Below are 106,937 nucleotides of genomic sequence, written 5' to 3' on the forward strand. Positions count from 1 at the left end.
TTAGAAATTGACCTACTATTTGTGCTCTTGTACTACCATTGATTTTTCTGATACTAACCTCTTTTGTTCGCTGAATTGCCCTTGCAATAGAAAGATTGGTGTAGTTGAATGATGCAATGGCTAATGTGATGACTCCGAGTAAAAGTATTACGTGGAAGAGTTTCCGGTCTATAACATAACCGAAATCAAACTGATGAAAATCGCCAAAGGTGATGTCTCTCACTAGCTGACTTTCGAAATGAAGACTGGTGTCATTTCTCTTAAATTGGTTATTTACTTCCGCAGAGAGTCTTTCAAGTTTTTGGTCTAATTGATTTATTGAAATATTCTCGTTGAGCCGAACATAGAAGTAATTGCCGTAAGCAATACTCCATTTTTGGTTCTGAGTTGACGCTTTGTTTTCAGACAGGGAGTTGATGGCTCGGTTGCCAATTACCTGAAAATCCAAGTGTGACTTATTCTTTGGTGTTTCAATAACCGCTTTGATTACATAGCCTTGAAGAGTTTCTTTTCCAAGAGCACTTTCATTAGGGAATATTTTTTGAGCTACTTCTTGGGTGATTACAATACTGTTGACGTCTTCAAAAATACTTTGAGGAGAGCCTTCAATTATTTTGAAGTTGAACATTTCAAAAAATGCCGTATCTACCAATATACTATAAGCACGATATGATTCACTGCCAAAAGGAAAGGCAAACCCTTGTCCATGTTCGACTACAGTGCTCAGCTCAATTTCTGGTAAACCAAGTAGTAATGTTTCTTCAAGTTCAATTGGGCCAGAAGCACTAGGAAAGGGTTGTCTGTTAGAGTAGTGTTGAGTGGTAGTGATTCTATACAGTCTATCTCCCTCTGGGTGCTGATTATCATGTGATAAGCCAGTATAAAGCATGTTGACTAGGAAAAGACAGACTGATAAAGCCGCGCCAAGTCCTAGAATATTAATTGCGCTAAAAACTTTATTCCTTCTTAAATTTCTCACCGATAAGATTAGGTGGACTCTGAAAAGTGATGCTCGAAATGGATTTTTAAGCTTGATAATAGACGGCCTAATCATTTTAAGCACTTCTTTACGATAAATGGCTTTGGCCTTTTTCTCTCCTAATTCTTTTAGATTAAAGTTGAATTCTTCTTCTAAATCACCTTGAAGCTCTTGATAAAGAGTAGGCTTGCAGAAGGCTTCAAAAAGCCGAGTGTATAGTTTTGGAGGAATGATGCGCATGTCTATAAATGGTTTATTGTAGACGAAAAGCTGGCACCTGACTCCATAATTGGTCGCGGACTTCTTTGGCTTCCTGCAAAGCAGTCAAGCCCTTATTGGTTACCTCATAATAGCGCTTTGGCCTGCCGCCTCTGTCTTCGCTGCCTTCGCCTTGTTTCGAAGTCAATAGCCCTTTTTCTTCCAAACGAGAGAGTGCAGTATGCAGAGCGCCTCTGCTAATATTCCTCTTTCCCTGTTCGTTGATTTCGCGCTTAATGCTTACTCCGTAGGCGTCATCTTTTAAAACCAAAATGGTGAGTAAAGCTATTTCTTCAAATTCACCCAGATTTGTTCCTTTCATAGCATGTTCTAAAATGTAGACCAATGTATGAAATAAATTAGAAGTTCTAAAATGAAGACTTGACTTTTTGATTTGAGAATTTGGTGATTTGAGAATCAATCTTCAAATCACCAAATCAACTCATATTCAAATTAGCTACTCACTTCTCAATGATTCTGAAGGGTTGGCTTTGGCGGTTTGCCAAGTTTGAAAAATCACAATGCCTAAAACAATAGACCAAAATGTAGCGAGCGTTAGAATAATATGCATTTCCGAAACATCAAGATGTATAGTGAAACTTGGGAAGATAAGCTCTTGATAGATCAAATAGATTAATGGAACAGAGATAATGGCCGAAATAGCCAAAGCCTTCACAGACCCCTTAGAAATTAGTTTTGCTATAGAGTGAAACTGCGCTCCTAGTACTCTTCTGATACCAATTTCTTTTACCCTGCTCTCTGCACTGTAAAGCGCCATTCCGAATTGCCCTAAAATGGCAATAATAATAACCGTGATACCTGCCAGTTTTAGCATGTCCATAAAGTTGAAAAAGGCGTCATAGCTTTTTTCAAGTTGGTCATCTACAAAAATGGGGTCAAAGCTATTGTCGCCTGCAATAGCGCTCCAGCCTGCTTCTATTTTTTTAAGAGTAAGTGCTACGTTACTCGAAGTAAGTTTCAACGTGATTTTGTTTGTAAGTAAACTATCTCTCTGGTTACGGATTATGAAAGGGAGTGCAAAAGACGAGGACATGGCTTGATAAACATAGTTGTCTAACACTCCAGTAATTTGTAGGTCTTCCTGAATGTCGAAATGCATAATGTGAACTATACTCCCTAATGCACTATCTAAGGGGATATTCATAGCCTTAAGAAAATTCTCATCAACTATAATTTCGTCCTCACGGTCTTTAGTAAAACCAGTTCCAGAAATAAGTTTTGGGTTATATACAGTGTTAAAGCCATCATCAGCTAATCCGTAGCGAGCGGAAATGGTATCTTGATAATTGCCACTTACTAAGATTCTTCTAGTCATTCCTCCAGTGCCAGGAATCATGGAGGTAGTTGTATAGCTGTTTATTTCTGGGATTTTATCGAGTTCAGCAGTGAGTAAATCGAGATCCACTTTTTTTGTTGGAATGGTAATAAGACCAGAAGTTTCAAAACCTAAATCTGCCGCTAATAGCTGTTGCTTTTGGTCCGAAATCAAAACAATAAACAAAATGCACAAGGTAGAAATACACAGCTGTACACCTACTAGTCCCTTTCTGATACTAGACAATGAAATTTGTTTACCAGCTTTTTTGTGGATAGCCACAAGAGGAGAGACGCGAGCGAAATGTAAGGCGGGCAATATTCCTGCAACTAGACCAACAATAATACTGAAGGCGATGAACCATAGTATAATTTCCAAATTAAGATGGGGCGAGTAGAGTTCTGCCAACTCTTGAATGTGACCTTCAAATTGGGTTGAAATATAGCTGTAGCTAACAAAGGCAATGGCCAAGGCTAATAGAGAAAATATTACAGTCTCTATCAGAAACTGGAAAACGACCTGTTTTTTCGAGCTTCCTGCTATCTTTCTAATGCCTATTTCTTTTGAACGTTGGAGCGATCTTGCTATCGATAAGTTGGTATAGTTAAAAGAAGCCAATGAAATTAGAATGATGATTGGAATTAGTAAAACATATAGCGTGGTTCGAGGGAAAACATTGGGGAAATCTGCCCAAAGAAAGTTTCCAAACATTATCGAGCTTACGGGCTGGACTTCCATTGTATATTTATTACCATCAGACATACTTGAGGTCATTTCTTCACTGAATCCAGCAATAAGGTTTTCAACATCTTCGATTTTTGAGTTTTCACCTAGCTTAAAGTATGTGTAATAACTTTGGTCGAAGTTATTCCATTTGTTGAACCTAGTATTGATTTCAGGTTCAGACATTGTATTCGTCATGAAACCAATATTGATCAAAAACTGAAAGGCGAAATGAGAATTACCTTCTGGAGATTTGATGACTGCTCTAATAATTCCTCTGCTTTTACTTTGTTTGCCTATTGCACTTTCGTCTCCATAAAGTTTTTCTGCGAGTTCATCTGTAATAATCACGGAGTTTAAGTCATTGAACAGATCATATGGATTACCCTCAACAACTTCAAACTGAAAAAGGTCTAAAAATTCTTTGTCAATTGGGTAACCGTTGGCTCTAATCGTTTCTCCTTTTACTTCATAGTAACCAAACATATTCTCCATAAATGTGGAAGACTTTTCTATTTGGGGAATCCCATCCAACTTCCATTTTAAAGCAAACGAGGAAGTCGCCCAATGCATGGAGTTTTTTGGGTCTTCTACTTTAGTGGTTATGCGATAAAGCCTCTCTCCATCTGGGTACTTGTCATACTGAAACCCAGTGTAAATCATATTTACGCAAAAGAGGCAAATGGTGAGCGCGGCTCCTAAGCCTAGAATGTTTACCAAACTAAAAACCTTGTTGCGTTGAATATTCCTAAGCGTAAGAACAAAGTGAAGCTTGAACAAAGAAGTATTGATTTTTGAGTTGAAGCCTTTTGGCTTTTTAATCACGGAAGGCCTCATCAGTTTTAGAACCTCCTTGCGGTAAATAGACTTTGCTTTTTTTAAACCCTTAGTTTCTATATTGGCATAGAATTTTTCTTCCAAGTCGCCTTGCAGTTCTTCATGAAAACTCTCCTTACAGAAGAGTTTTAGCAATCGTGTCGAAAATTGAGGTGTTTTCTGGTTCATAGCTTATCCTTGAATTTTCTGTAAAGCAATTTTGGGTACACTGTTCCAAAGGTCATCTCGAACAGCCTTGGCTTCATTCAATGAGCTTTTGCCCAAATTGGTAACTTGATAAAAGCGTTTTCTTCGACCTCCACGCTCGGCAGTCGCTCCGCCAAACTCTGAATTGATAAAGCCTTTTTCATCTAATCGTGTGAGGGCAGTGTGCAATGCCCCTCGACTTACTTCTCGCCTTGTTCGCTTTTCGATTTCCTCTTGAATGCTTACTCCGTAGGCATTTTCATCCAAAACTAGAATGGTTAAAAGGACGATTTCTTGAAATTCTCCGAGGTAAGTTCCTTTCATTATTTTGTATTTAATACTTAAATGAAGACCTAATCTAGCTATTAAGTTCTTAAATGAAGAGGAAATGAATAAAAAAATGATTTGGTGATTTGAAAATCAATCTTCAAATCACCAAATCAACCCATTTTCAAATTGAAATTACTCGCTGCGTAAGGTTTGGGCAGGGTTAGATTTTGCAGCTCTTCTTACTTGCGAACCAATGGTTAATATGCCTATACCGAATATTATGATTACCCCAGTGAAGAGTTCAAGGATTCCAATTGTAGCACGGTTCTCGATGTCATTTAGAATTTGTTGTTCAAATAATAAGTAGGTGAGGGGGATGGCTAATGCTGCCGAAATTACCAGCAACCACATAAAGCCTCTTGTCAGTAGGCCGATCAGGCTTCCTTCAGTTGCTCCCAAAACTTTACGAATACTGATTTCTTTCATACGGGTTTCGGCAGTGTAAACGGCCATTCCCAATAAACCTAATGCGGCAATGGAAACGGTGAGTACGGCCAGAAAACCCACAATTGTACCCATTATAACATATTGTGAATAAGCCGATTCAATATTCTCATCGTAGAATTGAGCTTGAAGTTCGTGAACAGGGTCTACCTCATTCCATGCATTTTCAATTTTAGCCATTGTAGCTGGTAAATCCGAAGAATTGAGTTTTAGGTTTAAATAGTAAAACGAATTGCTTCTATTTCTAAACCCAAAGCTTTTTATTCCTTGGTCAAGCTTATCATAATGGAAGTCACGCACCACACCTATAATTGTTAAGCTATTCTCGTCAATTTCAACCTGTTTACCGATAGCTTCATTTGGAGTGCCAAGATTAAAGCGTTTTAAGGTTTCTTCATTCAGAATGATCTCAGACTCTTCAGCTTCGGATAACTTTTTGGTAAAGTTGGCTCCTGCGATAATTTCGTGATCCATCAGGTCAATGTAGTTTTCGTCAATCGTATTGTAGAAAAGTTCGGTAGAGTCATTATTGTATTTCATGTCTACCAAATAAGTGCTTCCCACGCTTGGTATCATGGCAGACTTCGAAATCATTTGAACCTCTGGAATTGAAGCAAAGGCTGTTTCAATTTTTTGCGAATCGTTATTTTGAAGTTCAACATTGAGTACATTTTCTGTTTTAAAACCTAAATCAAAGCTTAAAGCATATTTAAATTGAGTGTAGGCAATACTGGCGGAAATGATAAAGGCCATTGACAAAGTGAACTGAATTACGATTAAAACTTTTCTCATGTTCACTTTTGAAAAAAGCTTAGTTGACCCCGCATTTTTTAATGCTTGAACGGCTTTTAGTTTTGACAAAAACATGGCTGGAACAAAACCAGCTAAGAGGCCGACCGCAAGCGCAAATATGAAAAAGTACAAAAAGAGAATTGGGGTAATTTCGAGTTGGAGGCTGCGCTCAATACTTGGATCCAACCCAAGAAAATGAGGTTTTATAAACATGAAAATTAAGTACGCAAAGACCAGTGCGATTACTGATATGATGGTGGCCTCAGTAACGAACTGATTAAATACTTGTCGCTTTGTGGCACCAACAACTTTGCGTACTCCAACTTCTTTAGCTCTTTTTAATGAACGTGCAATAGAGAGGTTAGTATAGTTAAAGCCAGCAGATAGGAGTACCACGAGTGTGAGGGCACCTAAAATCCAAATAACCGCCCCACCTATTGAAACCCCTATATTGTTGGATAAATCAGGGCCAGCCATCATTCCATATAAGGGCTGAAGCTCGGATGTAATTGTTAAATGCTCATACTTCTCACTTTCCTTTTCTCCTAAGGCAAGGAGTTTCTGATTTACATCATTAACATCCGTGTTTGGAGCTAACTTTACATACACATAGTTCATCCACATATTATTCCAAGCGTTATACCACCGTTCGCCACGTTCACCTTGTCGATTTTGGTTTGTGTAGGTAATGTATGAACCTAGTGCCTGGAAGGTAAAATGCGAATTGAAGGGAGGTTTTTTAATGATGCCCGTTACCGTATAAAGGTCTTCTTTACCAAGGATGAATGTTTGGTTCATAGGATCTTTCTCACCAAATATTTTTTTTGCTGTCTCGTCTGTCAGTACAATTGAGTTTGGTTCCGAAAGCATGGTTTCGGGGTTTCCTTGCAATATTTCGAAAGAGAAAACATCGTTGAAATCTTCGGTGGCCCATAAGCCGCTTACGGGTATGATTTTGTCATCGAGTTTAGCATCTCCCCCAAAACCTCTTGTCATTAAAACCTGTGACTCTACCCCAGGAATAGATTCCTTAATTCTGTCCGCCATGATAATTGAAGTAGTGGCGAATGGCGTGGGGTCTTCTTGTTGTTCTTGGTAAATATTATTTACCCTATAAATCCTATCTCCATCTTTATGAAACTTGTCGAAACTGAAAACTTCTGAAATAAAAGTAATCATGAGTAGACCAATGGACATGCTAACCGCCAGACCAATGACGTTTATGGCTGAAAAAAGCTTGTTTCTAGCAATGCTCCGTACTGAGGTTTTGAAATAATTTTTGAACATGATAAATGATGTTATGTTGTTGACTATTTTGAATTTCTTGATGGTGTAGGGGCGGAAAAACTTGAGAACGTCTAAACAATAAATCTGCCTTGCCCTTCTTTTTCCTTTATTGATTGAGTTACGTTCAAAGTGCTCATACAAATCTCCCTGTAGGTCTTCAAGGATTTCAGAACGGCAATACCATTCCAAAAACCTATCGGCCCAGCGTGGAGGTTGATGTGCACTTTTTTTGCTCATATCATTTTTAAATTGAATTCTGGGATTAGGCTCCAAAGCTCGTCACGCTGCGATTTGACCTTTTGCAGTGTGGCTTTGCCAGCATGGGTTACTTCGAAAAATCGTTTTCTTCTTCCGCCTCTGGTTTTAGTGGCTTCTCCCAAATGGGAAGTCACAAACCCTTTTTCTTCCAGACGATTGAGAACAGAATGTACAACACCTAACTTGACCTGTCTTTCGGTTATTCTTTCAATCTCATCGCAAATGGCAACACTATAGGCTTCTGACATTAGAGTTGCTATGGTTAGTAAAACCACTTCTTCAAACTCCCCTAGGTTAGTTCCTTTCATAGATTTTTTATTTATTCACTAAATGTATGAAAAATGAATACAACTTAAATTATTTTTTTATACAAATAGAGAATATATAGATTGTGACATTAGATAGTCTGCATAGATAGGGGCTTAGATTTAAGTGGAAAAATGAATTGTAGTCACTTGTAGGTTTACTGTAGCGAACCGCTGAATATGAATGACTAAGGTTTGATTTTAAACTTCCTTCAACTTCTATAGTATTTACTCTTTACATATAGAAAAATTATTTATGTCGTATAAACATAATATGATAGATGCCAAAGTAACCTTAGTTTTGATCAGGTAGCTGTTGATAGAGCATTGCGAAACCCGAAGGTAAACAATTTAGAAGGTGGCTTTCAATATTATGCTGCTGTAGAATAGGGTTGTGCTTGTATCGTTACAGGGAATCAGGCTGATTATTACTTTGGAGAATTGGAAACTTTGCCCTCTAAGGAATTTTTGAAAAACTACGTTTTCATTAAGCATAAATAAGAAAGGCATCGTTAACGATGCCTTTCTTATTGTTCTTTGTTGTTGCGAGTAACTTATACGGTCATTATCTCTTGCTCTTTTTGAATCAAAAGGTCATCAAGCTTCTTGTTGTAAGCATTAGTTAAATCTTGCACTCTGTCTTCTCCAGACTTTACTAAGTCCTCCGAGAGGCCATCTTTTTGAAGCTTCTTTAACTCATCATTGGTGTCTTTTCTTGCGCTTCTTATACTGATTTTCCCGTCTTCCGTAACTGCTTTTGATTGCTTTACTAAGTCACGTCTTCTTTCTTCAGTAAGCTGGGGGATATTGATAATGATTTGTTCACCGTCATTCTGAGGATTGAGGCCTAAGTCACTATTCATGATTGCTTTTTCAATAGCGGAAGTCATGGATTTTTCCCAAGGCTTTACAAAAAGTGTTCTTGCATCGGGGCTGTTTACTGCAGCTATTTGGTTTAGTGGTGTTAATGATCCGTAATAATCAACCTTAACCACGTCAAGCATATTGGGCATTGCCTTGCCGGCTCTAATTTTTGCTAGCTCTTGTTTTGTATGGATGATGGCTTTCTCCATCATCTCCTTGGCCGTATCCAAGTATAATTCCAGTTCTTCCATTATTATAAAATTAGCTTATCAATGTTCCGATATTTTCTTTTCCTTCAACAATGTCTAATAGGTTGCCAATGGTATTCATATCAAAGACTATGATCGGCACATTGTTCTCTTGGCAGAGAGTAAAGGCTGTCATATCCATAACGCTGTATCCACCTCGAATGGCCTCATCAAAAGACAAGTTGGGTATTCTAGTCGCAGTATGGTCTTTTTCTGGGTCAGCAGTATAAACACCATCAACACGCGTTCCTTTTAATACAACATCTGCCTCAATTTCAATAGCTCTTAAACTTGCTGTGGAATCAGTTGTAAAATAAGGATTACCTATTCCAGCTCCAAAAATAACAATTCTTCCTTTTTCTAAATGTCTAACAGCCCTACGTCTAATAAAGGGTTCGCAAACGGCTTCCATTTTAATACCCGACATTAATCGAGTGTACATTCCATGATTTTCTAAAGTGCTTTGAATAGCCATGGCATTAATTACTGTAGCCAACATTCCCATATAATCGCCCTGAACTCGGTCGATACCTGATGCTTCTGCTTGAACTCCTCTATATATATTGCCACCTCCAATTACGATAGCTACCTCAATTCCGCTTTCATGAACTTTCTTTATTTCTTCAGCATATTGGTTTATTCGTACAGGGTCAATGCCATATTGTTGATTACCCATTAAGGCTTCTCCGCTAAGTTTTAGAAGAATTCTTTTATACTTCATCCGTGTGGTTATATTAAAATTTTATCAGAATTTGATTTTTTTCTACGCTGTTACCTTTTTCAACTTCTATACTTTGGATTACGCCAGTTCCAGGGGATTTAAGTACATTTTCCATTTTCATGGCTTCTAAAATCATCAGTTGATCTCCCTTTTTAACTTCTTTACCAACTTTCACAAGAATATCATGAATAAGACCGGGCATTGGAGCTTTAATTTCTTTTAGCACAGAACTGCTTAAGCTATTAATCCCCATCTTTTTTAGAAGCTGGTCCATTTTATCTTTAACAGACACGCTGTAAATCTGATTATTGATTTTTATTTCAACAGCTTTAGTCTCTTTATCAAAGTCTATTACCTCGGCATTAAAAGCTTGTCCGTCCTTAATAATTTGAAACTTGCCTTTAGAAGTTTTTGAAATGTTCCAATGAAAATTAGAACCGTTAAGAAGTATATTATTGTCTTTGAATTCTACTTCTGACTCGCGGTTTTCCTTAAGACTTACTTTGTACATCAGGCTAATTTAAGAGTAGGGCTTACTTTTAGGTTGTTGTCAAACATAAAAGCCCTTAAATATATTGTTTTAAACCTTGCAAATATAGAGAAGTATTTTGATTAGGAATGCGCAATATAGCCGTACTTTAATAAATGAATAGTTAATTATATGAGTGCTATTTCATGGCTTTGGAGGCCTGTTTTCAAACTTCAATAAAAACTCTTCATCTTTTTTTGGGATATGTTTGAATAATATAAAAAAGGGTCTAATTTTGCATTCCCTTTCGCTAAAAGGATTATTTAAGACGTTCTTTTAGGGATAGGAAAACTAGTTGGGGGGATACCAAAGCGGCCAACTGGGACGGACTGTAAATCCGTTGACTTATGTCTTCGAAGGTTCGAATCCTTCTCCCCCCACAATAATTGAAATGTTAATTTCGAAACTCTAAAAATTTACCTTTGGAGTGGAGATTTTGATTTTCTGGAAAAGCGGGTGTAGCTCAGTTGGTAGAGCGACAGCCTTCCAAGCTGTAGGTCGCAGGTTCGAACCCAGTCACCCGCTCAAAACTTTGAGTTATAAAGTGCGAAGTTTAATGTTTGTCGAACTAAGAACTTCGAACCTTAAACTTAGGAAAGCCGATGTAGCTCAGGGGTAGAGTACTTCCTTGGTAAGGAAGGGGTCACGAGTTCAAATCTCGTCATTGGCTCAATGGTAGTTGAAAATTTCAGCTGCTTAGGTAAGGAATTAAATTTATTGAATTTAAATATTAACTAATTTTCAAGTTATGGCTAAAGCAAACTTTGACCGTTCTAAGCCGCACGTTAATATTGGTACTATCGGTCACGTTGACCACGGTAAGACCACATTAACTGCCGCTATCACTAAAGTTTTGGCAGACTCGGGTCTTGCTGAAAACAGAGACTTCTCTTCAATTGACAATGCTCCAGAAGAGAAAGAAAGAGGTATTACTATTAACACTTCTCATGTTGAGTATCAAACTGAGAACAGACACTATGCACACGTTGACTGTCCAGGTCACGCGGATTATGTGAAGAACATGGTAACTGGTGCTGCTCAAATGGACGGTGCAATTCTTGTTGTAGCTGCGACTGATGGTCCAATGCCACAGACAAGAGAGCATATTCTTTTGGCTCGTCAGGTAGGTGTACCTTCTCTAGTAGTTTTCATGAACAAGGTTGACCTTGTTGATGATGAAGAACTTCTTGAGCTAGTGGAAATGGAAATTAGAGAACTTCTTTCTTTCTATGATTATCCAGGTGATGACATTCCTGTAATCCAAGGTTCTGCTTTGGGTGGATTGAATGGCGAAGCTGCTTGGGTTGAGAAAATCAATGAGCTTATGGCTGCTGTGGATGATTATATCCCACTTCCTGAGCGTGCAGTTGATAAAGATTTCTTAATGCCAGTTGAAGACGTATTCTCGATCACAGGTCGTGGTACTGTTGCTACTGGTAGAATTGAAAGAGGTGTTACAAATACTGGTGATGCTGTTGATATTATCGGTATGGGTGCTGAAGGCCTTAAGTCTACAATCACTGGAGTAGAAATGTTCCGTAAGATTTTGGATAGAGGTGAAGCTGGTGATAACGTTGGTCTTCTTTTGAGAGGTATTGAAAAATCTCAAATCAAAAGAGGTATGATTATCTGTAAGCCAGGTTCTGTTAAGCCTCACTCTCACTTTAAAGCTGAGGTGTACGTGCTTTCAAAAGAAGAAGGTGGACGTCACACTCCATTCTTCAATAAATACCGTCCTCAGTTCTATTTAAGAACTACTGACGTAACTGGAGAAATTATGCTTCCTGCTGATATCGAAATGGTAATGCCAGGTGATAACGTAACTATCGAAGTGAACTTGATCAACGCAGTAGCGCTTGAGAAAGGTTTAAGATTTGCGATCAGAGAAGGTGGTAGAACTGTAGGTGCCGGTCAGGTAACTGAAATTCTAGACTAAACTTTCTAAGCTTATTAAATATTTCAAACGCGTTTTCGATTTGTCGGAAGCGCGTTTGTTTCATATAGTATTTTTATCTACATTTGCAGCCCGTTTTGGGGCTGGATTGTGAAGGTGGGGTGCTGATTCTCTTTAGGAAATTGGTTTAAGCAATTGAATAAAGGGATTGATTTAGACTTAATGAGTATACACGGGTGTAGCTCAGCTGGTAGAGCAGTGGTCTCCAAAACCAAAGGTCGTGAGTTCGATTCTTACCACCCGTGCAAATAAGTAAAGTAAAGCCGATGAGTAAACTGAAAACATTTATCGCTGAATCTTATCTCGAAATGAGACATAAGGTGAGCTGGCCGAAATATTCTGAACTACAAAGTAGTTCTGTGTTGGTGTTAGTGGCTTCTTTAATCTTTGCTCTCTTCATTGGGATCATTGATTTGGGCTTTAATAACATCATGGATTGGTTTTACACAATAGGAAGATAATTGATAGAATGGCAGAGCTGAAGTGGTATATGGTTCGGGCCGTGTCTGGTCAAGAAAGGAAGTCAAAAGAATATCTAGAGAATGAAGTGGACAGAGAGCAATTCCAAGACCACATTCCTCAAGTGTTGATTCCTTCGGAAAAGGTGTATGAAATGCGAAACGGTAAGAAACGTTCGCGTGACAAAAACATGTTTCCGGGCTATATCATGGTTCAAGCAGATCTTACTAATGGTGAGGTCATTCACATGATTAAAAATATCCCTGGTATCATAGGGTTCTTAGGTCAAAAGGGGGGGGATGCTTCCAACACCCCACCTGTTCCGTTACGACAGATTGAAGTCGACCGTATTTTAGGTAAGGTTGAAGAAATCGATGAATTTGACGAACACATTGATACACCATATATAGTTGGAGAGTCCATTAAGGTAATGGATGGACCTTTCAGTGGGTTTACAGGTACAATTGAGGAGGTTTTTGAGGAGAGAAGAAAACTTAATGTTATGGTTAAGATTTTCGGCCGAAATACCCCTGTTGAATTAAGTTACATGCAAGTCGAAAAACAAGATTAAAGATGGCTAAGGAAATATCTGGTTATCTGAAGTTGCAAGTTAAGGGAGGTCAAGCAAACCCTTCCCCTCCGGTTGGTCCTGCTTTAGGTTCGAAAGGACTTAACATCATGGAGTTTTGCAAGCAATTCAACGGACGTTCTCAGGATAAAATGGGACAGGTTTTACCTGTATTAATTACCATTTATTCTGATAAGTCTTTTGACTTTGTAATCAAAACACCACCAGCACCGGTAATGTTAATGGAAGCATCGAAAATCAAAAAGGGTTCTAATGAATCAAACCGTATTAAAGTCGGTTCGGTAACATGGGCTCAAGTGAAAGAGATTGCTGAAGTTAAGATGACGGATTTGAATGCTTTTACAGTAGACTCTGCCATGAAGATGGTAGCAGGTACTGCAAGAAGCATGGGCATTAGAGTGACCGGTAAAGCACCTTGGGAAAACTAAAGATTTGTTGAAATGGCAAAGTTGACAAAAAAGCAAAAAGAAGCTTTAAGTAAATACGATCCACAAAAAGATTATTCTTTGACGGACGCATCATCGATTGTAAAGGAGATTTCCAATGCAAATTTCGATGCTTCTGTTGATATAGATATTCGTTTAGGAGTGGATCCGCGCAAGGCAGACCAGATGGTTAGAGGTGTGGTAGCACTTCCTCATGGTACAGGAAAAGAAGTGAAAGTATTAGTGTTGTGTTCTCCTGACAAAGAGCAGGAAGCAAGAGATGCTGGTGCAGATCACGTGGGTCTAGATGACTATATAGCAAAAATTGAAGGTGGGTGGACTGACATTGATGTCATCATCACTATGCCTACGGTTATGGCTAAAGTAGGTCGTTTAGGTCGAGTTCTTGGACCAAGAGGCTTGATGCCAAACCCAAAATCTGGTACAGTTACTTTGGAAGTTGGAAAAGCAGTTGAAGAAGTTAAGGGAGGTAAAATCGATTTTAAAGTCGATAAGTTTGGAATCATTCATACAAGTATTGGAAAAGCGTCTTTCTCACCAGAGAAGATCATGGAAAATGCTACTGAAGTAATTCAAACCATCTCAAGATTGAAACCTGCATCGGCAAAAGGTACTTATTTTAAGAGTATCAACTTGTCTTCGACTCAAAGTCCAGGTATTAAAATTGATAAAAACTCCATTTCCGGATTATAATCATGACTAGAGAAGAAAAAGGCGTATTAATTGAAGAATTGTTTCAGAAATTTTCTGATAACAACAATTTCTACATAACTGATGCTTCCGGAATGTCGGTTGCACAAACCACGGCACTTAGAAGACTATGCTTTGAAAAAGGTATAGAATATAGAGTGTTCAAAAATACTTTGATCCAAAAGGCTTTGGAAAGAATGGATACTAATTATACTCCATTTGATGAGAAAGTTTTGAAGGGCTTTTCAGGAATTATGTTCTCAGGAGAGGACGCTAATTCACCTGCAAAGTTGATCAAAGAATTTAGAAAAAAATCAGGTTTAAAATCTCCAATGTTGAAAGGTGCTTCCATCGATACCGATCTTTTCATTGGGGAGGAGAATTTAGATATGTTGAGCAGTCTTAAGTCTAAGGCTGAACTTATCGGAGAGGTGATAGGATTGTTACAATCACCAGCTAAAAATGTTATTTCAGGCCTTAAAGGTGCTGGTGGCAAATTGGCAGGAATTCTTCAGACATTATCTGAGCGTGAAAATTAGTAATTAATCAAGATTTAGAATTAAATAAACAAAAATCGAAAATGGCAGATTTAAAAGATTTCGCAGAGCAGTTGGTAAACTTAACTGTAAAGGAAGTTAACGAATTAGCTGATATCCTTAAAAACGAATACGGTATTGAGCCTGCAGCTGCTGCAGTTGCTGTTGCTGCTGGTCCTGCTAGCGGAGACGGTGAAGGTGCTGCTGAAGAAAAATCAGCTTTTGACGTAGTGTTGACTGCTGCTGGTGCTTCAAAACTAGCCGTTGTTAAACTAGTGAAAGAATTGACTGGTTTAGGATTGAAAGAAGCTAAAGAAATCGTAGACAGCGCTCCTAAAGCAATTAAAGAAGGTGTAGCTAAAGACGAAGCTGAAGCACTTAAAAAGCAGCTTGAAGAAGCTGGTGCTGAAGTAGAGCTTAAGTAATTTGACTGGCCATAGCTAACTATGGCAAAGGAACAGGCCCTGATCCCTTCCCGAATTTCGGGATCGGTATCATGGGTCTTTTCCTGTTTGTATACAGTAAAGAGGTTTATTCTCTACAAGCCTTTGTACGCTTTAAGTGCAAAAATTATTCTTGGTTTAAACTAAAATATTACGGCCTTGGCTAACGCAATTCAAACAGAAAGAATAAGTTTTTCTTCAATTAAATCAGTTCTTGATTATCCTGATTTTCTTGACATTCAAGTGAAGTCTTTCGAAGATTTTTTTCAGTTGGAAACCCCTGCTGAAAAGAGGACTCAAGATGGCCTTTTCAAAGTATTTTCAGAAAATTTCCCAATTTCTGATTCACGAGATAACTTTGTATTAGAGTTCATTGATTACTTGGTTGACCCTCCAAAATACTCTGTAGAAGAGTGTATTGATAGAGGACTTACCTATTCAGTTCCATTAAAAGCAAAGCTTCGTCTGACATGTAATGATGCAGATCATGAGGACTTTGAAACCATCGAACAAGAAGTATTCTTAGGGAATATTCCTTATATGACCGTTAAAGGTTCTTTCGTGGTAAATGGAGCAGAAAGAGTAATTGTTTCTCAGTTACACAGATCGCCAGGTGTGTTCTTTGCTCAAAGCAAACATACCAATGGTACCGCTTTATATTCTGCCCGAATTATTCCTTTTAAAGGATCTTGGATTGAATTTGCGACAGACGTCAACAGCGTTATGTACGCTTACATTGACCGTAAAAAGAAATTCCCTGTAACCACGCTTCTAAGAGCTATTGGTTACGGTACAGATAAAGATATCCTTGACTTGTTTGGCTTGTCTGAAGAGGTTAAGGCCAATAAAGCCCAACTTAAGAAAGGTGTAGGCAGAAAGCTTGCCGCTAGGGTTCTTAAGACTTGGATTGAAGATTTCGTGGATGAAGATACTGGTGAAGTTGTATCTATCGATAGAAACGAAGTGTTGTTGGAGCGTGACTCTGTTTTGAGCGAGGATGATGTAGAAATGATCCTTGAATCAGGTGTTGATTCAATTATCCTTCACCGTGAGGATATCAACATTGCAGATTACACTATTATATATAATACGCTATCAAAAGATAACTCTAACTCTGAAAAAGAGGCTGTAGAGCAAATCTATCGTCAGTTGAGAAATACTGAAGCGCCAGATGAGCAGACTGCAAGAGATATTATCCAAAGCCTTTTCTTCTCAGATAAGAGATATGATCTTGGAGAAGTAGGTAGATATAGAATTAACAAGAAACTTGGTTTAGATATCTCTTTTGATAAAAGAGTGTTAACAACTCAGGATATTATTTCGATTGTGAAATATTTGATCGGGTTGATTAACTCTAAGGCGGTAGTGGATGATATTGACCACTTATCGAACAGAAGAGTTAGAACTGTAGGAGAGCAATTGTATGCTCAGTTTGGTGTTGGTTTGGCCAGAATGGCCAGAACAATCAAAGAAAGAATGAACGTTCGTGATAATGAGGACTTCAAACCAGTTGACCTTATTAATGCAAGAACGCTTTCTTCTGTGATTAACTCGTTCTTCGGAACAAACCAGCTTTCTCAGTTTATGGATCAAACCAATCCATTAGCAGAGATTACCCACAAAAGAAGATTGTCAGCCTTAGGGCCAGGTGGTCTTTCAAGAGAAAGAGCAGGTTTTGAGGTACGAGATGTTCACTACACTCACTACGGACGTCTTTGTACAATTGAAACTCCAGAAGGACCAAACATTGGTTTGATTTCATCTCTATGTGTTCATGCTAAGATTAACAGCATGGGATTCATCGAGACCCCATATAGAAAAGTAAAAGAGAGTAAAGTAAACATGTCTGAAGATGTGGTTTACCTTACTGCCGAAGAAGAAGATACCCACAACATTGCACAGGCCAACGCGCCTTTAGATGATAAGGGTACTTTCGTAAACGACAGAGTAAAAGCAAGATTTGAAGGAGACTTCCCTGTAGTAGAGCCTAAAGAGCTTACTTATATGGATGTAGCTCCTAACCAAATTGTATCTGTTGCAGCTTCATTGATTCCTTTCCTTGAGCACGATGATGCGAACAGGGCTTTGATGGGATCAAACATGCAGCGTCAAGCAGTGCCTTTGTTGAAGCCAGAAGCTCCTATTGTAGGAACTGGTTTAGAAGGTAGAGCAGCAAGAGATTCTAGAATGTTGGTAATCGCAGAAGGAACAGGTGTTGTACACTATGTTGATGCAGATAAGATTACCATTAAATACGAACAAAGTACTGAAGACGAGTTGGTGAACTTCTACAATGAGTACAAAACGTACAAGTTGATCAAATTCAGAAGAACTAACCAAGACACTTCCATTAACCTTACACCAATCGTATTGAAAGGTGATAAAGTAGTGAAAGGTCAGGTACTATGCGAAGGATATTCTACCCAAGATGGTGAGTTGGCTTTAGGTAAAAACCTAAGAGTAGCTTACATGCCTTGGCAAGGATATAACTTTGAGGATGCCATCGTAATTTCAGAGAGAGTAGTTAGAGATGACGTGTTCACCTCAATTCACATCGATGAATACGAGCTTGAAGTAAGAGATACAAAAAGAGGTGAGGAAGAATTGACTTCTGAGATTCCAAACGTAAGTGAGGAAGCAGTGAAAAACCTTGATGAGAATGGTATCATCAGAGTAGGAGCTGAAATTAAAGAAGGTGATATTCTAATTGGTAAAATTACCCCTAAGGGTGAAACGGATCCAACTCCAGAAGAGAAGCTCTTAAGAGCAATTTTTGGAGATAAAGCAGGTGACGTGAAAGATGCATCATTGAAAGCATCTCCATCACTTCAAGGTGTTGTAATCGATACTAAATTATTCTCTAGACCTAAGAAAGATAAAGACCTAAGAGCTAAATCGAAGAAAGAAGTTGAAACATTGAAAGCTCAATACAGCAAAGATTTGACTGTAGTGAGAAATGAAATGATCGACAAAATCTTCTCTTTGCTACAAGGCAAAACTTCACAAGGAGTAAAACATAAGTTTGGTGATGAAGTAATCTCTAAAGGAGTGAAGTTCAACAAAACCAACATTACTGAAAATATATTCCCTGAGAAGAACATATACAGAGACGAGAGTAACTACAATGTTCAGGAAGAAGTTAACCTAATTTCTGACTTGAACCTTGATAACTGGACTACTGACGATAAGACTAATCAGATTATCGTTCGTATGGTGAAGAATTACCAATTGAAGAGAAATGAAATTGCGGGCGAATTCAAACGTAAGCGTTTCACAATCGAAGTAGGTGATGAATTACCAACAGGTATCGTACAACTGGCCAAAGTTTACATTGCTAAAAAGCGTAAGCTTAAGGTAGGTGATAAAATGGCGGGTCGTCACGGTAACAAGGGTGTTGTAGCCAGAATTGTTAGAGAAGAAGATATGCCATTCTTAGAAGATGGAACTCCAATGGATATCGTATTGAATCCACTTGGTGTACCTTCAAGGATGAACATCGGTCAGATTTACGAAACTGTACTTGCATGGGCTGGATTAGAATTGGGTAGAAAATACGCTACTCCAATTTTTGACGGAGCTACTATGGAAGAAGTTCAGGCAGAATTGGCTGAAGCAGGATTGCCAGATGCTGGTCGTGCTTATCTATACGATGGTTTGTCAGGTGTTAAATTTGACCAGCCTGTTACAGTAGGTATTGCATACATGCTGAAACTAGGTCACTTGGTTGATGATAAAATGCACGCGCGTTCTATCGGGCCATACTCTCTCATTACTCAGCAGCCATTGGGTGGTAAAGCCCAGTTTGGTGGTCAGCGTTTTGGTGAGATGGAGGTTTGGGCTCTTGAGGCCTTTGGCGCATCTCATGTGTTGCAGGAAATTCTAACCGTAAAATCCGATGACGTGATTGGTAGAGCGAAAGCCTACGAAGCCATCGTAAAAGGCGAGAATATTCCTAAACCAAATATTCCTGAATCATTCAACGTATTGGTTCACGAACTAAGAGGTTTGGCACTTGAAATTACACTTGACTAATTCTTAAACAGGCTTCGGCCAATAAATTAGAATACAAAAGCTATGGCATTTAAAAAGAATAGAAAACTTAACAATGACTTTGATAAAGTCACTATCAGCTTAGCTTCTCCGGAATCAATCCTTGAGAGTTCTCATGGTGAGGTAACACAACCGGAAACGATAAACTATAGAACATACAAGCCAGAAATGGGCGGTTTATTCTGTGAAAGAATATTCGGACCTGTAAAGGATTGGGAATGTCATTGTGGGAAATATAAAAGAATCAGATATAAAGGTATTATCTGCGATAGATGTGGTGTTGAAGTTACCGAGAAAAAGGTAAGAAGAGAGCGCATGGGCCATATCGAATTGGTAGTGCCTGTAGCTCATATCTGGTACTTCAAATCATTGCCTAACAAGATTGGTTACCTTCTTGGTCTTCCAACCAAAAAGCTTGATCAGATTATTTACTACGAGCGTTATGTAGTAATTCAAGCTGGTATGAAAGAAGAGGACGGAATCGCCTACATGGATTTCTTGACTGAAGATGAATATCTAGACATTCTAGATAAGCTTCCAAGAGAAAATCAAATGTTAGATGATGAAGATCCTCAGAAATTCATTGCTAAAATGGGAGCTGATGCATTAGAGATGCTTTTGGCAAGAATTGATCTTGACGAACTTTCTTATGCACTTCGTCACCAAGCAGCAACAGATACTTCTCAGCAAAGAAAAGCAGAAGCTTTAAAAAGGTTGAAAGTTGTTGAAGCATTCCGTGATGCAAGAACAAGAATCGAGAACCGTCCAGAGTGGATGATCATTAAAATGGTACCTGTAATTCCACCAGAATTACGTCCATTGGTGCCATTAGATGGTGGTCGTTTCGCAACTTCAGATTTGAATGATCTTTACAGAAGGGTAATCATTAGAAATAACCGTCTTAAGAGATTAATTGATATTAAAGCACCAGAAGTAATCCTTCGTAACGAAAAAAGGATGCTTCAGGAAGCAGTAGATTCTCTTTTCGATAACTCGAGAAAAGTAAATGCTGTGCGTTCAGATGGTAACCGTGCCTTAAAATCTTTGAGTGATATGCTTAAAGGTAAGCAAGGTCGTTTCCGTCAGAACTTGCTAGGAAAAAGGGTAGATTACTCAGGTCGTTCTGTAATTGTAGTAGGGCCAGAGTTGAAACTTCACGAATGTGGTTTGCCAAAGAATATGGCTGCTGAGCTTTTCAAACCATTCATTATCAGAAAACTGATTGAAAGAGGTATTGTTAAGACAGTGAAGTCTGCCAAGAAAATAGTAGACCGTAAAGATCCTGTGGTTTGGGATATCCTTGAAAATGTATTGAAAGGACACCCTGTATTGCTTAACCGTGCTCCAACATTGCACAGGTTAGGTATTCAGGCTTTCCAACCAAAATTAATTGAAGGAAAAGCGATTCAATTGCACCCATTAGTATGTACAGCATTTAACGCTGACTTTGATGGTGACCAAATGGCTGTTCACGTACCACTAGGACACGAAGCAGTTTTGGAAGCCTCAACACTAATGCTTTCTTCGCACAACATTCTTAACCCAGCTAACGGAGCTCCGGTAACTGTACCTTCTCAAGACATGGTTTTGGGTCTGTATTATGTAACCAAAGGCAGAAGATCTACTGAAGATTTTAAAGTAGATGGTGAAGGAATGCGTTTCTATAGTGCCGAAGAGGTAATTATAGCAATGAACGAAGGTAAAGTGTCTAAGCACGCTTACATTCATGTGAAGACCAAAGTGAGAGAAGGAGATGCCTTAGTTGATAAGGTGATCGAAACTGTTGCTGGTCGTATTCTATTTAACCAAGCCGTACCTACTGAAGTAGGTTATGTGAATGAGTTATTGACGAAGAAGAAACTTCAAAAAATTATTGCTAACGTATTTGCTATTTCTGGCGTAGCCAGAACAGCCCAATTCCTTGATGATATCAAAGAACTTGGTTTCCAGATGGCATACAAAGGCGGTCTATCAATGGGATTGAATGATATTCACATTCCAGAACATAAAGAAGACTTAGTAATTGGAGCAAAAGAAGAAGTGGATGCTGTATGGCAAAACTACTTAATGGGTCTTATTACTGATAACGAACGTTATAATCAAGTTATCGACATCTGGACAAGGGTTAACACTAAGTTGACCAATGACTTGATGAACGAGATGGAAGAGGATAACCAAGGCTTTAACTCTATTTATATGATGATGCACTCTGGAGCTAGAGGTTCAAGAGAGCAAATTCGTCAGCTAGGTGGAATGAGAGGTTTGATGGCAAAACCACAAAAGAACCTTGCTGGTTCTGTAGGAGCCATTATTGAAAACCCAATTCTATCTAACTTTAAAGAAGGACTAGATGTACTTGAGTACTTTATCTCTACTCACGGTGCTCGTAAAGGTTTGGCCGATACAGCACTTAAAACTGCCGATGCAGGTTACTTGACTAGACGTTTGGTGGATGTAGCGCAAGATGCAGTTGTTAACGAAGAAGATTGTGGAACACTAAGAGGTTTAACAGTATCTGCTTTGAAAGACAATGAAGACGTAGTAGAATCTTTATCTGAAAGAATTTTAGGTAGAGTTTCGGTACACGATATCTACGATCCAATTTCTGAAGAATTAATCATTTCAGCTGGAGAAGAGTTTACAGAAGAAATTGCAAATCGTATTGACGAAACTGCTATTGATGATGTAGAAATCAGATCTGTATTGACATGTGAAACCAAAAGAGGAATTTGTGCGAAATGTTACGGTAGAAACTTATCTACTTCAGACATGGTACAAAAAGGTGAAGCAGTTGGTGTAATTGCAGCACAGTCGATTGGTGAGCCTGGAACACAGCTTACATTAAGAACTTTCCACGTTGGGGGTACAGCTTCTAACATTGCAGTAGATGCAACTGTTAAGGCTAAATTTGAAGGTGTAATTAAGTTCGAAGAACTTAGATCACTTCCTACCACAGACAACGATGGTAAGAAAATAGAAATGGTAATGGGACGTACTGGTGAAATCCAGATCGTTGACCCAAAAACTAATAAAGTGTTGATCTCTAACCACGTTCCTTACGGAGCAACTCTTGATGTTAAAGAAGGAGATAAGGTTGAAAAAGGTCAGCAACTATGTAAGTGGGATCCATACAATGCGGTAATCCTTTCAGAATTTGATGGTAAAGTAGAATTCGATGCTATTGAAGAAGGTATTACTTATAAAGAAGAGTTTGATGAGCAAACAGGACACAGGGAAAAAGTTATCACTGATACCAGAGATAAAACTAAGAACCCTGCGGTTGTTGTAAACTCTAAAAACGATACAAAAGCCTATAACATTCCAGTGGGAGCTCACTTGGCAGTAGATGCTGGTGATAAAGTTAAAGTGGGTCAGCCACTTGCTAAAATCCCTAGAACAATGGGTAAATCTCGAGATATTACTGGAGGTCTACCAAGAGTAACGGAATTGTTTGAAGCAAGAAATCCATCAAACCCAGCAGTAGTGTCAGAAATTGACGGTGTTGTTACTTACGGTGGAATTAAGAGAGGTAACCGTGAAATCTTCATCGAGTCTAAAGATGGTGTGAAGAAGAAATACATGGTGCCATTGTCTAAGCACATTCTTGTACAAGACAATGACTTTGTAAGAGCAGGTTACTCTTTATCTGATGGTGCAATTACTCCTAATGACATTTTGAATATTCAAGGCCCAACTGCGGTTCAAGAGTATTTAGTAAATGAAATCCAGGAAGTATATCGACTACAAGGTGTGAAGATCAATGATAAGCACATCGAAGTAATCGTGAAGCAAATGATGCAGAAGGTAGAGATCATGGATGCAGGCGACACTAGTTTCCTTCCAGGTCAAGTAGTTGATAAATTCCTTTTCAGAGAAGAGAATGACGCAATGCTAGACATGAAGGTAGTGGCTGATTCAGGTGATTCTTCAAACCTAAAACCAGGTCAGATTGTTACTCCTCGTCAATTAAGAGATGAAAACTCTTCGTTGAGAAGAAAAGACATGAAACTTGTAGAAGTAAGAGATGCACAACCAGCAGTTTCGCAACCGAAACTTCAAGGTATCACTCAAGCTTCATTAGGAACCGAAAGCTTTATTTCTGCAGCATCATTCCAAGAAACTACTAAAGTGTTAAGTGAAGCCTCAATTAGAGGTAAAGCAGACCACTTGAAAGGTTTGAAGGAAAATGTAATCGTGGGTCACTTGATTCCGGCAGGTACAGGTTTGAGAGAATACGAAGACCTTATCGTTGGAAACAAAGAAGCTTACGAAAGATTGCAAGCAGCAAAAGCCGCTTACAGATCAGAATCAGAAGAACAAGAAGTAGAGTACTAAGCCATGGCTGAGGATAAAGATCAAAAGAATCAGAACCAAATCAATATTGAGCTTTCCGAAGAAGTTGCGGAAGGCCAGTATGTGAATTTGGCAATGATCGCACATTCAAACAGTGAATTTGTGATTGATTTTATCAAAATGATGCCAGGAGTACCAAAGGCGAAAGTGAAATCGAGAATTATCATTACACCAGAACATGCCAAAAGGCTTTTGATGGCGCTAAAAGATAATATCGATAAGTTTGAAAACCACTTTGGTACAATTACCCAATCCGATGAAGCCCCAAAATTCCCGATGAATTTTGGTGGAACAATAGGAGAGGCTTAATGCGCAAATACTTTTAAATATTTTATAGAAGCCCCTTTCGAAAGATTGGGGCTTTTTAGGTGAAAATAGACTGCAGAAACGGTCAATTAGAATGGGAACTTTGGCCATTCTATGACGCAAAAAGTTAAAGGTGCTTTAAGTTGGAAGTTAAGGACTTACATGTTCGATTATATTTAATCTGATGTGTTTGTTCTGAAAACTTCTTTTGTTACCTTTGCAGTCCTAAATTTGTACATAGGGAAATAAAATCTAAAAAATAACTGTAAATGCCTACTATACAACAATTAGTAAGAAAGGGCAGAAAGAAATTGACTTCTAAGTCAAAATCTCCTGCACTGGATAGCTGCCCGCAAAGAAGAGGGGTTTGTACAAGGGTTTACACTACCACGCCTAAGAAGCCAAACTCAGCTATGAGAAAAGTAGCAAGAGTAAGGTTAACTAACGGTAAGGAGGTAAACGCATACATCCCAGGTGAAGGTCACAATCTTCAAGAACACTCAATCGTCTTGATTAGAGGAGGAAGAGTAAAAGATCTTCCAGGTGTAAGATACCACATCATTAGAGGTGCATTAGATACCGCTGGTGTGAATGGTCGTACACAACGTAGATCAAAATATGGTGCAAAACGCCCTAAAGCAGCTAAAAAATAGAATTTTTATAAAATGAGAAAAGCTAAACCAAAGAAGAGATATATTCTTCCTGACCCTAAGTTCCATGATACTTTGGTAACAAAGTTTGTGAACTACTTAATGGTTGACGGGAAGAAGAGTATTGCCTACAACATTTTCTATGATGCGATCGAGATCGTTGAGAAGAAAGGTGGTGAGAATGGTCTTGAGACTTGGAAGAAAGCATTGAGTAACATCATGCCTTCAGTCGAAGTAAAAAGCCGTAGAGTAGGTGGAGCAACATTTCAGGTACCAACTGAAGTGAGGCCGGCTAGAAAAACTTCACTGGGGATCAAGTGGATGATTTCTTTTGCTAGAAAAAGAGGTGAGAAAACAATGAGGGACCGTTTGGCTGCCGAAATTCTTGCTGCATCAAAAGGAGAAGGAGCTGCCGTTAAGAAGAAAGACGACACTCACAGAATGGCAGATGCAAACAAGGCGTTCTCACACTTTAGATTTTAATCCCTAGAATAAAATGGCAAGAGATTTAAGATTAACAAGGAATATAGGTATCGCAGCCCACATTGATGCGGGTAAAACTACGACTACCGAAAGAGTTTTGTACTACACTGGTGTTTCTCACAAACTTGGTGAGGTTCATGATGGTGCAGCTACAATGGACTGGATGGAGCAAGAGCAAGAAAGAGGGATTACAATTACCTCTGCTGCTACTACTGTATTCTGGCCTTACAAAGACGAACAATATCACATCAACATTATTGATACTCCTGGTCACGTAGATTTTACCGTAGAGGTAAACCGCTCCCTTCGAGTGCTTGATGGTTTGGTGTTCTTGTTTTCTGCTGTTGATGGTGTTGAGCCTCAATCAGAAACCAACTGGAGACTTGCGGATAACTATAAAGTTGCTCGTTTAGGATTTGTAAATAAAATGGACAGATCGGGTGCCGATTTCTTGAACGTGTGTAAGCAAGTAAAAGAAATGTTGGGTACTAAAGCTGTTCCGCTTCAATTGCCTATCGGAGCTGAGGATACCTTTAAAGGTGTTGTTGACTTGGTAGAGAATAAAGCTATTGTTTGGAACGAAGAAGATATGGGGATGACCTATAACGAAATCGAAATTCCAGCAGATATGGCGGATGAAGTAGCTGAATACAGAGAGCATTTATTAGAAGCAGTTGCTGAGTATGACGAAACACTTCTAGAAAAGTATTTCGAAGATCCAGAGTCTATTTCTAGAGATGAGATTATTAAAGCTTTAAGAGCTGCAACAATCGATTTAGCTTTTGTTCCAATGTTGTGTGGTTCTGCCTTTAAAAATAAAGGTGTTCAGTCAATGTTGAACTATGTTATGGAATTGCTTCCATCTCCTCTTGATAGAGAGAGCGTAGAAGGAACAGATCCAGATACAGAAGAGCCTACTTTTAGAAAGCCATCAGTATCTGAGCCATTTACTGCATTAGCATTTAAAATCGCCACTGATCCGTTTGTAGGTCGTTTGTGTTTTGTTAGATCGTACGCAGGTATGCTTGATTCAGGTTCTTATGTATTCAATACAAGAACAGGAAAAAAAGAGCGTATCTCTAGAATCTTCCAAATGCATGCTAACAAGCAAAACGCTATTGAAAAGCTTCATGCTGGTGATATTGCTGCAGTTGTAGGTTTTAAGGATATCAAAACAGGAGATACACTTTGTGACGAGAAACATAAAATTGTTCTTGAATCAATGGATTTCCCTGAGCCAGTAATTGGTTATGCAATTGAGCCAAAAACTCAAGCAGATGTAGATAAACTAGGTATGGCAATTGCCAAACTAGTTGAAGAAGATCCAACATTGACAGTAAACACTGACGAAGAAACTGGTCAAACGATTCTTAGAGGTATGGGTGAGCTTCACCTAGATATCATCATGGATCGTATGAGAAGAGAGTTCAAGGTGGAAGTGAATCAAGGAGCTCCTCAAGTAGCTTACAAAGAGGCACTTACTAAGTCAATCGAACATAAAGAAGTTTATAAGAAGCAGTCTGGTGGTAGAGGTAAATTTGCTGATATCTCTTTCGAAATTGGTCCAAAAGACGAGGATTTCGTAGGAAAAGGACTTCAGTTTGTAAACCAAATTGTGGGTGGTGTAATTCCAAAAGAATTTATCCCAGCAATTGAGAAAGGTTTCGCTTCAGCAATGAATAATGGACCTTTAGCAGGTTATCCTGTTGAAGACATGAAAGTTAGATTGTTCCACGGATCATTCCACGATGTGGATTCAGATGCTCTTTCTTTTGAACTTGCTGCAAGAATGGGCTTTAAAGCTGCTGGTAAGCAAGCAGGTCCAAAATTATTGGAGCCAATCATGTCAGTTGATGTAGTTACCCCAGACGAATATACTGGTTCAATTACAGGTGACTTGAACAGAAGAAGAGGTATGATGAAAGGTATGGATACTAAAGGCACTTCTACAGTTGTTAAGGCCAGTGTTCCATTGTCAGAACTTTTCGGTTACGTTACAGATTTGAGAACAATGTCTTCTGGTCGTGCTACGGCTGCTTTGACATTCTCACACTATGACGTGGTACCAAATGGCATTGCAGACGAAGTGATCAAAAAATCCAAAGGAGAATAATCTGTAAATTTTAGAATAATGACACAGAAGATAAGAATCAAATTAAAGTCATACGATCACAACTTGGTGGATAAGTCATCAGAGAAAATCGTAAGAGCTGTGAAAACTACCGGAGCTATTGTTAGCGGACCAATTCCGTTACCAACAGTAAAGGAGAAATTTACAGTATTGAAATCTCCACACGTTAATAAAAAAGCGCGTGAGCAATTTCAACTTTGTACTTACAAGCGATTGGTAGATATTTACTCTAGCAGTGCTAAAACTGTAGACGCCCTAATGAAGCTTGAGCTTCCAAGTGGTGTTGATGTTGAAATCAAAGTATAAGTACTTTTTAGATAAAGAATATAAGAGGCTGACCTTTTTGGTTGGCCTCTTTTTTATGCAAGGAGACAGGTCGGAATTAACGTCCTGAATTTGAGAGAATTTATTCTGTAAATTTCAAATCTAGAGTTTGTAGCAGAAAATTAATTCTCTATCTTTGCAATCCGTTTCACGGGAGCCCTGGATTTGTAGGGTTCAAAATGAATTAAAAAGATGTCTGGAATAATCGGAAAAAAAATCGGAATGACTAGCATTTACAGTGCCGATGGACGTAGTGTCGCATGCACGGTGATAGAGGCTGGTCCTTGCGTAGTAACGCAAGTAAAAAATGAAGGAACAGACGGGTATACAGCTGTACAGCTTGCTTTTGGAGAGCGTAAGGAGAAAAATACTCCTAAAGCTTTGAAGGGTCACTTCGCTAAGGCGAATACTACTCCAAAGAGAGATGTTGTTGAGTTCCGAAATTTTCGCGAAGAGTTTGAAGGTCAGGTAGCATTAGGTAATGAAATCGTTGTAGGCGATGTCTTCAAAGAAGGCGATTTTGTTGATGCTGTGGGTACTTCAAAAGGTAAAGGTTTTCAAGGTGTTGTAAAAAGACACGGATTTGGTGGAGTTGGACAAGCAACGCACGGTCAGCACAACAGATTGAGAGCGCCTGGTTCCGTTGGTGGAGCTTCTTATCCTGCAAGAGTATTTAAAGGTACTCGCATGGCTGGAAGAACTGGTGGAGATAGAGTGACAGTAATCAACCTGCGCGTAATGAAAGTGGTTCCAGAAAAGAACCTGATTGTAATCAGTGGTTCTATTCCTGGTGCGAAAAATTCAACCGTAATCCTAGAGAAATAAGAAGATGGAGATTGCAGTACTAAAAAATAGTGGCGAAGACACTGGAAGAAAAGTAACGCTTTCAGGCGACATCTTCGGTATTGAACCGAATGATCACGCAATTTACTTAGATGTAAAGCAGTACTTGGCTAACCAAAGACAAGGAACGCATAAATCTAAGCAGAGAGCAGAGATTGCTGGTTCTACCAGAAAGATTAAAAAGCAAAAAGGTACAGGTACAGCGAGAGCTGGTAGTATTAAATCACCAGTCTTTAGAGGCGGTGGTAGAGTATTCGGTCCTGAGCCAAGAGATTACCACTTCAAGTTGAATAAAAAACTTAAAGTATTAGCTCGTAAATCAGCTTTAGCATACAAAGCAAAAGATAATAGTCTTTTGATTTTGGAGGACTTTACTTTCGATGCACCTAAAACTAAAGAGTACAAAAAGATGATTGACGGTTTGTCATTGTCTGGTAAGAAAACTCTTATCGTTGTAGGAGAGCACGATAAAAATGTTCTTTTATCTGGAAGAAATATCCAGAACACTAAAGTAATCACGGCAGATGCATTGAATACATATGATGTGCTGAACGCTGAAAGCTTGCTTTTGAGTGAGAGCTCAGTTGAAATAATTGAAAACTTATTGAAGTAACAGAAAATGAGTGTTCTTAAAAAACCTTTAGTTACCGAAAAAGTATCAGCCTTGAACGAAAAGGGCAAGTACGGATTTGTTGTAGACTACAAAGCCAACAAAATAGAAATCAAAGTGGCTGTAGAGCAGATGTACGGTGTAACCGTAGAAGATGTTAACACCATGAGATATAGTGGTAAGACCAAATCTAGAATGACAAAATCTAGAGTAGTACAAGGTCAAACCAATGCATTCAAGAAGGCAATTGTAACAGTTGCTGAGGGTGATGTTATTGATTTTTATAGCGGCATTTAAATAGAGAATAATGGGCGTTAGAAAACTAAGACCAATGACTCCGGGAACCAGACATAGAATGGCTCCTGACTTTGCAGAAGTAACTGTTAAGAAAAGTGCTCCTGAAAAATCCTTAACCGTTCCTTCTAAGAGGTCTGGTGGGCGAAACAATACTGGTAAAATGACAATGCGCTACATGGGCGGTGGTCACAAACAAAAAATCAGAATTGTTGATTTCAAGAGAGAAAAATTTAATGTACCTGCTACGGTAAAATCAATTGAATATGATCCAACTCGTTCAGCAAGAATAGCCTTGTTGTTTTACGCAGATGGAGAGAAAAGATATATCATTGCTCCTAAAGGATTAGAAGTAGGGCAAACTGTAGTGTCTGGTGAAGGTGTTGCACCTGAGGTAGGTAATGCGATGCCTCTTTCTAAAATCCCAATGGGTACAATCATTCACAACATTGAGTTGAAGCCTGGTAAAGGAGCTTCAATGTCAAGAAGTGCAGGAGCTTATGCTCAGATTGTAGCTCGTGAAGGAAAGTACGCAACTCTTAAATTGCCATCAGGCGAAATGAGAAACGTTCTTTCTGCTTGTATGGCAACAATTGGTGCTGTAGGAAATGCAGAGCATATGAATGTTGTACTTGGTAAAGCAGGTAGAACAAGATGGTTAGGTCGAAGACCAAGAGTAAGAGGTGTGGTTATGAACCCAGTAGATCACCCAATGGGTGGTGGTGAAGGTAAATCTTCAGGTGGACATCCTAGATCTAGAAAAGGATTGTTCTCTAAAGGTTTGAAAACCAGAACACCTAAGAAATATTCGAATCGTTTGATCATTGGTAAAAAGAAGAAGTAAGACATGGCACGTTCGTTAAAAAAAGGACCATATATCGATTTTCGCTTAGCCGGCAAAGTAGAGGCTATGGAAGAGTCTGGTAAGAAGTCTGTAATTAAGACTTGGTCCAGAAGATCAATGATAGCCCCAGATTTTATTGGGCACACTTTCGCTGTTCATAATGGAAATAAGTTTATTCCTGTTTTCGTAACTGAGAACATGGTAGGGCATAAGCTAGGTGAATTTTCACCAACCAGAAATTTCCGTGGTCACATTGCTAAAAAAGATAAAGGTAGAAGATAATGGAAGCTGTAGCTAAGTTAAATAATGTGCCTACATCTGCTCGTAAAATGAGAATGGTTGCTGACTTGATCAGAGGCCAACGTGTAGACAGAGCTTTGAACCTTTTAAAGTTTGAGCCAAAAGAAGGAGCAGCGCGTCTTGAGAAATTATTGAGATCAGCCGTGTCTAACTGGATCGCTAAGAACGAAGACGAAAGATTAGAAGATGCAGATCTTGTGATCAAAGAAATTCGTGTTGATGGTGGTAGAATCTTAAAAAGATTGAGACCAGCTCCACAAGGAAGAGCACATAGAATAAGAAAAAGATCTAATCACGTAACGCTTATTGTAGATTCAAAAAATGGATCTGCTAAAGTTACCGCTGATCAGGAGGAAGAAGTCACTAACGAAACTGCTAATTAAGAACAGATGGGACAAAAAGTAAATCCTATAGGTCTAAGATTGGGTATCATCAAAGGTTGGGATTCCAACTGGTACGGAGGTAAAGACTTTTCGAACAAATTGGTTGAAGACCAAGAAATCAGAAAGTATGTAAATGCTCGTATCCCAAAAGGTGGTATTTCTAAGATTATTATTGAAAGAACACTTAAGCGTATCACTATTACAGTACACACTGCTAGACCAGGAGTTGTAATTGGTAAAGGTGGACAAGAAGTGGATCGTATCAAGGAAGAGCTGAAGAAACTTACAAGTAAGGATGTTCAGATCAATATCTTTGAGATCAAAAGACCAGAATTGGATGCCAAATTAGTAGGAGAATCAATTGCTCAGCAATTAGCAGCTAGAATTTCTTACAGAAGAGCAATGAAGCAAGCTATTGCTTCTGCAATCAGAGTTGGTGCACAAGGAATTAAAGTGAAATGTTCAGGACGTTTAGGCGGAGCTGAAATGGCAAGAACTGAGATGTATAAAGAGGGAAGAATTCCTTTGCATACACTTAGAGCCGACATAGATTACGCAATTTCTGAAGCTGATACAGTTTACGGAAAAATCGGAATCAAAGTATGGGTATTCAAAGGTGAGGTTTTCGGTAAGAGAGATCTATCTCCTAACATAGGAGGAGGAAATCAATCAGAAAGAGGAGCTGGAGGTGCACCTGGGAACAGAAGAAGACCTTCTGGAAACAATAGAGGAGGAGCCCCAGCCGGTAGAAGACGTTAATCACATCACCTGTTAAAAGTTTACAACGATGTTACAACCAAAGAGAACCAAATTTAGAAAAATGCAAAAAGGCCGTGTGAAGGGACTTGCGGGTCGCGGTCACACTTTGGCTTTCGGAACATTTGGTATAAAATCATTAGAAGCTGGATGGATCACAGCACGTCAGATTGAAGCTGCACGTATTGCCATGACCAGAGCTATGAAAAGGGAAGGTCAAGTTTGGATTAGAATTTTTCCAGACAAACCAATCACGAGTAAGCCTGCTGAGGTAAGGATGGGTAAAGGTAAAGGAGCGCCTTCATATTGGGTAGCTTGTATTAAGCCTGGTACTATTCTTTTCGAATCTGGTGGAGTAAGCCAAGAATTGGCAAAAGAATCGTTGAGATTGGCAGCCCAAAAGCTACCTATATCAACAAAGTTTGTTGTACGTAGAGATTACGTTGGATAGTTATGAAAAATCAAGAGATCAAAGCACTTACCGTTGAGGAATTGGCGGAAAGAATTAAGGCCGAGACAGATAACATTGGCAAATTGAAATTTGCCCAAGCCATCTCTCCAATAGAAAACCCGATGAAAATCAAGGATTCTAGAAAGTTGATAGCTAGACTAAAAACTGAGTTGAGAGCTAAAGAACTCGCAAATTAAGATACGCATGGAGACCAGAAATCTTAGAAAAGAAAGAATCGGGATTGTAACCAGCAACAAAATGGAAAAAACCATTACTGTAGCAGTGTTACGTAAAGAAAAGCACCCGATCTACGGTAAGTTTGTTAAGAAAACTACCAAATTTTCTGCTCATGACGAAACTAATGATTGTGGTATCGGTGATACCGTGAAGATCATGGAAACTCGTCCGCTGAGTAAGAATAAGCGTTGGAGATTAGTTGAAATTATTGAAAGAGCTAAGTAATCATGATCAGGCAAGAATCAAGATTGAACGTTGCAGATAACAGTGGAGCAAAAGAAGTTCTATGTATTCGCGTATTAGGCGGTACTAAAAAGAAGTTCGCAACTGTTGGCGATAAAATTGTGGTCTCTGTGAAAGCTGCCCACTCTTCAAGCAATTTGAAAAAAGGTACTGTTACAAAAGCAGTAATCGTTAGAACCAAGAAAGCCGTAAGAAGGAAAGATGGTTCTTATATCAGATTTGAAGATAACGCTGCTGTATTACTGAACCAAAACGATGAACCAAGGGGTACTCGTATGTTTGGCCCGGTGGCTAGAGAATTGCGTGAAAAGCAATTCATGAAAATTGTTTCATTGGCACCAGAAGTATTGTAAGCAATGGAAAGAAAGAAAAACAAGCAGCAAAAACTGCATTTGAGAAAAGGAGATACCGTAAAGGTACTTTCTGGTAACTCAAAAGGTAAAGAAGGACAAGTCCTCGAAGTTTTCATCGCAAAGCAAAGAGCAATTGTTGAAGGCGTTAACATTGTGTCAAAGCACACTAAGCCTTCCGCTACTAACCCTAATGGTGGTATTGAAAAAACAGAAGCTCCAATTCATGTATCTAACCTAATGGTGAAGGATCCTGCTACAGGTCAATTTGCTAGAACTGGTAAGAAAGTGAATAGCGAAGGGAAATTAGAAAGGTATTTTAAGACTAAGTCAAATTAATTATAATGGCTAATCCTAGATTAAAAGATACTTATATCAATGAAATCACCCCAGCATTGGTGAAGAAGTTTGAATATACTTCCGTAATGCAGGTGCCTAAAATCACTAAAATTGTAGTGAACAAAGGTATTGGTGCTGCGGTAGCAGATAAAAAATTAGTTGACGTAGGAGTAGAAGAACTTACAACCATCACTGGTCAGAAAGCTGTTGCTACAATTGCTAAGAATTCAATTTCAAACTTTAAGTTAAGAGAGGGAATGCCTATTGGTGCCCGAGTAACTTTAAGAGGAGATAAAATGTTCGAATTCCTTGATAGACTTTTGAATATCGCTTTACCACGTGTAAGAGATTTTAGAGGTGTAAAGGATAAAGGATTTGATGGAAGAGGTAATTATACTTTGGGAATCAAAGAACAAATCATTTTCCCTGAAATTTCCATCGACAAAGTGAATAAAATCACTGGTATGGATATCACTATTGTTACCACCGCAAATTCTGATGAGGAAGCATTCGAGTTGTTGAAAGCATTTGGAATGCCTTTCGCAACTGGTAAAAAATAAGAATATGGCAAGAGAATCGATAAAAGCTAGAGAAAGAAAAAGAGAACGTCTTGTTGCAAAGTTTGCTCAAAAGAGAGCTGACCTTAAGGCTGCTGGTGACTGGGAAGGTTTAGATAAACTACCTAGAAACTCTTCACCTGTAAGATTGCATAATAGATGTAAGCTAACTGGTCGTCCTAAAGGATACATGAGGAAATTCGGTATTTCACGTGTTACTTTTAGAGAAATGGCTTCTGCAGGAAAAATCCCTGGAGTAACAAAATCAAGCTGGTAAGCTTTTTTTATTTCGCTAATAAAATATTTTCAATACCTTTGCAGGCCGATTCAGGTCGGAAGGTATTTATTTTCAATAGAAATGCCAATTCTGGGTGATATCGCCAGATTGGAGACGGAGTTTTAATTAACAAGCCGTCATAAACAAAAAACAATGACTGATCCAATAGCAGATTATTTAACGCGATTGCGAAATGCCATCAAGGCTAAGCATAGAGTCGTAGACATTCCTGCTTCTAACTTAAAGAAGCAGCTCACAAGTGTATTGCACGAAAAGGGATATATCCTGAACTATAGGTTCGAGGAAGAAGGTCCACAAGGCAATATCAAAATAGCTCTAAAGTATAATAGAGTTTCTAAAAAACCGGCAATCGAAAAACTTCTTAGAGTAAGTAAGCCAGGTTTGAGAAAATATGTTGGTGCAGAGGAGTTACCTAGAGTTCTTAATGGCTTGGGTATAGCTATTATCTCTACATCAAAGGGAATTATGACTGATAAGGAAGCGAGAAATCTTCATATCGGTGGTGAAGTTTTATGTCACGTATACTAAGATAAGAAGAGATGTCACGAATTGGTAAGAAACCGATTGATCTACCTCAAGGAGTATCTGTAGACGTAGCTGCGAATAACGTGGTTACTGTTAAAGGACCTAAAGGAGAGCTGAAACAGGCAGTTAATCCTGATATAAAGATAACCGTTGACGGTGCTGTGCTTACTGTTGAAAGACCAACAGAGCAAAAAAGACACAAGTCATTACACGGTTTGTACCGCTCATTAATCAGCAACATGGTTGTTGGTGTAAGTGAAGGTTACAAGAGAGATTTAGAATTAGTAGGTGTAGGTTACAAGGCAGCCGTTAGCAATAACGTGTTAGAATTGAGCCTTGGTTACTCACATAATATCTTTGTTGCTGTTCCAGAAGAGATTAAGGCAAGTGCCGAAATGTTGAAAGGAAAGAACCCTACAGTTTCTCTAGAAGGAATTGATAAAGAATTGATTGGTCAAGTGGCTGCTAAGATTAAGTCGTTGAGAAAATCAGAGCCTTACAAAGGTAAAGGTATCAAGTTCGTTGGTGAGGTAATCAGAAGAAAAGCTGGTAAAACTGCTTCTAAATAAGAGTAATCATGGCTGTTAGTAAAAGTAGACTAAGAATAAAAAGAGGAATTAGAAATAAGATTTCTGGAACTTCCGAAAGACCGAGAATTTCAGTTTTCAAAAGTAATTCACGTATATCTGCCCAAATTATTGACGATTCAAAAGGGCATACGCTAGTATCAGCTTCTTCTGTTGAGTTTGATAGCAAGAAGAAAAATACCAACGTAGAGTTATCTAAAGAAGTTGGTAAAAAATTGGCTGAAAAGGCAATTGCAGAAGGTATTACCAGTGTGGTTTTCGACCGTAATGGTTATGTATACCATGGTAAAGTACAAGCATTGGCTGAAGGAGCTAGAGAAGGCGGTCTTAAATTTTAATCAGGATGTCACAGAAAAATATAAAATCAGTAAAAGCAAGTGAGATCGACCTTAAAGAAAAGGTAGTTGCGATCAAGCGTGTGGCTAAGGTAGTTAAGGGTGGTAGAAGATTTAGTTTCTCTGCAATCGTAGTAGTTGGAGATGGAAATGGTGTTGTTGGATACGGTTTAGGTAAAGCTAATGAGGTTACTGACGCGATAACTAAGGGTATTGATGATGCAAAGAAGAACTTGGTAAAAGTTCCTTTGTTGAAAGGTACTGTGCCTCACGAGTCAATCGGTAAATTTGGTGGAGGTTTCGTTTTAGTGAAACCAGCTGCTGAAGGTACAGGTGTGATTGCAGGTGGTGCGATGCGTGCTGTATTCGAAAGTGCTGGATACCACAATGTTTTGGCCAAGTCAAAAGGTTCTTCAAACCCTCATAACGTAGTAAAGGCTACATTCGATGCTCTTTTGAGTATGAGAGATGCTTATACTGTTGCTGAGCAAAGAGGAATTACAATGTCTAAAGTTTTTAACGGATAATAGGGATGGCAAAGGTTCAAATTACACAGGTTAAGAGCACAATCGACAGACCTGAAAGACAAAAAAGGACAATCCAGGCTTTAGGCCTTGGTAAAATCAACAGAACAGTAGAAGTAGAATTAACTGCCTCTATTGCTGGTATGATTAATAAGGTAAATCATTTAGTATCTGTAAAGGAACTGTAAGATGGATTTGAATAGTTTAAAACCTGCAGAAGGTTCTACGAAAAATAGAAAAAGAATAGCTAGAGGTACAGGTTCTGGTCGAGGTGGAACGTCAACACGTGGTCACAAAGGAGCTAAATCTAGATCTGGTTATAAAAGCAAAGGCGGTTTTGAAGGTGGTCAAATGCCATTACAAAGACGTGTGCCTAAGTTTGGTTTCACTAACCCTAACAGAGTTGAATATAAGGCGTTAAACCTTGATTCACTTCAAGAGTTGGCAACCAAATTGAATGCTGATACCATTGACTTCAATACTTTGATGGAAAATGGTTTTGCTCAGAAGAATGATCTAGTTAAGATTTTAGGTAGAGGCGAATTAACCTCTAAAGTGAATGTATCGGCCCATAAATTTTCTAGTTCTGCTCAAGCAGCAATCGAAAAAGTAGGCGGAACCGTTACAAAGCTTTAATATAAGATGAAGAAGTTTTTTACTACCATACGAAATATATACTCCATTGAGGAATTGAGAAATAGGATCCTAGCTACGCTGGGATTCTTGATCGTTTTCAGACTTGGATCTTTTGTTGTTTTACCTGGTGTAGACGTAGCTAAATTAACCGATGATGCGGGTGGGATATTTGGTATCCTTAACTCATTGTTAGGAGGTTCATTTAGTAGGGCATCTATATTCGGTTTAGGTATTATGCCTTATATATCAGCTTCGATTGTAATCCAATTGATGACTGTGGCAGTACCGAGCTTCCAGAAAATGCAGAAAGAGGGAGAGTCTGGTAGAAAAAAACTTACTCAAATCACTAGAGTTCTAACAATTCTAGTAACCCTTGCTCAAAGCTTTGGTTACATTAAAGCAACTATTATTTCTCAAGACGCTGTCCTACCTAGCATTGACCCATCGCTTTTCATGATCAGTTCAATGATCTTGTTAACTGCAGGTACAATGTTCTGTATGTGGTTAGGAGAGAAGATTACTGATAAGGGAATTGGCAATGGTATTTCCATGCTAATTATGATCGGTATTATTTCAAGCTTACCTGGAGCTGCATGGATGGAATTTGTAACAACAAATGGAATCGGAAAAGCATTGTTCTCAGTAATTGAGCTGATAGTATTGTTCTTTGTTGTAATTGTAACTGTTGCTTTAGTTCAGGCTACAAGAAGAATACCAGTACAGTATGCAAAGCAAGTAGTGGGCGGTAAAGTATATGGTGGTCAACGTCAGTTCATTCCTTTAAAGGTTAATGCTTCTGGAGTTATGCCAATTATCTTTGCTCAAGCTTTAATGATTTTGCCAAGTTTATTGGCAGGTATTTGGCAAGACAGTAGCGATATAGCTAACTCAATAGGAGCAGCATTTAGTAATCCATATTCATGGCAGTACAATGTTACGTTTGCCGTGTTAATTATAGCATTTACATTCTTCTACACTGCTATTACGGTGAATCCATCGAACATGGCGGATGATCTTAAAAGAAGTGGAGGTTTTATACCGGGTATTAAACCAGGAAGACCTACATCTGAATTTATTGGAGATGTATTAGATAGAATTACGCTTCCAGGTTCAATATTCCTAGCGATTATCGCAATCCTTCCAACATTCGCATACAATGCAGGTGTGGGGCAGCAATTCGCTTACTTCTATGGAGGAACCTCACTTTTAATTATGGTGGGTGTAATTTTAGATACTTTACAACAAATAGAAAGCTATTTGTTAATGCGACACTACGAAGGAATGATGAAGTCAGGCAAGATGCGTGGCCGATCTCAGAACGTAGCTGTAGCATAATATGATTAATTACAAGACTGAAGAGGAAATTCAGATAATTCGAGAGAGTGCCGATATTCTTGGCAGGGCTCACGGAGAAGTAGCTAAACAAGTAAGGGCAGGTGTTAAAACCGCTGACTTGGACAAGATTGCAGAAGAATATATTCGCGATCATAATGCGAAAGCATCGTTTAAAGGCTACAATGGGTTCCCTTCTACCCTGTGTATTTCAGTGAACGAGAATGTAGTTCATGGATTTCCAGGGAAGTACGAATTGAAAGACGGTGATATAATCTCTATAGATTGTGGAGTCTTCTACAAAGGTTTTCATAGCGATTCCGCTTATACTTACCCCGTAGGAGAAATTTCCCCAGAGACATTAGCACTGCTTAAAGCAACGAAAGAGTCGTTGTATATAGGTATTGAACAAGCCAAGTATGGCAATCGGTTAGGCGATGTAAGTGCATCTATCCAAAAATACGTTGAAGACAAAGGCTACACTGTAGTGAGAGAGCTTGTTGGACACGGTTTAGGAAGGAACTTACACGAATCACCTGAAGTTCCTAACTACGGAAAACGTGGTAGAGGAGTAAAACTTCAAGAAGGATTAGTAATCGCCATTGAACCGATGGTCAATTTAGGAGCGAGGAATATAGTACAGGAAAATGATGGGTGGACCATTAGAACCAGAGACAGAAAGCCTTCAGCTCACTTTGAACATACAGTGGCGATATTCAAGGATAGAACAGAAGTGTTAACAACACATAAGTATATAGAAGAAGTTTTTAAATTTTAGTATGGCAAAACAAGGATCTATTGAACAGGACGGTACCATTTTAGAAGCATTGCCGAATGCAATGTTCAGAGTGGAACTTGATAATGGACACACCGTTACTGCTCATATTTCTGGTAAAATGCGGATGCACTATATCAGAATATTACCAGGCGATAAAGTGAAAATGGAGATGTCGCCATACGATTTAACCAAAGCAAGAATTACTTACAGATATAAATAAGAAATCATGAAAGTGAAAGCATCTATCAAGAAGCGTAGTGCTGATTGTAAGCTGATCCGTAGGAATGGAAAGTTATACGTGATAAACAAAAAGAATCCTAGATTCAAACAAAGACAAGGGTAATTATGGCTAGAATTTCAGGAGTAGATATTCCGGATCACAAGAGGTCAGAGATAGGTTTGACCTATATTTTCGGAATTGGACGTAGCTCGGCTGTTTACATTTTAGGTAAAGCCGGAATTGATGTGAGCAAAAAAATTGGTGATTTAGATGATGAAGAGCAAAAAGCAATTCGTACGATCATCAGTGAAGAGTTCAAAGTAGAAGGAGTTTTAAAATCAGAGGTGCAATTGAGCATTAAGCGTCTGATGGACATCGGTTGTTACCGTGGTTTGAGACACAGAAAAGGTCTTCCTGTTCGTGGTCAGCACACTAAAAACAACTCACGTACCCGAAAAGGTAAGAGAAAGACTGTTGCGAACAAGAAAAAGGCAACCAAGTAATTTGAATTAATGGCCTTTAGGTCTGAAAATATTTGAAGAATGGCTCAGAAGAGAAAAGATAAAGCTAAAAAGCGAGTAGTTCAGGTTGAAGCTATTGGACAAGCCCACATTAAGGCTTCTTTCAATAACATCATCATATCAATCACTAACCTACAAGGTCAAGTGATTTCTTGGGCATCTGCTGGTAAAATGGGTTTTAAGGGTTCTAAAAAGAATACTCCTTATGCAGCCCAAATGGCAGCCCAGAATTGCGCTCAAACTGCCTACGATTTGGGTTTGAGAAAAGTTGAGGTATTTGTTAAAGGACCAGGCTCTGGAAGAGAGTCTGCAATCAGATCACTCCAAAATACTGGTATCGAAGTAACAATGATTAAAGACGTTACTCCATTACCACACAACGGATGTCGTCCTCCAAAACGTAGAAGAGTTTAATCCAGAAATTAGAAAGTAATGGCAAGATATACAGGTCCTAAGGCCAAAATTGCGAGAAGATTTAACGATCCTATCTTTGGTCATAGCAAAGCATTGCAAAAGAAAGCTTACCCTCCTGGTCAACACGGAAGAGGTAGAAGAAAAAAACAATCTGAATATGCAATCCAGTTAATGGAGAAGCAAAAAGCAAAATACACTTATGGTGTATTAGAGCGTCAGTTTGCTAACACGTTCGATCGTGCTTCAAGAAAATCAGGTATTACAGGTGAAATCCTTCTACAAATGTTGGAGGCAAGGCTTGATAATACTGTATATAGAATGGGTATTGCTCCAACAAGAAGAGGTGCAAGACAATTGGTTTCTCACAAACACATCACTGTGAACGGAGAACTAGTGAACATCCCATCTTATGTGGTACAACCAGGTGATGTGGTAGGAGTAAGAGAGAAATCTAAATCTCTAGAAGCCATCACCGATAGTTTAGCTAATAATTCAGCTCAAAAGTATCCATGGATTGAGTGGAACAAGGCTGATATGAACGGTAAAATGATTGCTCTACCAATGAGGGATGAAATTCCTGAAAAAATCAACGAGCAGCTTATTGTCGAGCTTTACTCTAAATAATCTATTTAAGAACTTAAACGATCTAATCATATGTCAATACTCGCATTTCAAATCCCTGAAAAGGTGGTGATGGAGAAGGCGGACGACTTTCACGGTCTGTTCACATTTAAACCACTCGAAAAAGGATACGGGGTTACAATCGGTAATGCATTAAGAAGAATTCTTCTTTCTTCATTAGAAGGTTACGCTATCACAGGTATAAAAATCCCTGGCGTTTTGCATGAATTCTCAACGATTGAGGGTGTTGTAGAGGACGTAGCGGAAATTATTCTAAACCTAAAGAAGGTACGTTTCAAGAAAATCTCTGATACTGTCGATAACAAAATCACTGTAATCGTAGAAGGTCAAGATAAGTTTGCTGCTGGTGATATTGGAAAATTCACAAGTGCATTCGAAATCCTTAACCCTGACGAAGTAGTATGTAATCTGGATAGTTCGGTAAAGTTCGAAATTGAGCTTTCTATCGATAAAGGTAGAGGTTACGTTCCTGCTGAAGAGAACAGACCTTCTGAGCAGTTATTCGGATACATTCCAATTGACGCTATTTATACACCGATCAAAAACGTAAAATTCAGTGTAGAAAACACTAGGGTTGAACAAAAAACTGACTACGAAATGTTGGTTTTGGATATTCAAACCGATGGTTCTATCCACCCTGAAAACGCTTTGAAAGGTGCAGCCCATATCTTAATTCAACACTTCATGCTATTCTCTGATCAGAACATGATCTTGGAAACAGGTTCTCTTGATGAGCCAGAGCAAGTAGATGAAGAAATGCTTCACATGCGTAAGTTGTTAAAAACTCAATTGAACGATCTTGATCTTTCAGTAAGAGCTTACAACTGCCTAAAAGCAGCTGATGTGAGAACATTAGGCGACTTAGCAAGACTTGAAATTTCTGACATGATGAAGTTCAGAAACTTCGGTAAAAAGTCTTTGGCTGAATTGGAGCAACTAATAGCAGATAAGAACCTTACTTTCGGTATGGACTTATCAAAGTATAAACTTGACGAGGAATAAAGTAAGATGAGACACGGGAAGAAATTTAATCACCTAAGTAGAAAAGCACCGCATAGAAAAGCAATGCTTTCTAATATGGCTTCTTCTTTGATCGCGCACAAGAGAATTTCAACTACTGTAGCGAAGGCAAAGGAGCTTAGGAAATATGTTGAGCCTCTTATTACAAAAGCTAAGACCGATACAACTCACTCAAGACGAGTAGTATTCTCTTACCTTCAAAATAAGGAAACGGTAACAACACTTTTCAGCGAAATAGCTGAGAAGGTAGCAAACAGACCTGGAGGATACACTAGAATTATCAAAACTGGAAACAGATTAGGAGATAATGCTGATATGTGTATCATTGAATTAGTAGACTACAACGAATTACTACTTAAAGAAGCAGCTCCTGCTAAGAAAAGCAGCAGAAGAAGCAGAAGAGGTGGTAAGAAAGATGATGCTACTACTGAAACTACACCTGTAGCTAAAGCACCTAAGGCAGCGAAGGAAGAAACTGTTGAAGCACCAGTGGCTGAAACTGAAGAAACTCCTGAAGCTAAAGCCGAAGAAGCGAAAGAAGATGATAAGAAAGACGCAGAGTAATTCTACTTTCTTAAAAATATAGAATAAGGGATTGAGCAAATTTGTTCAATCCCTTTTTTATTTACTTTTGTACCGCATTGAAGAATTGAATTGCGCACCAATCTATAAATATGTCTACAACGAATAATATCAACAGTAAAAGAAAAGCCATTCTTCTTTTAGCAGATGGAAGCCGATACGAAGGTACCGCCATTGGTAAAATAGGTATTGCCGGAGGCGAAATCTGCTTTAACACAGGAATGACAGGTTATCAAGAAATTTACACGGACCCTTCTTACTATGGTCAGATTGTGGTGAATACTGCTTCTCACATAGGAAATTATGGGGTAGAAGATGACGAACAGGAATCTGATTCACCAAAAATCAGAGGTTTGGTTGTTAACACCTTTTCAGAAGACTTCAGCCGTAAAACGGCCAATGGCTCACTTCAAGATTATTTAGATAAGAATAATATTGTAGGAATTTCAGATGTGGATACACGCCTTTTGGTTAGATACATTAGAGATAAAGGAGCCATGAACGCAATTGTGTGTTCAGAAGATTTATCTGATGATGAACTAAAAGCGAAGCTAGCTGAAATCCCATCGATGGATGGTTTAGAGCTGTCTTCGTTTGTAAGTACAAAGGAGCCCTACTTTGTAGGAGATGAAAACGCAGAGGTGAAAATAGCCGTGCTTGATATAGGCGTTAAAACTAGTATTCTAAAGCATCTGGCCAGTAGAGGTGCCTACCTGAAAGTTTTCAATGCTAAAACTACTTTTGAAGAAATGAGCAAGTGGAATCCTGATGGCTATTTCTTATCGAATGGCCCTGGCGATCCAGCAGCAATGCCTTATGCGGTAGAAACAGCAACAAAGATTATGAATGAAGACAAACCTCTTTTTGGAATTTGTCTTGGTCACCAAGTGATTGCTTTGGCTTGCGGAGCAACTACATTTAAAATGCACAACGGCCACCGAGGCTTGAATCACCCTGTTAAAAACTTGATTTCTGGCAAAAGTGAAATTACTTCTCAGAACCATGGCTTTGCGGTAGATCTAACTGCATTAGAAAAAGCAGGCAGCCTCGAGTTAACACATATCAACTTGAATGACAACACAGTTGCAGGCTTACAGGTAAAAGGAAAGAAAACCTTCTCTGTACAATATCACCCAGAGTCATCACCAGGGCCGCACGATTCACGCTATTTATTCGATCAATTTATTAACCTTATCAAATCATAATACCAATGAGTTTAATTGAAAGTATCCACGCAAGGCAAATTCTTGACTCAAGAGGAAATCCTACCATCGAAGTAGATGTAATTACAGAAAATGGTGTTCTAGGCCGTGCTGCAGTGCCCTCTGGTGCTTCAACTGGTGCGCATGAAGCCGTTGAATTAAGAGATGGAGACAAAGACGTATACCTTGGCAAAGGAGTCTTGAAGGCCGTGGAGAATGTAAATGATACCATTGCTGCCGAGCTAATTGGCTTTTCTGTGTTCGAGCAAAATTTGCTTGATAAGATTATGATCGAAGTAGACGGTACTGACAATAAGAGCAACCTAGGAGCAAATGCTATTTTGGGTGTTTCTTTGGCGATTGCAAGAGCAGCTGCAGCTGAGCTTGGCCTTCCGCTTTACCGTTATGTAGGTGGTGTTAATGCAAACACACTTCCTGTTCCTATGATGAACATCATCAATGGAGGCTCTCATGCTGATAACTCAATAGATTTTCAGGAATTTATGATTATGCCAGTTGGTGCCGAGAGCTTTACTGAAGCAATTCAAATGGGAGCTGAGGTATTTCATCATTTAAAGAAAGTACTTTCTTCTCGTGGCCTTTCAACGAACGTAGGTGATGAAGGCGGTTTTGCACCAAACTTAGCATCGGATGATGAAGCGCTTGAGGTAATCTCTGAAGCCGTAAAAAATGCTGGCTATAAGGTAGGTGAAGATTTCGTTTATGCACTGGATGTAGCTTCTTCAGAATTCTATTTGAAGGATGAGAAAATCTACCACTTCAAAGACTCGACAGGAAAGAAAATGACGCCAGTTGAAATGGCTGATTACCTTGCTTCGCTTTGCGAAAAATATCCAATCATGTCGATTGAAGATGGAATGTTTGAAGACGATTGGGAAGGCTGGAAAGCCCTAACAGATAAGATTGGTGACAAAGTACAGTTAGTAGGCGATGATTTATTCGTGACTAACGTGAAGCGTTTACAGAAAGGGATCGATGGAGGTATTGCCAATTCAATCTTGATCAAAGTAAATCAAATTGGTACTTTGACAGAAACAATTGAAGCAGTAAGCTTAGCCAACAGAAATGGATACACAGCTGTAATGTCGCACAGATCTGGAGAAACAGAGGACAATACGATAGCTGATTTAGCGGTTGCTTTGAACACTGGCCAAATTAAAACTGGTTCGGCTTCGCGTTCAGATAGAATGTCGAAATACAACCAATTGCTTAGAATTGAAGAAGAATTAGGAGAAGTAGCTAAGTATCCTGGAAAGAACTTCAGAAAGGCTTACTAAGCTCAAACCAAAATACGATCAAAGACTTCATTCCGTAAGGGGTGAAGTCTTTTTGTTTTGGGTCACGCAGCCTTAGGTATAAAATCAAAGTATAGGGTTCAAAACAACCTTGCTATGAAAACCAAATCTGTATTGCTCGCTCTAGTTCTAGTGTATATTGTTTCAGCCTGTGGTGGCGGAGGTGGAGATGAAGACCCAAATCCTTGCGCAACACCAATTGTGCTGACCATCTCAAGCCAACAAAATGCCTCATCTGGTCAGGCTGACGGAAGTGTGACTATTTCTGCTACAGGATCGAATGGTGGATTGGAGTATAAACTCAATAATGGATCATTTCAAAGCTCATCATCCTTCACAGGGCTAGCTGTCGGAAACTACACTGTTGCTGTAAAAGATAGTCAAGGCTGCACTGCAAGTATATCGATAACATTTACTGAATCTACAGGCGGTTCAAGCACCCCGTCTTTTGCTAACGATGTATTTCCAATTATGCAAAGTAACTGCGCAACCTCTGGCTGCCATGTAAGCGGAGGTTCCGCGCCTTTTGTAATTGCTGGGTATAGCGATGTAAAAGCCAATGATATATCCATTAAGTCGAGAGTTTCTGCCAGAACAATGCCACCATCAGGCTCAAATGCTTTGAGTAACGACCAGATCAATACAATTGTAGCTTGGGTAGACGCTGGAGCTCCTGACAATTGAGATATTTTTAGAGTAATCATTTCAGTACTAACCTCGATCAATTAAACACTCTAGAAGAGGTCATTGAGTCAAAAACTCCAGAACCTAGCAGGTTTCAAAAAGCGAAGTATAATAAAGGAAGGGGTGATCTCTATTTCTTTCTATTCATTCACTAGGTAATACTTCAGAAGCGATCATATTAACCTCCTATTAAAACATTCAATTTGTTCTACTTAAGGTATTCAAACTAAAACTCAGTTTATTCAACTGATATTGAAAGTCACTTCCATCAGCATTTTCTACCTCACTCAAAAAGAATAAGTCATCACCGTTTTCGGCATAAAGACAGTTTTTACACTGAAAAGAAAATGGCCGTTTATAGGTTGCTATTACATTTAAATCTTCATCTAAAACGAAATACTTCTCAAATCTATCAGAAGTATTCCAGGTTTTTGAATCCCAAACATCCTCATATACAAACTCGCCTACTTCAGCCTTGATGATTAATCTATCATTAATAACGAATATGCCTCCGACATAGCTATTTTTATTAACATAATTTACTCTTGCCTCTGTATCACCTCTGACTCTACCATAATTTGCATCTTCAAGTTTTTTAACTTCAAACTCTTTATCAGATATTGTTTTTTGCATAGAAATCGCACCATTTTGAATTTTTTCAATTCCTAGTTTACCAACTGAGCTAAAATATATATTACCATTTCTTGTAGCCAGCCCCCCAGAACATGTCAGCATACTCAGTATCTCACTTTCTCTATCTTCTTCACCATAGTAAGCAATTACCTCCTGACTATCTAGGTTGTAAACCTCAATTAAAGAATATAATGAACCACCACTCATGAAGAAATACAGTTCATCATTGACAACCACAAAATCCTTTATGGCCGTTGAGAACCTATTATACTCTTCCAATGGTTTTCCATTTAGGTCAAAGACTATAAGCTTCAACTGCTGTGAACACCACACATATATTTTTTTATCATAAACCTTGATCTTGCTTGGTGATAAATATTCAAATGGCCCTGTTCCAATATTACTAAAACTGTTAATTCTATTACCATTCAAGTCATATGTGACCACTGCCCCCCCTTTAGTTGATACCACAAAACTAGACTTGGTAACAAAGGCAAATGATGATATTACTCCCAACAATTCTTCCTCCTCATCAAGAGTAGCTATTAAAGCTGTGGATACCTCCCCGTTAATTGATGACTTATCATTTCTAGCACCGTCATTAGAATTACCTCCAGAATTGCATGAATAAACAAGTAGAGCTAACATAGTGAATAAGATTTGCTTCAGTTTCATAGAGTTTTTTTAGAGATGAGGGTTTAAAGACCCTCATCTTAAAGTGAAAAATTTATTGCTGTATAGGGCCACCATTTTTGTCACAGACAAACTTTCCGCCTGTATGACACCCAGTAACACCTTCACCTGGTGTGTAATCAACATCCCAATAGGCACATGTCGTGTCAGGTGTGGCTTCTCCGCACGGGTCTTCTTGTGCCTGCAAAGGATTGTTAAGACCCACGGCCATAAAACCAACCATGGCTAATGTACTAAATCCAATTTTCATTTTACTTTTAGAATTCATAATTGTAAGAGTTTATGTTAATTTAAAACAACACCTTGTTGTCCATTGTTCTCATTCCTCCAATACTCCATAGTGATATAGAGAAAGAATCATAGAGTCCTCTATTTCAATTTCGCTAATATCTTCAAGTGCCTTTTTTGCTTCGGAAATGTTTTTTTTGCCATCAAAGGAATGCAATACTTCCGATGGCAACTCAAATTGAATATCAATAGTGCTAAACCTTATCTTCTTAATTTGCTCTCCGTTCTTTGGCTTCCAATGTTCATTGACACTTAAATGCTCCGGTATTGTTAGCACTTTCTTATGCTCAGCTTTGAGACCCTCTAAAAGAACTTTTTGACGGATTCCAGTTATATCCTCAAATTCTTTGGAAGTCAGCCGACTAATTTGCTCATAGGCCCAAATATAAAAATCACTCTCCCTTCCATACCATTCCCCCCATATATCTACATAATCCGTTGGAGGTAGACCGTCCAATTCTTCAGTGGTAAGTGGTGATTTCTGAATTTTATATACTGAGCTATTGGCAATATAATAATTAAGCCCAGCCTTGATTGCTATATATTGTGACAGACTTTGTTCAACATGATTTAGATATCCTTTTAGAGACCCCCAGAATTTTTTACCCTTCTCTCCAGCAAGCGTTTTACAAAAATATGTTGAGCAAACTGACTCTCTAAATTTCCAAATACTACAATTCCCAGACTCTTTTAGAAAGTATGGACAAAGTAATGTTTCACTACTCCCGAATCCCCCAGATTGATTTGAGTACAACGTGTTATAAAAATTCGGAGTTAATATGCCATATGGTGTGACCCCCGTTTTTTTACTTATCGCCTTTCTAAGGCTTCTTTTGCCCTCGAGCGAGGCTTCTAAAAGAGCACCTCCTACTAAATAGCTAGGTAAAGAGGGATGATAAGTACAACACTTTTTATCTGGATGAAATGGTTTTAGGGTGAGTTTGCTTACATCTCTTTCCTTATCCTTACAAACCATCGCACAATTATTGCATGTCGCCAAAGATTCCTCTGGAATTCCAGAGTTAAAAAAATCAGGAAAGAAATCCTTGTAAATATTAGGAAGATCAGTAAGAATGCTAGGAAACCCAGTGCTAGCAAAATATTGCATGTGCGTTTATTTATAACCGAATCAACTTAAAACATCGATGGTTGTATGTGTACTTAAATATAGAAATTATTCTAATAATATGAAATAGTTTAGTTTATAATTACCATAAATGTACTCCTTTAGCTCTCAATATATGGGTATACGGCATTTAATTGGTTGTCTAATAGGAAAATATAGAGTGAGTCACTAAAATTTGATGAGGAATTCTTCGAAAAGCCTTTTGGTTCCAAACAAGGTTGCTATAACTACCTGGTAGATTTAAAATGGGTCAGTGATTATGAATGTAGACGTTGTAGCCCCATCAACGATAATCATTCTTTTGATCCACAACAGGTATAAAATGTGGCTTTCATGAGTCTAGGGTCGTCTTTACTTTTTTTCATATGTTCAAGCTCAAGTTTGACATGACTTTTGGTGTGCTTTATGAAATAGGCAGAGGTCATTCACCAACTTTTTGGCAAACCTCATTGCTGGCCCCATAGCCTATTCATTCTTTCCCGAGAAACCTGCTATCAAGTATGATACTTTACAGACCAATTCAATGTGTTTTAAAATCGAACTCAGGCTACTAAATTTTAATACTTTTGATTTTATGCTAAAAAGTTAGTTACTTTTGTACTATGAAGGCTTTCACCAAAGTTCCTCGTTTCGCAAAGAGTTTCTATTTCCTCTTCGGAACATTTTTCGTTATCTGGATGCTATTTGTAGACTCCAATGATATTGTGACTCAGATTAGGCTTAAGTCAAAACTGAGTAACCTTGAAAAACAGAAGGAATACTACTTAGAAAAGAAGGTGGAAGTACTTAAAAACAAGGAAGAGTTAACTACCAATCAGGAGTTACTTGAAAAGTTTGCAAGAGAAAAATACTTAATGAAGAAACCATCTGAAGATCTTTTCGTCATAGTAACGGAAGACTAAGTCAAAAAAAATATTCAATACCAAGTCCTCTTTTGAGGACTTTTTCGTTATCAGGACTATGAGAAAATTATTAACCGTTGCTGCCTTCTTTTTTATCAGCTTTTCATCGTTACAAGCTCAAATTTATTTCGAAGAAGAACCTCAAGAAGAAGATTCTGTCAGCTTTATGGACAGAGTTTATTTCGGTGGAAATTTTTCTTTTAACCTAGGTACTGATTTTACTTATATCGATGTTTCTCCACTGGCTGGCTATATGATTACCTCTGATTTTTCAGCGGGCTTGGGTGCTACCTATCTCTATCTTTCACGCAAGTACATCGTTTTACCCTCACGTGACGAATTTAAAGTGAGTAGTAGCGTATATGGTGGACGTACTTTCTTAAGGCATAATATTTTCGAGACCTATTTTGCCCATATGGAGTTTGAGGCTTTGAATGTTGAATTTGCTCCAGACCCATATAGTGAAACCACAAATCGAGAATGGGTACCAGGTCTCTTCATTGGTGGTGGCGCTTTTCAGCCTATTTTTGGAAAAGGAGGAATAAACATCACAGTGTTATATAATCTTCTTCATGATGACCTTAGGTCTCCTTATGGGAGTGCGCTAGTAATAAGGGGAGGGATTACCTTTTGATCTGAGCTTGATGAAACCTTCCGAAAGTTGATGTAATTATATCATCAGTCGTAATTCACTTTGTTTAAAGTCGAAATAGAAACTTTTGGAAGGATCTCTTAATCTATTCTGGTTTTTAGAACTCAATCCCAAACTTCTTACCTACTTCTTTCAGGTCATTCACTACAGGCTGTAGCAAAGGAATTCCTTGCTCCATTCTTATTTTTTCCATTTCACGTTCTGGGTCGCCAGGGATAAGCACAGGTTGTTCTGAGTCTACGGGTGTTGAGTTTCTAAATCGCTGAATCCAGTTGTCCATGTGCTCTTTAAACTCCGTTGCAGGGCGGAAAGCGTCTACACGCATAGCGCCAAAGAAGTGACCTAGCCCTTCACCCACAGGATCACTTACTGGATCCATAAAGCTTACAAATGGAGGTGCCCAAGGCCCATAATTGGCGCCAGAAAGCACAGCAGAGAAAATATCCACCACAGAACCCATAATGTAGCCTTTATGACTTCCGTGTAGCCTGCTTCCTCCTAAAGGACGTAACGCACCACCTTCTTTTACACCAAAAGCATTAGTGGTGTCTAAGCCATTTATGTCTTGTACCCAGCCTTGAGGCACAGGCTCTCCTTTTCTTTGAAGAATTTCGAGTTTTCCATTGGCAGCCGTGGTGGTAGCAAAGTCGCCCACAAAAGGAGGCTCTTTGCCTGCTGGAATTGCAATGGCAATGGGGTTAGTGCCTAAAAGTCTTTCCTTAGAAAAAGTCGGAGAAACCAAAGGACTCGCATTGGTCATTGAAATACCAATCATGTCGTTTTGAGCAGCCAATAATGAGTGGAAGCCAGCAATGCCATAGTGGTTTGAGTTTTTTACTGAAACCCAACCCGTTCCAACGTTTTTGGCTTTCTCAATGGCTACCCTCATTGCGAAAGGAGCAACTACTAAACCCAAACCAGAATCTCCATCTACAACAGCCGTACTTGGAGTTTCATAAGTAACCTTGATGTTCGGGCTCGCATTAATTCTTCCTTTTTCCCAAAGCCTAACGTAGCCAGTAAGTCGCGCTACTCCATGAGAGTCGATTCCCCTTAAGTCGGCAGAAAGAAGCGTTTCACAAGCCTGGGTAGCATCTGCTTCCGGGCAGCCCATTTTGATAAAAACAGAATGAGAAAACTGATATAAATCTTGGTAAGAGTAATTCGACATGTATGTAATTTTTAGTTCGAAGCGCTTTTCTCCGATATCTTAATGTGCGAAAACGATGTATACAAAAGCCCTTCTTTTAACGCATATGCGCAGGCCTTAATGTTTTCGCTAGTCATATGTTTTAAAACAAACTGAATCAAACAACTGGCTACAACAATCATATCTACACGCATGGTAACCATACCGGGGATATGCATTCGCTGTTTTCTATTTTTTGTAATCAGTTCTTCGTAAATTTTATTGTTTGCTTCTATTGGGAATTGAAATATTAAGCTATCAAGTGCTCTTTCAACCCCATTTTCCTTCATGTAAATTTCGGAAAGCGTATCAAAAGTGCCAGAGCAACCGATTAGTCCTTGAGGTTTGAACTCTTCAATAGCACTTACTAAATTGGAAAGTTCAGTTTCGAGCCAAGCATTCATTTCTTCGATACTGGTCTTAAGGATTGGATCTTCCTTGTGGAATTTATCCAAAAGTCTTTGCGCACCAATCTCGAAACTTTGTTTCCAGAATATTTCTTCGTTGTTGCCAATAATAAACTCTACACTTCCACCGCCAATGTCCATTACCAACTGTGGCGTTTCTGTGAGGTGAAAAGTAGATTTTACTCCATAGAAAATGAGTTCAGCTTCACGATCGCCTGAAATGATTTGAATGTCAATAGAAGTTTTTTCTTTGATCTCGTCCAGCAGTTGTTGGCCATTTTTTGCAGATCGAATGGCGCTTGTAGCAACCCCCGTTACGGTTTTGACCTCGAATTGATCAATAATAGTTTTGAAAACTTGAAGGGTATGTAAGGCTCTCTTCTTGGCATCAACTGAGATTCTTCCCTTGCTAATGCCGTTCTTGCCAATTTTTACCGCTATTTTTTCTCTGTATAGCGTTTTGATCTCGCGTTTACTCACCTCCACTATAAATAAGTGGAAGGTGTTAGTACCCAAATCAATAACAGCTATTCTCTCTTTCATGCCCCTCTGCAAAGATGGGCGAATATAAGGCATTCTATTAAAATATGGATGTTCATAGAAAGGTAATAGATGCCGATTATGTTCTTTTTTTGTACTGACCTGTATATCTTTGACGAGTATATAAAACCACACCTATGGCTAAGAATACCCCGCTTAAAAAGCACAAGACCAAAGCAGAAAAAATTGAATGGCTAGAGCAAAAAAATGCAGAAGCTTTATTAGGTGGAGGCCAGAAACGAATTGATAGTCAGCATAAAAGAGGTAAACTCACTGCTAGAGAGCGTCTTGAGCTATTATTAGACGAAGGAAGTTTTGAAGAGATTGGCAAGTTTGTAGAACACCGTGCTACAGATTTTGGTCTGGAAAAGGAAATCTACTTAGGCGATGGCGTAGTGACAGGTTACGGAACGGTTCATGGCCGTTTGGTATATGTTTACTCACAAGATTTTACAGTATTCGGAGGTTCGCTTTCTGAAACCCATGCCGAAAAGATTGTGAAGATTATGGATTTGGCCATGAAGAACGGTGCGCCAGTGATTGGCCTAAACGATTCTGGTGGAGCTCGAATTCAAGAAGGCGTAGTATCGCTTGGGGGTTATGCCGACATCTTTTATAGAAATACCTTGGCTTCAGGTGTAGTGCCTCAAATTTCTGCCATTATGGGGCCATGTGCGGGTGGAGCAGTATATTCACCAGCCATTACCGATTTTATCTTTATGGTAGAAAATACTTCTTATATGTTTGTTACTGGGCCAAATGTGGTAAAAACCGTAACACAAGAGGAAGTAACTTCTGAAGAATTAGGAGGTGCCAGTACGCACAGTACAAAAAGTGGAGTAACGCATTTCGCTTCTGCCAATGAGGTGCAGTGCATTAATGAGATCAAACAATTGTTGTCATACATTCCGCAGAATTGCGAAGACACGGCTCCAGTATACGAATATGATTTAAATGAAGATGCGGTAAGAACCGTATTGAATGATATTATTCCGGAAAACCCGAATCAGCCTTACGATATGCGCGAGGTGATTGAAGGCTTGGTTGATGAAGATTCTTTCTTCGAAGTACATAAAAACTACGCAGAGAACATTGTTGTAGGCTTTGCCAGAATTGGCGGAAGAAGTATTGGGATTGTAGGAAACCAACCAGCGTCAATGGCTGGCGTTTTAGACATTGATGCGAGTGTGAAAGGTGCGCGTTTTGTGCGTTTCTGCGATTGTTTCAATGTGCCTTTATTGGTGTTGGAAGATGTGCCAGGTTTCTTGCCAGGTACAGACCAAGAGTGGAATGCCATTATCACCAATGGAGCAAAATTGCTTTATGCTTTCTCTGAAGCTACAGTACCAAGAATTACGGTAATTACCAGAAAGGCGTACGGTGGGGCATATGATGTAATGAATTCCAAACACATTGGCGCGGATATGAACTATGCTTGGCCATCAGCTGAGATTGCGGTAATGGGAGCGAAGGGTGCTGCAGAAATTATCTTTAAAAGAGAAATTGCCGCTGCTGATGACCCTGAAGCCAAACTAGAAGAGAAAGTGGATGAGTACACTGAGAAGTTTGCCAACCCTTATCGTGCTGCGCGAAGAGGTTATGTTGATGAAGTAATCTTGCCTCAAGATACCCGCAAGAAACTTATTAGGGCTTTTACCATGTTGGAAAACAAGGTGGCCACGCTGCCGAAAAAGAAACACGGGAATATTCCTTTGTAACAAGGTCTTTATCCGTACCGAATTAAATTATAGAACTGGCCTTGGCCAGTTTTTTAGCATTTAGAATAATGAAAATTATGAATAAGAAGAGTCAGGAATTCCTTACCAAATATTTAAACAATGCTTCACCAACAGGTTTCGAAGCTTCTGGTCAACAAATCTGGTTAGATTATATCAAGCCATTTACAGATACTTATTTCACGGATAAGTACGGAACGGCAGTAGGGGTGATTAATCCTGATGCAAAATTTAAAGTAGTAATCGAAGCGCATGCAGACGAGATCAGCTGGTTTGTAAATTACATTGATGACAACGGCTACATTTATGTAGTTCGAAATGGTGGTTCTGATCACCAAATAGCACCTTCAAAAAGGGTGAACATTCACACCGAAAAAGGAATCGTGAAAGGTGTATTCGGCTGGCCAGCCATTCACGTGCGCGATAAAGCTTCTGAAAAATCACCTTCACTGAGGAATATCTTTATCGATGTGGGAGCGGAGTCGAAACAGGAAGTGCTCGATATGGGCGTTCATGTAGGAACCGTAATTACTTTTGACGATGAGGTTTTTAAACTGAATAAGAAGTTCTGGTGTGGTCGTGCGCTCGATAACCGTATTGGTGGTTTTATGATTGCCGAAGTAGCCAGAAGGCTTCACGAAGAAGGTAAGAAACTTCCATTTGGCCTTTATGTGGTCAATTCGGTACAAGAAGAAATTGGTTTGCGTGGGGCAGAAATGATTGCCGCTAGAATCAAACCTGATGTGGCTATTATTACAGATGTATGTCACGATACCGCTTCGCCAATGTATGAAAAGCAATTGCAAGGCGATCAGAAATGCGGTTTAGGCCCTGTTTTGGCTTATGGCCCTGCGGTGCATAACAATGTATTGAAAATGCTGATTGATGTAGCGGAAAAGAATAAGATCGACTTCCAACGTCATGCAAGCTCAAGGTCAACGGGTACAGATACCGATGCTTTTGCCTATTCAAACGAAGGTGTGCCTTCAGCTTTAATTTCTTTGGCTTTGAAGTACATGCACACTACCGTAGAAACTGCGCATGAAAGTGATATTGAGAAGGTAATTGAACTGATGTATCAGTTTATTATTCAATTGCCTGCTGATCATGATTTTAGCTATTTAAAATAATTGGTTTGGAAGGAAGTGTAAGAATGGTGTTAGATCAAATGGGGCGGAAGGTAGAAGTGCCTAGTTTGCCCCAGTGTATTGTTTCTTTAGTACCTTCCCAAACAGAGTTATTATATGATTTAGGACTTGGTGATCGCGTGGTTGGGGTCACCAAGTTTTGTATTCACCCAAGCCAATGGCATCAATCCAAAACCTTTGTGGGCGGCACCAAGCAGTTTAAGTTCGATGTAATTGATGAACTTAAACCTGATCTAATCATTGGGAACAAAGAAGAAAACTACATAGAAGGTATTGAAGAACTGGCCAAGAAATACCCAGTTTGGATGAGTGATATCACTGGACTGGATCAGGCTTTCGATATGATTTTGGCCATTGGTAATTTGGTAGATGAAAGGGCTAAATCCATCTCTATTGTTGAAAAGGTGAAGGAGGGTTTTGCTTCACTTCCCTATAAGTCGAGAAAAAAAGCACTGTATCTTATTTGGAAGAAGCCCTATATGGCAGCAGGCAGAGAAACTTTTATTGATGAAATGATGGATTTCGCTGGCTTTGGAAATGTACTTTCAGAAACACGTTATCCAGAACTTACGCTGGAAGCTATTCAAGAAATGGCGCCAGAAACGATTCTTCTTTCTTCGGAACCATACCCTTTTAAAGAGAAGCATATTGCAGAACTCCAGGCAGTTCTGCCCAATTGTGATGTTCAACTTGTAGATGGTGAAATGTTCAGTTGGTACGGAAGTAGGTTAATGCAGGCTCCTTCTTATTTTGCAAGTCTGAAATAAAAAGAGGAAGCTCCAGCAGCTTCCTCAAACAGGGTTACCTTAACACAGCAATTTCGTTGCACGAGTCTGTATTGTAACACTCCCAAATTTCTTGTCGCTTAAAGCCGACCTTGTTTTTAGCGCCTTCTTTTAAAGCGAACTTATAATCTCCTTCCCAAACTTTCTTTTTCGATTTGTACTGAGAAGTAGCGTAATAGAAATAGGTTTGCTCATCAGAGAGTCCCATTAGTTTCTTTTCTTTGGGTTTTATGGACTGAAAGTCAGATGTAATCCATTCCCCATTGTATTGTTTGTAATGAATTGCTACTTCTATTTTTTCTTTGGAGCGATTCTCAAAAAAGATATGGTACTGTTTTCTTTTGTTTTCTGCAGTATCTAGGATTAACAATGTGGTGTCTGAGATATAAAAATCAACTGTACCCTCGATATACTCGAGTATTGGTCTGTAGTTAGATCCAGTAGCTTTTTCGGCACGCGCGGTACTGAGAAAAGCCACCAGGCTCGTGCAAAGCACGAGCACTGAAAAGGTGACAGTTTTCATATAACGTTTAGGTGAAACGGACTTAAAGATGAAGTATTAATATGAAATATTCAACATATTTACATAAAACTTTCTTAAGCTCGAAAATCACTCAAACACAATGCTGTCTAGAGGGGAGTAGGTTTTAGGAGAAAGTAATACAGCTGCCTTTAAATTCTTGCCTGATAAGTGTACAATTGGAAATACCTACCTTCTTTCGCAATCAAATCATCGTGTGTTCCTCTTTCGGCAATTTCACCATTTTCTATTACTAGAATTTGGTCGGCTTTGCGAATGGTGCTTAAGCGGTGAGCAATTACAAAAGTGGTTCTGCCCTTCATTAAGCTCGATAAACTTTCCTGAATGAATGATTCACTTTCTGTATCGAGGTTAGACGTGGCTTCGTCAAGAATCAGGATTTTTGGGTCGGCCAAAACCGCCCTAGCAATGGCAATTCTCTGTCGTTGGCCACCAGAAAGTTTCACACCCCTTTCACCAATTACGGTTTCCAATCCTTTTTCAAAGCGATCGGTAAACTCATTTACATAGGCTGCTTTCACTGCGTTCTGTAAATCTTCTTCAGAAGAATCTGGTCTTGGGAAAAGAATGTTTTCGCGGATGGTTCCTTCAAAAAGGAAATCATCTTGAAGCACCACACCTAACCTTCTTCTGTAGCTTTTTAACAATACGGTAGAAAGGTCGATACCATCAATGGTTATTTTACCTTCGCGTGGGTTAAGGAATGAAGCGGCTAAACCTGCAATCGTAGATTTGCCAGAACCAGAAGTTCCCACCAAGGCGGTAACACTTCCAGAAGATGCATCGAAACTGATGTTTTTCAAAACGTCCACATCTTCCTCATATGCGAATGATACATTTTCGAATTTGATATTGGCGTCTGTTTCTTTAAGCTTAACCGTGCGGTTTTCGTCATCGTCTTCCGCCTTCATTAACATAATTTCTTCAGTACGATCTAGTCCAGCAAATGCTTCTGTAATCTGACTGCCAATATTTGACATTTGAACAATTGGGGCAATGAGTAAAGCGAGTAAACCAATAAATGCGAAGAGTTCACCCGTGGTCATGGTGCCTTGAATGATATAGTAGCCTCCAATTCCTAGAATACCAGTACTGGCAACACCCGCCAAAAGGAAAGTGGCAGAACTTGTAACAACGGCTGTTGCTGTTAGCGTTTGTTTCACATTTTCATATAATGATTTCACACCACCTTCAAAGCTTTCCGTTTCTTGTAGTTCGGCACCAAAGCCTTTAATTACTCGCACACCACTCAAAGTTTCTGTTAATCGACCTGTTACTTCGGCATTAAGCTGGCCTCTCTTTCTGAAAATAGGTCTTAAATAGGCAAATGCTTTCATGGCGATTAAACCAAAAATAATGACAGGAACGACAACAAATGCGGTGAGTTTGGCATTCATGCCAATGAGTATAACGAGTACGGCTATTGCGGTAATACTACCACCGATAAGCTGTACAAAACCAGTTCCTACTAAGTTTCTAACACCTTCCACGTCCGTCATAATTCTTGAAACCAGTGCGCCCGACTTGGTGCTATCGAAGAAGTTAAGAGGGAGCGATAAGATTTTCTTTTGAACTTGAACTCGTAATTCGGCAATTAGCTTTTGAGCTTGAACACTGAGAATACGCGTAAGGGCAAAGGACGTAATGGCTTGGGTAATGATGGCAGCAATGGTGACAAGAATCACTGTCTTGAGCATTTCCATGTCTTTGTTCACCACAACATCGTCAATGAGGTATTGAGTGGCTTTAGGAAGTACCAAACTGGCAGCACTTCTAAGTAGAATTAAGACCAGTCCGAAAAGTAAAAGCCCTCTTTTGGGCCAAATGATTCTTTTGAAAACTTCACCTACGGTGATATTGTTGAGTTTTTTCTTTTTTGCCATGATAACCGCTGAAATATAGTATGAGCAACCGTCTTGAAAGACAGTTAGTTCATTTGATGAATAGTAATTTGAGCGACAATTTAAAGACCTGTTGCTAGCTCAATATCTTTCCAAAAACCTGGGTAAGATTTATTGACCACACTGGGGTTTTTAATGACGATATTCTGCAAAGTACAAAGCGGAGCGAAAGCCATGGCCATTCTGTGGTCGTCATAAGTCTCAATCTCTATGGGTGTATCACTCAATTCGAATTTCGATCTAAGCTCAAATACTTCGGGTTCAATCTCTTTTAGCTTTACATTGAATTTTTTTAATTCTTTTTTGAGCGCTTTTACCCGATTTGTTTCCTTAATCACCAAGCTTTCTAAGCCCGTCATGGTGCATTTTATCTGTTTTGCTGCACAAACCACGGCTATAGTTTGGGCCAAGTCTGGGCAATCGGTAAAATCAAAATTAACCTCGTTGGAGTGAGGGATTTTCTGAAGAACCACACCATCGGCTTCAAAAGTGCTCATCACACCAAGCTGATTCATCATGTGCACAATGGCAATATCGCCTTGAAGCGATTTTTGTCTGAGTCCTTTTAATTTGATTTTGGCATCATCTGCTAAAGCCACAAAACTATACCAGTAGCTCGCACCCGACCAATCAGATTCTACTACATATGGGTAATCTTTGTATTGCTGAGGCTTAATTTCAATGGTTTGGTTGGTCCAGTTGGAGTGAATTCCAAAAAGCTTCATCATGTCCAAAGTCATTTGGATATAAGGACGAGAGCCGATTTTTCCTTTTAATTCTAAGTTAAGGCCTTGGGGCAAACAAGGGGCAATCATTAACACAGCCGATATAAACTGACTGCTTACATCGCCTTGCATTTTAATGCTGTTGGTCTTTTGATCAACAATGGGTTTTATCTTGAGTGGAGGAAAGCCCTCTTCTCCTAAATATTTTACTTTGGCACCAAGGCTTTTTAGGGCATCCCCCAAAATCTTAATGGGGCGCTGTTGCATTCTTGCGGTGCCCGTAAGAATTCTCGGTGTTTCTCCCACGGCTGAAAGTGCTGTAAGAAATCGCATCGTGGTTCCAGCGTCCAAAACATCTAAAGTTTCTTCTGTACTGGCCAATAAACGAATCATCGTTTGAGTATCTCTGGCTTCTGATAGGTTCTGTAGTGCTGATAGGTTACCAGAAAGCGCGTTGATAATTAAAGCCCTATTGCTCTCACTTTTAGAAGCAGGAAGCGGGATTTCTACTGCTTTGAGTTGGGGTGAGTGTTTAAGGTGAATGGTTTCCAAGGTCAGTGTTTCAGTTTAGTGAAGTAAAAAAGAGAATCAATTACATCTTTTTCGTCTACAGCGATATCGTAGGTGGCCTTTCCGATGTCCATCAGAAGGGAGTGGTTGAGGAGGTTGTTAAGATTCTTTTTGTCTTGGTACATCAGTTTTATGATTCCAGAAAAGTCCTCTTTTGCGATGTTAATTTCAGGATAAATCTCGAGAATGGTGTCAGAAATCTGCAATAGATTTTCATCAGAAAAGCCCAGTAGTTTTTTTGACAAGTAGGCTTCACATATCATTCCAGCCGCAATTGCTTCTCCGTGTAAAAGCTTCTTGTCAGTATTTAAATAGAAGCTTTCAATGGCATGCCCAACGGTGTGCCCAAAGTTTAAAATTTTTCTGAGCCCAGCTTCTTTTGGGTCCGTTTTTACTACTTCGTTTTTGATTTCTACGGAATGAGCAATCACGGCCTCCCAGTTTTCAATGTCTAAGCCATGAGCAGTAGTTTGTTCAAAATAATCGGCATCGGCTATAAGCCCGTGTTTAATTACTTCTGCAAAACCCGACCTCAATTCTCGCGGAACAAGGGTTTTTAGAAATATTGGGTCGATTAAGACAGTTTCGGGATCTTGGAAGAACCCTAAATGGTTTTTAAAGCCCATAAAATCGATGCCCAATTTTCCGCCTACGTTGGCATCTACCGCGGCCAATAGGGTAGTGGGAATGTTGATGAATCGAATTCCACGTTTGTAAGTAACCGCACAGAAACCACCCATATCGCCAATTACACCACCACCCAAATTGATCAGCAATGCTTTTCTGTCAAAGTTGTTTGAGGTGAATTGCTCCCATATGTGTTCACAAGTGCGAAGGTTTTTGTTCTCCTCACCCGAAGTGATTTGTATGAGCAAATGCTCTGGCAAAAAGGCCTGTACCAAAGGATAACAATGCGCACGCGTATTCTCATCGACTAAAACCGCTAATTGCGTAAAGTCAGTTTCCTTTAATGCCGCCTTAAGGCTGGTTTCTATGTGGTCAATTACAATGTGGCTCATGCTTTTGTTAATGGACGGGTTTCTTTCAGTTGTGCTTCTTGCTTTTTCACCGACTCCTCGTGAATGGCAAATAAAAGGCTTTTCATAAACTTCTCCGTCATGTTTTTACGCAAGCCATCCTGAATTCTACTTTCCATTACTTCTTCCCAACGACTGGGCTGGTAAACCGCCAAATTATGTTCACGCTTATAGTCGCCCACTTGCTCAATTACTTTGAATCTTTCAGCAAAAAGCTCTAATAACTGAGCATCTAATAAATCAATTTTTTGTCTGAACTGATCTAGTTCATTCAGCATTTCTGGATGCTCGTCTACGTTTTCTCTGAAAATCAGGCTTTCGTAAATGATCTTGAGCGTGTCTGGTGTAATCTGCTGTTTGGCATCACTCCAAGCCTTATCTGGATCATGGTGAGTTTCAATCATTAAACCATCCAAACCAAAGTTAATGGCCCTTTGACTAACGGCTCCAATAATTTCGCGTGCGCCAGCAATGTGGCTTGGGTCGCAAATTACAGAAAGGCCGGGAATCATACGCTTTAAGTGAATTGGCAAAGACCATTCTGGCTTGTTGCGGTATCTTTTTTCGTAAGGATCTGAAAAGCCACGGTGAATGCCCGCCAATTTTGTGATCCCTACTTTGTTTAACCTTTCAAAAGCTCCCAACCAAAGTTGAAGGTCTGGATTGATCGGGTTTTTTACCATTACTGGAATGTCGGTTCCTTTTAAGGCTTCGCAAATTTCTTGTACCGAAAATGGATTTACTGTTGTTCTTGCACCAATCCAAAGTACGTCAACACCTGCTTTTAAAGCGGCATCTACATGTTCCGTTTTTGCCACCTCTACGGTAACTGGCACATCCAGAATGTCTTTTGCAATTTGTAGCCATTCTAGCGCTTCAGCCCCAACCCCTTCAAATGAGCCTGGTCTGGTTCTTGGCTTCCATACGCCTGCTCTGAAAAGTTCGACAGGACTTCCTTTTAAACCTTTTGCAATAGTTTCGATTTGTTGCGGACTTTCCGCACTGCAAGGGCCTGCAATGAGCACATGCTCTGATAATCCAAGCCCCCAATCTTTAATGTCGATGATGTTCATAATTACGTTTGTTCAAAAAAAAAGCCCGACTCTTTCGAACCGGGCTATTAAATATTTTTAGTGATTTCATTCAATGATAGCGCAGGCTCGATCTCGAGTGAGTTCTAAAGTAAAAAAAGTAATAAAATGATGTCCTTGCTGCTAACATGCGATAAACTTAGGTATCTCTTTTTTAAAGAAAAACATAAAGTGAATAATTTTTTAAATATTCTCTACCAAAGCGAAAGTTGTGTTGTTGGTTGAGTGGTCTTCAATATTCTCCATCAACAGTAATAAGTCGTTGGCTTCTATGGCCTCTTTACTCGCAATTACCCCCGCATTTTTCTCTCGATTATTCTTAAGCTCATGAACGGCACTTACCGTACTTGTGCTAGAAATAAAGGTAATATGACTGTATTTAGTAAAGAACTTTTTAGTTTCCTTGATTGCCATGGGGTGAGAATAAATCTTCTTTATTCCTTCAATGTTTGAAGCTTTAAAGCTACCTAAACAAAGGTGAATCGGCAGTTCGAACTGTTCTAAAATACGATGTCCAGAGCTTTTAATACGCTCCAGATTATCGCCAACTAAACCAGAGGTATTGTTTTTAATGGCGATCAGCGCTTTCTTAATGCGCTTTTCTTTCAGTGCTTTAAAAATTTCATCGAAGGTAGGGAAAAGCATATGGCTAGCGTTGGGCAAAAACTTTTGCCTTGCCATATCATGATAAGTGTTTTCAGGGCCGAGTAGTCCTAGTTCAGTCATTAGGTTGTTTGTCTTGTTCAGTATTAAATACGGATGTCTGTATCCTTACGGATTGTTGATGAATATGGCGGTAAAGTTCACGAATAAATTCTGGGTCTAGGTTCATGGCTTTGGCCCATTCTGGTCTCGATTGAAGGATTTCTTTCCATCGACTTATCTGAAAGATAGCCACATTATTTTCTTTTTTATACTCTCCAATTTTTTCTACTAAACTTAATCTAGTAGCAATCGCCTCAAGTATCTCTCTGTCAGCTTGATCTATTTGTTCACGAATAATTTCTAGTTGATTTATAAAGTCTTGGTCTTTGGAAGTATGACTTCTGAAAATCAAGTTATTCAGTAAGAGATTGAAATCACTTGGTGTTAATTGTTGTGCATTATCGCTTAAAGCATTGTCTGGATCAATGTGCGTTTCTATCATTAAGCCATCATAGTCCAAATCCATAGCCCTTTGCGATAGTTCACTTATCAAGCTTCTTTTTCCTCCTATATGGCTAGGGTCGCAGAGAAGCGGAAGGTCAGGAAATTCACCTTTCAACTCCATGGGGATTTGCCAAAGTGGAGTGTTGCGGTATTTGTTTTGCTGAAAAGTTTGAAAACCGCGATGAATGGCGCCTAGGTTTTTCACATTGCATTTTAAGAGCCTTTCCAAAGCACCTTTCCAAAGCGATAAGTCTGGATTGATGGGGTTCTTTACAAAAACAGGGAGATCAACACCTTTAAGGGCTTCTGAAATTTCTTGTACTGTAAAAGGGTTTACTGTAGTTCTAGCACCCAACCAGAGCATTGATGCATCATTTTTTAATGCGATTTCTACGTGTTCGGCTGTAGCCACTTCTGTGGCAAACTTAATCCCAAATTCAGCCTTAGCTTCTTTAACCCACTCAAAAGCAAGAGCGCCTATGCCTTCAAACGATCCGGGCCTTGTTCTAGGCTTCCATATTCCACCTCTTATATAGTCTATTTTAGAAAGGTCTAAGTTCTTTAATGTTGCGAAAAACTGAACTTGGTTTTCTACGCTACAAGGCCCTGCAATAATGAGGGGTTTCTTGGCTTGGTCTAACCGTCTATATAATGGTGGATTAGTCATGTATATTTCGTTTGCAACTCATGTACAACAAAGGTAGGAGACTATTGGTTTGTTACTATATTTGCGCACTTTGAATATCGCTATGGAACTAAAAAAGTTTGTTGATTTTGACAACCTTACGAATGCCTTTGCGGCTCGAACAGACGAAGCACTAAAGCAAGCGCATTTTATTTTTTCTACTATGCAATCCCCAGGGTTGGTAAAGGTAGGAACAACCCTCACAAAGTGGTCTTTAAACTTGGGCTTGCCAGTGAAAGGACTTATCAGAAAAACCATTTTCAACCTTTTTTGTGGAGGAGAAACCCTTGACGGATGTCAGAGAGCTACCAATGAGTTAGCAGCTTTTGATATTGGTGCCATTTTCGATTATTCAGTTGAAGGTGAGAAAACAGAAGAGGGCTTTGACGGAAGTGCTCAAGAAATAATGCGAACCATAGACCGAGCGAGCCAATATGAGTTCATTCGGTTTTCTGCTTTTAAAATTACGGGTTTGGCTCATTTTGATTTGCTGACGAAAATTCATGCAGGTGAAAAACTGACTGAAAAGGAAGCCGCAGCATATGAAAGAGTGAAGAAAAGGGTGGATATGATTTGTGCCGAAGCCAAGCGAAAAGATGTTTCTGTTTTGATTGATGCGGAAGAAACTTGGATTCAAAAACCAGTAACTGATATTACAAGGGCTATGATGGCCAAGTATAATACAGAAAAGGCTTTGGTATTTTACACCTTTCAGATGTATGCCCATAGCATGTTAGGTCATTTGAAAGAGCTACATGCTGACGCAAAAGAGAACAACTACAGGTTGGGAGCAAAGCTTGTGCGTGGTGCTTATATGGAAAAGGAAGCGGCTAGGGCAGAAGATATGGGATACGAAAACCCGATTCAACCAAACAAAGAGGCAACGGATAGAGATTTTGATGCGGCTACAGAATACTGCATCAAATACATTGATGATATTGGGCTTTTTGCGGGTTCGCACAATGAGAAGAGTAATTACTTGGTCACACTTTATTTAGAAAAGTATGGTTTACCAAGAGATGATAGAAGGGTTTACTTTGGTCAGTTGTACGGAATGAGCGACCATATCTCATTTAACCTTGCTGCAGCGGGATATAACGTAATCAAGTATGTTCCTTATGGTCCAATTAAGGCCACAATTCCTTATTTAATAAGAAGAGCCAATGAAAATACTTCAGTAAAAGGGCAAAGCAGCCGTGAACTGACGTTGATTAAAAAGGAACTGCAACGAAGAAAAGAAGCCAGAAAAGAATTTGCCCATCAGGACAAGTTCTAAAAGCGGAAGCTAAAAGGAAAGCAAAAAGCCTGACTTAGTTGAATTAGGTCAGGCTTTTTTATGCGTGTTGTTTCGATCTTAATTATTACTTCTTTTAACGCCTTTCACTGTAACTACGGGCTTTTCAGTGATTAGATCATTTGGGATTTCTAATATTTCTATACCTTCTTTGGTAAAGGTGCTTTTAACAGACGGGTGGTCTTTAAGGGTTTGCCATTCGCTTTCGATTGATTCTATGAGCTCACCTTTAACGGTTTTTACCTCTATTACTTCTACAGGGACTTCAATTTCTTGCTCTTCGAAAATAATTTCATTACCTGAAGCGAGTGTTGAATCAAGATATTCTATTAAGTAAGGTTCCGTTTGAACATCCAAGTCGATTACAACTTCTTCGAGTTCATCTTCTAATACGGGTTCAATCGCATCTGTACAAGCGTAAGCAATAAATAAGAGGCCTAAAATAGGCAGGGCGAGTAATGGTTTTAATTTGTTCATGACATTTGAGTTTAATTTTTGAATCATTTTTAATCTTTTCTGAATAGGGTGTTCGCTAAAGCTGGAAATCAAGCTGCTGTTCACTTTGGCCAAGGCGAATTGCAATAATGATCTTTCGTAATGCTTTGGGTGCGTACGTTTCAATACCGAATGATCGGCTATGTATTCATGTTGAAGACGGATGGATTTAGCATAGAAATAGCTAAAAGGATTGAACCAATAAACACATTTGAGTACTTCAAAAAGCAGTAAATCCAGTGAATGCCTTCCTTCAATATGGGCAAGCTCATGCGTGATGATCTGCTGTTTTAAACTTTCGTTTTTGCTCAGTTCTTTACCCACAAAAATGGTATTGAAGAAACTATAAGCGTCATTCCCTTCGATTTCAATCACTTCAATACTATGGTTCTGTAACGAAGGCCATTTGCCCACTTTTCGTTTTACAATGAATAATTTGAAAACGAGTATGCAGACAGAGATTGCTAAGCCAATGGCATAGATGATCTCGATTGAAATAAATGGATTGTTTTGAATTGTACTCTCTGAAACACCAACCTGAGAAGTAACAGCTTTAGATGTTAGTGCTTCTACTGAACTAAAAACAAATTGACTTTCGAAATTCAATAGAGGGATTAACATTGAAGCTACAACCGTGAATAACAGGTAAAATCTATTCACAGAAAGCAATTTTTCCCCACGAAGGAAGAGCCAATAGAAGCCATAAAAGCTTGCTAGGCAAATCGAAGATTCTATTAAATAGCTATTCATGGTCTTTTAGTTTTTTCATCAAATCTTCCACTTGTTCGGGGCTTAGCTTTTTCTCCTGCATCATAAATGAAAACAGCTTTTCGGCCGAGCCCTCGAAATAATTACTCAAAAACCCATTCATGAAGTTTTTGGTGTAAGCTTTCTTTTTCACAGTAGCCGAATAAGAAAACGTATTGCCCACTTTTTCTCTGTTTACAAAACCCTTGTTTTCCAAAATTTTCAAGAAAGTACCCACCGTATTATAGGCTGGTTTTGGGTCAGGCATTTCGTCTACAATGTCTTTGATAAACATTTTATCATGCTCCCAAACGATCTGCATTATTTGCTCTTCAGCTTTTGTTAAGTCCTTCATAACTCCTAATTCTTTCGGAAATGTCTTAAACTTTTCGGATAACTCCTAATTATTTAGGAGTAAAATTTTTCAATAGAGCATAGAGACCGCTTTTAAATTCTGCATAAACCCTCCAAAAGTTGACTCTCAAATATCAGATAGGATAAATGGTTCATCTGAAGCACAACAAAGAACTTTTGGAGGGTTTCTAACTTTAGAAATTTCCACACTACCCAAACTATGGCTGTTTTATTCATCGAGTTCAGGTGAATACTACATAGAGACCGCTTTTAATTGTTTAATAAATGTGAGTGAATGACTAAATTGCGCCTCGAAAAAAATAAAGCAATGCAGATTTTAAGCGAACAGGAAATTGTCAGAAGACAAGAGCGGGAGGAACTTCAAAAGCTCGGTATCAATCCGTATCCTTCAGAAACCTATGAAGTAACTACTTACTCAAAGGAAATTAAGGAAGGATTTGATAAGGATCCTGAACGCTTTAAACAGATTACCATTGCAGGTAGAATGATGAGCCGTAGAATTATGGGCTCTGCATCTTTTGCTGAAATTCAAGATTCGCAAGGCCGAATTCAGGTCTATGTAAGAAGAGATGATATTTGCGAAGGCGAAGATAAAACGCTTTACAATACGGTTTTCAAGAAGGTCCTTAGTATTGGTGATTTTGTTGGAATTAAAGGCTATGTGTTTAAAACACAGGTAGGCGAAATTTCTGTACACGTTACGGAAATGACCGTGCTTACTAAATCTTTAAAGCCACTTCCCTTGCCAAAAACTGATGCCGAAGGCAAAGTACATGATGCCTTTACCGATCCGGAGCAGCGTTATAGACAGCGTTATGTGGATTTGGTGGTGAACCCGCATGTTAAAGAAGCTTTCATTAAAAGAACGCACATGGTAAACTCAATGCGTCAGTTCTTGGCCGATAGAGGTTACCTAGAAGTGGAAACGCCAATTCTTCAACCATTATACGGTGGGGCAGCAGCAAGGCCTTTCAAAACACATCACAATACTTTGGACATGACGCTCTATATGCGAATTGCCAATGAATTGTACTTAAAAAGATTAATTGTAGGTGGTTTCGATGGTGTTTTCGAATTCTCTAAAGATTTCAGAAACGAAGGAATGTCACGTTTCCATAATCCAGAATTTACTCAAGTAGAGCTTTATGTGGCTTACAAGGATTACAATTGGATGATGGATTTGGTGGAGGAAATGGTAGAGAAAGTAGCCATTGACTTACACGGAACTACCAAAGTTCAAGTGGGCGAAAACATAATTGATTTCCAACGTCCTTGGAAACGCTTTACCATGTTCGAAGCCATTGAGCATTTTACAGGAATTGATATTTCTGAAATGAACGAGACCGAGCTGAGAGAAACCGCCAAAAAACTTAAAGTGCCGAATGATGAGTCGATGGGGAAAGGAAAACTCATTGATGAAATTTTTGGTGAGCACTGTGAAGGCAAACTGATTCAGCCAACTTACATCACGGATTACCCAGTGGAAATGTCGCCATTGGCGAAAAAGCACCGTAGCAAAGAAGGTTTGGTAGAGCGTTTCGAAGCGATTTGTAATGGTAAGGAAATCTGTAACGCTTTCTCTGAATTGAACGACCCTATCGATCAAAGGGCGCGTTTTGAAGAACAACTGGAGTTGGGTAAAAGAGGTGATGACGAAGCCATGACCTTGGATGAAGATTTCCTTCGTGCTTTGGAATACGGCATGCCACCAACCGCTGGTTTGGGCATTGGTATCGATCGTTTGTCGATGATTATGACCAACTCAAAGTCGATTCAGGATGTATTGTTCTTCCCTCAAATGAAACCAGAGAAGAAAGCCAAAATGGCTACGGATGATGAGTTTGTAAAAGAAGGAGTTCGATTAGAATTGGTTCAAATTCTTAGAAAACTGAACATTAATACCATTGCGCAGCTCAAAGAACAAACGGCTTCTAAACTGCTTAACGATATGGGCGGCATGAGAAAGAAGCTCAAACTTCAAGAGGTGCAAGCGGCTAGCCTAGAAGAAATTGAAGGCTGGTTGAACTAACAGTTAACCCAATCTAAAAATACAGAAAGCCATTTTGCGAGAGTAGAATGGCTTTTTACTTTATTAATTCGTCAATTTCCTTTTCATAAATAGACTTTGCCATATCATTTGGGCTTCGATCATGTATGTTTTTTAATGAAGGATCGGCTCCGTGAGATCTTAATGCTTTGATATTTTCGAAATTTCCTTTAGCATTAAACAATGCTGTCCAGAGTGGAGAGTTACCATGTTGATCCATGACATTAGGGTCAGCTCCTTTTTCAAGAAGGAGTTTTGCTACTTCTGTATTTTGTTCTTGAGCACAGAAATGAAGTCCAGTATATCCGATCCTATCCTGAAAGTTTGGATTAGCCCCACCTTCAATTAGCCACTTAACTATATTCACTTGCCCGAAGAAAGAGGCCCATATCAATGCAGTTCTTTTGTCTTCGTCATAAGCGTCTATTCCATGGTTTTGTAAAATAGTTTCAATAGAATTCTTATCCGCTTGTTCAACAAACTGTCTTAGTTGAGTCAGTTCTTCATGAACTTTGTGTGGACGTCCACCTTTCCCCATTATTCATTGTTTTTTGCTTCATTCTATTTACTCACCTCATTTATGGCGTATATATCTTATGTAATTTATCAAAAACTTTCTTTCAGTGACTAACCAATAGTGGCTTGTTGGTGAAGAACACCAACAAGGGCAGAAGGCCAGTTATTAATCTCTTTGAAGAACGTACTCAACTTTCCTATCCATTTCGTCATAAAAGACATATAACCAACAATCGTCATTGAATACCTTATATACCTCCATTTGACAAATGAACTTCATGTTTTCTCCTTTTGAATTTTTTGGAGTATCGTTAGATTGTAACCACATAGGACGTTCATAAAATCGAATTAGAGAAGATGTTGACTCAGATTTTGAATCATTGAATTTGCTTTTTCCTTCAACAAAATATTTTAAATACCTGTTACCAATATCTAAGGCAGTTTTGTTAAATGTAGGATTATAGAGTCCATCATTGGTAATCTCAAATGAGTAGTTATCAATGTAATCCCCCTCTGGAAAGGGCTCATAGTGATCTATAGCAGGATCAAAACATACAAAAATCACATGAATCTTATCTTTGATGCCTTTGGATGTTAGGTCCAGGGTTGCAATTGGAAAGAAATTCTCAGATTTATTGAATTCAGTTGTCAAAACTTTACTCTTATTTGGGAAGTATTCATCTGACTGGTTTAGGAATGAACCTAAAATAAAGTGGAAAACAGTAAAAAGAGTTATGCTCATAGGTTTCTATAGTTAACTACAAACAAGTTTTTAGCATTGATCTCATGTAATTTATTAAAAACTTCCTTTCAGTGAATAACTAAGGAGGCTTGTTGGTGAAGAACACCGAGGGCGGGAATATTTGTCATAGCTAATGTTGTTCATAGTGTTCTTTGTTTTTTTTAAGCCACTTTTTCGCTTCGTCCATTACAATCGTTTTAATGTTTTCTTTTCTGGCCCCGTCCCAATAGTGATTGTATGTATGGTCTTCATAGTCAAGGGAGACCCAAGCCCAATAAAGTAGATAGAAGTCATAAACTAGGTCTTCATAGTTTCTCATTTGACAAAATTTGTATAGTTCAGTCAAGTTTTCTCTTACTCTTTGCCCTTTGGCTATTTGATGAACATAATAGCTTGTGTAGCTCAAAGTTGCACTATCACCACTTTTCATTTCAAGTCCGAGTTCTTCTACCGTGTCTGTAACGTAGTTAATAACTTCGAAATAATTTGTCGGCTTGTTGAAACTTGCAAGCATGTATAAAGTCGGACTTTCGTATCCAAGTTCCATCATTTCAATTGCCCAATCAATACTCTCATTGGTGTCGACTTGTTGGATTTCAAGAAACGCGACAATCTTATATGTTAGTTGACTTATTGGTTTGGCCATTTTACATTATGCTCAACGTTATATACCGACCACATTCATGGCACATATATCTCACGTAATTTATTGAAAATTCCAGAAAAAATGCACTTTAAAGCAATGGGGGTTTTAGTTGTTGATGAATTCCGCAGACAGCGTCTGCGGGCTTGGGTTTTCTTAGATGGTGTACTCAGTTTTTATTAAATAGTTGAACTAACCCTGCTTCATATTGGCCACCCGCTTCAACTTTGGTAATGTCACGAATGGAAATCATTATGTTTGTCCTGTCAAGAGAGCTTTTGGATCCATATTCATTAATGACGATAGTCTCATCATCCATTTCAGTTATTTCACCAATAAAACAAATGCCTGAGTCAATATCCTGAATGGAAACGTTGATATATCCATAACTCGCATTCATGATTTTCAAGATATTTTGGATTGAAGATAAGTCAATATCAATGCTAGTAGATGCTTTTTCTGAAGTGTCTATGAGACTATAAACACTTGAGATCTCATTGCCACCCCAACGAATTCTTGTAATATTCTCTCTGAAGAAAATAACAATTCCATTGGCCTTACTGTCATCATCAAATGAGTAAAGCACTAAAAAAGTATCATTGAAATCTATTACAAATCCATAAGTTGATTCATTATAGCTATCGGTATAAACATCTACAAACGTTTTGTCTTCAATTATTCTCTTAAGATTCTTCGTCTCTATGTTCATCGGTATTGGTTTCTTTTATAATTAAGTGAAACGTTATATGGCCCCCAGATTCATGGTGTTTATATCTCATGTAATTTATCAAAAACTTCCAGAAAAATGCGCTGTGCAACAATAGGGAGTTTTGGGTGTTGATGAATCTGTCTAACTATCGCCTAAGGTTTATTCATAATCGGGAGTATTCAGTCCTAAAATTATGTTCCTATTGGCAGTCCAAATGCCGTTTTTCATTTCGAGTCGGACAATTCCTGAACCACCGCGATTTTTCTCGGCTTTCTTGATTTTTGCTGTGAGTATAGGATCGCTCTCAAAAAGAATACTGTCTATGTAATAAGGGGTAGTATTTGGTTCCTTAACATAGATATGAATATGTTCAGGTTCTTGAGCTTCGGGGTAATGGGCAGGTCTAAAGGTGAAAAATGTGTACTCCCCGTTGTTGTTAGTTTTTAGCCAGCCTCTATATTGCCCATGACGTTTTTCCCATCCTATTGGATTGTCACTAGGTTGATAGATTCCATTTCTGTCAACATGGTATATGTATAGAATTACGTTGCTAGCAGGTGTCTTTCCGTCTGCCTCAAATACTTTTCCTGATATTTTAACCTTAGGCGTGTTTTCCATAAACCCAGGCAATGTATCAGATGCTTTGGGCTGAGTAGAAAAAAGACGATAGTCCATAAGTGCTTCACAGTCTTGACAAGGCCCTCCAACTTGTTTGTCTTGTGCTAGGGTGGTATTGTTTAGGAGAGCCAGTAATGAAATGGTGATTAAAAATTGTCTCATAGTAGTCGTTGTTTAATTACAGTTTTTTTGAGTTTATTTTTTGGGCGAGCAGGTGATCGATTGAGTATTTCCCTGCCCCTGCAACTAAAAAGAAGAGATATACAATCAAGTATAATATGGCTTTCTCTTTGACGATGAGTGCTTGATCTGCATTAAATATAAAAGTGGCAACAACCATGGTGAATGAAAGCGGGATCACCGCGATTCGGGTCAGAAAACCTAAGGCTAGAAGAAATGAACAAATTACTTCTGCAAAAATAGCGAGTAGTAAACCACTCTCAGGGCTTAATCCGATGAGCTCAGGAAGGCCATTTTGCCCTTCCCAATAATTCTTGATTTTTGGCCAACCATGTAGGTAAACCATTAATGAGCAAGCGCCTATCCTGAGCATAAGAAAACTCAATCCAGAAACCTTATCTGTTGAAGATTGAAGAAGAGGTGTTAAATACTTTTTAACCATGATGTCTAATGAATTTTATCGTCCGAACACTTCTTGTGAAAAAGAATGTGCACTTAGTACTTGATTTGTGTGAACCTAAATGTAGGGACTAGGAAGGGACTAAAATGGCGGTAATTTATAACCTGAGGAGTTTACCTCATGACCTGATGGTTAATGTAGAATGCCCTTTAAAGGTTTAGCATAGTTACGACTGAGCCGAACTGTCTTTCCGCATTTTAAGACTAAATCATGATCACCATTTCCTCGTGATTTTGAGCTTTCTATCTGGTCTGTATTCACAATGGTTGACTTATGAATACGCTTGAAGTTTTCAGGTAATGATTCGATGATGTTCTTTAGGCTGTCGAGTATGACATGTTTATTTTCTAGGGTACTGACTTCTAAATATGGGCCATCAGAAACAATGAAATTTATTTTTTGAGTTTCTATGAACGTTGTTTTACTGCCATGTTTAATTCGAAAAGTATTTATATTACTCTTTTGGTCTATGCTTTTTATCGTCTTTTGGCCAAAGTGATGGTAAATGAAAGAGAAGATAATGTAGAACGAAAGCCCTAGATAAAGTCGGGTTGATAGCTTTTGAGTTAGCAGTATGGCTAATGGCCAAGGCTGGTCATTTATGGTAAATGAAATAATGTGGAGGAGTAATGAAAAAACTAATAAGTGCGATAATGTAATAAGGATAATTAGGAAGAGCTTTTTCAGTAGAATCTTGTTCTTGCCTTCATTCAAATTAAATTTACTCTGCAAACGTAGAAGCAAGAAGGTAAAAGGTATAAATACAAACCAAAATAGCTTGTATGATAATGATTGTACTAAAGAGTAATCGCTGTTATTCAACACAGACTTGATGTAATCTTGACCAAACTCCAGTGATGCCAACAACGAAACTGTAATGGTAAGCCAATAAAGTATTTTTTCGTCCTTAACCTGATTGGGTAGCGGAGGGAATATGCTTGAAAAAGATGTTGAATTAAGAATACTTTTCATCGCAATAGTGTATAGTCTTAACTAACTTTTTTAAGGTAATCAAGCAATCATGGTTTCGTGAAACGTTATATGCACACCATATTTATGCACCGTGTAATTTATAAAAACTTCCTTTCAGTGACTAATTGATGAAGAACACTAACAAGTGTGAAAAGGCGATTTGTCTTTTGGCCTAACCTCTATCATCTAAGATCTAACCTCTTAAAAAATCAATTATCGAAGAAGCTTCTTCTGCGGCTTAGTTTCAAATCTTTAAGAGCAGAAGCTTTAATTTGAATATCGATAGAGTAGGAGGTAAATCGGCCGAATGGAATCCAGTTGCCCGTTAACTCCCAACAGCCTAAGTCGCGATAGACGCCCAAAGAACTTTGGGTGAATTCCTTTAACTCTATGTCGTAACCAGTATTGATTGTGAGTTGCCATTTGGGTGAAAGCCCTAGGTTTCCATTCATTCTTATGGATTGCCTTGTCGAAGTAGAAAACTCATTATTGCTTAGGCTTCGATTGAAGGAATAATTATAGCTAAACCTTATGTTCCAAGGAACGGAAATGTCGATATAGGCATTAGGGTCGTCAAAATATTGAGGTACTTGTCTTTGAATATTTGTCTCTCCGTTGTTCATGGTTCCATAACCATCGTTTGCTGCGTTGCCATAACCACCATCGTCAATTGAAGCGAGGCCTCCAGGGCCACCTTGCCCTCTAGAAGACTGTTGATTGGTAGATGCCTTTGAGTTGAGGTTAGTGCTAAGCGAAAAGCGCCCACTTCTTATCTTTCCAATTCCCTTGCCCTGTGTAAGCGCTATAGCGTCTACTCTTTTAATTACATCTCCTTCACCATTATTAGTAGTTAGGTATACATATGGGTCAAGAGTTAAGCCCCCGCTAATGTCTATTTTGTTTTTAAACAGGGTTGTCCTTGCGCTAAGATTATAATCTGCAAGATTAAAAGAGTCTGCCAAGAAATTGTAGCTGGTAGCGAAGGTCAGGTTTTCCAGAATTGATACCTTTTCTGATTTAGCAGTATCACTTCTTACCTTCATTTCTATCTTGTTATTTACATTGAAACTAATGGCAGCAGACTCTCCCAGGGTTGGGTTTCCAAAAACAAAGCCATTGTATTTAGATAAAAACTGATACACTGGTTCCCCAGCGGAAGTAGTGTCTACTTGCACATATTTGTAATAGCCATACTTTTCCTGACCAAAATCAGGACGATAACTGAAACTTAAATTAGGTAGCATTGTATGACGAATTGATTCGATTTTGCTGCTAGGCTTGAAATTCTTAGAGCCGTACAATTGGGTGGAAATACCAACACTTACACCATAAGTAGAGGCTCTTGAAAAACCATTTAACGTATCTATTCTAACCGCATTTTCATCCTCTATATAAGTGTAATCTAACTCCTCTAAATACCATAACTCTTGAAAATTGATAGAAGGAGAAACATTGAAATTTTCGAATAAAGGAAACGAGGTAGATATTGGAATTGAATGCCTTGCCCCATTTTGAGCATTGGCAAATAGTTCTGGAAGTTTGGCAAAAGTAACAGCAATAGTGTCTGCTTTATTAGTGCTATTTGAAATATCGAACCCTGCAGAATTGGGTCTAACCACATTGGTTATTTTGTTTGATGTACTGAAAGCCCATGAAAAAGAAAGTCTTTTTAGGGCTTCTTGCTTGGCTTGTGAAAAGGGAGTGACCCGCGTCATGTTAAGTGAAAACTCAGGTAGCGATACATCCAGAATATTGGTTTGAATATTCTGAGAATGGCGGGCGTTTAATCCATAACTAAACCTGTTATTGGCGAAACTTCCCGTCAATGATATGTTAGACCGAAACTCTGAGCGTATGGTGTTTTGAAAATTTTCAGTGGAAATATTGTTGTTATTGTATGAGCTAGTTCCTGCATTGATACTTGCAGAAAAACGCGTTTTATTTCTTGATTCAGGTCTGTGAGAAATAGATACCCAGAAGTCTTTCGAGTTTAGAGGGTTTTCGTCTATGTCAGGGGTTTTACTTTTGCTATATCTTAAATCTACGCTTCCGCTATACTTATATCTTTTCTTATAGTTTGATACCACGTTTAAACCAAAACTTCCTTTTGAGTAGTAGTCTCCCGTAACAGCTGTTCTTATGTATTCATTGTTGCCAAAAAAGTAACCCCCTTCACGCAAGAAAATTCCTCTCACCCTCTCTTCTCCATATTTAGGGAAGAGAATTCCTGACTGAGCGTCACTTTTAACATCTGGAAAAAAGGCAAAAGGTAAGGCGAAAATCGTGGGAATATCTCCAATGTATAATTGCGCTGGGCCAGTAATAATCTTATCGCCTGGAATCACTTTGATTTTCTCTGCTTTAATATAAGTAGAGGCCAGAAGGTCGTCACAAGGAATGAATTTACCACCCTTTATGTAAGCACTCCCGTCTTGGTTTTTCTTAATCTCTTCACCCGAAATGTAGCCTTCGTCCTGTTGAGTAACTACCCCGGTAATTTTTGCACGATTGGTGGCGAAATTATAGCGAATGCCCCTAGTTTCGTATACTCCACCCTTGTCCTGAAAAACTGGCAGGCCTATCCAGCTACCGGTAGAATCTTGTACCCCTTTAGCTATCAGTTCGTTCTGGTTTCTGTCAATAATAATTTCAGCAGCATCTAATTTAATATCACCATACTCGATGTAAGCATTTCCATATAAGTACGTTACATTCGTAGCAGTTTTGGTAATGATCGAATCTTCAGCATAGTACAAAATAGTAGTTTCTATGCCGTTACTTTTGATTTTGAGGGTGTCTGTTCCAACTGGTCTGGTTGTTGTTGGACTGGTGCTCAGCGGAGCAGGTTCGATTTTTAAAGGATCATTCTTTAAACTTCCTTCTTGAGCCTTCAGGCTTAATGCCGTCAATAGTAAAACTAATATGAAAGATATGTTTTTTACAGAGACCAAAGGATTTTTCGCTTTATGGAAAAAATTCAGATTTTTGTGTAAAGGTATTCTAATAACCATTTCTATGCGAACCAAAGTAAAAAATAATAGAGTTGTTCTCCTTGTTTTGTTTTTCGCTTTAATAGTTTTTGCTCCATATCAAGGGGTGTCTCAAGCTGCTAAGCCTAAATTTAAAGTAGTGATTGACCCAGGGCACGGAGGAAAAGATTCTGGTACGCGAGGGAAAAACTTACTCGAAAAGGATGTTGCACTTGCAGTATCCTTGAAAGTTGGTAAGTATTTAAATGAACTTTTAGACAACGTTGAGGTTATTTATACTAGAAAAACTGATGATTACAGCCATCCCAAAGTTCGTGCCATCATCGCCAATGATGCAAATGCAGATTTATTCGTTTCTATCCATGCCAATGCAATGCCTCCGGGCAATGAAGACGTGTACGGAACCGAAACTTTTGTGATGGGAGTAAAGAACGAGGGTAGAAATTTTGAGGTAGCCAAAAGGGAAAACTCAGTAATCTTGTTAGAGGAAGACTATAAAGAGAAGTATCAGGGCTTTGATCCTACTTCGCCTGAAGTAAATATTGCATTTTCTATAATGCAAGAAGCCTATCAGGAAAACAGTATTCTTTTAGCTCAAAACGTTGAAGATCAGTTTTCTAAAAGAGCAGGAAGAAAGAGTAGAGGGGTGAAGCAGTCAAGTTTATGGGTATTATGGAATACTTCTATGCCTAGTGTTTTGATAGAACTTGGTTATCTTACCAACCTAAAGGAAGAAAGAGAACTCGGTTCTGCGGAAGTCCAAGACTATTTGGCCTCAGCAATTTATAGAGCTATTAGAGATTATATTAACTATTTGGAATCAACAAGATAGATAGTGGCAAAGGGAAGAGAATTTAAGGTAGGTTTATTTGCGGTACTCATGTTGGCCTCATTATATATAGGGTTCAACTATTTGAGAGGACTCGATGTCTTTTCTCCATTAAATACCTACTATGTTAAGTATAATAACATTAGTGGTCTAAGTAAAGGAGATAGAGTGATCCTAAACGGGCTTAATGTAGGTACAGTATTAGAGCGTAAATTCAGTACCGATACTTATAATGAGATATTGGTAACACTGGCCATTGACAAGACCATTAGAATGAAAGAGGGGACTGTGGCTAGGTTGGCCAAACCCGATATTCTAGGTGGCTTAGAAGTTCAATTGATCTTAAATCAAAGTGGAGCAAGAGTATTAGAAAGCGGAGATTTTTTAGGCGGAGAAATAGACAGAGGCATTGCCGAAATGATTACCGAAGAGGGGCTTTCTGCAGCCAATAGTCTTAACTCAGTAGTTAATAAAATCAGCGAAGTATTGGAGCCTTTTGCTTCTAGAGCCGACACAATTGCTCTGGCCATAGATAACTTCAAATATTTTAGTGATAAACTAGTGTACATGACCGACTCTGTAAATATGGCTATGGAGCAAGTTAAACTAAGAATCGACTATGTAACCGACTCTATGGTTGCTGCCATGGGGGGCGTAACTCCATTGTTAGCAGAGTACACCAAATTGGGTGAAAAAATGAATGCAATTGATATCGAATCACGCTTAATGCGAATGGATTCGGTTCTCCTTGGTACCCAAGAATTTATTGGTAGGCTAAATTCCAATGAAGGAACCCTCGGTAAATTAATGACCAATGATTCATTGTACAATGCCCTCAACAGTTCTATGACTGACTTGGATAGCCTCTTTATAGATTTGAGAGAAAACCCTAAACGCTATGTGCATTTCTCTATTTTCGGAAGAAAGAATAGGCCGCCAGCAGACAAAAAGAAAAAGTAAAACCCAGACCGATTAGCTTCTTTTTGAAATCATTAATCTTAGGTTTACTTTAGATCAAAGGTAATAATACATACTCCCCGGGCTTATCGGGACAACACTTGCTTATGGATATTGAATTCAATAAAAACGATGACACCATGCGCCAATTGGTGTACAGACTCGATGAAAAACTCAAAAAAGTAAAATTGGGCGGAGGCGAAAAAAAGATTGAATCCCAACATAAGAAAGGCAAACTCACCGCACGCGAAAGAATTGAATACCTGATTGACGATGGGAGCGACTTTTTAGAAGTAGCTGCCTTTGCAGGCGATGGCATGTATGCCGATGAAGGCGGTTGCCCATCAGGAGGTGTAGTTACAGGTATTGGTCAAGTGAGCGGTCGCGATTGCATGATTGTGGCAAATGATGCTACAGTGAAAGCCGGAGCTTGGTTTCCCATAACAGCCAAAAAGAATTTAAGAGCACAAGAAATTGCGATGGAAAACCGTCTGCCAGTAATTTACTTGGTAGACAGTGCAGGGGTTTATTTACCCATGCAAGATGAAATTTTTCCAGACAAAGAACACTTCGGAAGACAGTTCAGAAACAATGCGAAGATGTCTTCTATGGGCATTATTCAAGTAGCCGCAATAATGGGGAGCTGCGTAGCGGGCGGTGCTTACCTACCAATCATGAGCGATGAAGCTGCCATTGTAGACAAAACAGGATCGATTTTTTTAGCAGGCTCTTATTTAGTTAAGGCGGCCATTGGTGAAAGTATAGACAATGAAACTTTAGGAGGAGCAACAACACACTCCGAAATATCAGGCGTAACCGATAATAAATTTCCAAACGATCAGGCCTGTCTGGATTACATTCGAAGTGTTTTCGATAAAATTGGTGACTTCGAAAAAGCAGGCTTTGATAGAAAAGAACCAAAAGCTCCGAAAGAGAACCCAGAAGAAATTTATGGCATTATGCCAGACAGTAGGGTAAAACCTTATGAAATCAAAGAAATCATCAAACGTATAGTAGATGACTCTGAATTTGACGAGTACAAAGAAGCCTATGGTAAATCCATTGTTTGCGGTTATGCCAGAATAGAAGGTTGGGCAGTAGGTATCGTAGCAAATCAGCGATTAATCGTAAAATCGAAAAAAGGCGAAATGCAGATGGGAGGAGTGATTTACTCCGATTCAGCAGATAAGTCAGCCCGATTTATAATGAACTGCAACCAGCGTAAAATTCCATTGGTGTTTTTGCAAGACGTAAGCGGCTTTATGGTAGGCAGCCGAGCCGAGCACGGAGGAATTATTAAAGACGGAGCCAAAATGGTAAATGCCATGGCCAATTCTGTAGTACCAAAATTTACTATTGTCATCGGTAACTCTTATGGGGCAGGCAACTATGCTATGTGTGGAAAAGCCTATGATCCGCGATTGATTTACGCTTGGCCAACGGCCCAAATGGCGGTAATGAGCGGAGCTGCAGCAGCCAAAACATTGCTTCAAATCAAAGTAGCTTCTCTGAAAAAACAGGGTAAAGTAATTGAACCAGAAGAGGAGAAAAAGCTGTTAGATGAAATCACAGATAGCTACAATGAGCAATTAAGCCCGTATTATGCCGCATCTCGAATTTGGGTAGATGGTATTATCGACCCCTTGGACACTCGAAAGGTAATTGCCAAAGGAATTCAAGCAGCCAACCATTCACCTATTCGCGAACAATTCAATGTAGGGATCATTCAAACCTGATAATGAACGAAACAGATAACCTGAGTAATAAGGAGTTAAAAGCATTGATTTCTCTGCTAGAAGATGATGACGCAGAAGTTTTAAGTCATGTTGAGGGGAAAATCAAGTCGCTTGGTACGCACATTATTCCTTATTTAGAATTTGAATGGGAGGGAAGCTTTAACCCAACAGTACAAAAGCGAATAGAGGAGCTTGTGCATTCACTCCAGTTTCAGTTGCTAAAAGAAAAGCTAGAAGCTTGGAAAGAAACGGGAGGCGAGGATTTATTGGAGGGAATGTGGTTGGTAAATACTTACCAATACCCCGATTTAGAATATGCCGATCTCAAAAAGCAATTAGAGCAAATTTATTATGAGGCTTGGTTAGAGTTTAAAACCGATGTACACCCAGTAGATCAGGTCAAGATTTTGAATTCGGTCATTTTTAATAAACTCAAGTTTGGGGCGAACACTAAAAATTTTCATTCTCCTGGAAATTCAATGATGAGTGTTGTGCTTCAAACTAAAAAAGGAAACCCAGTTTCACTCTGTATTATCTATGCCTTAGTCGCTCAAAAATTAAAGCTGCCCATACATGGAGTGAATTTACCAAACCTATTTGTACTTACTTATAAACAAGGTGAAACCCAATTCTATATCAATGCTTTTAATAGAGGGCTTATTTTTTCTCGAAAAGAAATTGACGATTATGTAGCCAATCTAAAGCTGACACCAAAGGATCAGTACTATGAACCTTGCACTAATGTAGACATGGTGGTTCGGGTATTGAGAAACCTTTCAATTGCCCACGAAAAACTAGGTAACAGCGAAAAAGTAGACGAAATAAAATCTCTTATCGAAATCTTAGCCGATAAGACTGCTGATTTGGAGTAAGACCTTGTCACTCTCTTTACTCTTTAGAAATAACTAGCTGCAGCCTAAGCCCGTACTAGGTCAGCCCTTAGGGATATTTTTCAGAAGAGAAGTGGAGACTTTCAATAAAGCAGAATGATCACTTTACTCATGTGACTTCACAGGTTCGGAGAACTAGCGGCAGTGGTGCACAGACAAATAGGAGGCGTTGATTTACTTAAAAGAAAATTCTATATAATCGACAGTGCCTGATTCTGAAATTGTAACCTCCTTCTCAGCTTTGGTTTCTGAATCTACACGAATCTTAAGTGTAATCTTATATGGCTCAAAGGGAACACCCACAGGCGTACCTGAGTTATCGCGATAAGTGATATTTAATAAGGTTAAAAAGGGAATAGTCTTATTAATGTAATTCCTACTGAACGGTAGGTGAGAGTCACTACTAGAAAAGTCGGAAATCTCTATTCCACTACCATTTATGCTGAATGTAATGTCGGACATCCTTTCATCATCTGTAGAAGACACGGACATTGAAATATCTCTGTTTTGAGGGTAATTGTCCCTAGGGTCGTCATCTGAAGTACAGGAACTAAATAGAATAAATATTGTAAGGATAGAAAGCAGTTGCTTCTTAAACATAAGGCTGGTTTTTTGTTTTGGGCAAAGAAAGAACAGCCATTTAGTTTATCAAAACCATAGGACTAGAAATTGAGAATGAATTCGTTTCCATTTTTTGTGTAAGTAGACAGCGCCTTTCAGTTCATGAAGTGTTACACTTCAGTCAGCGTTAAGTCATCCCGTAGGGGTCTTTTTCAGTTGAGCATATTTTCACTCTAGTAGACCAAATAATAGGTAGGCAGAATGCTCTCGGAGACTTATCTGAATCAATTGTTTCATATGGTATTATCTTCCTTTATTACCTCTATGGATAAATCATAATAGTCATTTCTCATGTCTGTAAAACATTGAATCAGTGATAATTTAGCAATATTGGAAGTGTATTTTTCTACTTGGGTTAGTAAATCCCTGTTTCTTAAATGGCCTGTAAAACTCATTACATATTTGATGTTGTTCTTAGTGAAAAGGTCTATGAATTCAGACTCACCAATACCATTATGTTTATTCTCTCTTTGAAGTTGGGAATAATTTTTTTTGAGGAATTCATGACTGTCGTTCTTTAAATCATTTTTGAGTCTTCTTGCCGAAGTGATGATTTGGCTATATAGTTCCCTTAATTCTGTACTGAAGCCGTATTTAATATGACAAATAAATAGCGTACCATCTTTTACAAAAATGACATCAGCTAGCTCGACAGAATCAATAATTATTTTGTCTAAAACCCAATAATCATTTTTATTGTATTGGTTATTGTAAATGTCTTCATTTACACGTTTTCCGTCCGCTCTTTTAGACCATTTTTCAGATAGAACAGTGTTGTTTAGGTTGTTTGCTTTTAATATTTCAGAGCACCGGTTATTCATTTCTGTAATAAATATTTCTCTCAATTTATACCACTTTGAATCGAGATAGATAAATGTTCCCATTGATTTAATATATAGCTCTGTATTTAAATGGTAAATAAGAGCTGTTCTAAGTGTGGTCTTTTTTGAGGAGTGGGTGACAGTGGTTATGTAAATGTTGTATATTTTGTGTTTAAATGTCTCTAAATTTCTATCATAGTTTTTCTGGGATAGAAAATTTAAAATAATTCTTAATATATCACTTTTGTAAATAGTGTTACCTATAGTTACAAATTTGTGTTTATCAGTTTTAAGTTTTACTAAGTATTCATCTGCACTATAGAATTCTTCAATTTTATTAGGGTAGCAGACTTCAAAATTTGAAGTCTTGTTGTTTATAATGTCGCTTCTTTTATTGAATAACTCATTGATCAATGCGGGCTTTAAATTATTAGATATGGTTTCTTTGTTTGTGATTTCTTTATATGAACTAAAAAAATCGTTTGCTTTTAGGTTTTGCAAACTTATTAGTGTCTCAATTAGATCACCCAGTTCTAAAAATGTGAGTTTCTTATTAAGTGTAAAGCCACTTGATATGTTTAGTATTATATGCGGTGACCTTAGTGTTAAAAACTGACGAAATAGCAATTCGGACTTTTCAGTGGAAAGACGAATTTTTAATTCTACTGGAATCTTACCAAACTTTATGTAATCTATAATTCGATAGTTGTCCTTGAACTGTTCTTTCATCCCAGCTCTTAATCCAGTCACTCCCCTTGTTTTAATCGATATTATTTGGTCATTTATAGGGTCCATAATCCTAGAGTATGCGTTTAGACCGTATGACATATCTAAGAATGGTAATATATGTTTATAGAATCCACCGCCAACTATTGCGAAGATGTATTGGGGTGCTTGTATTAGAAGTAATAGAGAAGGAATTTGATAGTTCAGCGAGATTCCATTTATGTATTTTTTTGGAAAGAAACTAGACCATTCTGAGTCTTTTTCTTCTGATTCTATTATTATCAACTTTGCTGGATACTTCGACACCTCTAAGTCGCGAGATATAAATGATATAGTGTTTGCTTGTAGTTGAGATGTGACCTTAGTGATAACTTCGATGAAGTTAAAGTCATTGTCAATTTTATATACTGTTGGGTTCTGTCTCATAATGGTTTTTAAGTAAACTGAAATCTCATTAAATTATCGACTTGAAATATGCTTGACTTGATAATGCATTATTGTCAAGAGGTTATAAGAGTAGGATTTAATTTGTATGTTAAAATATGTAGCCTTTTGAAGGTAAATATCATTTAAAAACAATATCTTAAATATTCTGAATATCATCTTAAATCCTTCTTTTCAGCCATTTAAAGTCGAATTCAGCAACGCTGCCACTTTCTATAATTTGACGTTGGCTTATTGTAAGAGATTGGGTTGATCTACTATCAATTATTAAGTTTATAGAGAATTCGGTTTTTACTTGCTATTCTTGATAGTTTAGTGATTTGGCGCTTCTAACAAACTTACCCCGCAACCTCCCTATTCACCTTTTTATCTAACTGAATAAAAAAGAGGATCAAAAGATTGACTACAAAACTGACCATCATCAGTTGTAAAAAGTCGCTGTGCTCATAAATCATAAAGGTCATTAGGGCATAAAAAATGGTCAGTCCAATAATGGATTCCTTCATGGGCTTAGTGCTTTTGAAAATCTTTGTAGGTACCAAGTAGCTCACCAATGGAATTAGCACAAACCAGAAAACCACCATGCTGGCCATGTTCCAACCAATTAAAATTGAGTATGGAATTAAGATAATTGTCATTACCAAAGGGATGGCGAGTGTGCTTTTTAGGTTTGAGATGCTTTGGTTTTTCATTGGGCTTGGTTAATCAAATACACAGATCCTGAAACTAGTTCAGGATGACTAATGTAAGGAATATTATGCTATTATTTATAGCAATTACATGATTACTAAGTGTTTAATACGCCAAGCAACAATTCAATCCTTCTTCTTTTAACCATTGAACATTAAACACTGAACTAATACCCCTTTCTATAATTTGCCCACTGGCTTGCTGTTGTAAATTGGGTTGGCCTACTACCAATTGGTCGGCAAAAATGAGTTGCGTTCGCCCATGGAGTTTATATAAAGCCTCTTTGGCGCACCAAATTTGAGTCAGCTTGTCAACTTTGTTTTCGGCCCAAGGCTTTTCTGTAGGGTGGAGGAATTTATGAGCAATGCGTGTGATTTGTTCACGGTCGTGCTCAATGTCAATGCCAATGGGACCGTTTAAGCTATAGGCAGCAGCACCGAAGTTTTTAGCATGTGAAATTGAAATTTCTACCCCGTCAAAACTCAAGTGAGGCTTACCAAACTGATCTTTCTTTACCTCATAAAGCTGATTCGGAAAAAGCGCTTTTAATGCCAAGCGCGCAGAAAGCCATTCTTTTCTTTTTACCTCTACTTTGAAGCTTGTCAATACTTCACTTTCTGCCAAGCTGGGTTGGTAAAGCTGCGTTAATTCATCTTCCGACTCCTCGATTTTCCATATTGCGAAGCAAACTTTTGGGTTGATATCGGCTTTTAGAAATAAAGGCATGAATTATTAATTGGCTTAGCAGGTTGAATACTTAGTTTTGTATCAAATCGAAAGATAATTCTTTTCAAAAGCTATGACACAAGTAAGCGTCAAAAAACTGAATACTGTAGGCGGGCATCAAGACTGCGTGTATATGCTGGAGCGTGGCCCCGAACCACATCAGTTTTTCTCGGCTGGGGCAGATGGCGTGGTAGCCCTTTGGGATTTGAATGATATGGAAACGGGTCGCATGATTGCGAAAGTGCCCAGTTCGGTGTATGCGCTTTGTTATTACCCCGAAAGAAATGCGCTGATCATCGGTCAGAATATGGACGGCTTGCACATTATTGACTGGGAGAATAAAAAGGAATTGGGTTCTATCAAACTGTCAAATTCGCAAATCTTCGATATTAAAGTAGTCAAAGACAGAATCATTGTTGCCCAAGGAACAGGCGAAGTTCATATTCTGGACATCAAGACTTTGGAAACGCTGCATGTAATCCGCGATTCAGAAAAAAGTGCGCGAACGCTCGCAATTTCAGAGCTTAGTGGGCATTTGACAGTAGGCTATAGCGATAATAAAATAAGGGTCTATTCCTTAAAAAACTGGAAGATGCTGCATGAAATTGATGCACACAAAATTTCGGTTTTTACGGTACGATACAGTCCCGATGAGCGTTTCTTACTTAGTGGAAGTAGGGATGCGAAGTTGAAAATCTGGGATGTTATTGACGGTTATACCCTTAAGGAGTCCGTTGCAGCCCATATGTATGCAATAAACCATATCGAATTTAGTCCTGATAACAAACATTTTGTAACTTGTAGCATGGATAAGTCTATAAAGGTCTGGGATGCCTCGACTTATCAACTTCTAAAAGTTATCGACAAAGCACGACATGCGGGTCATGGAACCTCTGTAAATAAGTTGCTTTGGAGTAAGCACAACAACCTGTTAATTTCGGCCAGTGACGACCGCAGTATTTCCATCTGGGACATCAATTTTTAATTTTTCCAAGCAATGAACATTACACCCTTAGAAATTAGGCAAAAGGTTTTCGAAAAGAATTTTAGAGGTTACGATAAAGACGAGGTAACTGCTTTCCTGACATCCCTGTCGGTAGAGTGGGAGAAACTTCAAGACCAAACTAAGGAGCTAAAATATAAATTGGAGTCTGCCGAAAAGGAAGTGCAAAAACTTCGCGAAGTAGAAAACTCTCTCTTCAAAACCCTTAAAACGGCAGAAGATACTGGCGCAAATATGATTGAGCATGCCACCAAAACGGCCGACCTTCATATGAAAGAAACGGAAATGAAGGCCGATGCTTTAATGAGCGAAGCCAAAAGCAGGGCCAAGAATATTATTGAAGATGCTGAAAATAAGGCAAGCACTATTGTTGATGATATGGAGGACGAAATCCGCCAATTGGAACAAGTGTTTAAAAGCCTAAGTGCGAACAAAGAGTCTATGATGTCGGAATTGAAAATGCTGACAGCTGATATTCTGGATAAGATTAAAAGACATGAGGAATTTCCTGCAGACATTAAACCCATACTAAAAGAGGCCAAGAAGTTTAGCCGAGAGGTAAACGAAACCCCACGAGGGGGTGAAGAAAAGAAAGTGCATGAGATATTAGCACCTAAAACGCCAGAAAAAATAGCTGCTGCACCAGTGGAAGAAGAAAAAGAGGAAGAGCCGATAGACGAGAACCTTACCAATCTAGACTTGGCAGATGTTGCTGATGAGCATGAAGAGGAAGCCAATGAGTCGGCAGAGGGTTTTCTTGGAGTCGACCTTAAAAAAGAGAAAGAACCTCAAAAAGAAGAGGCTCCTTCTGTAGATAAAAAAGGGTCGTTTTTCGATAGAGTAGATTAATATGAATACCGATAAAGTGGCCTTAGAGGGCATAGAGTTCTATGCCTATCATGGTTTTTATGAAGAGGAGCGTAAAATCGGAAATCGTTATACTGTTGACCTTGAAGTAACCACCAACTTTTCTAAAGCCGCTCAACAAGATGATTTATCTGGCACGGTTGACTACGTTCAGCTTTACGAGATTGTAAAGAGTAAAATGGCCACGCCAGCCAAATTGCTTGAAAAACTAGGCCAAGAAATTATTGATGGTGTTTTTGAACGGTTTTCATCAGTTTCAGAAGTGAAAGTAAGCGTAGCCAAACACAACCCACCTTTTGGCGGTATCTGCGCCAAATCAAAAGTTACTTTGGAAAGAACAAGAAGCTAGTAGTTTAGCTAGTTTGCATTAAACCCTCCTCGTTTCCGTTATTGTGAACCTGCCAATGCTTATCGAAGTAAGTAAGTACACTTGAAGCAATCTCACTTCCCCAAAAACAGAGACTGCCGCGTTGCAACTCATGGCTAACGCCTGACTTGCTCCTCGCAGTGACGATCTTATTTTACGCTTTGCGTTTTTTCATGCCCTCTGCGGTTAAAACCGCTCCGACATTGCGAACCTGTCAATGCTTATCGAAAGTAAGGAAGTATAAGTGAAGCAATCTTACTGTCACCAGATAATAGGCAGCTTCATCAAAACTACATCGCTTCTTGCAGTGATAATTCTGTTTTAAACTTGGGGATGCTTTGCGCCCTCTGCGGTTAAATGCGCTAACTTTACCCTCCCAAACAAAACGCACACCCTTTTGACTGAAGCCCAAAAATCCATTCAGCATTTAATTCAATTATTAAAGGTTGAAAAAGAGGAAGACTACGCGCAATACGAGCGAAAAATGCTCAATACTTCCATTGAAGAACGTAGAAGACAAGGTGTAACTTGGTACCCCGTACAGTTGATGAATCGCTACATCGGCACAGGTGAACGCTATACTTTAGAAATTGATCGCACTACACATTTAGATCAAAATCACTCTTTTCAAGTAGGGGCTGTAGTCAGTGTTTTTTCTGGGCATGGAAATGAAGCCGAAGCCGTTTCAGGTGTCGTAAGTTTTTTGCGCAGAGAAAAAATGCGGGTTGCCCTGAATGTTAGCGATCTTCCTGATTGGCTTAAAGATGGTAAAATTGGAGTCAACTTATTATTTGATGAAGGTTCTTACCGCGAAATGAACCGTGCTTTAGAATTGGTGTTGAAAGCGGATAAAGGTAGAGTAGCCGATTTAAGAGAGGTGATGTATGGCGCCAAACCTGCGGAATTTAAAACGGGCTTTGAATACCAATCTGTAAACCTAAATGCCAAACAAAACGAAGCCCTCACCAATATTTTTCATGCACGCGATGTGGCCATTATTCACGGCCCTCCAGGCACAGGAAAAACCACCACTTTGGTAAATGCCATTAAAGAAGTAGTGAAAACCGAGCGGCAAGTATTGGTTTGCGCACAAAGTAATGCAGCGGTAGATCTGATCGTAGAAAAACTAGACAGTCTGGGTTTGGATGTATTGAGACTGGGGCATCCCGCCAGATTAACACCAGAAGTAATTGAGAATAGTTTGGACGTGAAAATTTCTAAACATAGTTACTTCAAAGAACTTAGAGATGTAAGAAAGAAGTCGGAAGAATACCGAAAGCTTGGCACAAAATATAAGCGCCAATTTGGGCGAGAGGAAAAGCTACAGCGTGATTTATTGATGAAAGAATCACGTTTACTTCGTCAAGATGCCGATAGAATTGAGTCGCAAATTACAGAGGACTTGATGGGCAGGGCAGAAGTAGTGGCTTGTACTTTGGTGGGTTCTACACATTCGTTGGTACGCGATCGGGTTTTTAAATCTGTATTTATAGATGAAGCCAGCCAAGCCCTAGAACCAGCATGTTGGATTCCAATTCTGAAGTCGTACCGAGTAATTATGGCGGGCGATCACTTACAATTGCCTCCTACAGTAAAGTCATTTGAAGCAGGAAGGGATGGTTTGGAAGAAACACTTTTCAAAAAAGCGATCGAACAAACCAAAAGTGATGTGATGCTTCAAGCCCAATACAGAATGCATCCGCACATCATGAAGTTTTCTAGCGATTATTTTTATGAAGGGAAGTTAGAAGTAGCACCAGAAATTTTGCTTCGAGACAAAGAACTGGAAGGAGCGAGGTTTGAGTTTATCGATACCGCTGGCTGTGGTTTTTCTGAAAAAGTAAAGAAGGAAACACTCAGCACGTACAATGAAGAAGAGGCGAAACTCGTGATTCAACTTTTGAGCAAATCAATCACTGAAGGCCAACGTGTTGGGATTATTGCGCCTTATAAGGCACAAATCGAATTGTTACGCGACTTACTTGATGCCGAAGAATTACTCGATACGTTCAAAGAGGATATTTCGGTCAATACGGTAGATGCCTTTCAGGGGCAGGAGCGTGACGTAATTTTTATCAGTTTGGTTCGCTCTAATGATAAAAACGAAATCGGATTTTTGAAGGAGTACCGCAGGATGAACGTAGCCATGACACGAGCCAAATCAAAGTTGGTAGTTATAGGCGATTCCGCCACTTTAGGGAAAGACAGTTTTTACAATGCGGTAATTGATTATGTACAAAGCATTGATGGTTACAAAAGTGCTTTCGAGTTTCTTTATGATTAAGATGAAGTAAATCTTTCTTGATTTTTCTTGGGTGAAATTTTTCTGATTTCACCCCTGCTTAGAGGGAACATGTATCAACTACATTTAAGCTAAGGAGCATTAGAACTGTTTATTTTGATTTTTTATTCTAATGCTTGGGTAGAATAATGACATATGGAATTGTTTAATATTCTATATTTATAGAATCAACCGAATCTAAAACCAAAACCATGGAACCACAAAAACCATCTACTGACATTCCAGTACCTCAAAACGAAACCCTCAAAGGCTCAATTTATCACGAATGCCGCATAATGCTTGACTACGTTTTAAAAAACGGCAAGCAAGTCGATGTACAACAGGTAGCACCGCTTGAACAAGATGAAAAGACTTTGGATAGCGCCACGCTAATAGGAGTCTATAACTATTTGGCAGAACAGGTAAAGCCCGCATTGCCAGGAACTTTAATTTTGTTTGCTAAGAATAAAGCCTCAATCAACCGCTTTAAGTTTTTAGGTCCTTTGCCCATTGTGCGGCAATTTATGGCACTCTGCATAATTTCTTTGGTGGCGCTAATTGCTACTAGCCTTTCAGGAACAGTCAACATCAACGACATCCAAATGAGTATGCTACAAGGTGCGGGCTGGAGTCAGGCCATGAGGTTCTTGTTTTTAATGTCTGCGGCAAGTGTGGGAGCTGGCTTTTACGCACTGTTTGAAATGAACAATTACATCAGCGCTGGTACATTCGACACCAAGTATTCATCTACTTACTGGTCTAGGTATGTATTGGGAATTGTAGCTGGTATTCTTCTTTCAGAATTGTTTGTAGTGTTTATTGGACCAAATGAACAAACTAAGGATTCTACTATGGCATTAGATTCAGCTACATATTTACTAAAACCAATTTTAGCCATTCTAGGTGGGTTTTCAGCCAGTTTGGTATATCGAATTTTAAATCGATTGATTTCTGCTGTCGAATCAATTTTTACAGGTTCAGCCAATCAAATGATTGCTCAAAAACAGCAAGAATTCGATTTGCAAAATCAGGCCAATGAGCAACAGCTTAAAACAACTTCGGCACAAAATCTTTTGGCCTTGAAAGCTACTTTGATAGCGAATAAAGTGCCTCAAAGTGTTTTAGATCAGGTAGATACAGCTTTAGGGCAAATTATAACAGTGCCGCCAAGCGCTACACCTTCATCAGTTGCACCAGCACCTGCCAAGTAATTAAACTCAAAATTGACTGGTCAATGTAAAATGAGATCACTCGAAAGGGTGATCTCATTTTTTTTGAATCATTTTCCAATCTCATGCAACCCCTCTTTCTAGTAGGCAGTCTTTCGTGAAACTCAAACAACATACATGATGAAAACACTTAAAATCACAATCTTGGCTTTTTTAGCCTTAGTATTCACTACAGTGGCTTATGGCCAAGAAAGAATCACAAAAACTTTTTCTGGAATTGAAAACGTAAACCTTTCGACTGCTTCTGGAAACGGAACGATCAAGAGAAGCAACAATAGCGAAGTTACCGTTACCGTGGAATACACTTTTGATGAAGATATTTATAAGCCCATCTTCGAGCAAAACGGATCTACTTTAAGAGTTGAAGAAAAATTTGAAAGAAGCCGTTGGAACAGAGGTTATGCCAGATGGACTTTAGAGGTTCCAAACGGAGTTGACTTGAATTTCAAAACTGGTTCAGGAAACATTGAAGTTTCGGGAGTAAATATTAACGTGGTTGCTAAGTCAGGTTCTGGCAATATATACATCAGAGATTTGGAAGGCACGGTGTCTTCAAACACGGGATCGGGAAATCTTGAATTTTCAAGCTTAAAAGGTACTCATAACGGAAGTACGGGTTCTGGAAATATTAGAATTGACAGGTCAGAAGGAGATTCGGACATGAGCACAGGCTCTGGTAATGTAAGAGCAAGAGATATTTCAGGTGCTTTTAAAATGAGTTCAGGCAGTGGAAACGTGGTTGTAGAAGAAGCCACTATCAAAGGCGCATCTCGCTTTAGCACAGGCTCAGGCAATGTAGATGTAGAGCTTTCATCAGCTTTAGATTATGATTTAAACCTTGGTACAGGTTCAGGAAATGCTACACTGGATTTCAACGGTAGTCAAATTGCAGGTGAATTTATTATGGAAGCTTCTTCTAAAAACAGCATTCAAGCACCATTTGACTTCGATAGAACTTCAGAAAAAGGAAGACGCTATGTGAAAGAGGCAAAAGTGGGAAGCAAAAGTATATTGGTTAAAATCAGCTCAGGTTCAGGTAGAGCCGTGGTGAGAGATTAAAGTTTTAATGCAGTGTAACGATCTGTAAACTTTTAAGTCTCTTTAATAACATCACCACAAAACAACGGTCAAATGCTTAAAAATTTTATTCTGGTTACCCTGCGCAGTTTGCGCAGGAATAGCCTCTATTCGGTCATCAATATTTCAGGTCTGTCTATTGGTATTGCTTGTAGTATTCTCATTTTACTATGGGTGCAGAATCAGACCTCATTCAATAAGTTTATTCCAAAGGCTGATCGTCTATACCAAGTTTGGGTCAATGCTGATTTCAATGGAACTATAAATAGTTGGAACTCGGTGCCATTGCCTACTTACGAGGCTATGAAAAATGCAGACGCCAATATTGTTAATTCGGCAGTCTCGGGCTGGGGTGGAAATAGGCTTTTAACAGTGGGCGAAACTCGCATAATGCAGCGTGGCTATTTCGCTAGTAGTGAATTTCTAGAAATGTTCGAATTCCCTATGGTCATGGGTGATCGAACTGAAGTTTTAGCTGAGCCTGCTTCCATTGTCATCTCAGAAAAATTATCGGACTTACTTTTTAAGGGTGCAGACCCGATAGGAGAATTAGTTCGATTGGACGATGCCAGTACAGTAAAGGTAACTGGTGTTTTCAAGAATGTTCCTCAAAACTCTTCCTTCCAATTCGATTACATTATTCCATGGAAACACAGAGAAGCTATAGAGGAATGGGTGAGGAATAATACAACCAACTGGGGGAATTACTCTTTTCAAGTATATGTAGAACTGACAGACGCTGCTTCTGAAGATAAAGTGGAGGCCAGTATTAAAGACATTCTCACCGAAAATGGACAAGATGATATGCCTCGAGCGTTCTTTCTTCACCCAATGTTGCGCTGGAGGTTACATACGAGTTTCGAGAATGGTAAGGAATCGGGTGGGATGCACGAATACGTGACTTTGTTTACGGTGATCGCGTTATTCATCATTATTATCGCTTGCATTAATTTTATGAATTTGGCTACTGCTCGTTCCGAAAGGAGAGCAAAAGAAGTTGGGGTTAGAAAAAGCTTAGGTTCTTCTCGCACTCAACTTATCCTTCAGTTTTATGGCGAATCGCTTATTATTTCTCTCATTTCGTTTATTCTGGCTATTTTCTTAGTACAATTGGTGTTGCCGGCTTATAATAATTTGGTTGACTTAAAACTGGCGATTGACTTTTCATCACCAGAATTTTGGCTTTTTGCTTTGGGAATTATTGTTCTCACTGGCGTTATCTCTGGAAGTTATCCGTCACTTTACCTGTCTTCTTTCAACCCTGTTAAAACCTTAAAAGGGAAGGTGAATATTGGGAAGAATGCCAATACACCGCGTAAAGTACTCGTGATGCTTCAATTTGGCTTTGCGGTAATTTTGGTAATCAGTACTATAGTAATTGTTAAACAAATTGATTTAGCCAAGAATAGAGATTTGGGCTACAGTCAAGAGGGACTTATTACTGTACCTTATACCGATGCCCTAGCAGAAAATTACGATGTACTGAAAAATGATTTGTTGGCCTCTGGAGTAGTAGAGTCTATGACACGCTCAAATAGTGATGTAACAAGTATCAATTCAAACAACTTTTTAGGTTGGCCGGGGAAACCAGAAAGTCAAAAGGTAATTTTCGTGACTATAGCTACAGAATATGATTATGCCAAAACTATCGGTGCCGAAATGCTTTATGGTAGAGACTTCTCAAAGGAGTTTGTTTCAGACTCAAGCGCCATTGTAATCAATAAAGCCGCACTTGATTTAATGGAACTTGAAGACCCAATCGGCACTCAATTGGATTTATGGGGAGGTAAAAGAACCTTGATTGGAGTAATCGATAACGTATTAATGGGTTCACCTTATGATGAAGTGAGGCCAATGTTCATGGTGATGGATCCGGAATGGATTAACGCCATCACAGTTCGGTTGGGTGCTACTAATGATTTGATAGGAACGATGAATACGGTACAGGAAATTTTTGAAAAGCATAATCCTGCTTATCCTTTCGAATCTCGTTTTGTAGATGTGGACTTTGAAAAGAAGTATACGGAAATCAACCTTACAAGAGAACTTTCAATGCTTTTTGCAGGCCTCACCATCTTTATCACAGGTCTTGGCCTTTTTGGCTTGGCTTCATATACTGCCGAACAGCGGATTAAAGAAATAGGAATAAGAAAAGTGTTAGGTGCTTCGGTGGGTAATTTGGTTGGGCTGATGTCCATCGACTTTGCCAAACTTGTGCTTATTGCTTTTGCTGTAGCGGCTCCTGTTGCTTATTTTTTGCTCGATAGTTATTTACAGCGCTATCCAATTCGTACTTCAATTGATTGGTGGGTTTTTGTAGTGACAGGGGTTGTGGCATTGCTTTTCGCTTTAGTCGTAGTAATGAACCAAGCTCGAAGAGCAGCAATAGCCAATCCTGTTAAGTCTTTGAGAAGCGAGTAAACTAATGAAACAATGAGGTAAGGAAATAATGAATTAGTGTTAGAATGAGAAAATGAATGAAGGAGTGGGATAGGTTGTTTTACCGAGTCGGCTTCTTCATTAATTCATTTATCCCTTAATTCATTATTTCCTTAGCCTATTAATTCATTCTTCCCCTAATCATTATTTCATTAACTTCTTAGTTCCCTATTTCATTTATTCCTGTATCCAATATTGTCTACCGCAATAACGCCTTTGGACGATTGATCGAAAACCAGCCTTAAGCTGCTCCATTCAAAATTACCGAGGTTGGAAAAGTCAGAGAAAGGAATTTCGAAAGTTTCCATGGCCAGTTCCCAATTGTTACCAAAACTGCCGTTCATTGCCTTAAACTTCATGTACTTGACCTTAATCTTTGGCGCTATTTTTTTATGTTCCGAAAGGGTAGTAGAAACTACATCTCCATTTTGGCTGAAAAGCTCTATGGTGAAATTCAGTTCATCATTATCTTCCATTTTGATTTGACTGTCATCGGCCCTGGCAAATGAGAATAGTAAAGTGGAAGTAGAGTCAAGTGAGACTGGTTCGTTGAAGCTTAGGGTATAACTCTTTTCAACAGTAGAAGAATCATTGTTCCAACCAATAATGGCTGCGTTGGTGCCCTGCAAACCATTGTCTCGCATTTTCAAATCTTGCTCGTACCAAACGTCTAAGTTTTGAGCAGAAATAGTGGCTGCATCACTTTTGGTAGTAGTAACAATTATGTCCTCTTCATAATCAACCAAGATATGATTTTCCAAAGCTTGAAAATTGTTGACGTAAACGACTTCGGGCAGCCAGTCTTTCGCGACAGCGCTATTGTTAAATAGAGACGCGTATTCAGTTTTTTGGTTGAAAACATATTCTGTGAATGCACCAATATAGGTTTTAGCGATTTGGCGCTGTTCTTCACCCGTAATGAGTGGTGCCGTATTCATAAACCAGCTGGAAGTCCCCCCAAAATCATGTCTTCCCCAAATGGAATTGAACTGTCCGTGGTTGGCCTGATTTGCATACAAACCCACTTTTATACGATGAATGGAATCCGTATAATTGATACGTTGGTACTGACGCAGCCCAAAGAAACTAGCTTCATCTGCGTCATAAGCCCCTTGAATTGAAAGAAAGTTGATGTTTTCTAAATCCAGCCTTCTGAAATAACGAGCATCGGTAGGGGCAATGGCAACAATGCCTTGAATGCCAAAATTGAAATCAAATTCAACCAAAGCGTTATCTGGGAAGTGACTCAGTTTGTTGAAAGCCGCGGCAATCGAAACTGCTTCTCCACCACGTGAATGTCCCATAAGTACGATGTTATCCATGTCGATTTTTTCGAAAAAGTCAGAAGCCTCATCATTGTTCCAATCTCTCCATTGGCTGAGGTGCTTCAAAAGCAACCATGCCCTGGCTGGCATTTCTCTTCCGCCAAAATCACCCGACCAGGTACCGTTGATGAAATTCTCGTCTACCGAAACCGTGATAAAACCTTTACTGGCCAATAATTCACCCAAATAAGCATAACCAGGGTCTGAGTAATGTTCCATGCCATGGTTTCCGTGAACAATTAAAACCAGAGGCAACTTGCCTTCCTTTTTCGGCATCCATGTGCGGCCATTGATGGGGAATTCCTTCATGCCAAAACCCCAATAACGTTCTCTCCATTTTGCTTTCTTCCCTTTCCACTCTGGAATAATGAGCGAAGCATCAACCGTTTCTGTTTTGTATTTTACTTCTTCCGCATATTCTGGCCTGCGCTCATCTGTTCCGTTTCCGTAAGTGAAGTAGTCGAAATCATAAGTGCCATTTTCTCCTGGGTTGTTAATTCCCATTTCTGAAAGTAGAGGAACTTCAGTTTGCTCAAAGTCTAAAGGGTACGGGTTCGACCCTTCGTCCATTAATAAGTAGACAGGATAGGCAATACTGGCCAGAGCAATAATCACGAATAGGCTATAAAGACCTTTGTTATGGTTGCCTCGAATGAGGTTCATTAACGAACCCGCCAAAAGCACCATGGCGAAAATGGCAATGATTAGTGAGTTTTGCACTAAAGCCCCTGGCCAGCTAAAACGCATGTAATCGGCCAAGTGGAAAGTAAGCAGGGTGGCTATGATCAGAGAAACGGCAATTGTAGGAATTCCCTTTACCACCAAGTGTAATGCAGATCCCACCCATCGAAAAAGATAGAATCCCAAAACACCAGCAATGATATAGACTGGGATTTGCAGGTAAGGCGAAATTCCACTTCTGAAAAATAGTCCTCCAATAACCATGAAAGACAATGAGAGCAGGAGCAGTCCGTAGAATGCGCCTTTAATAAAAAGTTGGGTTTGAGATAAATTTGAGCCTTTTGGTAATTTATTTACTGACCGTAATCGATTGAAGAAGGATGCCATTCGCTAAATTTTATAGTCTAAGGTTGTCGCGTTCAGAGTTAAGCAAATGAAAAAATAAGCTTAGAACGAACTTAGGACTTAATATAAGTGATTGACTTTATTGCGCTTAGCAAAAAGCTGTAAGCGGTACTGGCAGATGAAGTTTTAACCGTTTGAGGTCAATTTAATATCATGACTCAAATCTTGAAGCAATTGAACCTTACTTTCAAAAACTTCAACCTTACTTAAAAGTACATCCACTTCCATGCTGCAGGCAATTTCAAAGGTCTGGTTAGTGATTTCTAAATCCAGCTCTTTAACCAAGCGTTGCACCTCGTTCATTTCTTCATAAGGAAAATCAAGGGTGAAACTTTGGGTGATGGGTTTTTCGATGATTTCATTTAGATCGAGTGCTTCGGCAGTAGCTATTTTATAAGCGCTGATCAAACCGCTAACTCCCAATTTGGTGCCGCCAAAGTAGCGAACTACCACCACCAAGGTATTGGTAAGCTCCTTCGATTTTATTTGTCCAAGAATGGGGTCTCCAGCCGAATGGTTCGGTTCTCCATCGTCATTGGCGCGGTAATGTTCTCCATTTACACCATATATATAGGCATAACAATGGTGTCGTGCATCGTAATACTGTTTGCGGAGGGCTTCTAAGTTTTCCTTCACTTCTTCCTCGTTTCGAACGGGAAAAGCAAAAGCCAAGAATTTGCTGCCTTTTTCCTTATAAAGCGCTTCTGAAGTTTTCGAAATAGTTTTGTAATAGTCGGCACTCATGCCCAAAACTAGCAATAGATTTTTGGTCTGCTTTACAAAGTGGTTAAAAAGAGAGTTTGAGCTTAAGAAATCTAGTTCAGGCTAAACTCGTCTCCGTCTAAATAAATACTCAAATTGATATCCTTTGCACCCAGCTTTACACCTTGTAGTTGAACAGCTTGACCTTGTGCATCAAAAACCAATACTTGAGATAAGCCAACTACTTTTACTTTGTCTCCTGAAACCACAATGGCTGTGGATTCATCAATGCCAATACATTTAAGATTCGGGTTTTCCATAGTCAAACTCAGTAAGCGATTAAAGCGACTCCGCACAACAAAGTGCTGATCTATAATAGCATTTTTAATAAAGCCGAGCCCATCAGCCAAATCAGTATTTCCCTGCTCTATTACTTTGAATCCACTATCATCAGGGCGCAGAAGTTGCGTACCTGTAATCATTTTTTCGCTCATCACGGCTGCCCCCGCACTGGTGCCAGCAATCATGTTTCCCTTGTTAAAGCTTTCCCAAATGGCTTTTTCTATTTCCGTATTGGCCACTACACCCATAAAACGGTTTTGACTTCCACCAGGAATGTAGATCAACTTTGCGTTCCGAACGGAATCTAATTGTGCTTCGGTAGGTGTTTCGCCTTCAATAAAGTTTATGGCGCCTACAGCCGAAATTCCGTTGTCCGTAAATTGCTTTTTCCCTGATTCAATAGCGCGGTCGGGCAATGTGGTAGCCATGGGCAAAACCAAAACATAACCACCTTCGCGAAGCCCCGATTCGTCAATCATGCTATTGATAAGGGAAGCAGGTCGAGAGCCGCCACCTATAATGAAGAGCTTTCCACCAGAGTATGTGGTTTCAGGTTTAGAGGCCGTCTCCGTTTTAGAACAGGCTCCTAGGGCAATAATGAATAAACCAAAGAATAATATTGAGTAAGCTTTTTTCATAAGAATGAAAGGTAGAATCAACCTAGCTGCATAACAATCAATCCTTTACCAACGGTGCGCACGTTTTGATTCAAAAATGACAAAATGGTTTTCAAACCTAAAGGTATTCTAGTGACTAAAGAGTTTTTACTTAATTAGCTTAGAACTAAATGAGTGATTAGTCAACGTTTTTGAAAAAAAAGATAAATAGTATGTATTTATAATATATATTTATTAAACTTGAATAGTATAAATTATTTTCAACTTAAATGTTAAAATGGTATGAAAAGACTAATTATTGTTTCTTTCTTATTTATCCTAACTCTAGCTGTAAGCTTTGAAGCTAAATCACAAGTGATATCACCTCTTGTTTTGGATGCAATCGAGTATTGGTTCGTTGGCTGTGTCAATGGTGGTGAAGGATCTGGGGGGTGTTCTATATCTGTTTCAGTCGGTGGAGGGGGTATGGTGTTAGGAACCGGAGGTAATGGGTCGGTAAGTATAACACATTCTGTTTCTGGTTGTGGAGATGGGTATTATGCTTGTTGCAATTTGCTTGGAGCTAAATGCAATGCTGAGCAGTGATTATCCTAATGACTGCGAGAGGAGGTAGATTGCCACTATTTTTGGTATTTTTTGGGTTTATTATAACCCTTCTTATTATACCAATTAATTCCTATGCCCAGAGTTCAGGGACACTATCTATTAGTTTTTCAAACTCTGGGTCTATTAAGGGAGCTTCAGACGGTGTAAGAATGTTGGAATATAGTAATTACAAACTTATAGATATTCTGGATAAAGTGTATGACGGATATTTTTATGAAGTTGATTCAGACTCATTAAGGGTTAGGGGCTTTGACTTCCGGTGGGAAGGTTCTCTTTCGGATCGAAAAGGATTGATTGAGGATATAAACTATATGTTAGCTCTAAACCTTGGAGTTAAAGTAGAGATGGTTAAAGACAGCCCAGATGTTTATTCTTTGTCTTATAATGGGAAGTCAGGCTGTAATAATAATACAGGTAGCTCGATTATGAAATTGAATCGAATGTGGAAGGGAAGATGTGTCTCCCTGTCTCAAGTAGCCGAGCAAATGGAACAATGGTATGATATAAAGACAGAGGTTCATGATGATATAGTATTACCTCAGATTGAATTACACCATGATGACTTGAAGATTTTCCTGCTCTATCTGAAAAAATCTAATATTCATATTGAGGTTAAAAAAACATCAAAAGTTAAATTTATTTATAGATGAGATTTACTTTTAAATTATTTGTACTTCTATACTTGTTCAGTATGTTATCATGTAGTGGCAATAATGATTTGTCTAGTGGATATAATGAGGTATCGATAATCGAAACTAATACTGAGTCACTTTTATCTAAAGTTTTTAACATAAATGATGTTGCGTTTCTAAATCTAGGAGACTACTCAAACTCGGTGAGGGTACCTAAGAAGGTATTAAAATGGGGAGATTACATTGTTTATCAATCGCTTGAACCAAATAATATGGGGCAAGGTAATTTGCTGATTCTTAATTCGAACCTAGAGGTTGTGAAGGAAATGAAACCCTCTTCTAGTGCACCAGGAGAATTTAAGGAGTTGACAGATTTTTTTATCTGGGAAGATTATTTGTATATATATGATTTTCAATCACAGAAATTTATGGTTTTTGATAAAAAACTTAATGCCTATAGAGAGGTAAGGTCTGGCTTTTACTTTTACAATATAGTGGCAACGGAGTCTATGATTGTGGCCTATGCGAACAAAAAAATACAATTTGTCGAGAACGTTAAATATCCATACGATATTATGATTTTAGATGAGGAGTTAAAACCAAAAAAGTATCTTCGAAAAATTGATGAAAGTCAAATAACTGGTACAGTGTTAAATTCAGATCGTAGTCTCATTTCTGGATCAGATGAAGTTTATTTTACACCTTTTTGGAGTGATTCTATGCATCAAATTTTACCAGATAAAATGGTTTCATCCTTTGTTTTTGAATACCAAAATCCCCTGCCTGAAGGTGTAAAAAGACTTGGGCATGTTGAGCTTTTGCAGGGTATTATGGGAAACAAATATAGTGCTTACGAGAAGGGGGCGTCACCCACTTTTGTCTCTAAATCGCAAATTCTATTCTCTTTTGGATCGGAAGATAGGTTGAAGTATGGGGTTTACGATAGGAGTAAAGGTAGTTCTATTGTTTTTGATGACTATCGCTATTCACTTGGTGAACAACTGTTGAGACCTCAATATTTGGATAATGGTCTTTATGTCAGTTTTATGTACCCTTATGAGTTAAGAGGTTATTTAAATTCAGGCCTAATAAATGAAGCGAGTCTAGAAAGTTATTTTTTATCTGAACTTGAAAAGGAAGAGCAGGATGGCAGGCTGATTAGGGTTAGATATAGCCTGAATTTAAACTAAAGGTTAGGTTCAGTACTGTGTTATAGCCATCCAGTGAATTGATCCCTGTCTTTGCTTCTCTCAACACAGTAAACAGAAAAGTAATTAGCACCATTCGGACTCAGTTTTGTCTTCAATTTTCTTCCAAAGCGGTTGACCTCAATTTCTATATTATTTTCGCTTTTGAATAAATCGGGACTGTAATTCAAAACTTCATCTTTCAAACTCAGTAGCTGCTCTGCTGGAGAGTTTGCCGCAATAGCATCAATAAAATACCGGCCTTCTTGTTCTGCTAGCTTCAATCCGTAGATTTTTTCCTCTAGCTTTTTAGCAGGTTTTACATTGAAACTCAAACTAAATTGAGGAAGCAATTCCTTCAATTCCTTTTCAAGAGGGGAGGTGCCAGAAACGTAATTCTCAAAGTAATCCTGAAGAGAGTGTCCGTAAACTTCCTCACATACATTTTGGTAATCTTGGTAAGTATATCCGGCCTGGTTCTTCCCAAACCTTTGCCACATCAAGCGCATTACATCATCCAAACTCCTTTGGTGTCCGGAACGCAATCGAATCTTCAAGTCGAGAATCAAAGCCAATAAAGCACCTTCATTATATATAGATACCTTTCTTCCGGGCACGCCTTTCTCATAACCGTCTAGCCATAAGTCGAACGATGAACTTGCTACAGACATGTTGTTTCTGCCTTCGTTGAGGTAATGACGTTCTAGTAGTTTATTCAGCTCTCCAAGGTATTCTTCAAGACTAAAAACACCACTTCGCTTTAAAAATAGGTCACCGTAGTAGGTAGTGACGCCTTCGGTGACAAAACCAGTTTCATGGTAATTCTCATGCTGAAAATCGTAAGGCGTCATTTCTTTAGGTCGAAGCCTAATCACATTCCAAGTGTGGAACAGTTCATGGCTACTTACGCCTAGAAACTCTTTATAAAGAGGTCGTTCTTTTAATTCTTTAGCAGGACCAATCGTAATTACGGTGGAGTTCCAGTGCTCAACTCCGTGGTAGTGTTTGTAGGGCAAACACTGGTAAATAAAATGGTAATCTGGTGACGGGAATTCGCCCATAACTTCAATTTGAAGTTCGGTGAACTTGCGGAAGTCCCGAATCACTTCACCATCGGTTCTTGGCAACTCTCCAATAATCCATAAATAGAAAGTGCTCGAAGAAACTTGGTATTCAATTTTTCTAATTTTTTTGGCTGCCACCAGTGGGCTGTCCACTAAATGATAGAAGCTGTCTGTCTCAAATTTCTGAACCCCTGTTTGAGTCAAGCCCGTAGCAAATAGGTAATCCACGGGTACATGAATTTCCACTTCGCATTTGTCATTCAATCGACCTTCAGCATAAACCAAACAATTGATAAAGTTCAGGTAAAGTTGCTCATCGTCAAGCCACGAATTACCCGCATCCATCTGAAATGCATAATAGCTGTATTTAACTTCAACTGTTTTAGAAGAGCCTACCTTAACACTCCATTGGTCTTTTGTTACTTTCTCGCAGCTTAACTCAATACCATTTTCATCAAAAGCTGTTAGGTTGAGGACGTGCTTCGCGAAGTTTTGCATCGTATAGCGCCCCGGTCGCCATGAGGGTAGGGATAGATTCAGTTCTTCACTGTTGACCTCACTCAGTTTGAGTTTAATGTCAATGATATGCTTGTTAGGGTTGGTGTAGGAGATTGAATATTGCATGCTCGAAATATAGAATACAGCTTTATAATATCAATTTGAACTTAGGTTTACTTTACCAAAGCAGTGTTAATTAAAGCAGAATCACTACTTTTGCCCCTTGTGAAGCGAATTAGCGTTAATGTCAAACAATTTAAAACTGGCGTTGGCAAATCAAAAAAAGCTACCTATCTTTGCATTCCTTTTTGGAACAGATCAAAAGAATTTAAAATATAATGAAAAGAACATTCCAACCTTCGCAGAGAAAAAGAAAGAATAAGCACGGCTTCAGAGCAAGAATGGAATCGGCTAATGGTAGACGCGTTTTAGCAAGCAGAAGAGCTAAAGGCAGACATAAGCTGACTGTTTCTGACGAGAAAAAAGGCAAGAAGTAATCTTCTCCTAGGTTGAGGTTTTGTTCATTTAGAACCTCTAAGTCATAGAAACTACCCAATTGACATACAATTTCCCGAAAGAGGAAAGATTGCATAGCAAGAAACTAATTCAGGAGCTTTTTGAAAAAGGCTCCTCTTTTTATTTGTATCCCTTTAAGGTAATGTGCTTGCCTTATGAGGTAGAACCTACAGAAAAACCTGTCAATCAATTTTTGGTTTCCGTGACCAAAAGAAAATTCAAGAAAGCGGTTGATAGAAACTTGATCAAAAGGAGGATAAAAGAGGCCTATCGTTTAAATAAAAACCTTCTTTTAAAGATTGAAAACCAACCAACCTCTTCGCTACTTATTGGTCTGATATATACTGGCAAGGAAATTCATGATTCGAAAATGCTTGATTTCCGAATGAAGAAAGTACTCTCTCAGCTCTTGAAAGCCGACATTTAGTGCTGTAAACTCCCCAATAGTGTAGAGGTATCTACACAATGACCTCTGTTTTTTAGAAAGAATTAAGTGTTTTTGAGCCCCTAAGCGGCTTTTCTAGTATTGGTACGCTATTTTCTATATAGTAATCGAAAATCAATTACACTTAACTTAAATTTTTAGAACATGAACAATACAGCGAAAATAGTAACCGGAGTAATAGCAGGAGCGGCAGCAGGACTTATAACAGGTGTTTTATTAGCCCCAGATAGTGGTAAAAAAACCCGAAAAAAAATTGAAAAAGGAGCTAAAGAATTAGCATCATCTGCAAGCGATGCAATTTCTGAAAAAATGGGTCAGGCGAAAGAAAAGTACAATGAAACTTTAGAAACAGCTAAGGGAAAGTATAACTCTTCTCTCGACATAGCCGCAGAAAAAACGAAAAATGGCGTTGACAAAGCTAGTAAAGCGCTTCACGCTTAATCAGTTGAATCAAAATAGAAAATCACTATACAAAACTCTTGCCGTTCGCGAGGGTTTTTTTATGCTTTCTTGTCACTAAACCATATATTGAGGCATTCTGCCGAATGAATAATTAGTACAAACAAGACTAGCATTCCTTCGTTGTAATGCAAATCAATAAACAAACTATGGTAAAGGGTAAATTGAAAAAACGATATCTAGTACTCCTAGGAGTTATGGCTTTTGGCCTGTGGTCGTTTACAGCACCTCAAAACGATAAGTATTTCGAGATTCTTAAGAACCTCGACATTTTCGCCACCATGTTTAAGGAGGTGAATGCCAAGTATGTGGATGATATCAATCCAAATACCTTCATGCGAAACGGTATTGATGGCATGTTATCGAAGTTGGACCCTTATACTAATTACTATTCGGAAGATGAGATAGAAGATGTACGAACCGAAAATACAGGAGAGTATGGCGGTATAGGTGCGCAGGTGGCTCTACTAGATGGCAAAGTAATGATCATAATGCCAGACAAAGGGTTTTCTGCAGATAAAGCAGGCTTAAAACGAGGCGATGAAATTGTAACCATTGATGGACTAGATGTAAAAGGTAAGTTCGACAGAGCAAGTGAGTACATCAAAGGACAAGCTTCAAAGAAAGTGAAAATCGAAGTGCTGCGTCCTAATGTTGGTAAGCTAGATTTTACGGTGAACTTAGAAAAAATCGACTTACCAAATGTCCCTTATTTTGGAATGGTCAGTGCCGATGTTGGGCTTATTAAACAAACAGGCTTTACGCCAGATGCATCAAAAGAAGTGAAGTCTGCTTTGCGAGAACTGAAAAAGCAAGGAGCTACAAAGATCATTCTGGACCTACGAGGCAATCCCGGAGGTCTGCTGAGCGAAGCCGTAAATATTTCAAATATCTTCATTCCAAAAGGCGAGTTAGTAGTAACTACTAAGGGAAAGCTTGAAGAAACTAATTCAACTTATAAAACACTAAATACATCAACCGATGAAGAAATTCCTTTGGTAGTTTTAACCTCAAGCATGAGTGCCTCAGCAGCCGAAATTGTTGCAGGAGTAATGCAAGATTACGATAGAGGAGTAGTCATTGGGCAGAAATCTTACGGAAAAGGTCTTGTTCAGCAAACATTACCGCTCTCATATAATTCTCAAATGAAAGTTACAATTGCTAAATACTATACCCCAAGCGGCAGGTGTATTCAGGCCCTTGATTATACCCATAGAAATGAAGATGGAAGTGTAGGCAAAGTGGCCGATTCTTTGAAAACCCTTTTTAAAACAAGAAATGGGAGGCCAGTATTTGATGGTGGAGGAATAGACCCTGATTTTTTAGTAACTAAAAAAGGCTATGCTCCAGTCACAAAAGGTATTCTTTCAGAAAGTCTTTTGATTAAATTTGGGAACGAGTATGCAGTAAAAATTGATTCAATTACTAGCATTAAGGAGTTTCAGATTACAGATCAGATTTTCAATGACTTTAAAGTTTGGGCAGCTAGCCAAGAGTTCGACTACTCAAGCCCTTTAGAAATTCAATTACAAAAGCTAAAAGAAATAGCAGAAGAAACAGGAGGGTTGAAAAATATCAGTGCTGAGTTTTCAGCTTTAGAAGCAAAACTTTCTCATAGCAAATCAAATGACATTGAACAGGCCAAGGAAGAAATCAAGGAATTATTGAAAGAAGAATTTGTAATGAGAACCTATTTGGAAGAAGGTCGCCTTCAAGCTTCATTCGAAAAAGATAAAGACCTTAGCAAAGCACTCGAATTGCTTTCAGATCAAAGCTTATATGAAAAAACTTTGGCTGGAAACTGATCTTAAAACCAAATTACCTCTTAACCCTTCCATTAAATGATTGAATTTATACTCCTATTTATCATGGGGTTGTTAGGCGGATTTTTGGCTGGCCTCATAGGAGTAGGCGGAGGGGTAATTTATATTCTCATTTTGCCATATGTTTTATTGAACATGGGCTATCCGGACACCGAAATTGTTCAGTTTACCATTGCCAATTCTTTGGTAGGAACCATGTTTGCAGCGCTATCTGGAAACGTAGCACTAATCATGAAGAAGGAATTCTTCTGGAAAGAAGTTTTAATAGTAGGCTTATTCGGAATATTCATCTCCCTGTTGGTTTTGCAATTCGTTGTTCAAACAGACTGGTATCAGCGCGATAAATTCAATGTAGTCATTATCCTGCTTATGTCATTTGTCGTATTCCGAACACTCAAAAGCAACCGTGCTTCTAATTTTGAAAGTGAAGAGAAGCAAGCAACAAAAGGGCAATTGGGAGTTGTTGGGGCTTTGGCAGGAAGTATATCAGCCCTATCAGGGCTTGGCGGAGGAGTAGTAATAATTCCCATTCTTAACTTGCGATTCAAGCAAAGCATGAGAAAAGCGAAGTCCATTTCTCTTGGCGTAATCTTTATTACCTCTATGGTAATGTCAATTTCTAATCTGTTAGCCAAACCAATGACTAACATTAACGGGCAGAACATTGGTTATGTAGTTTGGCCTTTGGTGCTCGTTCTGTCTTTAGGTGTAATAATTGGTTCTCCCTATGGAGTAAGAATTGCCAGAAAGCTTTCCAATCGAACCATCAGTTATATCTTTGTGTCGTTTTTAGGAGTAGTGATTATCGATAAGTTAATCCAACTTCTCTCTTAAAAAGCACTTTATAGTCACTTTATTTAATAATCCGTGCCGAAAATTTTAAGCATAGAAACGTCTACCACAGTGTGTTCAGTAGCAATAACTACCGATGGAAATACATTAGCCAGTCAAAAATTGTTTCTCGAAAAATCCCATTCCACTTTACTAACAGTGGTCATTGAGCAAATCATGAAACAAGTTGGGATAGAAATGGCAGAGTTAGATGCAATAGCTGTATCGAAAGGACCAGGTTCTTATACAGGATTAAGAATTGGAGTCTCAACCGCCAAAGGACTTTGTTATGCTTTAGATAAACCACTCATAGCAGTCAATACTTTGCACGCAATGGCCAACGAAGTTAACCTTCATAATCACAGCCAAGCTCTGCTCTGCCCTATGATTGACGCCAGAAGAATGGAGGTGTACACGGCTTTGTATGATGGAGAACTCAATGAGTTGAAGAAGGCTTCCGCTAAAATTCTAGAAGAAAACTCATTTGATGAAACGCTGAGCCTCAAACAAGTGTTGTTCTTCGGAAATGGTGCTGAAAAGTTCATCACTTTAAAGAAAGATGTGCCGAATGCTGTTTTTATAGATAGAATCACTCCTTCCGCATGGAGTGTTGGGCATTTGGCACATCAAGCATTTCTCAAAAGTAATTTTGAAGATGTAGCCTATATTGAGCCTTACTACTTGAAGGACTTTGTAGCGACCAAACCAAAAAAGATTTTATAATGGAAGAGAAGGGAATAATAAACCGCGTTGCAAATAGCCCAATAGTCACTATTGATCTAGAAGATTACTATCATAAAGGAGAGAGATTAAGCTACGATATTGCCCAACACCTTTATCAAGGGTTGATTTTAAAGGAGAAGGATTTCCGAGCTTTCGTGAAAGATCATGATTGGTCTCAATACAAAGAAAAGAATATCGCTTTGTTTTGTTCCGAAGATGCAATCGTTCCCACTTGGGCTTATATGCTACTAACAACAAGGCTTCAACCCTATGCAAATAAAGTTGTATTTGGAAGTATCGATGTGCTTGAATACGCACTTTTCAAAGAGTCGCTCTCCAAAATTGATTTAAAGAACCTAGAAAATCGCCCAGTAGTGGTTAAAGGTTGTGGTGATTTGCCAGTTCCAGAATCTGCTTTTGTTGAGTTGACGTTTTTACTTCAGCCCATTGTAAGGTCA

The 106,937-nt window shown here is 38.8% G+C and carries 113 protein-coding genes and 4 tRNA genes (1 of these 117 cut by a window edge); 78 read left to right on the forward strand and 39 right to left on the reverse strand.

The window, feature by feature from the left end:
• The 9 genes from AAC026_RS12830 to AAC026_RS12870 form a co-directional block, all read right to left on the reverse strand.
• A protein-coding gene (locus AAC026_RS12830) for an FtsX-like permease family protein (RefSeq protein ID WP_339698732.1) crosses the window boundary here: on the reverse strand, positions 1–1,219 show its start. It extends 1,391 nt beyond the left edge of the window; only the first 1,219 of its 2,610 coding nucleotides appear in the window; the start codon lies at positions 1,217–1,219; its stop codon lies off the left edge, out of view.
• A 13-nt stretch (positions 1,220–1,232) separates the two neighbouring features.
• Positions 1,233–1,559: a helix-turn-helix transcriptional regulator gene (locus AAC026_RS12835; protein WP_339698735.1), complete on the reverse strand. Its 327-nt coding sequence runs from the start codon at positions 1,557–1,559 to the stop codon at positions 1,233–1,235.
• A gap of 135 nt (positions 1,560–1,694) precedes the next feature.
• Complete coding sequence (locus AAC026_RS12840; protein ID WP_339698738.1) at positions 1,695–4,301, reverse strand: FtsX-like permease family protein; 2,607 nt, start codon at positions 4,299–4,301, stop codon at positions 1,695–1,697.
• A 3-nt stretch (positions 4,302–4,304) separates the two neighbouring features.
• Positions 4,305–4,643, reverse strand: a complete 339-nt coding sequence (locus AAC026_RS12845; protein WP_339698741.1) for a helix-turn-helix transcriptional regulator — start codon at positions 4,641–4,643, stop codon at positions 4,305–4,307.
• Positions 4,644–4,781: 138 nt separating this feature from the next.
• Entirely contained in the window at positions 4,782–7,409 is a 2,628-nt protein-coding gene (locus tag AAC026_RS12850; protein WP_339698744.1) for an ABC transporter permease, read from the reverse strand.
• Entirely contained in the window at positions 7,406–7,738 is a 333-nt protein-coding gene (locus tag AAC026_RS12855) for a PadR family transcriptional regulator (RefSeq protein WP_339698747.1), read from the reverse strand. The genes AAC026_RS12850 and AAC026_RS12855 overlap by 4 nt, the downstream gene beginning before the upstream one ends.
• Before the next feature lie 551 nt (positions 7,739–8,289).
• Entirely contained in the window at positions 8,290–8,850 is a 561-nt protein-coding gene (frr, locus tag AAC026_RS12860) for a ribosome recycling factor (protein WP_339698750.1), read from the reverse strand.
• Positions 8,851–8,860: 10 nt separating this feature from the next.
• Positions 8,861–9,568, reverse strand: a complete 708-nt coding sequence (gene pyrH / locus AAC026_RS12865) for a UMP kinase (RefSeq protein ID WP_339606441.1) — start codon at positions 9,566–9,568, stop codon at positions 8,861–8,863.
• Positions 9,569–9,581: 13 nt separating this feature from the next.
• Entirely contained in the window at positions 9,582–10,079 is a 498-nt protein-coding gene (locus AAC026_RS12870) for a biotin/lipoyl-containing protein (RefSeq protein WP_339698753.1), read from the reverse strand.
• Between the two features lie 315 nt (positions 10,080–10,394).
• Here AAC026_RS12870 and AAC026_RS12875 point away from each other — a divergent pair.
• From AAC026_RS12875 to AAC026_RS13120, 50 genes are all read left to right on the forward strand, one after another.
• Positions 10,395–10,477, forward strand: a tRNA-Tyr gene (locus AAC026_RS12875).
• 72 nt (positions 10,478–10,549) lie between these two features.
• Positions 10,550–10,622: transfer RNA gene (locus tag AAC026_RS12880), tRNA-Gly, on the forward strand.
• Positions 10,623–10,695: 73 nt separating this feature from the next.
• Positions 10,696–10,767 (forward strand) — tRNA-Thr (locus AAC026_RS12885).
• A 78-nt stretch (positions 10,768–10,845) separates the two neighbouring features.
• Complete coding sequence (gene tuf, locus AAC026_RS12890; RefSeq protein ID WP_339606439.1) at positions 10,846–12,033, forward strand: elongation factor Tu; 1,188 nt, start codon at positions 10,846–10,848, stop codon at positions 12,031–12,033.
• A gap of 190 nt (positions 12,034–12,223) precedes the next feature.
• Positions 12,224–12,296: transfer RNA gene (locus AAC026_RS12895), tRNA-Trp, on the forward strand.
• 21 nt (positions 12,297–12,317) lie between these two features.
• Positions 12,318–12,512 (forward strand): preprotein translocase subunit SecE, encoded by a 195-nt coding sequence (gene secE / locus AAC026_RS12900; RefSeq protein WP_053222981.1) that lies wholly within the window; start codon positions 12,318–12,320, stop codon positions 12,510–12,512.
• An 8-nt stretch (positions 12,513–12,520) separates the two neighbouring features.
• On the forward strand, positions 12,521–13,081 hold the full coding sequence (gene nusG, locus AAC026_RS12905; protein WP_068415685.1) for a transcription termination/antitermination protein NusG: 561 nt from the start codon (positions 12,521–12,523) through the stop codon (positions 13,079–13,081).
• Between the two features lie 2 nt (positions 13,082–13,083).
• Complete coding sequence (gene rplK / locus AAC026_RS12910; protein WP_339606438.1) at positions 13,084–13,527, forward strand: 50S ribosomal protein L11; 444 nt, start codon at positions 13,084–13,086, stop codon at positions 13,525–13,527.
• 12 nt (positions 13,528–13,539) lie between these two features.
• Positions 13,540–14,238: a 50S ribosomal protein L1 gene (gene rplA / locus AAC026_RS12915; protein ID WP_339606437.1), complete on the forward strand. Its 699-nt coding sequence runs from the start codon at positions 13,540–13,542 to the stop codon at positions 14,236–14,238.
• 2 nt (positions 14,239–14,240) lie between these two features.
• On the forward strand, positions 14,241–14,774 hold the full coding sequence (gene rplJ, locus AAC026_RS12920) for a 50S ribosomal protein L10 (RefSeq protein WP_339698756.1): 534 nt from the start codon (positions 14,241–14,243) through the stop codon (positions 14,772–14,774).
• 41 nt (positions 14,775–14,815) lie between these two features.
• Positions 14,816–15,196: a 50S ribosomal protein L7/L12 gene (gene rplL, locus AAC026_RS12925; RefSeq protein ID WP_339606435.1), complete on the forward strand. Its 381-nt coding sequence runs from the start codon at positions 14,816–14,818 to the stop codon at positions 15,194–15,196.
• 177 nt (positions 15,197–15,373) lie between these two features.
• Complete coding sequence (rpoB, locus tag AAC026_RS12930; RefSeq protein ID WP_339606434.1) at positions 15,374–19,246, forward strand: DNA-directed RNA polymerase subunit beta; 3,873 nt, start codon at positions 15,374–15,376, stop codon at positions 19,244–19,246.
• A gap of 42 nt (positions 19,247–19,288) precedes the next feature.
• Entirely contained in the window at positions 19,289–23,599 is a 4,311-nt protein-coding gene (gene rpoC / locus AAC026_RS12935) for a DNA-directed RNA polymerase subunit beta' (protein ID WP_339606433.1), read from the forward strand.
• A gap of 3 nt (positions 23,600–23,602) precedes the next feature.
• Positions 23,603–23,926, forward strand: coding sequence for a DUF3467 domain-containing protein (locus tag AAC026_RS12940; protein ID WP_339606432.1), 324 nt, complete (start codon positions 23,603–23,605; stop codon positions 23,924–23,926).
• A 266-nt stretch (positions 23,927–24,192) separates the two neighbouring features.
• Positions 24,193–24,576: a 30S ribosomal protein S12 gene (gene rpsL / locus AAC026_RS12945; protein ID WP_053222937.1), complete on the forward strand. Its 384-nt coding sequence runs from the start codon at positions 24,193–24,195 to the stop codon at positions 24,574–24,576.
• Positions 24,577–24,588: 12 nt separating this feature from the next.
• Positions 24,589–25,056, forward strand: a complete 468-nt coding sequence (rpsG, locus tag AAC026_RS12950; protein ID WP_339606431.1) for a 30S ribosomal protein S7 — start codon at positions 24,589–24,591, stop codon at positions 25,054–25,056.
• 13 nt (positions 25,057–25,069) lie between these two features.
• A complete protein-coding gene (gene fusA, locus AAC026_RS12955) occupies positions 25,070–27,169 on the forward strand; it encodes an elongation factor G (RefSeq protein ID WP_339606430.1) in 2,100 nt (699 codons plus the stop codon).
• 18 nt (positions 27,170–27,187) lie between these two features.
• Positions 27,188–27,493 (forward strand): 30S ribosomal protein S10, encoded by a 306-nt coding sequence (gene rpsJ / locus AAC026_RS12960; RefSeq protein ID WP_053222934.1) that lies wholly within the window; start codon positions 27,188–27,190, stop codon positions 27,491–27,493.
• Between the two features lie 210 nt (positions 27,494–27,703).
• The gene (gene rplC / locus AAC026_RS12965) at positions 27,704–28,336 is read left to right on the forward strand and encodes a 50S ribosomal protein L3 (RefSeq protein ID WP_339606429.1); all 633 of its coding nucleotides are present in this window, start codon (positions 27,704–27,706) and stop codon (positions 28,334–28,336) included.
• A gap of 4 nt (positions 28,337–28,340) precedes the next feature.
• Entirely contained in the window at positions 28,341–28,967 is a 627-nt protein-coding gene (rplD, locus tag AAC026_RS12970; RefSeq protein WP_339606428.1) for a 50S ribosomal protein L4, read from the forward strand.
• A gap of 6 nt (positions 28,968–28,973) precedes the next feature.
• Entirely contained in the window at positions 28,974–29,261 is a 288-nt protein-coding gene (gene rplW, locus AAC026_RS12975) for a 50S ribosomal protein L23 (RefSeq protein ID WP_068415647.1), read from the forward strand.
• Positions 29,262–29,271: 10 nt separating this feature from the next.
• Positions 29,272–30,102, forward strand: coding sequence for a 50S ribosomal protein L2 (gene rplB, locus AAC026_RS12980; protein ID WP_339698759.1), 831 nt, complete (start codon positions 29,272–29,274; stop codon positions 30,100–30,102).
• Between the two features lie 3 nt (positions 30,103–30,105).
• A complete protein-coding gene (gene rpsS / locus AAC026_RS12985) occupies positions 30,106–30,384 on the forward strand; it encodes a 30S ribosomal protein S19 (RefSeq protein ID WP_053222929.1) in 279 nt (92 codons plus the stop codon).
• Positions 30,384–30,785, forward strand: a complete 402-nt coding sequence (gene rplV, locus AAC026_RS12990) for a 50S ribosomal protein L22 (RefSeq protein ID WP_339606426.1) — start codon at positions 30,384–30,386, stop codon at positions 30,783–30,785. The genes rpsS and rplV overlap by 1 nt, the downstream gene beginning before the upstream one ends.
• Positions 30,786–30,791: 6 nt before the next feature.
• Positions 30,792–31,544 carry a 30S ribosomal protein S3 gene (gene rpsC / locus AAC026_RS12995; protein ID WP_062590473.1) on the forward strand — a complete coding sequence of 251 codons (753 nt, stop codon included), beginning with the start codon at positions 30,792–30,794 and terminating at the stop codon, positions 31,542–31,544.
• A 28-nt stretch (positions 31,545–31,572) separates the two neighbouring features.
• Positions 31,573–31,992, forward strand: a complete 420-nt coding sequence (gene rplP, locus AAC026_RS13000; protein WP_053222926.1) for a 50S ribosomal protein L16 — start codon at positions 31,573–31,575, stop codon at positions 31,990–31,992.
• A 2-nt stretch (positions 31,993–31,994) separates the two neighbouring features.
• Positions 31,995–32,189: a 50S ribosomal protein L29 gene (rpmC, locus tag AAC026_RS13005; protein WP_339606424.1), complete on the forward strand. Its 195-nt coding sequence runs from the start codon at positions 31,995–31,997 to the stop codon at positions 32,187–32,189.
• Between the two features lie 7 nt (positions 32,190–32,196).
• Positions 32,197–32,454: a 30S ribosomal protein S17 gene (gene rpsQ / locus AAC026_RS13010; RefSeq protein ID WP_053222924.1), complete on the forward strand. Its 258-nt coding sequence runs from the start codon at positions 32,197–32,199 to the stop codon at positions 32,452–32,454.
• 2 nt (positions 32,455–32,456) lie between these two features.
• On the forward strand, positions 32,457–32,825 hold the full coding sequence (rplN, locus tag AAC026_RS13015; protein ID WP_053222923.1) for a 50S ribosomal protein L14: 369 nt from the start codon (positions 32,457–32,459) through the stop codon (positions 32,823–32,825).
• 3 nt (positions 32,826–32,828) lie between these two features.
• On the forward strand, positions 32,829–33,161 hold the full coding sequence (rplX, locus tag AAC026_RS13020; RefSeq protein WP_339606423.1) for a 50S ribosomal protein L24: 333 nt from the start codon (positions 32,829–32,831) through the stop codon (positions 33,159–33,161).
• 5 nt (positions 33,162–33,166) lie between these two features.
• Complete coding sequence (rplE, locus tag AAC026_RS13025) at positions 33,167–33,721, forward strand: 50S ribosomal protein L5 (protein ID WP_339606422.1); 555 nt, start codon at positions 33,167–33,169, stop codon at positions 33,719–33,721.
• A 4-nt stretch (positions 33,722–33,725) separates the two neighbouring features.
• The gene (rpsN, locus tag AAC026_RS13030) at positions 33,726–33,995 is read left to right on the forward strand and encodes a 30S ribosomal protein S14 (RefSeq protein WP_068415622.1); all 270 of its coding nucleotides are present in this window, start codon (positions 33,726–33,728) and stop codon (positions 33,993–33,995) included.
• A gap of 153 nt (positions 33,996–34,148) precedes the next feature.
• The gene (rpsH, locus tag AAC026_RS13035; RefSeq protein WP_339606421.1) at positions 34,149–34,544 is read left to right on the forward strand and encodes a 30S ribosomal protein S8; all 396 of its coding nucleotides are present in this window, start codon (positions 34,149–34,151) and stop codon (positions 34,542–34,544) included.
• Between the two features lie 11 nt (positions 34,545–34,555).
• Complete coding sequence (gene rplF, locus AAC026_RS13040) at positions 34,556–35,110, forward strand: 50S ribosomal protein L6 (protein ID WP_339606420.1); 555 nt, start codon at positions 34,556–34,558, stop codon at positions 35,108–35,110.
• Positions 35,111–35,118: 8 nt separating this feature from the next.
• Positions 35,119–35,466 carry a 50S ribosomal protein L18 gene (gene rplR / locus AAC026_RS13045; RefSeq protein ID WP_339606419.1) on the forward strand — a complete coding sequence of 116 codons (348 nt, stop codon included), beginning with the start codon at positions 35,119–35,121 and terminating at the stop codon, positions 35,464–35,466.
• A gap of 5 nt (positions 35,467–35,471) precedes the next feature.
• Positions 35,472–35,990 (forward strand): 30S ribosomal protein S5, encoded by a 519-nt coding sequence (rpsE, locus tag AAC026_RS13050; protein ID WP_053222916.1) that lies wholly within the window; start codon positions 35,472–35,474, stop codon positions 35,988–35,990.
• Between the two features lie 5 nt (positions 35,991–35,995).
• Positions 35,996–36,175 (forward strand): 50S ribosomal protein L30, encoded by a 180-nt coding sequence (gene rpmD / locus AAC026_RS13055; RefSeq protein ID WP_053222915.1) that lies wholly within the window; start codon positions 35,996–35,998, stop codon positions 36,173–36,175.
• A gap of 1 nt (position 36,176) precedes the next feature.
• Positions 36,177–36,623 (forward strand): 50S ribosomal protein L15, encoded by a 447-nt coding sequence (gene rplO, locus AAC026_RS13060; protein WP_339606418.1) that lies wholly within the window; start codon positions 36,177–36,179, stop codon positions 36,621–36,623.
• A gap of 6 nt (positions 36,624–36,629) precedes the next feature.
• Entirely contained in the window at positions 36,630–37,958 is a 1,329-nt protein-coding gene (gene secY, locus AAC026_RS13065; RefSeq protein WP_339606417.1) for a preprotein translocase subunit SecY, read from the forward strand.
• 1 nt (position 37,959) lies between these two features.
• Positions 37,960–38,733, forward strand: a complete 774-nt coding sequence (gene map / locus AAC026_RS13070) for a type I methionyl aminopeptidase (RefSeq protein WP_339606416.1) — start codon at positions 37,960–37,962, stop codon at positions 38,731–38,733.
• 1 nt (position 38,734) lies between these two features.
• Complete coding sequence (infA, locus tag AAC026_RS13075) at positions 38,735–38,953, forward strand: translation initiation factor IF-1 (RefSeq protein ID WP_339606415.1); 219 nt, start codon at positions 38,735–38,737, stop codon at positions 38,951–38,953.
• Between the two features lie 6 nt (positions 38,954–38,959).
• Positions 38,960–39,076, forward strand: coding sequence for a type B 50S ribosomal protein L36 (ykgO, locus tag AAC026_RS13080; RefSeq protein ID WP_082338105.1), 117 nt, complete (start codon positions 38,960–38,962; stop codon positions 39,074–39,076).
• Positions 39,077–39,078: 2 nt separating this feature from the next.
• The gene (gene rpsM / locus AAC026_RS13085; protein WP_339606414.1) at positions 39,079–39,456 is read left to right on the forward strand and encodes a 30S ribosomal protein S13; all 378 of its coding nucleotides are present in this window, start codon (positions 39,079–39,081) and stop codon (positions 39,454–39,456) included.
• A 39-nt stretch (positions 39,457–39,495) separates the two neighbouring features.
• Positions 39,496–39,888 (forward strand): 30S ribosomal protein S11, encoded by a 393-nt coding sequence (gene rpsK / locus AAC026_RS13090; protein ID WP_053222909.1) that lies wholly within the window; start codon positions 39,496–39,498, stop codon positions 39,886–39,888.
• An 18-nt stretch (positions 39,889–39,906) separates the two neighbouring features.
• Positions 39,907–40,512 carry a 30S ribosomal protein S4 gene (rpsD, locus tag AAC026_RS13095; protein WP_339606413.1) on the forward strand — a complete coding sequence of 202 codons (606 nt, stop codon included), beginning with the start codon at positions 39,907–39,909 and terminating at the stop codon, positions 40,510–40,512.
• A 30-nt stretch (positions 40,513–40,542) separates the two neighbouring features.
• Positions 40,543–41,532: a DNA-directed RNA polymerase subunit alpha gene (locus AAC026_RS13100; protein ID WP_339606412.1), complete on the forward strand. Its 990-nt coding sequence runs from the start codon at positions 40,543–40,545 to the stop codon at positions 41,530–41,532.
• Between the two features lie 6 nt (positions 41,533–41,538).
• Positions 41,539–42,114 carry a 50S ribosomal protein L17 gene (gene rplQ, locus AAC026_RS13105; RefSeq protein WP_339698769.1) on the forward strand — a complete coding sequence of 192 codons (576 nt, stop codon included), beginning with the start codon at positions 41,539–41,541 and terminating at the stop codon, positions 42,112–42,114.
• Between the two features lie 110 nt (positions 42,115–42,224).
• On the forward strand, positions 42,225–43,337 hold the full coding sequence (gene carA / locus AAC026_RS13110) for a glutamine-hydrolyzing carbamoyl-phosphate synthase small subunit (RefSeq protein ID WP_339606410.1): 1,113 nt from the start codon (positions 42,225–42,227) through the stop codon (positions 43,335–43,337).
• 5 nt (positions 43,338–43,342) lie between these two features.
• The gene (eno, locus tag AAC026_RS13115; RefSeq protein WP_339698771.1) at positions 43,343–44,632 is read left to right on the forward strand and encodes a phosphopyruvate hydratase; all 1,290 of its coding nucleotides are present in this window, start codon (positions 43,343–43,345) and stop codon (positions 44,630–44,632) included.
• A 114-nt stretch (positions 44,633–44,746) separates the two neighbouring features.
• Positions 44,747–45,334 (forward strand): hypothetical protein, encoded by a 588-nt coding sequence (locus AAC026_RS13120; RefSeq protein ID WP_339698774.1) that lies wholly within the window; start codon positions 44,747–44,749, stop codon positions 45,332–45,334.
• Between the two features lie 198 nt (positions 45,335–45,532).
• Here AAC026_RS13120 and AAC026_RS13125 read toward each other — a convergent pair whose 3' ends face one another.
• From AAC026_RS13125 to AAC026_RS13135, 3 genes are all read right to left on the reverse strand, one after another.
• The gene (locus AAC026_RS13125; protein ID WP_339698777.1) at positions 45,533–46,615 is read right to left on the reverse strand and encodes a 6-bladed beta-propeller; all 1,083 of its coding nucleotides are present in this window, start codon (positions 46,613–46,615) and stop codon (positions 45,533–45,535) included.
• 79 nt (positions 46,616–46,694) lie between these two features.
• On the reverse strand, positions 46,695–46,928 hold the full coding sequence (locus tag AAC026_RS13130; RefSeq protein WP_339698780.1) for a hypothetical protein: 234 nt from the start codon (positions 46,926–46,928) through the stop codon (positions 46,695–46,697).
• 51 nt (positions 46,929–46,979) lie between these two features.
• On the reverse strand, positions 46,980–48,056 hold the full coding sequence (locus AAC026_RS13135) for a hypothetical protein (RefSeq protein WP_339698783.1): 1,077 nt from the start codon (positions 48,054–48,056) through the stop codon (positions 46,980–46,982).
• A gap of 620 nt (positions 48,057–48,676) precedes the next feature.
• On the opposite strand from AAC026_RS13135, the gene AAC026_RS13140 reads away from it, so the two are divergent.
• Complete coding sequence (locus AAC026_RS13140) at positions 48,677–48,976, forward strand: septum formation initiator family protein (protein ID WP_339609969.1); 300 nt, start codon at positions 48,677–48,679, stop codon at positions 48,974–48,976.
• A 58-nt stretch (positions 48,977–49,034) separates the two neighbouring features.
• Positions 49,035–49,610: a hypothetical protein gene (locus AAC026_RS13145; protein WP_339609967.1), complete on the forward strand. Its 576-nt coding sequence runs from the start codon at positions 49,035–49,037 to the stop codon at positions 49,608–49,610.
• A gap of 115 nt (positions 49,611–49,725) precedes the next feature.
• Here AAC026_RS13145 and AAC026_RS13150 read toward each other — a convergent pair whose 3' ends face one another.
• Together AAC026_RS13150 and AAC026_RS13155 are read right to left on the reverse strand one after the other, a co-directional pair.
• On the reverse strand, positions 49,726–50,799 hold the full coding sequence (locus AAC026_RS13150; protein WP_339698786.1) for an Ldh family oxidoreductase: 1,074 nt from the start codon (positions 50,797–50,799) through the stop codon (positions 49,726–49,728).
• A gap of 11 nt (positions 50,800–50,810) precedes the next feature.
• Positions 50,811–51,767 (reverse strand): exopolyphosphatase, encoded by a 957-nt coding sequence (locus tag AAC026_RS13155; RefSeq protein ID WP_339698789.1) that lies wholly within the window; start codon positions 51,765–51,767, stop codon positions 50,811–50,813.
• Between the two features lie 134 nt (positions 51,768–51,901).
• Here AAC026_RS13155 and AAC026_RS13160 point away from each other — a divergent pair, with 134 nt between their 5' ends.
• The 3 genes from AAC026_RS13160 to AAC026_RS13170 all read left to right on the forward strand — a co-directional run bounded on the left by AAC026_RS13160 (position 51,902) and on the right by AAC026_RS13170 (position 55,415).
• Complete coding sequence (locus AAC026_RS13160) at positions 51,902–53,482, forward strand: acyl-CoA carboxylase subunit beta (protein WP_053222900.1); 1,581 nt, start codon at positions 51,902–51,904, stop codon at positions 53,480–53,482.
• A 77-nt stretch (positions 53,483–53,559) separates the two neighbouring features.
• Positions 53,560–54,630: a M42 family metallopeptidase gene (locus AAC026_RS13165; protein WP_339698793.1), complete on the forward strand. Its 1,071-nt coding sequence runs from the start codon at positions 53,560–53,562 to the stop codon at positions 54,628–54,630.
• A 5-nt stretch (positions 54,631–54,635) separates the two neighbouring features.
• Positions 54,636–55,415 carry a helical backbone metal receptor gene (locus tag AAC026_RS13170; RefSeq protein WP_339698796.1) on the forward strand — a complete coding sequence of 260 codons (780 nt, stop codon included), beginning with the start codon at positions 54,636–54,638 and terminating at the stop codon, positions 55,413–55,415.
• Positions 55,416–55,449: 34 nt separating this feature from the next.
• Here AAC026_RS13170 and AAC026_RS13175 read toward each other — a convergent pair whose 3' ends face one another.
• The 7 genes from AAC026_RS13175 to AAC026_RS13205 form a co-directional block, all read right to left on the reverse strand.
• On the reverse strand, positions 55,450–55,956 hold the full coding sequence (locus tag AAC026_RS13175) for a DUF1036 domain-containing protein (protein WP_339698799.1): 507 nt from the start codon (positions 55,954–55,956) through the stop codon (positions 55,450–55,452).
• Between the two features lie 149 nt (positions 55,957–56,105).
• Entirely contained in the window at positions 56,106–57,857 is a 1,752-nt protein-coding gene (locus tag AAC026_RS13180) for an ABC transporter ATP-binding protein (RefSeq protein WP_339698802.1), read from the reverse strand.
• A gap of 80 nt (positions 57,858–57,937) precedes the next feature.
• Positions 57,938–59,152 carry a 3-phosphoshikimate 1-carboxyvinyltransferase gene (locus tag AAC026_RS13185; RefSeq protein WP_339698805.1) on the reverse strand — a complete coding sequence of 405 codons (1,215 nt, stop codon included), beginning with the start codon at positions 59,150–59,152 and terminating at the stop codon, positions 57,938–57,940.
• 2 nt (positions 59,153–59,154) lie between these two features.
• Complete coding sequence (gene aroB / locus AAC026_RS13190; RefSeq protein ID WP_339698807.1) at positions 59,155–60,189, reverse strand: 3-dehydroquinate synthase; 1,035 nt, start codon at positions 60,187–60,189, stop codon at positions 59,155–59,157.
• Entirely contained in the window at positions 60,186–61,280 is a 1,095-nt protein-coding gene (locus AAC026_RS13195; protein WP_339698810.1) for a bifunctional 3-deoxy-7-phosphoheptulonate synthase/chorismate mutase type II, read from the reverse strand. The genes aroB and AAC026_RS13195 overlap by 4 nt, the downstream gene beginning before the upstream one ends.
• A 201-nt stretch (positions 61,281–61,481) precedes the next feature.
• Positions 61,482–62,024, reverse strand: coding sequence for a prephenate dehydratase domain-containing protein (locus tag AAC026_RS13200; RefSeq protein ID WP_053222892.1), 543 nt, complete (start codon positions 62,022–62,024; stop codon positions 61,482–61,484).
• A complete protein-coding gene (locus tag AAC026_RS13205; protein ID WP_339698813.1) occupies positions 62,017–63,114 on the reverse strand; it encodes a bifunctional 3-deoxy-7-phosphoheptulonate synthase/chorismate mutase type II in 1,098 nt (365 codons plus the stop codon). Before AAC026_RS13205 ends, AAC026_RS13200 begins: the two co-directional genes overlap by 8 nt.
• Before the next feature lie 82 nt (positions 63,115–63,196).
• On the opposite strand from AAC026_RS13205, the gene AAC026_RS13210 reads away from it, so the two are divergent.
• On the forward strand, positions 63,197–64,408 hold the full coding sequence (locus AAC026_RS13210) for a proline dehydrogenase family protein (RefSeq protein ID WP_339698816.1): 1,212 nt from the start codon (positions 63,197–63,199) through the stop codon (positions 64,406–64,408).
• A 78-nt stretch (positions 64,409–64,486) separates the two neighbouring features.
• On the opposite strand, the gene AAC026_RS13215 is transcribed toward AAC026_RS13210, so the two are convergent.
• Together AAC026_RS13215 and AAC026_RS13220 are read right to left on the reverse strand one after the other, a co-directional pair.
• Positions 64,487–65,671 (reverse strand): M56 family metallopeptidase, encoded by a 1,185-nt coding sequence (locus AAC026_RS13215; protein WP_339698819.1) that lies wholly within the window; start codon positions 65,669–65,671, stop codon positions 64,487–64,489.
• Positions 65,664–66,023, reverse strand: a complete 360-nt coding sequence (locus tag AAC026_RS13220) for a BlaI/MecI/CopY family transcriptional regulator (protein ID WP_339698822.1) — start codon at positions 66,021–66,023, stop codon at positions 65,664–65,666. Before AAC026_RS13220 ends, AAC026_RS13215 begins: the two co-directional genes overlap by 8 nt.
• 327 nt (positions 66,024–66,350) lie before the next feature.
• Between AAC026_RS13220 and lysS the strand changes: the two genes are divergently transcribed.
• Positions 66,351–68,072 carry a lysine--tRNA ligase gene (gene lysS, locus AAC026_RS13225; RefSeq protein WP_339698915.1) on the forward strand — a complete coding sequence of 574 codons (1,722 nt, stop codon included), beginning with the start codon at positions 66,351–66,353 and terminating at the stop codon, positions 68,070–68,072.
• Positions 68,073–68,127: 55 nt separating this feature from the next.
• Here lysS and AAC026_RS13230 read toward each other — a convergent pair whose 3' ends face one another.
• From AAC026_RS13230 to AAC026_RS13265, 8 genes are all read right to left on the reverse strand, one after another.
• A complete protein-coding gene (locus AAC026_RS13230; RefSeq protein WP_339698825.1) occupies positions 68,128–68,628 on the reverse strand; it encodes an ankyrin repeat domain-containing protein in 501 nt (166 codons plus the stop codon).
• Positions 68,629–68,772: 144 nt separating this feature from the next.
• Positions 68,773–69,348 carry a hypothetical protein gene (locus AAC026_RS13235; protein ID WP_339698828.1) on the reverse strand — a complete coding sequence of 192 codons (576 nt, stop codon included), beginning with the start codon at positions 69,346–69,348 and terminating at the stop codon, positions 68,773–68,775.
• 130 nt (positions 69,349–69,478) lie between these two features.
• Positions 69,479–69,994: a hypothetical protein gene (locus tag AAC026_RS13240; RefSeq protein WP_339698831.1), complete on the reverse strand. Its 516-nt coding sequence runs from the start codon at positions 69,992–69,994 to the stop codon at positions 69,479–69,481.
• 166 nt (positions 69,995–70,160) lie between these two features.
• A complete protein-coding gene (locus tag AAC026_RS13245) occupies positions 70,161–70,700 on the reverse strand; it encodes a hypothetical protein (protein ID WP_339698834.1) in 540 nt (179 codons plus the stop codon).
• A 159-nt stretch (positions 70,701–70,859) separates the two neighbouring features.
• Complete coding sequence (locus AAC026_RS13250; protein WP_339698837.1) at positions 70,860–71,480, reverse strand: intradiol ring-cleavage dioxygenase; 621 nt, start codon at positions 71,478–71,480, stop codon at positions 70,860–70,862.
• A gap of 16 nt (positions 71,481–71,496) precedes the next feature.
• Entirely contained in the window at positions 71,497–71,940 is a 444-nt protein-coding gene (locus tag AAC026_RS13255; protein WP_339698840.1) for a DoxX family protein, read from the reverse strand.
• A gap of 150 nt (positions 71,941–72,090) precedes the next feature.
• Positions 72,091–72,930: a LytTR family DNA-binding domain-containing protein gene (locus AAC026_RS13260; protein WP_339698843.1), complete on the reverse strand. Its 840-nt coding sequence runs from the start codon at positions 72,928–72,930 to the stop codon at positions 72,091–72,093.
• A gap of 209 nt (positions 72,931–73,139) precedes the next feature.
• Positions 73,140–75,839: a putative LPS assembly protein LptD gene (locus tag AAC026_RS13265; RefSeq protein WP_339698846.1), complete on the reverse strand. Its 2,700-nt coding sequence runs from the start codon at positions 75,837–75,839 to the stop codon at positions 73,140–73,142.
• Between the two features lie 106 nt (positions 75,840–75,945).
• Here AAC026_RS13265 and AAC026_RS13270 point away from each other — a divergent pair, with 106 nt between their 5' ends.
• The 4 genes from AAC026_RS13270 to AAC026_RS13285 all read left to right on the forward strand — a co-directional run bounded on the left by AAC026_RS13270 (position 75,946) and on the right by AAC026_RS13285 (position 80,314).
• Positions 75,946–76,752, forward strand: coding sequence for an N-acetylmuramoyl-L-alanine amidase (locus tag AAC026_RS13270; protein ID WP_339606631.1), 807 nt, complete (start codon positions 75,946–75,948; stop codon positions 76,750–76,752).
• A 3-nt stretch (positions 76,753–76,755) separates the two neighbouring features.
• Entirely contained in the window at positions 76,756–77,709 is a 954-nt protein-coding gene (locus AAC026_RS13275) for an MlaD family protein (protein WP_339698849.1), read from the forward strand.
• A gap of 104 nt (positions 77,710–77,813) precedes the next feature.
• Positions 77,814–79,442, forward strand: coding sequence for an acyl-CoA carboxylase subunit beta (locus AAC026_RS13280; protein WP_339698851.1), 1,629 nt, complete (start codon positions 77,814–77,816; stop codon positions 79,440–79,442).
• A gap of 2 nt (positions 79,443–79,444) precedes the next feature.
• The gene (locus tag AAC026_RS13285; protein ID WP_339698853.1) at positions 79,445–80,314 is read left to right on the forward strand and encodes a transglutaminase-like domain-containing protein; all 870 of its coding nucleotides are present in this window, start codon (positions 79,445–79,447) and stop codon (positions 80,312–80,314) included.
• A 192-nt stretch (positions 80,315–80,506) separates the two neighbouring features.
• Here the strand turns inward: AAC026_RS13285 and AAC026_RS13290 are convergent, their stop codons facing one another.
• The 4 genes from AAC026_RS13290 to AAC026_RS13305 all read right to left on the reverse strand — a co-directional run bounded on the left by AAC026_RS13290 (position 80,507) and on the right by AAC026_RS13305 (position 84,360).
• Positions 80,507–80,932, reverse strand: coding sequence for a hypothetical protein (locus AAC026_RS13290; RefSeq protein WP_339698855.1), 426 nt, complete (start codon positions 80,930–80,932; stop codon positions 80,507–80,509).
• A gap of 254 nt (positions 80,933–81,186) precedes the next feature.
• Complete coding sequence (locus tag AAC026_RS13295; RefSeq protein ID WP_339698858.1) at positions 81,187–82,926, reverse strand: DUF6119 family protein; 1,740 nt, start codon at positions 82,924–82,926, stop codon at positions 81,187–81,189.
• Positions 82,927–83,282: 356 nt separating this feature from the next.
• Entirely contained in the window at positions 83,283–83,636 is a 354-nt protein-coding gene (locus AAC026_RS13300) for a hypothetical protein (protein ID WP_339698861.1), read from the reverse strand.
• A 103-nt stretch (positions 83,637–83,739) separates the two neighbouring features.
• Positions 83,740–84,360 (reverse strand): 4'-phosphopantetheinyl transferase superfamily protein, encoded by a 621-nt coding sequence (locus AAC026_RS13305; protein ID WP_339698864.1) that lies wholly within the window; start codon positions 84,358–84,360, stop codon positions 83,740–83,742.
• A gap of 73 nt (positions 84,361–84,433) precedes the next feature.
• Here AAC026_RS13305 and AAC026_RS13310 point away from each other — a divergent pair, with 73 nt between their 5' ends.
• From AAC026_RS13310 to AAC026_RS13340, 7 genes are all read left to right on the forward strand, one after another.
• Complete coding sequence (locus tag AAC026_RS13310) at positions 84,434–85,345, forward strand: WD40 repeat domain-containing protein (protein WP_339698867.1); 912 nt, start codon at positions 84,434–84,436, stop codon at positions 85,343–85,345.
• Positions 85,346–85,357: 12 nt separating this feature from the next.
• The gene (locus tag AAC026_RS13315) at positions 85,358–86,212 is read left to right on the forward strand and encodes a DivIVA domain-containing protein (protein WP_339698870.1); all 855 of its coding nucleotides are present in this window, start codon (positions 85,358–85,360) and stop codon (positions 86,210–86,212) included.
• 1 nt (position 86,213) lies between these two features.
• Entirely contained in the window at positions 86,214–86,579 is a 366-nt protein-coding gene (gene folB / locus AAC026_RS13320; protein ID WP_339698873.1) for a dihydroneopterin aldolase, read from the forward strand.
• A 415-nt stretch (positions 86,580–86,994) separates the two neighbouring features.
• Entirely contained in the window at positions 86,995–88,881 is a 1,887-nt protein-coding gene (locus AAC026_RS13325; protein ID WP_339698876.1) for an AAA domain-containing protein, read from the forward strand.
• 209 nt (positions 88,882–89,090) lie between these two features.
• Complete coding sequence (locus tag AAC026_RS13330) at positions 89,091–90,089, forward strand: hypothetical protein (protein WP_339606619.1); 999 nt, start codon at positions 89,091–89,093, stop codon at positions 90,087–90,089.
• A gap of 135 nt (positions 90,090–90,224) precedes the next feature.
• On the forward strand, positions 90,225–91,166 hold the full coding sequence (locus AAC026_RS13335) for a DUF4097 family beta strand repeat-containing protein (protein ID WP_339698879.1): 942 nt from the start codon (positions 90,225–90,227) through the stop codon (positions 91,164–91,166).
• Positions 91,167–91,238: 72 nt separating this feature from the next.
• Positions 91,239–93,605: an ABC transporter permease gene (locus AAC026_RS13340; RefSeq protein WP_339698882.1), complete on the forward strand. Its 2,367-nt coding sequence runs from the start codon at positions 91,239–91,241 to the stop codon at positions 93,603–93,605.
• 191 nt (positions 93,606–93,796) lie between these two features.
• Here AAC026_RS13340 and AAC026_RS13345 read toward each other — a convergent pair whose 3' ends face one another.
• The 3 genes from AAC026_RS13345 to AAC026_RS13355 all read right to left on the reverse strand — a co-directional run bounded on the left by AAC026_RS13345 (position 93,797) and on the right by AAC026_RS13355 (position 97,716).
• On the reverse strand, positions 93,797–96,016 hold the full coding sequence (locus AAC026_RS13345) for a hypothetical protein (RefSeq protein WP_339698885.1): 2,220 nt from the start codon (positions 96,014–96,016) through the stop codon (positions 93,797–93,799).
• Between the two features lie 144 nt (positions 96,017–96,160).
• Positions 96,161–96,778: a YigZ family protein gene (locus AAC026_RS13350; protein ID WP_339698887.1), complete on the reverse strand. Its 618-nt coding sequence runs from the start codon at positions 96,776–96,778 to the stop codon at positions 96,161–96,163.
• Positions 96,779–96,849: 71 nt separating this feature from the next.
• The gene (locus AAC026_RS13355; RefSeq protein WP_339698889.1) at positions 96,850–97,716 is read right to left on the reverse strand and encodes a cyanophycinase; all 867 of its coding nucleotides are present in this window, start codon (positions 97,714–97,716) and stop codon (positions 96,850–96,852) included.
• 261 nt (positions 97,717–97,977) lie between these two features.
• Between AAC026_RS13355 and AAC026_RS13360 the strand changes: the two genes are divergently transcribed.
• From AAC026_RS13360 to AAC026_RS13370, 3 genes are read left to right on the forward strand one after another with little or no spacing between them, the layout of a single operon-like run.
• Positions 97,978–98,280 carry a hypothetical protein gene (locus AAC026_RS13360; protein WP_339698891.1) on the forward strand — a complete coding sequence of 101 codons (303 nt, stop codon included), beginning with the start codon at positions 97,978–97,980 and terminating at the stop codon, positions 98,278–98,280.
• 8 nt (positions 98,281–98,288) lie between these two features.
• A complete protein-coding gene (locus AAC026_RS13365) occupies positions 98,289–98,951 on the forward strand; it encodes a hypothetical protein (RefSeq protein ID WP_339698893.1) in 663 nt (220 codons plus the stop codon).
• The gene (locus AAC026_RS13370; protein ID WP_339698895.1) at positions 98,948–100,123 is read left to right on the forward strand and encodes a hypothetical protein; all 1,176 of its coding nucleotides are present in this window, start codon (positions 98,948–98,950) and stop codon (positions 100,121–100,123) included. Before AAC026_RS13365 ends, AAC026_RS13370 begins: the two co-directional genes overlap by 4 nt.
• 20 nt (positions 100,124–100,143) lie before the next feature.
• Here the strand turns inward: AAC026_RS13370 and AAC026_RS13375 are convergent, their stop codons facing one another.
• Positions 100,144–101,808, reverse strand: a complete 1,665-nt coding sequence (locus AAC026_RS13375) for a M61 family peptidase (RefSeq protein ID WP_339698898.1) — start codon at positions 101,806–101,808, stop codon at positions 100,144–100,146.
• Positions 101,809–102,020: 212 nt separating this feature from the next.
• Here AAC026_RS13375 and rpmH point away from each other — a divergent pair, with 212 nt between their 5' ends.
• The 7 genes from rpmH to AAC026_RS13410 form a co-directional block, all read left to right on the forward strand.
• Complete coding sequence (gene rpmH / locus AAC026_RS13380) at positions 102,021–102,179, forward strand: 50S ribosomal protein L34 (RefSeq protein ID WP_084362843.1); 159 nt, start codon at positions 102,021–102,023, stop codon at positions 102,177–102,179.
• Positions 102,180–102,238: 59 nt separating this feature from the next.
• Positions 102,239–102,625 carry a ribonuclease P protein component gene (gene rnpA / locus AAC026_RS13385; RefSeq protein ID WP_339698900.1) on the forward strand — a complete coding sequence of 129 codons (387 nt, stop codon included), beginning with the start codon at positions 102,239–102,241 and terminating at the stop codon, positions 102,623–102,625.
• A gap of 162 nt (positions 102,626–102,787) precedes the next feature.
• On the forward strand, positions 102,788–103,084 hold the full coding sequence (locus AAC026_RS13390) for a YtxH domain-containing protein (RefSeq protein ID WP_339608796.1): 297 nt from the start codon (positions 102,788–102,790) through the stop codon (positions 103,082–103,084).
• A 167-nt stretch (positions 103,085–103,251) separates the two neighbouring features.
• A complete protein-coding gene (locus AAC026_RS13395) occupies positions 103,252–104,907 on the forward strand; it encodes a S41 family peptidase (protein WP_339698903.1) in 1,656 nt (551 codons plus the stop codon).
• Positions 104,908–104,943: 36 nt separating this feature from the next.
• Complete coding sequence (locus AAC026_RS13400; protein ID WP_339698905.1) at positions 104,944–105,759, forward strand: sulfite exporter TauE/SafE family protein; 816 nt, start codon at positions 104,944–104,946, stop codon at positions 105,757–105,759.
• Between the two features lie 33 nt (positions 105,760–105,792).
• Positions 105,793–106,479: a tRNA (adenosine(37)-N6)-threonylcarbamoyltransferase complex dimerization subunit type 1 TsaB gene (gene tsaB, locus AAC026_RS13405; RefSeq protein WP_339698907.1), complete on the forward strand. Its 687-nt coding sequence runs from the start codon at positions 105,793–105,795 to the stop codon at positions 106,477–106,479.
• On the forward strand, positions 106,479–106,937 hold a 459-nt coding region (locus tag AAC026_RS13410), incomplete at its 3' end, for a DUF2480 family protein (RefSeq protein WP_339698909.1). The genes tsaB and AAC026_RS13410, both read left to right, overlap by 1 nt.

This window comes from uncultured Roseivirga sp. (assembly GCF_963973945.1).
Lineage (GTDB): Bacteria > Bacteroidota > Bacteroidia > Cytophagales > Cyclobacteriaceae > Roseivirga.

What these genes read in the sequence shown, in the direction of transcription:
- rplV (WP_339606426.1), top strand. Translation starts at nt 30,384, where the DNA reads ATGGAAGCTGTAGCTAAGTTAAATAATGTGCCTACATCTGCTCGTAAA.
- ykgO (WP_082338105.1), top strand. Translation starts at nt 38,960, where the DNA reads ATGAAAGTGAAAGCATCTATCAAGAAGCGTAGTGCTGATTGTAAGCTG.
- AAC026_RS13360 (WP_339698891.1), top strand. Translation starts at nt 97,978, where the DNA reads ATGAAAAGACTAATTATTGTTTCTTTCTTATTTATCCTAACTCTAGCT.
- AAC026_RS13315 (WP_339698870.1), top strand. Translation starts at nt 85,358, where the DNA reads ATGAACATTACACCCTTAGAAATTAGGCAAAAGGTTTTCGAAAAGAAT.
- AAC026_RS13340 (WP_339698882.1), top strand. Translation starts at nt 91,239, where the DNA reads ATGCTTAAAAATTTTATTCTGGTTACCCTGCGCAGTTTGCGCAGGAAT.
- rpmD (WP_053222915.1), top strand. Translation starts at nt 35,996, where the DNA reads ATGGCAAAGGTTCAAATTACACAGGTTAAGAGCACAATCGACAGACCT.
- rpsN (WP_068415622.1), top strand. Translation starts at nt 33,726, where the DNA reads ATGGCAAGAGAATCGATAAAAGCTAGAGAAAGAAAAAGAGAACGTCTT.
- AAC026_RS13295 (WP_339698858.1), bottom strand. Translation starts at nt 82,926, where the DNA reads ATGAGACAGAACCCAACAGTATATAAAATTGACAATGACTTTAACTTC.
- secE (WP_053222981.1), top strand. Translation starts at nt 12,318, where the DNA reads ATGAGTAAACTGAAAACATTTATCGCTGAATCTTATCTCGAAATGAGA.
- tuf (WP_339606439.1), top strand. Translation starts at nt 10,846, where the DNA reads ATGGCTAAAGCAAACTTTGACCGTTCTAAGCCGCACGTTAATATTGGT.
- rpmH (WP_084362843.1), top strand. Translation starts at nt 102,021, where the DNA reads ATGAAAAGAACATTCCAACCTTCGCAGAGAAAAAGAAAGAATAAGCAC.
- AAC026_RS13215 (WP_339698819.1), bottom strand. Translation starts at nt 65,671, where the DNA reads ATGAATAGCTATTTAATAGAATCTTCGATTTGCCTAGCAAGCTTTTAT.
- AAC026_RS13240 (WP_339698831.1), bottom strand. Translation starts at nt 69,994, where the DNA reads ATGGCCAAACCAATAAGTCAACTAACATATAAGATTGTCGCGTTTCTT.
- AAC026_RS13250 (WP_339698837.1), bottom strand. Translation starts at nt 71,480, where the DNA reads ATGAGACAATTTTTAATCACCATTTCATTACTGGCTCTCCTAAACAAT.
- rplO (WP_339606418.1), top strand. Translation starts at nt 36,177, where the DNA reads ATGGATTTGAATAGTTTAAAACCTGCAGAAGGTTCTACGAAAAATAGA.
- rpsG (WP_339606431.1), top strand. Translation starts at nt 24,589, where the DNA reads ATGAGAAAAGCTAAACCAAAGAAGAGATATATTCTTCCTGACCCTAAG.
- rplP (WP_053222926.1), top strand. Translation starts at nt 31,573, where the DNA reads ATGTTACAACCAAAGAGAACCAAATTTAGAAAAATGCAAAAAGGCCGT.
- AAC026_RS13145 (WP_339609967.1), top strand. Translation starts at nt 49,035, where the DNA reads ATGAGAAAATTATTAACCGTTGCTGCCTTCTTTTTTATCAGCTTTTCA.
- rpsH (WP_339606421.1), top strand. Translation starts at nt 34,149, where the DNA reads ATGACTGATCCAATAGCAGATTATTTAACGCGATTGCGAAATGCCATC.
- rplE (WP_339606422.1), top strand. Translation starts at nt 33,167, where the DNA reads ATGGCTAATCCTAGATTAAAAGATACTTATATCAATGAAATCACCCCA.
- lysS (WP_339698915.1), top strand. Translation starts at nt 66,351, where the DNA reads ATGCAGATTTTAAGCGAACAGGAAATTGTCAGAAGACAAGAGCGGGAG.
- AAC026_RS13180 (WP_339698802.1), bottom strand. Translation starts at nt 57,857, where the DNA reads ATGGCAAAAAAGAAAAAACTCAACAATATCACCGTAGGTGAAGTTTTC.
- rpsE (WP_053222916.1), top strand. Translation starts at nt 35,472, where the DNA reads ATGTCACAGAAAAATATAAAATCAGTAAAAGCAAGTGAGATCGACCTT.
- AAC026_RS13175 (WP_339698799.1), bottom strand. Translation starts at nt 55,956, where the DNA reads ATGAAAACTGTCACCTTTTCAGTGCTCGTGCTTTGCACGAGCCTGGTG.
- AAC026_RS13210 (WP_339698816.1), top strand. Translation starts at nt 63,197, where the DNA reads ATGGAACTAAAAAAGTTTGTTGATTTTGACAACCTTACGAATGCCTTT.
- AAC026_RS13285 (WP_339698853.1), top strand. Translation starts at nt 79,445, where the DNA reads ATGAACGAAACAGATAACCTGAGTAATAAGGAGTTAAAAGCATTGATT.
- secY (WP_339606417.1), top strand. Translation starts at nt 36,630, where the DNA reads ATGAAGAAGTTTTTTACTACCATACGAAATATATACTCCATTGAGGAA.
- AAC026_RS13245 (WP_339698834.1), bottom strand. Translation starts at nt 70,700, where the DNA reads ATGAACATAGAGACGAAGAATCTTAAGAGAATAATTGAAGACAAAACG.
- AAC026_RS13140 (WP_339609969.1), top strand. Translation starts at nt 48,677, where the DNA reads ATGAAGGCTTTCACCAAAGTTCCTCGTTTCGCAAAGAGTTTCTATTTC.
- carA (WP_339606410.1), top strand. Translation starts at nt 42,225, where the DNA reads ATGTCTACAACGAATAATATCAACAGTAAAAGAAAAGCCATTCTTCTT.
- AAC026_RS12870 (WP_339698753.1), bottom strand. Translation starts at nt 10,079, where the DNA reads ATGTACAAAGTAAGTCTTAAGGAAAACCGCGAGTCAGAAGTAGAATTC.
- rplK (WP_339606438.1), top strand. Translation starts at nt 13,084, where the DNA reads ATGGCTAAGGAAATATCTGGTTATCTGAAGTTGCAAGTTAAGGGAGGT.
- rplF (WP_339606420.1), top strand. Translation starts at nt 34,556, where the DNA reads ATGTCACGAATTGGTAAGAAACCGATTGATCTACCTCAAGGAGTATCT.
- AAC026_RS13125 (WP_339698777.1), bottom strand. Translation starts at nt 46,615, where the DNA reads ATGTTAGCTCTACTTGTTTATTCATGCAATTCTGGAGGTAATTCTAAT.
- AAC026_RS13155 (WP_339698789.1), bottom strand. Translation starts at nt 51,767, where the DNA reads ATGAAAGAGAGAATAGCTGTTATTGATTTGGGTACTAACACCTTCCAC.
- frr (WP_339698750.1), bottom strand. Translation starts at nt 8,850, where the DNA reads ATGGAAGAACTGGAATTATACTTGGATACGGCCAAGGAGATGATGGAG.
- rplD (WP_339606428.1), top strand. Translation starts at nt 28,341, where the DNA reads ATGGAGATTGCAGTACTAAAAAATAGTGGCGAAGACACTGGAAGAAAA.
- AAC026_RS13330 (WP_339606619.1), top strand. Translation starts at nt 89,091, where the DNA reads ATGGAACCACAAAAACCATCTACTGACATTCCAGTACCTCAAAACGAA.
- AAC026_RS13200 (WP_053222892.1), bottom strand. Translation starts at nt 62,024, where the DNA reads ATGACTGAACTAGGACTACTCGGCCCTGAAAACACTTATCATGATATG.
- AAC026_RS13390 (WP_339608796.1), top strand. Translation starts at nt 102,788, where the DNA reads ATGAACAATACAGCGAAAATAGTAACCGGAGTAATAGCAGGAGCGGCA.
- AAC026_RS13270 (WP_339606631.1), top strand. Translation starts at nt 75,946, where the DNA reads ATGCGAACCAAAGTAAAAAATAATAGAGTTGTTCTCCTTGTTTTGTTT.
- rpsL (WP_053222937.1), top strand. Translation starts at nt 24,193, where the DNA reads ATGCCTACTATACAACAATTAGTAAGAAAGGGCAGAAAGAAATTGACT.
- AAC026_RS12940 (WP_339606432.1), top strand. Translation starts at nt 23,603, where the DNA reads ATGGCTGAGGATAAAGATCAAAAGAATCAGAACCAAATCAATATTGAG.
- rplC (WP_339606429.1), top strand. Translation starts at nt 27,704, where the DNA reads ATGTCTGGAATAATCGGAAAAAAAATCGGAATGACTAGCATTTACAGT.
- rpoC (WP_339606433.1), top strand. Translation starts at nt 19,289, where the DNA reads ATGGCATTTAAAAAGAATAGAAAACTTAACAATGACTTTGATAAAGTC.
- AAC026_RS13355 (WP_339698889.1), bottom strand. Translation starts at nt 97,716, where the DNA reads ATGAAAAAAGCTTACTCAATATTATTCTTTGGTTTATTCATTATTGCC.
- AAC026_RS12840 (WP_339698738.1), bottom strand. Translation starts at nt 4,301, where the DNA reads ATGAACCAGAAAACACCTCAATTTTCGACACGATTGCTAAAACTCTTC.
- rpsS (WP_053222929.1), top strand. Translation starts at nt 30,106, where the DNA reads ATGGCACGTTCGTTAAAAAAAGGACCATATATCGATTTTCGCTTAGCC.
- aroB (WP_339698807.1), bottom strand. Translation starts at nt 60,189, where the DNA reads ATGAGCCACATTGTAATTGACCACATAGAAACCAGCCTTAAGGCGGCA.
- AAC026_RS12835 (WP_339698735.1), bottom strand. Translation starts at nt 1,559, where the DNA reads ATGAAAGGAACAAATCTGGGTGAATTTGAAGAAATAGCTTTACTCACC.
- AAC026_RS13395 (WP_339698903.1), top strand. Translation starts at nt 103,252, where the DNA reads ATGGTAAAGGGTAAATTGAAAAAACGATATCTAGTACTCCTAGGAGTT.
- AAC026_RS13135 (WP_339698783.1), bottom strand. Translation starts at nt 48,056, where the DNA reads ATGCAATATTTTGCTAGCACTGGGTTTCCTAGCATTCTTACTGATCTT.
- rplN (WP_053222923.1), top strand. Translation starts at nt 32,457, where the DNA reads ATGATCAGGCAAGAATCAAGATTGAACGTTGCAGATAACAGTGGAGCA.
- AAC026_RS13100 (WP_339606412.1), top strand. Translation starts at nt 40,543, where the DNA reads ATGTCAATACTCGCATTTCAAATCCCTGAAAAGGTGGTGATGGAGAAG.
- AAC026_RS13230 (WP_339698825.1), bottom strand. Translation starts at nt 68,628, where the DNA reads ATGGGGAAAGGTGGACGTCCACACAAAGTTCATGAAGAACTGACTCAA.
- rpsK (WP_053222909.1), top strand. Translation starts at nt 39,496, where the DNA reads ATGGCTCAGAAGAGAAAAGATAAAGCTAAAAAGCGAGTAGTTCAGGTT.
- AAC026_RS13365 (WP_339698893.1), top strand. Translation starts at nt 98,289, where the DNA reads ATGACTGCGAGAGGAGGTAGATTGCCACTATTTTTGGTATTTTTTGGG.
- AAC026_RS13310 (WP_339698867.1), top strand. Translation starts at nt 84,434, where the DNA reads ATGACACAAGTAAGCGTCAAAAAACTGAATACTGTAGGCGGGCATCAA.
- AAC026_RS13195 (WP_339698810.1), bottom strand. Translation starts at nt 61,280, where the DNA reads ATGAACATCATCGACATTAAAGATTGGGGGCTTGGATTATCAGAGCAT.
- AAC026_RS13255 (WP_339698840.1), bottom strand. Translation starts at nt 71,940, where the DNA reads ATGGTTAAAAAGTATTTAACACCTCTTCTTCAATCTTCAACAGATAAG.
- fusA (WP_339606430.1), top strand. Translation starts at nt 25,070, where the DNA reads ATGGCAAGAGATTTAAGATTAACAAGGAATATAGGTATCGCAGCCCAC.
- AAC026_RS13350 (WP_339698887.1), bottom strand. Translation starts at nt 96,778, where the DNA reads ATGAGTGCCGACTATTACAAAACTATTTCGAAAACTTCAGAAGCGCTT.
- rplB (WP_339698759.1), top strand. Translation starts at nt 29,272, where the DNA reads ATGGGCGTTAGAAAACTAAGACCAATGACTCCGGGAACCAGACATAGA.
- rpsQ (WP_053222924.1), top strand. Translation starts at nt 32,197, where the DNA reads ATGGAGACCAGAAATCTTAGAAAAGAAAGAATCGGGATTGTAACCAGC.
- rplR (WP_339606419.1), top strand. Translation starts at nt 35,119, where the DNA reads ATGGCTGTTAGTAAAAGTAGACTAAGAATAAAAAGAGGAATTAGAAAT.
- AAC026_RS13150 (WP_339698786.1), bottom strand. Translation starts at nt 50,799, where the DNA reads ATGTCGAATTACTCTTACCAAGATTTATATCAGTTTTCTCATTCTGTT.
- AAC026_RS13290 (WP_339698855.1), bottom strand. Translation starts at nt 80,932, where the DNA reads ATGTTTAAGAAGCAACTGCTTTCTATCCTTACAATATTTATTCTATTT.
- AAC026_RS13120 (WP_339698774.1), top strand. Translation starts at nt 44,747, where the DNA reads ATGAAAACCAAATCTGTATTGCTCGCTCTAGTTCTAGTGTATATTGTT.
- rplX (WP_339606423.1), top strand. Translation starts at nt 32,829, where the DNA reads ATGGAAAGAAAGAAAAACAAGCAGCAAAAACTGCATTTGAGAAAAGGA.
- AAC026_RS13260 (WP_339698843.1), bottom strand. Translation starts at nt 72,930, where the DNA reads ATGAAAAGTATTCTTAATTCAACATCTTTTTCAAGCATATTCCCTCCG.
- rpsC (WP_062590473.1), top strand. Translation starts at nt 30,792, where the DNA reads ATGGGACAAAAAGTAAATCCTATAGGTCTAAGATTGGGTATCATCAAA.
- rplQ (WP_339698769.1), top strand. Translation starts at nt 41,539, where the DNA reads ATGAGACACGGGAAGAAATTTAATCACCTAAGTAGAAAAGCACCGCAT.
- AAC026_RS12855 (WP_339698747.1), bottom strand. Translation starts at nt 7,738, where the DNA reads ATGAAAGGAACTAACCTAGGGGAGTTTGAAGAAGTGGTTTTACTAACC.
- AAC026_RS13130 (WP_339698780.1), bottom strand. Translation starts at nt 46,928, where the DNA reads ATGAATTCTAAAAGTAAAATGAAAATTGGATTTAGTACATTAGCCATG.
- AAC026_RS13400 (WP_339698905.1), top strand. Translation starts at nt 104,944, where the DNA reads ATGATTGAATTTATACTCCTATTTATCATGGGGTTGTTAGGCGGATTT.
- AAC026_RS13375 (WP_339698898.1), bottom strand. Translation starts at nt 101,808, where the DNA reads ATGCAATATTCAATCTCCTACACCAACCCTAACAAGCATATCATTGAC.
- AAC026_RS13220 (WP_339698822.1), bottom strand. Translation starts at nt 66,023, where the DNA reads ATGAAGGACTTAACAAAAGCTGAAGAGCAAATAATGCAGATCGTTTGG.
- map (WP_339606416.1), top strand. Translation starts at nt 37,960, where the DNA reads ATGATTAATTACAAGACTGAAGAGGAAATTCAGATAATTCGAGAGAGT.
- AAC026_RS13335 (WP_339698879.1), top strand. Translation starts at nt 90,225, where the DNA reads ATGATGAAAACACTTAAAATCACAATCTTGGCTTTTTTAGCCTTAGTA.
- rpmC (WP_339606424.1), top strand. Translation starts at nt 31,995, where the DNA reads ATGAAAAATCAAGAGATCAAAGCACTTACCGTTGAGGAATTGGCGGAA.
- rplW (WP_068415647.1), top strand. Translation starts at nt 28,974, where the DNA reads ATGAGTGTTCTTAAAAAACCTTTAGTTACCGAAAAAGTATCAGCCTTG.
- AAC026_RS13235 (WP_339698828.1), bottom strand. Translation starts at nt 69,348, where the DNA reads ATGAGCATAACTCTTTTTACTGTTTTCCACTTTATTTTAGGTTCATTC.
- AAC026_RS12845 (WP_339698741.1), bottom strand. Translation starts at nt 4,643, where the DNA reads ATGAAAGGAACTTACCTCGGAGAATTTCAAGAAATCGTCCTTTTAACC.
- rpsD (WP_339606413.1), top strand. Translation starts at nt 39,907, where the DNA reads ATGGCAAGATATACAGGTCCTAAGGCCAAAATTGCGAGAAGATTTAAC.
- AAC026_RS13160 (WP_053222900.1), top strand. Translation starts at nt 51,902, where the DNA reads ATGGCTAAGAATACCCCGCTTAAAAAGCACAAGACCAAAGCAGAAAAA.
- rpsM (WP_339606414.1), top strand. Translation starts at nt 39,079, where the DNA reads ATGGCTAGAATTTCAGGAGTAGATATTCCGGATCACAAGAGGTCAGAG.
- folB (WP_339698873.1), top strand. Translation starts at nt 86,214, where the DNA reads ATGAATACCGATAAAGTGGCCTTAGAGGGCATAGAGTTCTATGCCTAT.
- AAC026_RS13300 (WP_339698861.1), bottom strand. Translation starts at nt 83,636, where the DNA reads ATGAAAAACCAAAGCATCTCAAACCTAAAAAGCACACTCGCCATCCCT.
- AAC026_RS13305 (WP_339698864.1), bottom strand. Translation starts at nt 84,360, where the DNA reads ATGCCTTTATTTCTAAAAGCCGATATCAACCCAAAAGTTTGCTTCGCA.
- AAC026_RS13205 (WP_339698813.1), bottom strand. Translation starts at nt 63,114, where the DNA reads ATGACTAATCCACCATTATATAGACGGTTAGACCAAGCCAAGAAACCC.
- nusG (WP_068415685.1), top strand. Translation starts at nt 12,521, where the DNA reads ATGGCAGAGCTGAAGTGGTATATGGTTCGGGCCGTGTCTGGTCAAGAA.
- AAC026_RS13370 (WP_339698895.1), top strand. Translation starts at nt 98,948, where the DNA reads ATGAGATTTACTTTTAAATTATTTGTACTTCTATACTTGTTCAGTATG.
- infA (WP_339606415.1), top strand. Translation starts at nt 38,735, where the DNA reads ATGGCAAAACAAGGATCTATTGAACAGGACGGTACCATTTTAGAAGCA.
- pyrH (WP_339606441.1), bottom strand. Translation starts at nt 9,568, where the DNA reads ATGAAGTATAAAAGAATTCTTCTAAAACTTAGCGGAGAAGCCTTAATG.
- AAC026_RS12850 (WP_339698744.1), bottom strand. Translation starts at nt 7,409, where the DNA reads ATGAGCAAAAAAAGTGCACATCAACCTCCACGCTGGGCCGATAGGTTT.
- eno (WP_339698771.1), top strand. Translation starts at nt 43,343, where the DNA reads ATGAGTTTAATTGAAAGTATCCACGCAAGGCAAATTCTTGACTCAAGA.
- rplL (WP_339606435.1), top strand. Translation starts at nt 14,816, where the DNA reads ATGGCAGATTTAAAAGATTTCGCAGAGCAGTTGGTAAACTTAACTGTA.
- rplA (WP_339606437.1), top strand. Translation starts at nt 13,540, where the DNA reads ATGGCAAAGTTGACAAAAAAGCAAAAAGAAGCTTTAAGTAAATACGAT.
- AAC026_RS13345 (WP_339698885.1), bottom strand. Translation starts at nt 96,016, where the DNA reads ATGGCATCCTTCTTCAATCGATTACGGTCAGTAAATAAATTACCAAAA.
- AAC026_RS13165 (WP_339698793.1), top strand. Translation starts at nt 53,560, where the DNA reads ATGAATAAGAAGAGTCAGGAATTCCTTACCAAATATTTAAACAATGCT.
- rplJ (WP_339698756.1), top strand. Translation starts at nt 14,241, where the DNA reads ATGACTAGAGAAGAAAAAGGCGTATTAATTGAAGAATTGTTTCAGAAA.
- rpsJ (WP_053222934.1), top strand. Translation starts at nt 27,188, where the DNA reads ATGACACAGAAGATAAGAATCAAATTAAAGTCATACGATCACAACTTG.
- AAC026_RS13280 (WP_339698851.1), top strand. Translation starts at nt 77,814, where the DNA reads ATGGATATTGAATTCAATAAAAACGATGACACCATGCGCCAATTGGTG.